This is a genomic window from Sphingosinicella ginsenosidimutans, assembly GCF_007995055.1.
Classification (GTDB): Bacteria; Pseudomonadota; Alphaproteobacteria; order Sphingomonadales; family Sphingomonadaceae; genus Allosphingosinicella; species Allosphingosinicella ginsenosidimutans.
This window is the reverse complement of sequence record NZ_VOQQ01000001.1, coordinates 1,438,691-1,549,138: the sequence shown is the minus strand read 5'-3', so window position 1 is coordinate 1,549,138 and position 110,448 is coordinate 1,438,691. Positions and strand designations below refer to the sequence as shown.

Below are 110,448 nucleotides of genomic sequence, written 5' to 3'. Positions count from 1 at the left end.
GCGCGCCGTGAATGTAGATCGGCGCCTCATGTCCCCGGCCTCTGAGCTCGGTGATCAGCCGCTGCGCCTTGCCGAGCGCATAGGCGCCGACCAGGACGCAGCGATCGGGATTGTCGTGGAGCCGCTGGAGCAGGCGATCGATCTCGCCGGCCACGGGCGGGTGGTGGAAGACCGGCAGGCCGAAGGTCGCCTCGGTCACGAAGACGTCGCACGGCACCGGCTCGAACGGCGCGCAGGTGGGATCGGCGCGGCGCTTGTAGTCGCCCGAGACGACGATCCGCTCCCCCCTGTGCTCCAGCACGATCTGCGCGGAGCCGAGAACATGGCCCGCCGGCACGAAGGTCACGTCCACCTCGCCAAGCCGCATCGGCTCGCCATAAGCCACGGCGTTGCCCGGCTGCGGCCCATAGCGGCAGTCCATGATCGCCAGGGTTTCCGGCGTCGCCCACACCGATCCATGGCCGCCGCGGGCATGATCGGCATGGCCGTGGGTGACGAGCGCGCGGGGCTTGGGCTGCGAGGGATCGATCCAGGCGTCGGCCGGTTTCACGTAGATGCCTTCCGGGCGGGGATCGATCCATGAGCCGAGACGGGGCATGACGCCTATATGGAGGCGATGAACCGCGAAACCGAGTCCCCCGAATCCTCCCCTCCCTTTCGAGCGAGGGGCTGGGGGTGGGTGAGCGGAGCGGCGGCTCGATGCCGCCGGTTCGCTTCAGAGGCGCCGGAGTCTTATGGGCGCGCGGACGCGCGCGCCCGCCCCAACCCCTCCCTCGAAAGGGAGGGGCCATGACGAAAGAGCTCCCCTCGATTCTCTCCTCCTGGTTTGCGGCGAAGGGCTGGAGCCCACGCCGGCATCAGCTGGAAATGCTCGCCGCCGCGCGGGCGGGGCGCAGCGCGCTGCTCATCGCGCCCACCGGCGCCGGCAAGACGATGGCGGGGTTCCTGCCGAGCCTGATCGAGCTGATCGAGAAGCCCGTCGACGGCCTCCACACGCTCTACGTCTCGCCGCTGAAGGCGCTGGCGGTCGACGTCCAGCGCAACCTCATCGATCCGATCGGCGAGATGGGCCTGCCGATCCGGGTCGAGACGCGCACCGGCGACACGCCGGCCGAGCGCAAGGCGCGCCAGCGCGCGCGGCCGCCGCAGATGCTGCTGACCACGCCCGAATCGCTCAGCCTGCTCCTGAGCCACGAGGACGCGCCGCGGCTGTTCGAAGGGCTGAGCACCGTCGTCATCGACGAAATCCACGCCTTCGCCTCGACGAAGCGCGGCGACCTGCTGTCCCTCGCCTTGTCCAGGCTCCAGCGGATCGCGCCGAAGCTGCGCCGGGTCGGCCTTTCCGCGACGGTCGCCGATCCCGAAGCCTATCAAGGCTGGCTTGCGGCGCATGGCGACGCCGAGAGCGTCGAGATCGTCGAGGGCGACCCCGGCGCCGAGCCGGACATCCGCATCATGCTTCCCGAGGACGCCCGCGTCCCCTGGTCCGGCCATAGCGGCAAATGGGCCGCCGCCCAGGTGATGAAGCAGATCGAGGCGCACCGCACGACGCTCGTCTTCTGCAACACGCGCGGACTCGCCGAGCTCATCTTCCAGGAATTGTGGTCGGCGAACGAACAGGCGCTCCCGATCGGCATCCACCATGGCAGCCTCGCGGTCGAGGCGCGACGCAAGGTCGAATCGGCGATGGCGGCGGGCCGGCTGCGCGCGCTCGTCTGCACCGCCAGCCTCGATCTCGGCGTCGATTGGGGCGATGTCGATCTCGTCATCCAGATGGGCGCGCCCAAGGGCGCCTCGCGGCTCATCCAGCGCATCGGCCGCGCCAATCACCGGATGGACGAGCCTTCGGAGGCGATCCTCGTTCCCGGCAACCGCTTCGAATATCTGGAGGCGCGCGCGGCGCTCGACGCGATCGGGGAAGGCGAGCTCGACGCCGAATCCTTCCGCCCCGGTGCGCTCGACGTCCTTGCCCAGCATGTCATGGCCTGCGCCTGCGCCGGCCCGTTTCGCGAGGAGGCGCTGCTCGAAGAGGTGCGCGGCGCCGCGCCTTATGCGGGCCTCACCGCCGAGACCTTCGCGCGCGTCCTCGCCTATATCGAAAGCGGCGGCTACGCGCTTCGCGCCTATGATCGGTTCAAGCGGCTGGCCCGCGGCCCGGACGGCCTGTGGCGCGTCAGCCATCCCCGCTTCATCCGCCAGCACCGCCAGAATGCCGGGATCATCGTCGATGCGCCGGTGCTCGACGTGCGCTTCCGCAACGGCCGCAGGCTCGGCACGGTCGAGGATTATTTCGCCTCGACGCTCAGCGTCGGCGACACCTTCTTCTTCGCCGGCCTCAGCCTCGAGGTCGAGCGGATGCAGGGAACCGAGATCACGGTGCGCGCCACCACCCGGCCCGCGCGAATCCCCACTTATGTCGGCACCCGCCTCGCCATGACCACGCGCCTCGCCGACCGCGTCCGCAAATTCCTCGCAAATCCACGCGAATGGACGCGCTTCCCCGACGATGTGCGCGAATGGCTGGAGATGCAGGCGCAGCGCTCGATCCTGCCCGAGCCGGGTCAGCTGCTGGTCGAGACCTTCCCGCACGAGCAGCGCCACTACATGGTCGCCTACAGCTTCGAAGGCTGGAACGCGCACCAGTCGCTTGGCATGCTGATCACCCGGCGGATGGAGGCGCAGGGGCTGAAGCCATTGGGCTTCGTCGCCAACGATTATGCGCTCGCCTGCTATGGGCTGGAGCCGATCGCCGATCCCGCCAGCCTGTTCAGCCCGGACCTGCTGGAGGACGAGTTCGTCCAGTGGGTGCAGGGCTCGAACCTGCTGAAGCGCGCCTTCCACGATGTCGCGGTGATCGGCGGCCTCGTCGAGCGCGCCCACCTGGGCCAGCGCAAGTCGGCGCGGCAGGTCACTTTCTCGACCGATCTCATCTACGATGTCCTGCGCCGTTACGAGCCCGATCACCTGCTCCTCCGCGCCGCCTGGGAGGACGCCAAGACCCGGCTCACCGATGTCGCCCGCCTTGCCTCCCTGCTCGATCGCGCGCAGGGCACGATGCGGCATGTCGATCTGGACCGGATCACGCCGATGGCGGTTCCCGTCCTGATCATGATCGGGCGCGAGATGATCGCCGCGGGCGCGGCCGAGGACGAATTGCTCGTGGAGGCGGAGGCGCTTGCCGCCGAAGCGATGCGGGTGGAATAGGAGCCGCAATGGACATCAGCCTCGAAATCCATTGCGACCTGTGCGGCAGCGCCAATTACAGCCTTGGCGACGGCGCCGACGCGCGGCTCACCTGCAACGATTGCGGCACCGATCTCGGCAGCATCGGCGATCTTCGGGCCGAGGCGGAAAATCTCGCGCGCAGCCAATCGGCCGAAGCGCTTCGCCGCGGGCTGGAGGCCTTCGTGGGGCGCGACGACGCGGGTTGACCCCCGGCTGGCGCGCCGCTTTGGTGGCGCGCTCAACAGGGAGCTTCCGCCATGCGCCTTCTCGGCTTCGCCCTCCTGCCGCTCCTCCTCGCGCTGCCGGCCTCGGCGCAGCAGCCACGCGACGACGTGTCCCCGGCCGACCGCGCCTTCCATGAAAGCCTCACCGTCCTCGACACCCATCTCGACATTCCCGAGCGCTGGGATGACGGAAGCTGGGATTTCGGCGCGCGCCACCGCTGGGAATGGGATCGCAGCCAGATCGATCTGCCCCGCATGGAGGAGGGCGGCATGGATGGCGGCTTCTTCGCCATCTACACGCCGCAGGGCGCGCTCACGCCGGAAGGCTATCGCGAGGCGCGCGATGCCGCGCTTGTCCGCGCGACGGCGATCCGCCGCGTCCTGGCCGAGAATCGCGACCGGATCGGGCTTGCGCTGACGCCGGACGATGCCCGGCGGCTGGTGCGCGAGGGCAAGCGCTTCGGCTTCATGAGCATGGAGAATGGCTGGCCGCTGGGCGAGGATCTTTCGCTGCTCGCGACCTTCCATCGGCTCGGCCTGCGGCTGGCATCGCCGGTCCATTTCAGGAACAACCAGCTGGCCGACAGCGCCACCGATTCGCCGCGCTGGCACGGCCTGTCGCCGCTCGGCCGGCAATGGGTGGCCGAGATGAACCGGCTCGGCATCCTGATCGATCTCAGCCACTCGTCGGACGACGTGTTCGATCAGGTGCTCCAGCTTTCACGCGCGCCGATCATCCTGTCGCATTCCAGCCCGCGCGCGATCTTCGATCATCCCCGCAATCTCGACGATGCGCGGATGCGCCGGCTCGCCGCGGCGGGCGGAGTGATGTTCATCAACAGCGTCTATCTGGCGCCGATGGATCATTCGCCCGAGCGTGCCGCGATCGAGGACCGGCATCGCCGCTGGGCGACGCTCAGCGAGGACGAGCGCCAGCGCCTGCTCTCCGATGAAGCCGCGCTCGACGCGCGCGCGCCGCAGCACGAGGCCGATTTCGACACCTACATGCGCGCGATGCTCCACGCGATCGAGGTGATGGGTGCGGACCATGTCGGCATGGGCTGCGACTGGGACGGCGGCGGCGGCGTGATCGGAATGCGCGATGTCACGGCGCTGCCCCGCGTCACCGCCGCGCTGCGCCGCGCCGGCATCCCCGATGCCGACATCGCCAAGATCATGGGCGGCAACCTGCTGCGGGTGCTGGGCCAGGCCCAGGCGGCGGCAACGGGCGGCTGATCTTTCCACAAGGCGCGCGCGGGGCTAGTTTGGCCCGGTCAGGAGTTGCGTTTCCAACATGGATCGTATCGCGTCCCGGCCCGATCGCGCGGGCCCAGCCATTTTCCCGGGCGCGCCTGCCGCAGCCGCCGCCCGGAGCCATGACTGGGCATCGACCCCGCTAGGGCCGCCCGAATCCTGGCCGCAATCGTTGAAAACCGCCGCATCGATGGTGCTCGGCTCGACGCTTCCGATGTTCCTCGCCTGGGGCCCCGATCTGCTGATGGTGTTCAACGACGCCTATGGCGACCTGCTCGGCGATCGCAATCCGGCGCTCGGCCGTCCAGCGCGCGAGGTCTGGGCGGATGCGTGGGACCGGATCAAACCGAATGCCGAGCGCGCGATGGCCGGCGAGACACTCTATTTCGAAGCCGAGCCGCGCCACCTGACCCGCCACGGCGAAGGCGAGACGATCTGGCTCACTTATTCCTACAATCCGGTCCTCGGTGAGGACGGCCGGATCGTCGGCCTGTTCGGTACGGTCGTATCGATCAGCCGCAACGCGGACGCCGAGGGGCGGCTGCGCGAGAGTGAGGAGCGGTTCCGCCTGATCGCCGATTCGGCGCCGGTGCCGATCTGGGTGACGAAGCTCGATCGCAAGCGCGGCTTCGTCAACCGCGCCTATGTCGAGTTCCTCGGCATCACCTATGAGGAAGCGGTCGATTTCGACTGGCGCCACATCATCCATCCGGACGATGCGGAACGGATCCGCGCCGAATCGCTGGCCGGCGAAAGTTCGCTCCAGCCGTTCACGCTGGAGGCGCGGTTCCGGCGTGGCGATGGCGAATGGCGCTGGCTGCGCTCGATCTCGCAGCCGCGCTGGGGCGCACATGGCGAGCATATCGGCTTCATCGGCGTCGCCCACGATATCACCGAATGGAAGCTCGGCAACGAGGCGCTGCGCGAGGTCAACGAAATGCTCGAGCGGCGCGTGGAAGGGCGCACCGCCGATCTTTCCGCCGCGCTCGAACGACTGCGCGCCGAAGTCGCCGAGCGCGAGCGGGCCGAAGAGGCGCTGCGGCAGGCCCAGAAGATGGAAGCGGTCGGCCGTCTCACCGGCGGGATCGCGCATGATTTCAACAATCTGCTGACGCCGGTGATCGGCGGCCTCGAGCTCATCGCCGGCGCGGTCAGCGAGCCTCGGCTCAAGCGGCTCGCCGATGCCGCGCTCGAATCGAGCCGCCGCGGCGCCAAGCTCGCCACGCAGCTCCTCGCCTTTTCCAGGATCCAGCGGCTTCGCATGGCGCCGGTTCCGGTCGAGCAGGTGATCGCCAATCTTTCGGACATTCTGAGCCACACGATCGGGAGCGGCATCCGGATCATGACCGAGATGGGGGCGCCGGGCGTCTATGCGCTTTGCGACGAAAACCAGCTCGAAAACGCGATCCTGAACCTTGCGATCAACGCGCGCGATGCCATGCCGGACGGCGGCACCCTCACGATCTCCACCGCCCGCGAGCCCCATGCCGGGGCCCCCGATCTCGCCGAGGGCGATTATGTGCGAATCACCGTCGCCGACACCGGCATGGGCATGGCGCCGGACATCCTGGCGCGAGCGACCGAGCCGTTCTTTTCGACCAAGCCGTTCGGCAAGGGCACCGGGCTGGGTCTCGCCCAGGTCTATGGCATCGCCCGCCAGTCCGGCGGGACGGTGCGGATCGAAAGCGCGGAGGGTGAGGGCACGCGCGTGCATATCCTGCTCCCCGATGCGGCGCCTCCGGCCGAGGGCGCGGCCGAGGACGTGGCCGGCGGGCGTGGGCCGGCGCGCCCCGCGCCGCCGAGGGCGCGGATCCTGGTGGTCGACGACGATGCCGACGTGCGGACCTTTGTCGCCGAGACGCTGAAGGGCTTCGGGCATGAGGTCGCCGCCTGCGCCGATGGCGCGGAGGCTCTCGCGCGGCTCGACAAGGCCGATCCCGAGCTTGCCCTGATCGACTTCACCATGCCGGGCATGAATGGTGCCGAGCTCGCCCGCGAGCTTCGCCAGCGCCGGCGCGGCCTGCCGATGGCGTTCGTCACGGGCTATGCGGAGACGGGGCAGCTCGAAGCTGCGCTCGGCCCCGATGTCCCCGTGCTTCGCAAGCCGTTCGGCGTCGCCGATCTCGCGGCCCTCGTCGGCACGCTGATCGGCGCCGCGCGCGGCTGACCGCCGGGTCTTGAAGCCCCGCAGGCTTTTCCTAGATCAGTTGCGCTGAAGGACCTTTCGTCTTCGGCCTGTGCGCCGCGAGGCCATGGCGGCCCCGCAAGATGTTGCTCAATGGAGGACATGATGAGAGGCTTTGATCTATCCCCCTATCGTCGCGCGACCGTCGGCTTCGACCGGCTGTTCGACTTCCTCGAAAATGCGAACCGCGCCGAGCAGGACAACTTCCCGCCCTTCGATATCGAGAAGCTTGGCGACGACAGCTACCGGATCACGCTCGCGGTCGCCGGCTTCAAGCCCGACGAACTCGAGATCACCGCGCAGCAGAACATGCTGGTCATCGCCGGCCGCAAGGCGGAGAGCCGCAACCGTGACGGCAATTTCCTGCACGTCGGCATCGCCACCCGCGCGTTCGAGCGGCGCTTCGAGCTCGCCGATTTCGTGCGCGTGACCGGCGCCGACCTTGCCGACGGGCTGCTCGCCATCGATCTCGTGCGCGAGGTGCCCGAGGCGATGAAGCCTCGCAAGATCGCGATTGGCGGCCAGACTCAGGAGCTGGCCTCCGTGCCGGTGGAAAAGACGCGCGAGGAGGCGAAGGCCGCCTGACCGCGATTGAAGAACCCGGCGCCGCCCGTCGCGGCGCCGGACGCCTTGCCCGGCGATGAATGCGCGATTCAGGCGCGATCCATCGCCGGCGGGGCATCACGCCCGAACCGGCGCCACGGGCCTCGTTCCCGGCGGCGCCGGTCTCGACAAGGAAGACAAGACAAGAGACCTGCCATGAAGCTGTGGAAGAAAATGCAGAACCCGTTCGCGCTTGTCGGCCAGGGCTTTGTCTTCGGCGGTCTCCTGTTCCTGGTGACCCACCAGGCCGAGGCCGCGCCGGCTGCGGCTCCGTCGCCCGTCGCTTCGTCGCACGCCGCGCGTTGAGCGATTGAACCCGTCGCCGCCCGCGCTATAGCGGGCTTATGGTTCCCTTTTCGTTCTGTGGACATCAATTGACGGCCCTGCCGCAGGGCGCGCTTCACTGGCCGGCGCGCCGGGCGCTGCTCGTCGCCGATCTCCATCTCGAAAAGGCGAGCTGGTTCGCCGCCGGCGGCCAGATGCTGCCGCCTTATGATTCGCTGGCGACGCTGCACGATCTTTCCGCGCTCGCGGCGGTCACCGACGCGCGCGAAATCTGGTGCCTTGGCGACAGCTTCCACGACCGGGACGGCTGCGAGCGCCTTTCCGATGAGGCCCGCGCCCTGCTGCTCGGGCTCACGTCGCGCACCGCCTGGACCTGGATCACCGGCAACCACGACCCGGTCGTCGCCGATCCGTGCGGCGGGCGGCTGATGGAAGAGGCGGTGGTCGACGGCCTGGTCCTGCGCCACGAGGCCGACCCGCGCGAGACCAGGCCCGAACTTTCCGGCCATTTCCACCCGAAGCTGCGCGTCGCGCGGCGCGGCCGGCTCGTATCGCGGCGCTGCTTCGTCGCCACCGGCCGCAAGCTGATCCTGCCTGCCTTCGGCGCGTTGACCGGCGGGCTCGACGCACGGCATCCCGAGATCGGCCGCGCCCTCGGCGGGCCGGGAGAAGCGCTGGTGCCGATCGCCGGCCGGCTGCTCCGCTTCCCTCTCGCAGCCTAGACGAGCCGGGCGCGGATCAGGCCGCGCACCGAATTTCCGATCCAAAATCCGCCGGCGAGATCCTCGGCCCGCAGATCCGCCTCCGCCGCCTCGCCTTCGTCGATCAGGCGGGCGCGCAGCAGGCCCGGCAGGAGACCGCGCGACAACGGCGGCGTCGCGAGCTTGTCCCCTTTCGCCACGAAGAGGTTGGTGAAGCTGCCTTCCGTCAGGAAGCCCTCGGCGTCGGTGAACAGCAACTCGAACGCGCCCGATGCGGCTCGCGCATCGTCGTAGAAGGAACGGTCGCTGGTCTTGTGGGCGAGGCGGAAGTCGTCGGCCCTCAGCGACCGCGCGGCCAGCCGGACCGCGACCGGCCCATCAGGCGGCGGGCCGAGCGGGCGAACCTCGACCGCCATCGCGCCGCTTCGCGACAGGCGCAGGCGCACCTTGCTCGGCCCGGCGCGAAAGGTCGCCGCCTGAAGCTCGTTGCGCGCCTCGTGCCGGTCGAAAGCGAAATCGAGCGCCTCCGCGCTCGCCTTCATCCGGGCCAGGTGGCGATCGATCTCGGCGAGGCCCTCATGCGGATCGAACCGCATCGTCTCGATCAGATCGAATGGCCTGCGGTCTTCCAAGAAATCCCCTTTGCCCAAACATTCCCGCCATTCATCGGCCGGACGGCTGTCGATGACGATGCCGGCGCCAAGACCGATGCGCGCCCGGTTCGCGCCCGGCGTCATCGTCAGCGTCCGGATCGCGACGTTGAACGCCGCTTCGCCCGTTGGCGCAACCCTCCCGATCGCGCCGCAATACACGCCGCGCGGCCCGGTTTCGAGATCGTGGATGATTTCCATCGCGCGGATTTTTGGTGCGCCCGTGATCGATCCGCACGGAAAGATCGCCTGGAGCAGATCGATCGCGTCCCTGCCCTCGTCGAGATCGGCGGTGACCGTCGAGGTGAGCTGCAGCACCGTCGGATATGGCTCCACCTCGAACAGGCGGGGCACCGCGACGCTACCCGTGCGCGCGACCCGCGAGAGATCGTTGCGGAGCAGATCGACGATCATCAGATTCTCGGCGCGCTGCTTGGGATCGTCGCGAAGCGCCTCCGGATCGGTCCCGGGCGGCGCCGTGCCCTTCATCGGCCGGGTCGTGACCCGGCTGCCCTCGACGGCGAAGAACAGCTCCGGCGAAAGCGACAATATCCAGTGCGCGCCGGTGAAGACCACGGCGCCATGGCCGGCCGACTGGCGCCGCCTGAGCGCCGCATAGACGGCGAGCGGATGGCCGGCCGTGCGGACCTCGGCCTGGAAGGTCAGGTTCGCCTGGTAGATGTCGCCGTCGCGGATATGATCGAGCGCGCGCGCCACCCAGGCTTCGTAATCGATGCGATCGACCAGTGGCCGCGCCCGCCCGCACCAGCCGCCCTCCGGATTGGGCAGCCAGCCGCGCGCGTCGATTTCCTCGACCCGATCGAACAGGCCGAACCACAGCAGCGGCGGATCGCCCGCTGCCGGCGCGGCGCGCAGCGGCGCGAGCCTGTCCTCCAGCGCATGGCCCGCCTCGTAGGAGAGAAAGCCGGCCGCTTCCCGGCCGCGAAGCCGCGCGAGGCAGGCGCGCACGTCCGCGAAATCGCGCGTTTCGACAACCTCCCGCGGCTGTTTGAACAAGAGCGCGCGGCCGCCGCGCCGGGCATCGTCGAGCAGCACGAACGGCACGCTTGTCATCGGCCGCGCGCCGGTCCATGCCGCCGCACCGGGAGAGGTGTCTTGGTTTGCAGCGTCTTCGATCTGTTCAAGATCGGCGTCGGTCCGTCCAGTTCGCACACGATGGGTCCGATGACGGCCGCGTGCCGCTTTGTCGAGGGCCTTGCCGAACGCAATCTGCTGGCCGCGACCGAGCGGGTCCAGGTCGATCTCTACGGCTCGCTCGCGCTGACCGGGAAGGGCCATGCCACCGATCGCGCGATCCTGCTCGGCCTTGCCGGTGAGCGGCCGGAGTCGATCGATCCCGACGCCGCCGATGCCAAGGTCGAGCGGATCCGCGCGTCGGCCAGGCTCAGGCTCGGCGGGACGCATGAGATCGGCTTCGTCGAGAGCCGCGATCTCCTGTTTCATCAGCGCGAGAAGCTGCCCCATCATTCCAACGGCATGCGATTCACCGCGGAGCTGGCGGACGGATCGCGCGAGGCGGGCATCTATTATTCGGTCGGCGGCGGCGCGGTGGTCGACGAGGCGACGGTCGCACGCAACGCACCGCCCGACGGTGCGTGGGACGTGCCCTACCGCTTCAGCTCGGGGGCCGAGCTGCTCGCCATCTCCGCGCGCGAGGGGCTCGATTTCGCGGACATCGCCCGAATCAACGAGCGCGCGACCCTCTCGGACGCCGAGATCGACGCGAAGCTGGACGCGATCGCGGCCGCCATGTCCGCCTGCATCGATCGCGGCATGAGCCAGGGCGGCGTCCTGCCGGGCGGGCTCGCGGTAAAGCGCCGCGCCCCGGCGCTCCACCGCACGCTGCTCGATCGGGCCGAGCGCGCGCTCCAGGACCCGCTCACCGTGATAGACTGGGTCAATTTGTGGGCGCTTGCGGTCAATGAGGAGAATGCGGCCGGCGGCAAGGTCGTGACGGCGCCGACCAACGGCGCGGCCGGCATCGTTCCCGCGGTGCTTCGTTATTACCAGCGGTTCACGCCGCGCGCTTGCGCCGAGGGCGTGCGGACCTTCCTGCTCACCGCCGCGGCGATCGGCTCCTTGTTCAAGGAAAATGCCTCCATCTCCGGCGCCGAGGTCGGCTGCCAGGGCGAGGTCGGCGTCGCCTGCTCGATGGCGGCGGCAGGGCTGACGGCGGCGCTCGGCGGTTCACCGGGCCAGGTCGAGAATGCGGCCGAGATCGGCATGGAGCACAATCTCGGCCTCACCTGCGATCCGGTCGGCGGGCTTGTCCAGGTGCCGTGCATCGAACGCAACGCCGTCGGCGCGGTCAAGGCGATCGAAGCCTCGCGACTCGCCCTGATCGGCGACGGCTCCCACCGCGTCAGCCTCGACCAGGTGATCGAGACGATGCGCAAGACCGGGCTCGACATGAACGAGCGCTACAAGGAGACGAGCCTCGGCGGCCTCGCGGTCAACGTGGTGGAATGTTGAGTTCGTCGCCGCCGGCTTGACTCTCCGGCTTTTGCGATGAGCAATGCCGTCGTTCCAACGGGGGAGGACGGCATGGGCGTCTCAACGATCGACGGCACGCTCGAGGAGGCGGTGCTCCGGCGCGCCGTCGGCAAGATCCGCATCTACGACCGGCTGAAATTCCGCCTCGCCGACGGCAGCGAGAAATCGATTGCCAAGTCGATCGTCGACGGCGACGTCGGCGCGGCGCTGGTCCCCGGCACGAGCGGGCGATTCTACCTCTTCACCGCCTTCGATCATCGCGGCCTGCACGGCATTCGCGACAGCCAGGGCAATTGCGTCTTCGGCTATCCGCGCAACAACGAGAAGGCGCTGCTGATCCTCGCGATCCTGGGCTTCGCCCTCGTCGCGGTCGCGATCCTCGTCTATGGGGGAATCTCCCTTCTCGGGCTCGGCGTGATGATCCTCGGGATCGTCGGCTACATCCTGACGCGCAAGACCCGCGCAGAGGCGACGGCCCAGTTCGAGGCGGACAACGCCTACCGGCCGGGTGGAACCACGATCGCGGCGCAAGCGTGAGTCCGGGGAACGGGCCCCCGTCCGGCCGCGCCGCGCGGATCATGTTGTGCATCTGGGCGGCGTTCGCGGCCGCCTCGGTCGCGCTGGGACTGGAGCGGGAGTCCTCTCTCGACGACTCGTCGGTGATCCTCGCTGCTGTGGCCCGGCTGGTGATCTTCCTTGCCTGCGCGGCATCGGTGCTGACCTGGATCAACCGCGCGCAGAGGAACGTGCGCGCGCTTGGCGCGACCGAGATGATGGTGAGCCCGGGCCTGGCGGTCGGCTGGTTTTTCATTCCCCTCGGCAATCTCGTCATGCCCTTTCTCGCGATGCGCGAGCTGTGGAAGGCGAGCACCAATCCGAGAGATTGGCAGCTTGTCCCGCAGCCGATCATGCTCCCGGTCTGGTGGACCTTGTGGATCGCGTCGAACGTCGCGGAGATCGTGGCATTCCGCCTGACCTCCGAGCCCGATGCCGAGGCCGTTCGCGTCGGCGAGACGGTCGCTGCGGGAGCGGACCTGCTGTCGATGGGCGCCGCCCTCGCGCTCGCGTGGATCATCGCCGGCGTCGCGAAGCGCCAGGCGGCCGTCCGGATCGAAGGCGTCTTCGATTAACCGACGCGGCGCGCGCGCCAGGCCCGACCCGACTCGGGAACGATCGAATCGTCGGAGACGATGCCGCGATAGGTTCGCGGCCCGGACGCGGTATCGACGGTGAAGCTGAAGTCCGAGCCACGAAGCCGCGCCTCGCGAATCGAGGCGACGCCGCCCGCGCCGGCCAGCGTTCCGCCGACCGTCTGGAAATGCTGTTCAAGGACGAGCGTCGCCGGCGGTCCGTTGCCCTCGGTCAGTTCCCAGCGCCCCTCGACCACGGCGGGCACGATCCACAGGTAGATGTTGCGCTCGCCGATCACGCGGCGCTGGTCGGGCGCCCAATCGCCCATCGTGAAGGCGTGGGTCACCACCCGCGTCCCCGGCCTGAGCTCGGTCAGCAGGCGGGGGCGAAGGCGCAGGTTGATATCCGGCAGAAGGTACATCGCGACCACGCTCGCATCGGCGATCGACGTTTCGAACATGTCCTGCCGGCGGAAGGACACGCGGCCTTCGACTCCGGCCAATTGGGCGGCAAGATTCGCCTGGGCGATCCGCTCGGGATCGATATCGACACCGAGCGCGCGGGCCCCGCGGCGGCCCGCGGCGATGGGAATCCGCCCGTCGCCGGAGCCGAGATCGATGAGATAATCGTCCGGGCCAACGCCGGCGAGATCGAGCATCGCTTCGACCACGGGCTCGGGCGTCGGCACATAGGGGGCGTCGAGCCGGTCCTCGGCAACGCTCGGCGGGGGCGCGAAGCGGGCCGGCAGCAGGCCACCGCCCTCGAACGCCATCGCGCAGCCCCCGAGCAGGCACAAGGCGACGAGGATCGGCGAGGGCTTCATCGCGCCTGCGTAGCATGATCGCCGGGCGCTTGTATCCCGGGCGCCGGCGCGCCATGTCGCGGTGCATGACGACCCCGCCCCTCCAGGCCGCCATCATCCCGGTGACTCCGTTGCAGCAGAATTGCTGCCTGATCTGGTGCACCGCCACGATGCGTGGCGCCTTCACGGATCCCGGAGGCGACCTGCCGCGGCTGAAGGCGGCGGCGGCGCAGCATGGCGTCACGATCGAGAAGATCCTCGTCACCCATGGCCATATCGACCATTGCGGATCGGCGAAGATCCTGGCCGACGAGCTTGGCGTTCCGATCGAGGGGCCGCACGAGGCGGACCGGTTCTGGATCGCGCGGCTGGAGGATGACGGACGCAGTTACGGAATCACCGGCAAGCCGTTCGAGCCCGATCGCTGGCTGGTGAACGGCGACCAGGTGACGGTCGGCGCGCTCGTCTTCGACGTCTATCACTGCCCGGGCCACACGCCGGGCCACGTCGTCTTCCACCATCCGGACTCGAAGCTCGCCATCGTCGGCGACGTGCTGTTCCAGGGATCGATCGGCCGCACCGATTTCCCGATGGGCAATCACCAGGACCTGATCGACGCGATCACCGGTCGGCTCTGGCCGCTTGGCGACGACACCGCCTTCGTCCCCGGCCACGGCCCGATGAGCAGCTTTGGCCGCGAGCGCCAGTCCAATCCGTTCGTCGCCGATCGGGTCCTGGCGCGGGCCTAGCGGCCGATCGAAATCTCCTGCCCGCGGGGGTGGGTGGACGCGTGCAGCGCCGGGCTCTGATAGGCGATCAGGATCGCCCAGATGCCGAGCGCAAGCTGGGTCAGGAGCGTCAAAAGGATGCCGATGCCGCGCAGGGCATTGGCGCCTTGGCGATCCATGCCGAAGGCGTGGAGAATCCGGGCGAAAATGAACACGATCCCCGCCCCCCACAACCACAGGCCGCCGCCTGTCGCGAGTTCGACGAAACCGACCAGGATGAGCATGATCGGCATGTTCTCCGCGAAATTCGCGTGCGCCCGCATCCGCCGGGCGACGCGCTCGTCGCCGCCGTCGCCGATGCTGATCTTGAGCCGGTGTCTCAGCAGGCCGACGCGGAGCGAGAGCCAGAGGTTGAGGATCGCCGCGGCGCCGGCGATGGTGAGCGTGATCGGCAGGATCATCTTCAGGGTCCCTTCCTGTTCGCGCTTGGCACGCGCGGGCTTCGCTTGCAACGGCGCGTGAAATCGCTATAGGCGGCGCCTTCATGCGAGAGCAGCAAGGCCGCGAGGCCAGCGGCCCCACGGGCCGTTGATCCAGCGGCCCGCGATCGCCACATCTATTTTCAAGACGAACTGGAACAGGTGCGCAATGGCCGTCCCCAAGAGAAAGACCTCGCCCTCGCGGCGTAACATGCGGCGCAGCCACGACGCGCTGACCGCCACCCAGTATCAGGAATGCCCGAATTGCGGCGAGCTCAAGCTTCCGCACAATGTCTGCGCCAGCTGCGGCCATTATAACGGGCGCGAAGTCGTGCAGAAGACCGAGGCGTAAGACGCCTCGGGGCAATCAGCGGGAGACCAGGCGGGTGAGCGAAACGCCCCGGATCGCGATCGACGCGATGGGCGGCGATTCCGGCCCGGCGGTGATGATCGCCGGCGCCGCGCTTGCGCGCAAGGAGCGCGAGGACCTCGCCTTCATCCTGTTCGGCGACGAGGAGGCGATCCGCGCGGAACTCATCCGGCACCCCGCGCTCGCCAGCGCGGTCGAGATCGTCCACTGCACCGATGTGATCGCCGGCACCGACAAGCCGAGCCAGGCGATCCGTCGCGCCAAGACCAGCTCGATGGGCCGCGCGATCGCCGCCGTGAAGGACGGCACCGCCCATGCGATGGTCTCCGGCGGCAATACCGGGGCGATGATGGCGATGGCCAAGCTCGCCCTGCGCACCCTTCCGGGCATCGACCGGCCGGCGCTCGCGGCACTGCTGCCGACGCTTGGCGACAACGACGTTGTCATGCTCGATCTGGGCGCCAACACCGAATGCGATACGCGCAACCTCATCGAGTTTGCGGTGATGGGCGCGGCCTATGCCCGGGTCGTGCTCGAGCTCGATCGGCCGCGCGTCCAGCTGCTCAACATCGGCACCGAGGAGCTCAAGGGCACCGACGAGCTCAAGGCGGCCGCCGCCGTGCTTCGCGATGCCGACTATCTCCACATGCGGTTCGACGGCTTCATCGAGGGCGACAAATTGTCGCGCGGCGGGGCGGACGTGGTCGTGACCGACGGCTTTTCGGGCAATATCGCATTGAAGACGGTGGAAGGAACGGCCCGGTTCGTGACCGATCTCATCAAGCGCGCCTTCGCCAGCTCGCTGCGCTCCAAGTTCGGCTTCCTGGTCTCGCGGCCGGCGACCCGGCTGCTGCGCCACCATCTCGATCCCAACAACCATAATGGCGCCGTCTTCCTCGGCCTCGGCGGGCTGGTGGTGAAGAGCCACGGCAGCGCGAACGACATCGGCGTCGCCAATGCGATCGGCGTCGCGGCCCGGATGGTGAGCGCCGACATCACGCGCAGGATCGGCGAGGATCTCGCCAACATCTCCGCCCACAACGTGCCGGCGGCCGCGCAATGAGCCGGCGCAGCATGATCGTCGGAACCGGATCCGCGCTGCCGGCGCGCCGGGTGACGAACGCCGAGCTTGCCGAACGGGTCGACACATCGGACGAATGGATCGTCGAGCGCACCGGCATCCACGCGCGCCACATCGCCGCCGAGGGCGAGACCACCGCGACGCTCGCCGCGGCGGCGGCCCGAAAGGCGCTCGAAGCGGCCGGCGTTCTTCCCGAGGAGATCGGCCTCATCGTGCTCGCGACCTCGACGCCCGACCAGACCTTTCCGGCGAGCGCGACGAAGGTCCAGGCGCTGCTCGGCATCGACGACTGCATCGCCTTCGACGTGCAGGCGGTCTGCACCGGCTTCCTCTACGCCCTCTCCGTCGCCGACAATATGGTGAAGGGCGGAATGGCCGATCACGCGCTCGTCATCGGCGCCGAGACGTTCAGCCGAATCCTCGACTGGGAGGACCGCGCGACCTGCGTCCTGTTCGGCGACGGCGCCGGCGCGATCGTGCTGAAGGCCGGGGACGGTGACCGCGGCGTGCTCGCGACCCGCCTTCATGCCGACGGCCGGCAGAACGAACTGCTCTACGTGGATGGCGGCCCCTCCACCACCGGCACGGTCGGCAAGCTCAGGATGAAGGGCAAGGAGGTGTTCCGGCACGCCGTCGTCAATCTCGCCAATGTGATGACGGAGGTTCTGGACGCCACCGGCCACAAGCCGGCGGATGTCGATTGGGTCGTTCCGCACCAAGCCAACAAGCGGATTCTCGACGCGACGGCGCGCAAGCTGGGGCTCCCCGAAGGCAAGGTGGTCGTCACCGTCGGCGATCATGCCAACACGTCGGCGGCCTCGGTCCCGCTGGCGCTCGACGCCGCGGTGCGCGACGGCCGAATCAGCGAAGGCGACCTCATCGTCCTCGAAGCGATGGGCGGCGGCTTCACCTGGGGCGCTGCGGTGGTGCGTTTTTAACCGTCGGCCAGTGCCCTCGGCCAGATTGCGCTCCACCCGCAGGTCGACTAGTGTTCCGGGCTGGAGACGCCAACAGGGGGGAAATGATGGCGGACGCAGGAACGGTCAGGAAGCCGTCGGGCGGCACTTTGACTCGCGCGGACCTTGCCGACACCGTTCATCGCGAGATCGGGCTTTCGCGCGCCGATTCCGCCGGGTTGGTGGAAGGCATCCTGGATCATATGAGCCATGCCCTGGCAAATGGTCAGAATGTGAAGATTTCCGGTTTCGGCAGCTTCATCCTGCGCGACAAGGGCCAGCGGCTCGGCCGCAATCCCAAGACCGGGATCGAAGTGCCGATCGCGCCGCGCCGGGTGCTCACCTTCCGCGCCTCCCAGATCATGCGCGAGCGGATCGCCAGCGGCGACTGACACCCGATGGCCGTTTCCCAAGCCAAGAGCGAGCACGCCTTCCGGACCATCGGTGAGCTTGCGGGCGAACTTGGCGTTCCACAGCATATCCTGCGTTACTGGGAGACGCGCTTCCCGCAGCTGAAGCCGCTCCAGCGGGCGGGCAACCGCCGTTATTACCGCGCCGAGGATGCGGCCCTCGCCCGGCGAATCCATCATCTGCTCAACGTCGAGGGCTATACGATCCGCGGCGTCCAGCAATTGCTGGCGCGCGGGGGCGGCGGCGAGGACGAGATCATCCCGGCGACCGCGGCGGCACCCGCCCCGGCCGAGCCCGCCTCCGCACCGGCATCCGGGGCGTCGATCGAGCGGCTTCGCGCCTTGCGCCAATCGCTCGCCGCCGCGCTCGACGAAGACGCGTTCTAATCCTCCTCGCCGTCGGCCGCGCCGTCGAGATCACGGGGACGGATGAACCGCGCGAGCGCGCCGGCCTGGGGCTCGATCTCCCGCCAATGCGCGACCTCGAAGCCGATTTCGGCGAGCGCGCCCGTCGGATATTGCTCGGCAAGCCGTGTGCGAAGCACCTCGTCGCCCGATCCGGCGAGCAAGCTCGCAAGCAGCGCGCAGCCGGGATTGTGGCCGACGAGCAGCAGGCGCCGGACCGAATCGTCCGTCTCCCGCACCAGATCAAGCAGCAGAGCGAGCGGCGCGAGATAGATGCGCCGGTCATAGGTCGGGTGCAGCGCCCGGCTGGCCCCTTCGGCCACGCCCTCGACCGTTTCGACGACGCGCACCGCCGGCGAGGCGATCACCGCGTCGAAGCCGAGGCCGAGGGCGCGAATCTCCCGCCCCATGGCGCGCGCCGCCTGGGCGCCCCGGCGGTTCAGCGGGCGATCGAAATCGCGCACGCCGCGATCGGCCAGGCCGGATTTGGCATGACGCATCAGCGTCAGGATCCTCATTGCGCTCCCCCGGACGGAACCCACGCCGCCGTCGCATCGCCGGCCGCCGCACCTGATGACAGACGCGCCGCCACCCGCGCAATCGCCATGTCGAGGGTGAGCCGGGTCACCGCGACGCCGGGAGGAAAGGCGGCGAGCAGCCGCGACGGGGTCGCCGACGAGAGCAGGACGAACATGCCGCGATCCCCCTGCCGGCGGATCAGCCGCCCGAACGCCTGGGCCAGGCGGGCGCGGACGACGCGATCGTCATAGGACGATCCGCCGCCGGCCGCGCGGCGCGCACCGTGGAGCACAGTCGGGCGCGGCCAGGGCACGCCCTCCATCACCACCAGCCGCAGCGAATCGCCGGGGACGTCGACGCCGTCGCGAAGCGCATCGGTGCCGAGCAGGCTCGCGCGCGGATCATCGCGGAAAATGTCGACGAGCGTGCCGGTGTCGATCGGATCCACATGCTGGGCATAGAGCGGCAGCCCCGATCGGGCGAGACGATCGGCGATCCGCGCATGGACGGCGCGCAGGCGCTGGATCGCGGTGAACAGGCCGAGCGCCCCGCCGCCAGCCGCCTCGATCAGCCGCGCATAGGCGCCGGCGAGCGCCGCCGTGTCGCCCTTGCGGATATCGGTCACGATCAGGACCTCGGACATCGCGGCATAATCGAACGGGCTCGCCGCCTCGAATCGTCCGATCGGCGCGTCGAGATGCGCGGCGCCGGTGCGCGCCTCCGCCGTGTCCCAGTCGCCGCCCGCGCGCAAGGTCGCGGAGGTGACGAGCACCCCCTGGGCCGGCTTCAGCACCGCTTCGGCAAGCGGGCGCGTGGGATCGAGCCAGTGGCGATGGAGGCCGATATCGAATTCGCGCCCCTCGACCCGATCGACCGCGAGCCAATCGACGAAGTCCGGATCGCCCGGCCCGCCGATCCGCGCCGCGAGCGCGATCCATCCGGCAAGCGTCTGGGTACGCCAGGAAAGACCCGCGATCGCTCCCTCGATCCGGGCGCGCGCCTGCGCATCGAGCCAGTCGGGCGCATCCTCGATCACAGCTTCGAGCCGCTTGCCGAGCGCCACCAGCGGACGGTGCAGCAACTCCAGCGCCTCCACCGCCGGGGCCGCCGCCTCGACCAGGGCTGCGTCGGGCTCGGCAAGTTCGGTTTCGAGCCCGTAGCCGGCATCCTGGGCGGAGGCGCGGGCGTAGACGGTCCCGCGAACCGCCGCCAGCAGGGCCTCGATCGGGCCGAAAGGGGCGCCCTCGGCCAGGCGCTGAAGCCATCCGTCGCCGGGAAGCGCTCCTGCCATCTGCACCGCCGCGCCGAGAGCCGCCGCGCCCGCCTCGTCATAGGATGCGACATCGAGCAGCCGCGCCGAAAGGCCGCGCCGCCGCCCGCGCGAGCGCCCTTCCGGGCCCAATATCCAGCGGCGAAGCTCAATCGCCTCCTGCCCGGTCAGCGCCGCGGCGAAGGTGGAATCGGCGGCGTCGAACAGGTGATGGCCTTCGTCGAAGACGATCCGGGTCGGCGGGTTGCCGGTCTCGCGGCCGCGCGCCGCATTGACCATCACCAGCGCGTGATTGGCGATGACCAGATCGGCGTCCTGGCTGGCCCGCGACGCCCGTTCGATGAAGCAGCGACGATAATGCGGGCAGCCGGCATAGACGCACTCGCCACGCCGATCGGTGAGGGCCGTGGCGCCGGCGCGCCGGAACAGGCTGGTCAGCCATCCCGGAAGATCGCCGCCGATCATGTCGCCGTCCTTCGTATAGGCGGCCCAGCGCGCGACGAGCTGCGCGAGGATCGCGGCGCGCCCCGCAAAGCCGCCCTGGAGCGCGTCCTCGAGATTGAGCAGGCAGAGATAATTCTCGCGGCCCTTGCGGACGACGATCCTGCGGCGGCGGACGGAAGGATCGGCGAAAAGCCGCGCGCCCTCGCGGTCCAGCTGTCGCTGGAGCGCCTTGGTATAGGTCGAGACCCACACCGCGCCGCCCGCCTGCTCGGCCCACAGCGACGCCGGAGCGAGATAGCCGAGCGTCTTGCCGATCCCGGTCCCCGCCTCGGCCAGCAGCATGTTCGGGCGGCCCTCGGCCGGCCGAGGATCGAAGACGGCGCGCGCGGCGGCGGCATAGTCACGCTGACCCTGGCGCGGCTCGGCATCGCTGCCGACGAGGTGCGCGAGCCGATCGGCCGTCGCCCCCGCGTCGAGCCGGATCGGGCGCGGCGGCGGGCGCCCGCCCGTCTCCTCCCATTCGGGCAGGACCGAGAAGAGCCAGGGCTCGTCCCGCCCGGGCCGGCTCAGCCGGGCCGCGACGACGCCGGCCCAGGGCCACCGCAGCCGGTGGAGTGCCTGTGCCGAAGCCCAGGCCCCGGCGCGCTCGGGCCAGTCTCCGGAAAGCGTGGCGAGCAAAGTCGCCGCCGCCTGCCCGAGGAAGCGGGCCGCTGCCTCGTCGCCCTCCGGCTCGGGCAGGCCGAGGGCGTCGGCGAGGCCCTTGGGCGTCGGCACCGCGAATCGGGCCGGATGGACGAAGGCAAAAAGCTCGAGCAGGTCGAGCCCGGACAGCTCCGGATAGCCGAGCCTGCTCGCGACCAAAGGCGCATTGAGGAAGATGGTCGGCGTTTCGGCCGCCCGTGCGATCGCCGCCCCGCGCGTCACCGCCTCCACCCTGCCGTCGGGATGGGCGATCCAGATTCCGGCGTGGGTCGCGTGGAGCGCGGGGTGAGGCAGCATCATCGCGCGATTGTCGCCGCTGCGGAACAGATTGGCAACAGGCACGAGCCGGTTCCGCGCCGCTCCAGACGCCCGTAACCTTTCCCGCAACTGCGGCGAAGGAGCTATAGGAACGACAGTGCGGATCGGCGACGACCAGCTTCGAGCCTTGATGCTTGCGGGCCTCGACGGGGACGGCGCGTCGCACGCGGCGCTGCTCGAGCTTGCGGCCTCGCTGCTGCGCGCCTTCTACCGGCGCCGGATCGCCGATGCCGACGACATCGAGGATCTTGTGCAGGAAACGCTGATCGCCGTGCACGAACGCCGGGCAAGCTACGATCGCAGGCGGCCGTTCAGCCCGTGGCTGTTCGCAATCGCCCGCTACAAGATGATCGATCATATCCGGCGGCGCAGCCGGCTGCAGCCGATCGACGATGTCGAAGATTTGCTGGCCGCCGATTTCGAGGCGCCGAGCCTCGCGCGGACCGATCTCGCCCGCCTGCTCGACAGCCTGCCCGCGAAGCAGGCGGCGGCGATCCGGAACACCAGGATCGAGGGATTGAGCGTGGCCGAGGCGGCGGCGCGCGCGGGCATCGGCGAATCCGACGTCAAGGTGTCGGTCCATCGCGGCCTGAAAGCCCTGGCGGCGCGGGTGAAGGGACAGAAGCGATGAGGACCGACGATCTGATCGCAACGCTCTCCCGCGATGTCCCGGCGGTCCCGCGCCATGCCTTCGGCCGGCGGATCGCGCTCGGCATGGGGCTTGGCGGCGTGGCGACGCTCCTGCTGATCGTTGCGACGATCGGCGTGCGTCCCGATCTCGGCGCCGCGATGCGCGGCTTTCCGTTCTGGATGAAATGGGCCTACACTGCCTCGCTCGGGCTCGTCGCGGTGGCGGCGACGATGCGACTGGCGCGGCCCGAAGGCGCGCGCGCTCCCCTGCTCTGGGCAATGGCGGTGCCGGTGCTGCTGCTCGCCGGGGTCGGGATCGCCGAGCTGGCGCACACGCCGCCGGCCGACTGGGTTCGCATGTGGCTCGGCGCGAGCTGGCAATATTGCCCCTGGCTGGTGCTGCTGCTGGCGCTGCCGATCTTTGCCGGGCTCTTGTGGTCGTTCCGCCGCTTCGCGCCGACGCGGCTGCGGCTGGCCGGCGCCGCGGCCGGGCTCGCCGCCGGCGCCTGGTCGGCGACGCTCTACTGCCTCCACTGCCCCGAAGTCTCCGCTCTGTTCGTGCTGACCTGGTATTCGCTCGGGATCGGGCTTGCCGCGGGCCTCGGCGCGCTTGCCGGGCCACGCCTGCTTCGCTGGTGATCCTGTAACCGCAGGCGGCTCCACGACGAACTTCGAAAGAGGTTCAGGGAGGAGCAGCCCATATGTTCGATACAACCCGGCTTGGCGCGATGGCCGCGCGTTGGGCGCCGGTGCCGCTGCGGCTGATCGTCGGCGCCGGCTTCTTCATCCATGGCCTCGCCAAGCTTGAAAAGGGCCCGGACCGGTTCGTCGCGATCGTCGATGCGATCGGCGTGCCGATGCCGCACCTGATGGCGTGGCTCACGATCTGGGTTGAGCTGATCGGCGGGATCGCGATCCTGATCGGCGCCTTCGTGACGCTGGCGAGCATCCCGATGGCGGCGGTCCTGGCGGTGGCGGCGCTCACCGTCCACCTCCGTTTCGGCTTCACCTCGATCAAGCTGATGGCGGTGACGCGCCAAGGCCCGCAATTCGGGCCGCCCGGCTATGAAACCGACCTTCTCTACCTCGCCTGCCTCGCCACGCTGGTGATGGCGGGGCCAGGGCCGCTGGCCGTGGATTCCTGGCTCGCACGACGATTCGGGACGAAGCGCCGCCGCCAACGCGCCTCCTGAGTCATTTCAGGTTTGCGATTCGGCGACGCTCGCGCCAGAGCCGCAGCCATGATCGATCCTGCCGAACTCCGCGAAGCAGCGCGCGTCTCCAAGGCCTGGCCCTATGAGGAAGCGCGCAAGCTGCTGAAACGCTATCCGGACGGCCCGCCGGCGGGGGAGATCGTGTTCGAGACCGGCTACGGCCCGTCGGGCCTCCCCCATCTCGGCACCTTCCAGGAGGTCGCGCGCACGTTGATGGTCCGCCACGCGCTCGCCGAAATGGTGGATTGGCCGAGCCGCCTCATCGCCTTTTCGGACGACATGGACGGGATGCGCAAGGTGCCGCCCGGCGTGCCGCACCAGGACATGATGCACGAACATCTGGATCAGCCGCTGAGCCGCGTGCCCGATCCCTATGGCTGCGGGCACAAAAGCTATGCCGATCACAACAACCACCTGCTGAAGCAATTCCTCGATCGCTTCGGCTTCGATTACGAGTTCCTGGCCTCTTCGGACGCTTACGGCTCGGGCCGGTTCGATGCGACGCTGAGGGCGGTGCTGCGCCGCCATGGCGAGATCATGGACGTGATGCTGCCGACGCTGCGCGAGGAACGGCGCAGGACCTATTCTCCGGTCCTGCCGATCAGCCCGAAAAGCGGCAGGGTGCTCCAGGTGCCGGTCGAGGTCGTCGATGCCGAGGCGGGCCTGGTCGCGTTCGAAGACGAGGGCGAGCGGATCGTCCAGTCGATCCTTTCCGGCGGCGCGAAGCTCCAATGGAAGGTCGATTGGGCGATGCGCTGGGTCGCGCTGGGCGTCGATTACGAGATGGCGGGCAAGGACCTCATCGATTCGGTCGTCCAGAGCTCGAAGATCGCCCGCGTGCTCGGCGCGCGGCCGCCGGAGGGATTCAATTACGAGCTCTTCCTCGACGAGAATGGCGAGAAAATCTCGAAGACCCGCGGCAACGGCGTCACCATCGACGAATGGCTGACCTATGCGCCGGAAGAGAGCCTCGCTTTCTATATCTACCGCGAGCCGCGGAAGGCCAAGCAGCTGTCCTTCGGGATCATCCCCAAGGCGGTGGACGAATATGACCAGTTCCTTGCGGCCTATCCGACGCAGGAGACCGCCAAGAAGCTCGGCAATCCAGTCCACCACATCCATGCGGGACGCGTGCCCGAGGCGCGCATGCCGATCGGTTTCCCGCTGCTGCTCAACCTCGTCGCCGTCGCCTCGACCGACGACAAGGCGCTGCTCTGGGGCTTCGTGAAGCGCCATGTGCCGGAGGCGTCGCCGGAGACTCATCCCGAGCTTGACCGGCGGATCGATTATGCGCTCGCCTATTTCCGCGACTTCATCGCCGGCGCGCTCGATCACCGGGCGCCGACCGAGATGGAGGCGGCGGCGCTGCGCGATCTCGACAACCGGCTGGCGGCGCTCCCCGAGACGGCCGATGCGGAGACGATCCAGGCCGAGGTCTATGAAGTCGGCAAGACCCACCCGTTCGAATCGCTGCGCGACTGGTTCAGGGCGCTTTACGAAACGCTGCTCGGCACGTCGCAGGGGCCCCGCATGGGCAGCTTCATCGCCCTCTACGGAATCGCCAACAGCCGCAAGCTCATCGCCGAGGCGCTGGCGCGGTAGCGGCCGTCAGGCGGCCGCGCGCTGCGCCGCGATCCAGGCGCGGATCTTGGCCTCCAGCACCGGCATCGGCAGCGCGCCGGTGTCGAGCACCTCGGCGTGGAAGGCCTTGAGATCGAAGCGGGAGCCCAGAGCCTGTTCGGCCTCGTGGCGGAGGCGCAGGATGGTGAGGGCGCCGATCTTGTAGGCGAGCGCCTGGCCGGGGATGGCAATATAGCGCTCGACCTCGGCGGTCACCTCGGTCCGGCTCATGCCGCTATTGTCGAGCATGTACTGGATCGCCTGATCGCGGGTCCAGCCCTTGGCATGGATCCCGGTGTCGACCACGAGGCGCATCGCGCGCAGCATCTCGTCATTGAGCCCGCCGAAGCGCTGATAGGGATCGGTCTCCATGCCGAGCTCGTCCCACAGCGTCTCCGCATAAAGCGCCCAGCCTTCGACGAAGGCGGTGTTGCCGCCGAAGCGCATGAAATTGGGCAGCCGCTCGTTCTCAGAGGCGAGCATGATCTGGAAATGGTGCCCCGGAATGCCTTCGTGCAGGTACAGCGTCTCCATGCCGTAGGTCCGGGCCGATGGCAGATCGTAGCAGTTGAAATAGAAGACGCCGGGCCGCGAGCCGTCCGGCGTGCCGTCATTGTAGGAGCCGGCCGCCTCGGTCCGCTCGCGGAACGGTTCGACCCGGCGAATGTCGAGATGCGAGCGCGGGATCGTCGAGAAAAACTCGCGCACCCGCGCATCGACGCGCCGGCCGATGGCGTAGAAACCGTCGCGCAGCGCGTCGCAGCTCGCCGGTGCGAACTGGGGATCGGTGCGCAGATGCTCGAAGAACTGGGCGAGCGTGCCGGTAAAGCCGACCCGCGTCTTGATCTGCTCCATCTCGCCGCGGATCCGCGCGACCTCGGAGAGGCCGAGATTGTGGACGTCGTCCGCGGTGAGCGGCAGCGTCGTGTTCTCTTCGATGAGGCGCGCATACATGCGATCGCCGCCGCGCATCGAATGGAGGCCGACCTCGGCGCGGGCATGCGGCAGATAGTCGTTCTGCAGGAAATCACGCAGCCGGCGATAGGCGGGGAAGATGTCGTCGCGGACCTCGGCGAGATAGGCCTGCTGGAGACGCGGCCGATCCGCCGCCGGCACCGCATCGGGGAAGTTCAGCACCGGCGCGTAATAAGGCGAGGCCTCAGGGGCCTCGGCGAGCTGGGTGTCGAGTTGCTGGATGACGTTGCGGATCGTGAGCTGGGTTTCGACGACGCCCGAGGCGAGGCCCTGGCGGAAGCGCTCGATCACCCGATCCATGATCCTCACGAACTGGCGATGGCGGGCGAGGTTGTCCTCATAATCCTTGACGTTGCGGAACGGCGCCGCGCCGTGGCCGGAGGCGAAGACCGGATAGAAGGTCTGGAAGCCGCTGAAATGGTTCATCGGCCTCACCACGGTAAGCGCCAGCATGTCCGGCTGGACGTCCGCGAGATCCTCGGTGCGCTGATATTTGAAGACATCGTAGGCGATCTGGTCCGTCGGATCGAGCTGGTCGCGGGGGATCGCCTGCAACGCCGCCAGATCCTGCTCCGCCGCCGCGCGCTCGGCGGCGTAGTAGGCATCGCTCAGATAGTCGCCCAGCTGGTCGGCATGGCTGTAGTCGCCGCGGAAGATCGCCATGATCGGGTTGCGGCGGAGATTCGCCTCATCGCTGTCGTGAAACAGCTGGCGAAGACGCGCGTCGGCGCTTGCCGGCGCGGCCGCCGAAGTCGGGGCCTGCGCCAGGAGCGGCTGGATCGGTGCGGCGGCGAGAAGGGCGGCGAGAAGGAGCGAACGGCGGCTCATGGAGATTCCCCTGCGAACTGTGTTGTGACGCTAATACGGGGAGCCGGCGGCCGCAAGCGCGCTCGCGCCCCGGCTCAATAATAAGTGGCGCTCGAGACGATCCAGGGGCGCTCGCGATGCCATTTGGTGATGACATATTTCGTCCCGGCCATCACCGGCATCCCCTGATGGAGCGTCGCCGGATTGGGCAGGCCATGCGCATCGAGATTGTTCCAGATGAGCAGGTTGCCGGTTCGCGGCGCGACCTTGATGCCGACGCGAGGGAAATGGGTCTGGCCGCCTTCCTCGGGCATGTTGAGGAAGGCCATGGCGGTCCAGGTGCGCTGGCCGCCGCACCGGTCCATTTCCTCCCAATAGGCTTCGGACTGGTGGAAATAATCGTGATGCGGCTTGAACTGCTGGCCGACCGCATAGCGCTGGCCCTGGATCGTCTCGCCATGGCTCGGCTCGATCCCGGTCAGCGCCGTGAGCTTCGCCTCGACCTGGATGACCAGCGGGTCCTTCGAATCGAGGTTGCAGCTCTCGCTGGTCCGGAACTCCGGATCGGATGAGGGCGCCAGCAGCTTCGAGGGGATGCGCTCGCGATCGATCTTGCGGACGAGGCCCTCGCACTCCTTCGCGGTCAGGAAATCGCGGATGACGAAGATGTCGATGTCGTTCGACGGAATCTTGAAACCGCTCGGGTGACGCGCCAGGCGCTGGGCCACCGACGCGCCGATCGCCGCCTTGTAGTCGACATGCGCAGCACTCATCGCCTCACTCCACCACGTGGCCGCGCACCATCACGAAGCCGACATGTTCGAGAAGACGGACATTGGCGAGCGGATCGCCGTCCACCGCGATGAGATCGGCCGAATAGCCGGGCGCGATCTTCCCGACCTCGTCGTCGAGGCCGAGCAGGTGCGCGGCGCCCGTGGTCGCGGCGGCGATCGCCTGTTGGGGCGTCATGCCGGCTTCGGTGACGAGCAGGTTGAACTCGCCGGCGTCGAGGCCATGCTCATAGACCCCCTCGTCGGTGCCGAAAACGACGGGGACCCCGGCCTGGATCGCCCCGCGTGCCGCCCGGCCGACCACCTGAAGCGTCATCCGCACCTTGTCTTCGACCCGCGGCGTGTAGACGCCGGTCCCCAGCCGCTCCCTTATGCCTTCGAACGCCATCAGGGTCGGCACGAGCGTGGTGCCGTGCTGCCGCATCAGCTGGAGCGTCGCCGGGCTTGCAAAGGTGCCGTGCTCGATCGAATCCACGCCCGCCCGGACCGCCGCCGCGATCCCCTCGTCGCTATGCGCGTGCGCCGCCGCCTTGAGGCCGAGCGAATGCGCGGTCGAGACGATCGCGCGCATCTCCTCGTCGGTAAAGGCCTGGCCGAGCCCGCGATCGCCCTGGGAAAGGACGCCGCCGGTTGCCATGAACTTGATCACGTCGGCGCCATTGCGGGCCTGTTCGCGAACGCGGGCGGCGCACTGATCGGCGCCGGTGCATGTGTTGTGGCCCTGGAGGACCTCGTTCACTTCCGGCCGGAAGCCGGCGGTGTCGCCATGGCCGCCGATGGTGGACAATGGCTCGCCGGCGACGAGCATGCGCGGGCCTTCGATCAGGCCTTCGTCGATCGCCCGCCGGAGCGCGAAGCCGGTGACGCCGGGCGAGCCCAGATCGCGCACGGTGGTAAAACCGGCGCGCAGCGTGACCAGCGCATTATGCGCGCCGAGCAGCGTCAGATAATCGTCCGTGTCGACCGCGCCGCGCCAGAACGGCGCCCGCGAATCGCCGACCAGGTGGACATGGGCGTCGATCAGCCCGGGCATCACCGTCCGGTTCGTGAGATCGATCAGCCGGGCACCCGCGGGCGGCGGGACGATGCCGGCGGTGACGCTCTGGATTCGGCCGTCGACGATCATGATGGTCGAAGGGCCGGCGATCGGCCGGGCGGGGTCGGTCATCAGATGGCCGGCCTGGACGACGATCGTCTGGTGCGGTGCAGACGATTGGCTGCTGCCCTGCGCCGCGACGGATGACGCGGCGGCGGAGACAAGCAGCATGACCATGAAGCGCGCGATCATCGACATCCCCCTGTTTTGGCCCTTGTTTTGGCCACTGTTTCGGCGTGGCGCATTCATGACTCAGACGCGCTTGGCCTGACAAGGAAAAAGCCCGGGGCTTGTGGCCCCGGGCTTCCTGCTTCCCCGCGGAGAAGTCGATCGGACTTACCAGAAGAAGTCGTAGATCGCGTCAACCACTTCGCCGGTGTAGACGTCCACCAGCAGCACGTCGTTATAGTAGCGCACCCATTCCGTGCCCGGAGGGGCCGGCGGCAGGCGATAATAATAAGGATCGCCGATCCAGTAGCTCTGTCCATAGAATAGCGGATCGAGGAACAGCCCGATCGAGAAGCGGCGATAGTGCCAATTGCGGTAAGGCGCATAATAAGGAGACAGGTGGAACAGGTGGCGGTTGCCGACCCGGTAACGCTGCCAATCGTAACGCCGGTCGCCACGCCAGCCGCGATTCCAGTCCCGGCCCCAGTTGCGATTGCCGCGCGCGCCCGCCCGCGGACCGTTGGAGCCGCGGATCGCCGCGCGCTGCTGCGGGGTGCCGTAGCGATACTGGTTGCGCCGCTCGAGCTCCTGATAGTGACGCAGCCTGGGATCGTTGGGATTGCCCTGCCACGCCTGCGGGTAGATGCTGCCCGGACGCGCCTGGGGCCCGCGATTGCCGCGATAACCCTGCGGCGCAGCCTGGGGGCCGCGCGCGCCCTGCGGCCGCACGCCCTGCGGCGATCCCTGAGGTCCGCGATTGCCCTGGAAGTTGCCGCGACCCTGCCAGTTGCCGCCCTGACGCTGGGCTGCGGGCGGCGGGGCCTGGCGCTGGACGGCCGCCGGCGGCGCCTGGCGGGCCGGCGGAGCCTGGCGCTGCGATTGCCCGCGCGATTCCCCGCCGTGCCAGCTGCCACGGTCATGGCCGCGATCGCCATTGTCGCGATGATGCTGCGCGATCGCCGCGGCGGGCGCCAAAGCGCTTGCGGCGAGTAAAAAACCGAACAATGCCCTCGGCATCTGCCCTACTCCTTCAAACATGCACAGGGCGGCAACAGGCCGCCTTTGATGATGCGTTTTGCACAACGGCTGCTGACGCAATGCTGAACCAGCCGGCAAGGTTTCGGAAAGGTGACGATCGCCCCGTCTCAGCGCGGGACGCCGCGTGGCGGACGCAAGGCGGGCACCGCGCGGGCGGCATCCACCGGCGCGATCCGCGGCGGCGGGCTTGCGGCAACGCGTTCCTCCCCGCTCCTGATCCGCGCCGCGCGGCGGATCGAATCGCGCAGTCGCGGATAGATGCCGCAGCGGCAGATATTGGGGATCGCCGCGTCGATCCGATCGTCCGACAGGCTGTCCTCATGGTCGATCAGCGCCGCGGCGGCCATGATCATGCCGGGAATGCAGAAGCCGCATTGCGGCACATTGTCCGCGGCGAAGGCCTGCTGAACCGGGTGCGACCGATCGTTCGAAAGCCCCTCGATCGTGGTCACATAGGTGCCCTCGATCTCCCGGATCGGAACCCGGCAGCTTCGCACCGCGCGGCCATCGACATGGACGGTGCAGGCGCCGCAATGGCCGGTGCCGCAGCCGAGCTTCGCCCCGGTAAGATTCGATGCCTCGCGCAGCGCGAAGAGCAGCGGCGTATCGGGATGGAGCCGGTAGTGGACGGGCTGGCCGTTCACGGTAAAGCTGGTCATGCGCCCTGATAGGCGGAAGGGGAAGGCGATGGAAAGCGCGCGGATCGGGATCGGGATCGAACGGGGCGTCGCGGCGGTGACGATGACCCGGCCGGACAGGCTCAACGCGATGGACGGGGAGATGTTCGCGGCGATCGGCGACACGTTTCGCCGGCTCGGCCGCGATCCCGCCGTGCGCGCGATCCTGCTGGCCGGCGCGGGCCGGCATTTCACCGCCGGGCTCGACCTCGATTATGCCGCGACCCAGTTTGCGCCTGGCAGCGATGCGGGCCGCGCGGCCGAATCGCGGCTGCGCCATATCGAATGGCTCCAGGACATGTTCAGCGCGGTCGAGGCGGCCCGCGCGCCCGTGATCGCGGCGATCCATGGCGGCTGCATCGGCGCCGGGGTCGATCTCGCATGCGCTGCGGACATCCGCATCGCCAGCGCCGATAGCTTCTTCCAGATCGCCGAGGTGGATGTCGCGATCACCGCCGATCTCGGCACGCTGCAGCGCATGGGTCATCTCGTTCCCCAGGGCCTGCTGCGCGAGCTCGTTTATACCGGCCGCCGAATGGACGCCGGGGAGGCGTCGCGAATCGGGTTCGTCAACGCCGTCGCCCCGGATCGGGAGGGCGCCATCGCAGCCGCGCGTGCGATCGCCGAGATGATCGCCGCCAAATCGCCGCTCGCCGTTGCCGGGGCCAAGCGGAGCCTGAACCACAGCCGCGGCCGCCCGATCGAGGAGGGGCTGCGCGACGTTGCCCTCTGGAACGCGGCGACGCTCGCCAGCGTGGACATCGGCGAGGCGATGCAGGCGCGCCTCGCGAAGGCGGAACCGATGTTCAAACCGCTGGACGACTGAGCTGCGAATCGCACGGGCGATAGGAAACGTCTCTCGCCGCGCCTACATTCGGACGAAGAACGGAGAGGATGATGAGCGTCGCATTCCGCCGCGAGAGCGACGAGGAGCACAAGGAGCCGCGGTTCGAGCTGCCGATCCCGCCAGGGCCGAACCTGGTCACGGAGCGGGGGCTTGCCCTGATCGCGGCGGAGGTCGCGCGGCTTGAGACGGCGGTCGCGGCCGAGGCGGACGAGGCGTCCCGCGAGGCGCTGCGCCGCGACCTTCGCTACTGGACGACCCGCCAGACCACCGCCGAGATCGCGCCGCCACCGACGCCCGGCGAGGCCGGGATCGGCTCCAGCGTCCGCATCCGGCTCGGCGGCGCCGAGCGGACGATTGCGATCGTCGGCGGCGACGAGGCCGATCCCGCGGCCGACCGAATCGCCTTTTCCGCGCCGCTGGCCCGCGCGCTGATCGGCGCGGAGGCGGGCGAGCGGGTCGACTTCAACGGCACCGCCGAGGCGATCGAGGTGCTGGAGGTGATGCCGTGAGCCAAGGCCCGGCGCGCGGCGCGGATCGGGCCCCGGCCGACTGACCGCAGGCTAAAGCGCCGCCGGGCTCCGCCGTTAGTCCTGACATGGGCAGGGCATCGGGGACGGCATGTTGAGATCATTTCTGCGCATTCTGGGCGGCGCGGCGCTGATCCTGGCGCCGCAGGCGGCGGCGGCCGGAATCAGCCTGTCGCCCCGCGCCGTCATCTATTTCGACAATGGCGAGCAGCGTCAGCAGGGCATCGACGCCTTCCCGATTCCGACCGACGCCCTGGCCGGGCTCAATGACCAGATCCGCGCGCTCGCCGGACCGGACGCGGCGCTGAGCGGCGCGGTGGGCGAAGGCGGCGGCAGCGCGCGCCAGATCGTCTTTCCGATGTTCGGCGGATCGATCACCGTCGGCGGCCAGCAAACGCAGGTCACCTTCACGGGGCTTTACGGCACCGCCGAGACCAGTTCGCGCATCGTCGTGCCGCTCAACCTTGCCCTCACGGCGGGCGGCTTCACCGCGACCGATCTGCTCAGCACCGTCGCCGAAGGTCGCGCGACCTACCGCCGGATCGACCTCGAGCTCACCGTCCAGCATCGGCTCGACGAGCGGTTCGCGCTGATCGGCGGCGTCCGTTACGAACGGGTTCGCAGCCGCGCGACGCTCGATGCGATCACGACGTCGTCGACCAACATCGCCAATCTCGTCGCCCTGCTTTCGGGATCCGGGCCGGTCGATCTCGGCCTTTCGCAAGGCGAGCAGCGGCTCGATCTCGGCGCCGTCAGCGAAAGCTGGAGCCTCCGGGGTGGCGCCGCGGCCTTCGTTCCCTTCGCACGGCGCCAGCTCGTCTATGTCAACGGCATGGTCCATGTCAGCCGCGCCCCAGCGCTGACCGCACAGGCGCTGCTCACCGATCTCGACGGCGGCGGAACGCTGGACCTGTCGACGCGCCGGCCTTCGGAGACCTCGGTCGGCCCGGACATTTCGGTCGGCATCCTCTCCCGGTTCAGCGACCGCGTGGCGCTCGACATACGGTATCGCGGCATCTTCTATTTCCCGCTGAGCGGGGTCCGCAGCTTCGATGATCCGCGCGTCAATCACGGGCTCAACCTCGGCCTCACCTTCGCATTGGGGCGGTAGCCGGCATGATCAGCCGGCTCGCCCGCATCCTGCTCGTCTTCCTGCTTGCGCTTCCGGTCGCCGCGCGCGCCGAGACTCGCGCGCTGGTCGTGGCGGCGAGCTATGCCGGAAGCGGCAATCCCGCACTCGCGCTCGCCAATACCGCGGTGGACGGCCGCAACGTCGCCGCCGCCCTCACCCGGGCTGGCCTGCGCGACGTGAGGCTGATCGAGGATCCCGATCTCGCGCGCTGGGAAACCGAGCTGGAGGCCTTCGCGGCGCGGCTCGCGCCCGGCGACGTCGCCCTCCTCTATTATGCGGGCCACGCCATCCAGGTGTCCGGGCGAAACTATTTCCTCGCCGGCGACGGCACGAGCCTGATCGACATGGAGCGGATGATCCCGCGCCTCAGCGATCGGGCGCGCGGGGTCTTCCTCGTCATCGACGCCTGCCGCAACAATCCCTTCCAGCGCGGCGACAGCCCCGATGTGGTCGCGGCAGCCCGCGCATTGCCGACGGTGTCCGTCGCCGAATTGACCGCCGCCCATCGCGGCCTCAGCCAGCTCGGCGATCTGCGCGGCCTCTCGGTGCTCGCCCTCTTCTCCACCGATCCGGGCAATGTCGCGCTCGACGGCGAGCCGGGATCGGGGAGCCCCTTCGCCAACGCCTTCGCGGCCGAGCTCGGGCGCCGTCAATCGCTCGACGCACTCGTCCGCCGGGTCGCGCTGCGCGTCAATCGCGAGACCGGCGGCGAACAGACGCCATGGCGGCAGGGCGACCTTCCCTTCGACGTCTATCTCGCCGGAATGCAGAGCTTCCCCGTCCCCTGACCGCCCCGGCATTTGACTTTTTGCATCGCAGCATCCATATGCCCGCCCAGCGAGGCGTCATGCAGCGTGATCTGGCCTGAAGGCCCGGCTCCGTCTCGTATTTCCAAGAGCTTCCCTTTTCACGCGGGTCGTTCAGACACCCGCCGCGTTTGCGCGCGCGCCGTTTCGGCGTGCCGGGCAGGCAACGCATGAAGTGAGTTTAAACTTAAAATGTCATTCCAGAACCTCGGGCTGTCGCAGCCCGTTCTCCAGGCGCTCGCCTTCAAGGGCTACAAGGACGCCACGCCGATCCAGATGCAGGCGATCCCGACCGTGCTCAAGGGCCGCGACCTGCTCGGCATCGCGCAGACCGGCACCGGCAAGACGGCGGCGTTCATGCTGCCCTCGATCGATCGGCTCGTCGCCTCGCGGCGGGGCGGGACCCGGCCGCAATCGTGCCGGATGCTCGTCCTCGCGCCGACCCGCGAGCTCGCCGGGCAGATCGCCGAATCGGCGCGCGCTTACGGCCAGTTCGCCGGGCTTCGCGTCGCCACCATCTTCGGCGGCACCTCGATCGGCCGCAACCGCGCCGACGTGGCGCGCGGCGTCGATGTGCTCGTCGCGACGCCGGGCCGGCTGATCGACGTCGTCGAGCAGGGCTATCTGACGCTTCGCGAGGTCGAGATCCTCGTCCTCGACGAGGCCGATCAGATGCTCGATCTCGGCTTCATCCACGCGCTGAAGCAGATCGTGAAGATGCTCCCGGCCAGGCGCCAGACCCTGTTCTTTTCGGCGACCATGCCGAAGGCGATCAAGGAGCTCGCCGATCGCTTCCTCACCGATCCGGCGACGGTGTCGGTGGCGCCGCAGTCGACGACTGCCGAGCGGGTCGATCAATATGTGACCTTCGTCCAGCAGGGCGAGAAGCAGGCCTTGCTCACCATGATGCTGCGCTGGGGCTTTTCCGAACGCGGCAATATGGACCGCGTCCTCGTCTTCACCCGCACCAAGCATGGCGCCGACCGGGTCGTGAAGCTGCTTGCCGGCAACAACATCCCGGCGAACGCGATCCACGGCAACAAGAGCCAGCCGCAGCGCGAACGCGCGCTCGCCGAGTTCAAGAGCGGCCGGGTCCGCATCCTGGTCGCGACCGACATCGCCGCGCGCGGCATCGACGTGTCGGGCGTCAGCCACGTCATCAATTTCGAGCTGCCCAACGTGCCCGAACAATATGTCCACCGGATCGGGCGGACGGCGCGCGCCGGCAATGATGGCGTCGCCATCGCCTACTGCGCGGATGACGAGAAGGCCTATCTGCGCGACATCGAGAAGCTGACGCGACAGAAAATCGCGGTCGAGCCGCTGCCGCAGGGCTTCCTCGCCGAAGCGGCGCGGATCAAGGCGAGCCGGACGACGCCGGCCTTCGAGGAGCGGCTCGCGCCGCGCCACGAGGAGCGCGCGCCACGCCAGCGGGCGCATCCGCAGCGCGGGCGCTATGCCTCGTCGGTCAAGCCGACGGGCAATGCGCGGCGGCGGGCGCGGGGCTGACTTGCAAGGGCGGGCGCCCTCTGCTAGGGGCTCCCGCTCACGCCGCCCGGGCCTCCCGTGCGGCGACTCCTATTTTCGGGTATAAGCATTTGTTCATGGCGGCGCGATCGGCGCCGCGCACGGGATCGAACGGCTAAAAAGGAAGAGTGGCGAGCTTTTATGCAGATCATCGTTCGCGATAACAATGTCGACCAGGCGCTGCGGGCGCTCAAGAAGAAGCTGCAGCGCGAGGGCGTCTATCGCGAGATGAAGCTGCGTCGCCATTACGAGAAGCCGAGCGAAAAGCGCGCGCGCGAGCGTGCCGCTGCGATCCGCCGCGCCCGCAAGCTCGAGCGCAAGCGCGCCGAGCGCGACGGCCAGCGCTGATCTCTCGGCGCCGTCCGGGGTGACGGCGAGGAAACTTGGCATTACGACCGGGCGGCGATAATCCATCGCCGCCCGTTCTCGTTTGGGGGAAATCGATGTCCAACGTCACCGCCGTCCCGATTCGCCCGCTTGCGAAGGGATCCATCGTCAAGCTGTGGATCGCGCTGATCGTGCTCGTGCTCGCCGCCGGCGCGATCGCCTGGTGGGGGACGGCGCCGCTGCAGGTGACGACGACGCAGTCGGGGCTTCGCTTCCGCGTGATCCACGAAGGCACCGGCGAGCCGGCGACCGATCAGGACGTCGTGCTGCTGCGCTACCAGCTGCACGTCACCGGCCCCTCCAACCCGGTCATCCAGGACAGCGACGAAAGCGGCCAGCCCGTACCGCTCAGCGCCGGCTCGGTCGTCCCCGGCATGGCCGAGGCGATCCGCATGATGCGCGCCGGCGGAACCTATGAGTTCTGGATGCCGCCGCATCTCGGCTATGCCGGACGGCTGCCGCCGGGCGCGCCCTTCGGCCCGATGGACACGCTCTATTTCAAGGTCCGCGTCGTCCAGATCGGGCGCGGCATGGCCGCGCTCCAGCAGATGATGGGACGCCCCCAGGGCGGGCCTCCGGGCGGCGAAGCACAGGAGAATATGCGCGAGCTCGAATCCGGGCACGGCAATCCGCACGCCGGCGCGCCGGAAACGGCCGCGCCGCCCACCGGGACGGGCAACAGCCAGAACTGACGAAGGCACTCGGGATCCGCCGCGCACGCGCGCGGCGGGGCTCGCTCAGGGTTCGGGAATTTCGGGCGCGTCGTCTTCGGACTTCTGGTCGAGCGCCGCCTTGGTCAGCGCGACGATCGGATCGGCCAGGGCAAGGCCGAGAATGCCGAACAGCGCGCCGAAGATGAGCTGCGCGCCAAGCACGAGCGCCGGCGCGAGATCGACGGTGCGCCGCGCGACATAGGGCACGATGAGATAGCCGTCGACGATCTGCACCACCGCATAGACGGCGACTGCCCACAGGCCGGTGTCGACTCCGGCCGAAAAGCCGATGAGGACGATCAGCAGGCCCGAGACGATCGCGCCGATATTGGGCAGGAAGGCGAGGATGCCGGTGAGCAGGCCGAGCAGCGCCGCCATGGGCACCCCGCCGACCATCAGCAGCAGCCAGGTGCCGACGCCCTCCACGGCCATGCCGAGCAGCCGCCCGGCCATCAGCCGGCGCAGCGTATATCCCATGCGATCGGAGGTCCGGTAGAAGCCCTCGCGGTTGGCGCTTGGCAGCATCCAGGCGACGCCCCGTTCGTAGATTCGCGGCTCGACGGCGACGAACAGCCCGATCACCAGGATCATGACGAGATTGGTCACGACCCCGACCGCGGTGCCGACCGCGGAGGTCAGCCGGCCGATCGACCCCATCGCCTGCGCGACGATCTGGTCCGGATCGAGGCTGGGCACGTCGAGCCCGAACGAGGCGGCCAGCGCCAGCAGGCGGGTCAGCTCGGTCTCGATCGTCGCCTTGAAGGCAGCCGCCTGCGCGGTCAGCTGTACGCCGGCGAGCCAGATCGTGCCGGCAAGGAAGGCGAAGCCGGCAAGGACCACGATCAGCAGCCGCCAGCCACGGCCGATCGGCAGCACCCGGCCGAGCAGGCGCGTGCCGCCGTCGAAGATCGCGGCGACGACGATCCCGCCGAAGATCAGCAGCAGCGGCTGCGCGAGGAAGATGACGGCAAGAACCGCGAGGCCGAGCGCGAACCAGACGCTTGCCTTCTTGAGCTCCTGGCGGATCAGCGGATCGCGCAGTTCGGACGGGCCCGGCCTGTCGGCGGGCCGATCGGTGGGCGGGGGCGGGGCTGCCGCCTCGCTCATCGGCCCCCGCTGGCCGGCACAGGCGCCTGGCCCGGTCGGAGCGAGGTGCCGGCGCGGCCGGACCTCAGGGCGGTGAACCAGCTGATCGGGTTCCAGTAGCTCGACGATCCGTCAAGGCTGAAGGTGATGAACTCGGCGCGGCCGCCGATATTCTCCCACGGCACCGGCCCGCCGAGACCGAGCTCGCTCACCGGGAAGCGGCTGTCCGCGCTGTTGTCGCGATTGTCGCCCATCAGGAAGACGCGGTTCGCCGGCACCGTGACGCGCGGGAAATCATCGCCCGTCGATCGGCCGAGGTCGAGCGTGTCGTAATAACGCCCGCTCGGCAGATATTCGCGCACGACCGGAAGGCGGCAATAGAGCTTGCCGTCCGCGCCGCGAACCCGGAAGTCGCCATATTCGTCGTAACCGCGGCCGGCGCAGGGCGTGTTGATGTCGACAGGGATCATCGTCGGCGGCCGCTGCTCGGTACGAAGCTCACGGCCGTTGAGGAAGACGCGTCCGCCGATCACCTCGATCGTGTCGCCGGGAAGCCCGATGACCCGCTTGATATAGTCGCTGCTCTCACCCGGCGGCGTGACGATGACGACATCGCCGCGCTCCGGCATGCGACCCCAGATCCGCCCGCTCCAGCGCGGGAAGATGTGGAAGCTCGGCGAAACCCAGGACCAGCCATAGGGATATTTGCTCACCACCAGCCGATCGCCGACGAGCAGCCCCGGCATCATCGATTCGCTCGGGATGTAGAACGGCTTGGCGATGAACGAGTGGAACGCGAGGACGGCGAGAATCAGCCAGAAGATCGCCTTGATCTCCGACCACCAGTCGGTGCCCGGCTTGGCCGGCTTCGCAGCGTCGAGCGCGGCGGGCGGGGCGACGATGTCGCTGTGGGTGTCAGCCGCGTCGCTGCGGTCGGTGTCGGTCAACAAGCCTGCTCCTCGGGGATCGCCTCGATGACGACCACAGCCAGAGCAAATGGGTGGTCGTCGGTCATTGTCAAATGGATGCGGGCGGCGTGGCCCGGCGGGACGAGCGCGTCAAGCCTCTCCTTGGCGCCGCCGGCCAGCGCCAGCGTCGGTGCGCCGGAGGGCAGATTCACGACGCCGATGTCCTTCATATAGACCCCGCGCTTGAAGCCGGTGCCGACCGCCTTGGAATAGGCCTCCTTGGCGGCGAAGCGCTTGGCATAGGTGCCCGCGCGCGTGAACGGACGCCGCTCGGCCCGCGCGCGTTCGGTGTCGGTGAAGACCCGGTTGAGAAACCGTTCGCCGAACCGGTCGAGCGAATTCTGGATGCGCTCGATATTGCACAGGTCGGAGCCGATGCCGACGATCATCGCATCGGCCGCGCGGCGGGCAGCGGCCTAGGCACCCCGCGCCTCGTTCATCAGGGCGCGCATCCGGCGCACGCTCTCCTCCAGCCCGACGAAGATCGCCTCGCCGATCAGGAAATGGCCGATGTTGAGCTCGCGGACCTGCGGGATGGCGGCGACGGGCACGACATTGTCATAGGTGAGGCCGTGACCGGCATGGACCTCGATCCCGTTCTTGGCGGCAAGCGCGGCGGCATCGGCGAGTCGGCGCAGCTCCGCGCCCTGGGCCTCGCCCGCCAGCTCGGCATAAAGACCGGTGTGCAGTTCGACGACCGGCGCGCCGAGCGCCATCGCCGCCTCGATCTGGCGCGGATCGGGCTCGATGAAGAGCGAGACGCGGACATTCGCCGCCGCGAGCGCGCGCACCATCGGCGCGAGATGATCGCGCTGCCCCGCGGCGTCGAGCCCGCCTTCGGTCGTCCGCTCCTCGCGCTTTTCGGGGACGATGCAGGCGGCGTGGGGGCGGTGCCGCAGGGCGATCGCGAGCATCTCATCGGTCGCCGCCATTTCGAGATTGAGCGGGATGGTGAGCTCGGTCGACAGCCGGGCGATGTCGTCGTCGGTGATGTGGCGGCGATCCTCGCGCAGGTGCGCGGTGATGCCATCGGCCCCGGCGCCGGCGGCGAGCAAAGCGGCGCGGACAGGATCGGGCGTACCGGCGCCGCGCGCGTTCCTGACCGTCGCGACATGATCGATATTGACGCCGAGGCGGAGCGGGCCGGTCACGCGGCCTTCCGGCTCCCCGGCTTTTCCGCCGGCAGGGCCGCGAGCTCGGGCGGGAGCGAATCGGCCGGGTAGGTCGGCACCGCGAGCTGGACGAGCGGGAAGAAGGGCACGCCGAGATCGGCCTCGCCGCCCGACCGATCGACGAGCGCGGCGGCGGCGATCACCTCGCCGCCCGCCTCCGCCACCGCCTTCATCGCCTCGCGCGAGGAAAGGCCGGTGGTCACGACATCCTCGACCAGGAGCACCTTCTGGCCAGGCGCGATGCGGAAGCCGCGCCGAAGCTCGAACACGCCTTGCGGCCGTTCGACGAAGATCGCCTCACGTCCGAGCGCGCGCGCCATTTCGTGGCCGATGATGACGCCGCCCATCGCCGGCGAGACGACAAGGTCGATCGCGGCGCGAAGATCGCGCGGCATCGTCGCGGCAAGGGCGGAGGCGAGGCGCGAGGCACGCGCCGGATCCATCAGCACCCGCGCACATTGCAGGTAGCGCGGGCTGTGGAGCCCGGAGGAGAGGATGAAATGGCCTTCGAGCAACGCGCCGGCGGCGCGGAATTCGGCCAGCACCTCTTCTTCGTTCATCGCGCAATCCGTCCTTGTTCGGGGGGTTCCTGATTGATAGGGCCGCCCCGACGACGCATCAAGCATCCAAAGGGCTTGGCAACGGCCTTGAGACGCGCCTATGCGCTGCCTATAAGGCGCCGCGTCGCGCCTTGCGGGCGGGAAACCAGCCACCCCAAGGGCTGCTCACAGGGGTATAGATGAAGACTCTTTTCAAGCTTGCCGCCATCGCCGCTGCGTTCGGCCTGGCTCCCGCCGCCGCGAGTGGCCAGGCACCGGCACCGGCTGCCGATCAGGCCGCGCCAGCCGCTGCGGCCGCACCGGCCGCCGACGCCGCTTCGACCGCCGGCAATTCCGCCACACCCGCCGCGCCGGCGCTGCTGACGCCCGAAGCGGGGATCGGCCAGCCCGACGGCCGCGCCGCGCTGCAGACCCAGTTCACGCCGATCGGCGAGGAAGCGGCCTGGTTTCACAACAAGATCCTGATGACGCTGATCATCGCCATCTCGATCTTCGTCCTGATCCTGCTGCTGATCGTGATCGTCCGGTTCCGCCGCGGCGCCAATCCGACGCCGACGCGCACCGCGCACAACACCGTGCTCGAGGTGATCTGGACGCTGGTCCCGGTCATCATCCTGGTGCTGATCGCGATTCCGTCGATCCGGCTGCTCGCCCACCAATATTCTCCGCCGCGCGCCGACCTCACCGTCAAGGTGACGGGCAACCAGTGGTTCTGGGAATATGAATATCCGGACAACGGCATCCACATCGTCTCCAACATGCTGACCGACGAACAGGCCCGCGCGCGCCATGAGCCGCGCCAGCTCGGCGTCGACAACCGCCTCGTCGTCCCCGCCGGCGCGGTCGTGAAGGTGATCGTCACGTCCAACGACGTGATCCACAGCTGGGGCGTTCCCGGCTTCTGGGTGAAGATCGACGCCGTGCCGGGCCGCCTCAACGAGACCTGGTTCAAGGTCGATCGTCCCGGCGTCTATTACGGCGTCTGCTACGAGCTTTGCGGCGCCCGCCACGGCTTCATGCCGATCGCGGTCGAGGTCCTGCCGCGCGACCAGTTCGCGCAATGGGTGGCGAGCCAGGGCGGCCACATGGCCGGCGCTGCCACCACGCCGGAGGCCGCCGCGGCGGCAGCGCCGGCGGAGACCGCGAACACCGTCGCAACCGCGGCCGAGCCCGCGACCACGAACCAGGCCGAAACCAGATAAGGCGGCAGAAGAGACATGACCGATACCACCGCAAACGCCGCTCATTTCGAGGCCGATCACGGCCACGACGCGCATGACCATGCCGATCACAAGCCGGGCTTCTTCGTCCGCTGGTTCATGTCGACGAACCACAAGGACATCGGCACGCTCTACCTGATCTTCGCGATCATCGCGGGGATCATCGGCGGGTCGATCTCTGGCCTGATGCGCTGGGAGCTGGCCGAGCCCGGCCTTCAGCATGTCCAGGGCTGGGCGACGATGCTCAATCACGTCGTCGGCCTTCCCGATGCAGACATCGATCAGGGCCGGCACATGTGGAACGTGCTGGTGACCGCCCACGGCCTCATCATGGTGTTCTTCATGGTGATGCCGGCGATGATCGGCGGGTTCGGCAACTGGTTCGTGCCGCTGATGATCGGCGCGCCGGACATGGCCTTCCCGCGGATGAACAACATCTCGTTCTGGCTGCTGCCCTGCTCCTTCACGCTGCTGCTCGGATCGCTGTTCGTGTCGGGCGGCACCGGGCTCGGCTCGGGCACCGGCTGGACGGTCTATGCGCCGCTTTCGACGTCCGGGTCGACCGGGCCGTCGGTCGACATGGTGATCTTCTCGCTGCACCTTGCGGGCGCGAGCTCGATCCTCGGCGCGATCAACTTCATCACCACCATCTTCAACATGCGCGCACCGGGCATGACGCTGCACAAGATGCCCCTCTTCGTCTGGTCGATCCTGGTGACGGCCTTCCTGCTGCTGCTTTCGCTGCCGGTGCTCGCCGGCGCGATCACGATGCTGCTCACCGATCGTAATTTCGGCACGCACTTCTTCGAGGCCCGCGGCGGCGGCGATCCGCTGCTGTACCAGCACCTGTTCTGGTTCTTCGGCCACCCCGAGGTCTACATCATGATCCTGCCGGGCTTCGGCATGATCAGCCAGGTGATCGCGACATTCAGCCGCAAGCCGGTCTTCGGCTATCTCGGCATGGCCTATGCCATGGTCGCGATCGGCGTCATCGGCTTCGTCGTGTGGGCGCACCACATGTTCACCGTCGGCCTCGACGTCAACACGAAGATGTACTTCACCGCCGCGACGATGGTGATCGCGGTCCCCACCGGCATCAAGATCTTCTCGTGGATCGCGACGATGTGGGGCGGATCGATCACCTTCGAGACGCCGATGCTCTGGGCTCTCGGCTTCATTTTCATGTTCACCGTGGGCGGCGTCACCGGCGTCGTTCTCGCCAACGGCGGCGTCGACACGATCTTCCAGGACACTTATTACGTGGTGGCGCACTTCCACTACGTGCTGAGCCTGGGGGCGGTCTTCTCGCTCTTCGCCGGCTTCTATTACTGGTTCGGCAAGATGAGCGGCCGGATGTACAACGAGCTGCTCGGCAAGCTGCACTTCTGGCTGTTCTTCATCGGCGTCAACATCCTGTTCTTCCCGATGCACTTCCTCGGGATGGACGGCATGCAGCGCCGCGTGCCGGACTATGCCGACGCCTTCGCCCATTGGAACCATCTTGCCAGCGCCTATGGCTATACGATCATGGGCGTCGGGATGATCGTCTTCTTCGTGAACGTGCTCTATTCGCTGTTCGCTGGACCGAAGGCGGCGGACAATTACTGGGGCGAAGGGGCGACGACGCTGGAGTGGACCCTTTCCAGCCCGCCGCCGTTCCACCAGTTCGAAACCCTGCCAGTGGTGGATTGAGCACCCAGCCGCTCCGGCCTTCCGGAGAGGCGGATTGGAAAGATGACCACGACGACTGCCGCTGCTGCCGCACTGCCTGCCGACTGGCGCGATTTCCTCGCGCTGACCAAGCCCCGGGTGATGACGCTCGTCGTCTTCACCGGGCTGTGCGGCTTGCTGGCGGCGCCAGTGCGGCTGCCGCCGGCGCTGGGCTTCACCGCGATCCTGTGCGTCGCGCTCGGCGCCGGCGCGGCCGCCGCGCTCAACCAATGGTATGAAGCGGACATCGACGCGCTGATGAAGCGCACCGCCGGCCGCCCGCTGCCGGCGGGCCGGATGGAGCGCGACTCGGCGTTGCATTTCGGCGTCGGCCTCGGCTGCTTCTCGGTGGTCCTGATGGGCGTCGCGACCAACTGGCTGGCCGCCGCCATCCTTGCCGTCTCGATCCTCTTCTACGTCGTCGTCTACACGATCTGGCTGAAGCGCCGGACGCCGCAGAACATCGTCATCGGCGGCGCCGCGGGCGCCTTCCCGCCGCTGATCGGCTGGGCGGCGGCGACGGGGAGCATCGATCTCCTGCCGCTGCTCCTCTTCACGCTGGTCTTCATGTGGACGCCGCCGCATTTCTGGGCGCTCTCGCTGTTCGTCCGCTCCGATTATGCGCGCGCCGGCGTGCCGATGCTCCCGGTCGTGGCCGGCGCGACGTCCACGCGCTGGCAGATCCTGCTCTACACGCTGCCCATGGCAGCGGCGGCGATCGCGCCCTGGCCGCTCGGCCTTGCCGGGCCGATCTACGGCGTCATCGCCGTCGCGCTGAATGCGGTCTTCCTCGTCCTTTCCATCGCCGTCGCCCGCAGCCGGACAACCGAGCCCAAGGAGATGGCGGCGGAAAAGCGGCTGTTCGGCTTTTCCGTCCTCTACCTCTTCATCATGTTCGGCGCGCTCGTCGTCGACAGGCTCCTGATCGGATGAGCATGATCGATCCGCACCAGGAGGAGGTTCGCCGCCGCCAGCGCGCCCGGGCGAGGCTGATGGGCCTCGCGCTGGCCGCCTTCGTCGTGCTGACCTTCTTCATCACCATCGCCAAGATGAAGCTCTACGGCGCATGACGGCTCGGGCACGCAGCAATGGACGCGTCGCCGGCCTTGCCGTGCTCGCGGTTCTGGTGATGGCCGGTCTGACGGCGGCGAGCGTGCCGCTCTACCGGATCTTCTGCCAGGCGACCGGCTTCAACGGGACGACCCAGCGCGCGACCGACGGACAGAGCGCGCCGGGCGCGACCGGGCACCTCATCTCGGTCCGCTTCGACGCCAACACCGCGCCGGGCATGGGCTGGGACTTCCGGCCGGTCGATACCACCCGCCGGGTCGCGATCGGCGCCCGCAACCTCGCCAATTTCTATGCCCACAACCGCTCCGATCACGAGATCGTCGGCCGCGCCGTGTTCAACGTGACGCCGGCCCAGGCGGGCGCCTATTTCACCAAGATTCAGTGCTTCTGCTTCACCGAGCAGCACCTGTCGCCGGGCCAGGAGGTGACCATGCCGGTCGTCTTCTTCGTCGATCCCAAGATCCTCGACGATCCCGACACGCGCGACATCAGCGAAATCACCCTTTCCTACACATTTTACCCGGTGGACCAGCCGCGGACCCGCGGTTAGAGACACTCGCAAGAAAGTCACAGGGGCAGAGCATGGCCGGCGCAAAGAACCATCAATATCACATCGTCAATCCCAGCGTCTGGCCGCTGGTCGGATCGCTTTCGGCGATGGTCATGCTCGGCGGCGTCGTCATGTGGATGCACGAGCATCAGGCGGGCACCTATGTCGGCATCGCCGGGCTGATCGGCGTCCTGTTCACGATGTTCTCCTGGTGGGTCGACGTGATCAAGGAGGCGCATGCCGGCGATCACACCCCGATCGTGCAACTCCACCTGCGCTACGGCATGATCCTGTTCATCGCCTCCGAGGTGATGTTCTTCGTCGCCTGGTTCTGGGCCTATTTCGACGCCGCGCTCTTCCCCTCCACCGCGGAGGCGATCGGCGGCACCTGGCCGCCGCACGGCATGCACGTGCTCAACCCCTTCGGATGGCCGCTGTTCAACACGATGGTGCTGCTCTGCTCGGGCACCACCGTCACCTGGGCGCACCATTCGCTGATCAACGGCGATCGCAAGGGCCTCATCAACGGCCTGTGGTGCACGATCCTGCTCGGCCTGCTGTTCACCACCGTCCAGGCGTATGAATATACCCACGCCCCGTTCGGGTTCCGGGAAAATATCTACACCTCGACCTTCTTCATGGCGACCGGCTTCCACGGCTTCCACGTCATCGTCGGCACCATCTTCCTGATCGTCTGCCTGATCCGCTCCTACAAGGGCGACTTCACGCCGCGGCAGCATTTCGGTTTCGAGGCGGCGGCCTGGTACTGGCATTTCGTCGACGTGGTCTGGCTGTTCCTGTTCCTGTGCATCTATGTCTGGGGCGGCTGGGGCGCCGAATATCATTGATCCACCTCCCCTCCCGTGCGCGGGAGGGGATCAAGGGGTGGGCATGATGAGCGACAAGATGAAGACAGACCCACCCCAAGCCCCTTCCGCCGGCGGGAGGGGAGACTTTATCGCCGCCCTCAAGGGCCTGTGCCCGCGCTGTGGCAGCCGGACGCTCTTCGCCGGCCTGGCGACCTTCGCCCCGAAATGCCGCGCATGCGGGCTCGATTTCGCCGGCTTCAACGTCGGCGACGGCCCCGCGGCCTTCCTCATCTTCATCGTCGGCGGGCTCGTCGTCGGCCTCGCCATCTGGGTCGAGCTCGCCTTCTCGCCGCCCTTCTGGGTCCATCCATTGCTGTGGATCCCGCTCGCCGCGGTCGGAACGATCGGCCTGCTGCGAATCGGCAAGGGGCTGCTTCTGATCCTCGAATATCGGCGCGAGGCGCGCGAGGGCCGGCTCAAGGACAAGCCGTGAGGCGCCTCCCCCTCGTCCCGACCCTGATCGTCGCCGGCGCCGCCGCGATCATGACCTGGCTCGGCATCTGGCAGCTCCACCGGGCGGCGTGGAAGGAACGGCTGCTCGCCGAATATGCGGCCAATGCGGCGCTCCCGGCGCTCGATCTCGATCCGGTAATCGCCCGCGGCGCCGATGTGCCGCTCGCCTTCCGCCGTGTTCTGATCACCTGCCACGCACGCGATCTCGCGCCGCAGGCCCGCGGGGCCCGCAGCCTGCACGGCGAGGGCGGCTATGCCTATCTCGTCCCCTGCCGCCCGGGCGCCGGGGGCCTGGCCGGGCGGATCATGGTCAATGTCGGCTGGACGGCACTCCCGCTCCACGACCGGCGCTTCACCGTCGACGGACTGGTCGCCGGGCGCCTCGGAGCCGAGCAGGCGGGCAAGCCGATCATGCTCACCAGCGCGACCGCGCTCGCCCCGCTCCAGCCGGCCGCGCCGCCCTCGATCGACGAGGTTCCGAACAACCACATGTCCTACGCGATGCAGTGGTTCATCTTCGCGGGCCTCGCCGTCGGCATCTACCTCATCGCGCTGGCCCGGCGGGGGCGCAGGTTGCCGCCGGAGCCCTGAGCGCCTAAATCCGGCCGCTCATGCCCATGCAACTCACCACCCTTCCCAACGGCCTTCGTGTCGCCAGCCGCACGATGCCGGGGATCGAGACGGTCGCGGTCGGCCTGTATGCCGAGGCCGGCGCGCGGCACGAGCCGGCGCGGCTGAACGGCATCGCCCACCTCTACGAACATATGGTGTTCAAGGGCGCCGGCCCGCGATCCGCGCGCGAGATCAGCGAGGCGATCGAGGATGTCGGCGGCGATCTCAACGCCGCCACCGATCGCGAGGGCACGAGCTTTTCCGCGACCCTGCTCGCCGAACATCTGCCGCTCGGGATCGAGGTCATCGCCGACATGATCCTCGCGCCGCATTTCAAGGCCGACGATCTCGCCCGCGAAAAGGAGGTCGTCCTCCAGGAACTTGGCGAGGCGCGCGACACGCCATCCGACATCATCTTCGACGATCTGTGGATGGCTGCCTTTCCGGACCAGCCCATCGGCCGCTCGGTGCTCGGCGACGAGGCCAGCATCGCCGCGATCGGCGTCGATGATCTCCATGCCTGGCGAAAGGAACGCTATCGTGCCGGCAGCCTCACCCTCGTCGCCGCCGGCAAGGTCGATCATGGCGCGCTGGTCGCGGTCGCGGAGGAGCGGTTCGCCAGCCTTCCGGAAGGCCGGATCGCGGCGGCAGACACGGCGCGCTTTGCCGGAACCAGCCGCGCAAGCAGGCCCCGCGCCGATCAGGCTCATCTCGCCGTCGCCTGGCCGGCACCCGCCGCGGGGGAAGCGGACGCACACGGCGCGCGACTCTTCTCCGACATCGTCGGCGCCGGCGCCTCCTCGCGACTGTTCCAGGCGGTGCGCGAGGATCGGGGCCTTGCTTATTCGGTCTGGTCCTCGGTCCAGACCTATCGCGACGCCGGCCTTCTCTATCTCTACGCCGCGACCGCCCGGCGCGAGGCCACCGCCGCCTCCGCGCTGATCGAAGACGTGGTTCGCGACGCCGCCCGCACGGCGACCCCGCGCGAGCTCGAGCGCGCCAAGGCCCAGGCCAAGGCGGGGCTGCTGATGAGCCTCGAAACCAGCTGGGGCCAGGCGAATTACGTCGCCCGCGTGCTCGCCATCCATGGCCGGCTCGTCCCGCCGGCCGAGCTCGTGGCGCAGATCGACGCAGTGACGCTGGACGAGGTCCGCGCAGCCGGGGCGGCGATGCTTGCCGGCACCCAGGCGCGCGCGACGATCGGCGTGCCGGCGGTCAGGGCGGCGTGACGCTGGATACGCTGATCGCGGAGCCGTGGGCGGATTACGGGCTCGTCGATTCGGGCCACGGCCGCAAGCTGGAGCGCTACGGCCCCTGCCGCTTCATCCGGCCCGAGCCGCAGGCACTGTGGGCGCCCGCATCGGCCGATTGGGACGCCAATGGCGAGTTCGTCCCCGGCTCCGACGAGGAGGGCGGCGGGCGCTGGCATTTCACCCGGCCGCCACCGCGCGAGGGCTGGCCGCTCGGCTGGGAGGAGGTGCGCTTCCAGGCGCAGGCGACGCCCTTCCGCCATCTCGCCTTCTTCCCGGACATGGCGCCGCAATGGGCGTGGATGCGCGCGCGATTGGCGGAGGGGGCGGAGGCGCTCAACCTGTTCGGCTATACCGGCGTCGGCACGCTGGCGATGGCGGCGAAGGGGGCCAGGCTCACCCATGTCGATGCCTCGAAGAAATCGGTCGAGGCCGCCAAGGCCAATGCCGCCCTGTCCGGCATGCGCGAGCGGCCGATCCGCTGGCTGGTCGACGATGCCGCCAAGTTCACCGCGCGCGAGGTGCGGCGCGGCCGGCGCTATGACGGCATCATCCTCGATCCACCCAAATTCGGCCGGGGACCGGAGGGTGAGGTCTGGCGGCTTGAGGAAGGCCTGCCCGGGCTGATCGCCGATTGCCGCAAGCTGCTCGACGCCGACAGCCGCTTCCTCGTGCTCACCGTCTATGCCGTCCGCATGTCGGCGCTCGCGATCGGCGAGCTGCTGCGCCAGGCGCTCGGCGACCTCGGCGGCACCGTCGAATGCGGCGACATGGCGGTGCGGGAGGAAGCGCGCGGCCTGCTCCTCCCGACCGCGATCTTCGCGCGCTGGTCGAACGATTAATCCCGTCCGGCGCGGATGGCCGCGCCGGCGACGAACGGCGCGCCGGCGACCAGCAGCAGCGAGACGGCAGCGAGGAATCGAAGCGCGCCGTCCTCATTGCCACGCTCCACCAGGCCCGCGCCGAAGATCAGCAGAGGAACGGCGAGCGGGAGCATGAGCAGACCGGCAAGCGCGCCGGATCGGCGCAGGCTCGCGGTCAGCGCGGCCACGCCGAGGCTGAGGGCGGCAAGGCCGGGCGTCCCGATCAGGAGCCCGAGTTCGAGCCGGGCGAGCACGTCGGCGGGGAGCTTGAGCAAAGCCGAGGCCGGGAGCGCGGCGAGCATGAGCGGGGGGCCGAAGCTCAGCCAGTGGCCGGCGAGCTTGGCCACCGCGATCGTCTCCTCGCCGATCCCGCGCAAGGCGAGCTGATCGAGCACGCCAGCGTCGCGGTCCGGCGCGACGAGTCGGTCGACCGGGAGCAGGGCGGCGAGCAGGGCGGCCATCCAGAGCGCGCCGCCGCCTGTTCGCGCGAGGAGCGGCCCGTCCGGTCCGACCGCGAAGGGAAAGAGCGTCGCCACCAGAAGGAAGAAAACGAGCGGGAGCACGGCCGCGCCGCCGGTCGCGGCAAGGCGAAGCTCGCGAAGGATCAGCGCGATCATCCGAGCGCCACCTGGCGCGCATCGTCGAGCCCGAGCGGCTGGTGGGTGGCGGCGAGGACCGCGCCGCCCGCCGCCCGGTGCGCGGCCATCGCCGCGGCGAGCCGCTCCTGCCCCTCTCCATCGAGCCCGTTCGCCGGCTCGTCGAGCAGCCAGAGCGGCGCGCCGCTGGCGATCACCCGGGCGAGCGCGGCGCGCTTGCGCTGGCCGGTCGAGAGCATCCGCACCGGCACCTCGGCCAGATGATCGAGCCCCATCGCCGCCATTCCCGCAGCGACCTGTTCGCGCCCGCCGCGTCGCACCCAGAAGGCGAGCGCATCACCGAGCCGCCGGCGCTCGTCGAGCGCGAGATGTTCATCGGCCAGTGCCGCCTCGGCCCGCGCGACCTGCCCCGCGTCGGCGCGCAGCAGCCCGGCGGCAAGGCGGATCAGGCTCGATTTGCCGATGCCGTTCGGGCCGGTCAGCACCGCCGCCTCGCCCGCCTGAAGCACCAGGTCCAGCCCTTCGAACAGCGTCCGTCCGCCGCGCCGCGCCGTCACCCCCGCCAAGCGCAGCAGCGCGCTCACGCCTCCTCCTCGAGCGCGTGCATATCGGCATCGGACAGCCCGAAATGATGGCCGACCTCGTGGACGATGACGTGGGTGACGAGATTCTCGAGCGACACGCCGGTCTCGACCCATTCGTCGAGCAGCGCGCGGCGATAGAGGTGGATCATCGGCGGCAACTCGCCCGAGGCCCAATTGTCGGCCTTGTCGAGCGAGCGGCCGGAATAGAGCCCCGAAAGCTCGAACGGATCCTCGATGCCGAGGCTTTCGAGCACCTCCTCGTCGGCGAATTCCTCGATCCGCAGCACGACATCGCCGATCATCGCGCGGAAGCGCGCGGGGAGCGCGGCGATCGCCGCCTCCGCCAATCGCTCGATCGCCGCAGCGTCGGGCGCAAAGGTTTGACCCCCGGCCATGACACGGCACATAGAGGGCGCCGCGACAGGGAGGAAGAGGCGTGAGCGTGTTGACCGAATCCGAGCGGGCGGCGGCGCTGGAGGGACTGGACGGCTGGACGTTCGATGCAGCGCGCAACGGCCTCGCGAGACGCCTCACCTTCGGCGATTTCGGCGAGGCCTTCGCCTTCATGACCCGCGTCGCGCTGGCGGCCGAGAAGGCCGATCACCATCCCGACTGGTCAAACGTGTGGAACCGGGTCGACATCCTGCTCACCACCCACGATGCCGGCGGCGTCACCGCCAGGGACGTCGCGCTCGCCCGCGCGATCGACGCCATCGCCCCCAGCTTGCCCTAGCCCGCCGGCGTCTCTAAGGGGACGCGTTCTAAGGCATGCGGAGCGGTGGCCGAGTGGTCGAAGGCGCTCGCCTGGAAAGTGAGTATACGGCAAAACCGTATCGAGGGTTCGAATCCCTCCCGCTCCGCCACCGACCCTTCCATAAGGGTTCGTAGAAGTCCAGTGGGATCGACGTTTCTCTCCTGAAATCCAACACTTAGCCGATCAGCTCGGCCACGGCCGTCCGTACCCGTCCGAACCAATCCGGCGATTCGGTGGTACGCAAACGTGGTACGCGCGGTCGAAAAACGTGGTATTTTCAGGAGACCGCCAATGCTCACCGATACCAAGGTCCGCACGGCCAAGCCGCGCCCCAAATCCTACAAGCTCGCCGATTCCAACCGACTCTACCTTCTGGTGACCCCCAGCGGTGGCAAGCTCTGGCGCTGGAACTATACTTACGACGGCAAGCAGAAGAGCATGGCCTTCGGCGCCTATCCCGTCGTCTTACTCGCCGATGCGCGCGGGAAGCGCGACGAGGCCGTAGCCATCCTCAGCGAGGGGCGCGACCCCGCCATCGCCAGGAAGCTCCAGATCGAGGCGAATATCGAGGCTGGACGGATGACGTTCGAGCGCGTTGCGCGCGAGTGGTACGAGAATTCCAAGGCGCAATGGGCCAAGATCCACGCGTCTGACGTCATCCGCAGCCTCGAGCGCGACGTCTTCCCGACCATCGGCGCTCTGCCGATTGCGCAGTTGACGCCGCCGCTCGTGCTGGGCGTGCTGCGCGAGATCGAGGCCCGCGGGGCGATCGAAACCGCCAAGCGGGTCAGGCAGCGAATCTCCGCGGTGTTCGTCTACGGCATTGCCCAAGGCATCGTGGAGAATGACCCGGCCGAGAAGCTCGGCAAGGTCCTCAAGCCCCTGCGCAAGGGACGCCAACCGGCGATCACCGACATCGAGCGGCTACGCCAGATGATCAAGGATGCCGAAGAGGACAACGCTCGGCCGATAACCCGCTTGGCCCTGCGCTTCCTTGCCCTCACCGCGGTCAGGCCAAGCGAGCTGCGCGGCGCCCGATGGGCCGAATTCGAGGATCTCGATGGCCGCAAGCCCCTGTGGCGCATCCCTGCTGCCCGGATGAAGGGCGATCTCGACCGCAAGGAGGAGCCCGACGGCGATCATCTGGTGCCGCTGGCTCGCCAGAGCATCGCGGTGCTGCGGGCGCTCTGGCCGCTCACCGGAAGCTGCGACCTGCTCTTCCCCAGCAATCGGCACACCCATCGCCCGATGAGCGAGAACGCGATCGGCTACCTGCTCAACCGCGCCGGCTACCACGGGCACCATGTGCCGCACGGCTTCCGGGCGGCGTTCTCGACCATCATGAACGAATGGGCGGAGCGGCAGGGCAAAGAGCATGACCGTCAGGTGATCGACCTGATGCTCGCGCATGTCCCGAAGGAGAAGGTCGAGGGCGCCTACAACCGCGCCGCCTATATGCCGCGTCGGCGCGAACTGGCGCAGGCTTGGGCCGACATGCTCCTGAAGGGAATGCCGGCACCGGCTGTCCTCGTCGAGCGGCCGGCGAAGACGACCAGCGAGTGGTCGCGCCGAATCGTGCCCAAGCCGGTCCCGAGGGACTTCCGGTTCCGTCGACGCTCGGAGGCGGCCTAGCAGCCGTCAGTCAAAAGCCCACCATCCACGTCGCGAAGAAACACCGTCAGGTCGTTGGCAGGTGCAGTCGTGTACGGCGGCACCTCAATCGAAGAGCCGCCGGGCCTGCGCAGCGGCAGCTTTGGACCGATGCATCTCGCTTACGTGCGCGATCCTGACGGAAACAAGCTCTGCGCGATTTACCGGGTTAAATGATGTTGGCGCCAAGTTGTTGTGCATCGCCTGCGACGCTGCAAACTTTCAGGCGGAGGGGGCTGCCACCAAGCCTAAGCACTTCCTCTCCCATGGTGGGGACGGCATCGAAATCGCTGATTGGCGGGCAAGTTTAGGTTTGGGGGAGCTGGTTGCGCCGACCGAGACCTTGGCGTCCCATTTGGACTAGCCGCTTGAAAACAGCTCCTATTTACCGGATTGCCGGCGCATGGCCGATACCAATGACATTTCCGATCTGGAACATCAGGGCGCGATAGACTGGGCGCATTCGATTCAAGCGCGACAGGCCGAAAGCCTGATGGGAAAGATCGCCCGCGAGTGGACCGGAGCGGATGCCGATCCGGCCCATACCAACCGGCTCATCCGAGCCGCCTTGGAGGGGGGCTGCCGCAGCATCTGGTCGATAAGATGTTCAATCGCGGCGACCTCGAGAAGATCAGCGAGTTTGACGAACCGGATGTGCGACGCAGCACGTCCGCGCTGGTCGACATTCTGACCAAGACCATGACTGACGCCGAGATGAAGACCGGCGGTCGCAGGCTGATGGTTTCGTCGCTCGCATCGGGCCAGGTGAACGCGCTGTGCGCAACCAACAGCTGGGACGAAAAGCATTACCATATCTTCGTCGATGCCGATCTGACTGTCTTCTGCCATTCGATCGCGAAGCTCTTCGCCGAATGCCTCGTGCGCAATAACCCGTTCCCTGGCGAGGCCAGCCTCGATCCCGTCTTAGTGGCCGATAACATTCGCGATCCGGAGTTGCAGAAGCGGGCAGCCGACCTGTTCTGTTCGGCGGTCATGCGCGGCACGCCGCGGGCCAGCGAGCCCTGGCCGCCCAGTCCGGCGGCGATGATGCTCGTCGGGCTGCTCAGTCCGGCGCTCAACATGTTCCCGATCGCGCACGAGCTCGGGCATCTCCATCTCGGTCACCTCGAAGCGGAGCAGACACGGCAGATCGGCGTGGAGGGACTCGAGGACCTGGTCGCGTCCGTGTATTCGCACGAGGATGAATTTCAGGCGGACGTCGTTGGCTCGATCGTCACCATGCAGACGACGATCCGGCTTCGCATTCCCCACATCTATACCGCGCTCGCGCCATACATTTTTCTCAAAAGCGTCGAGACTTTGGACGCTTGCTTCGAAGTGTTCGGTGGCCAGGCCGGCGCCATGAGCTTTACCCATCCGAGCGCGACGGAGCGGGCGCGAAAGATTCGCGACGCGATCGCGATGCAGCTTCGCTACCATAACACCGGCAAAAGTTTCTCGGCGGCAGTACGGGTTGTGGATATCATCTCGGATGGGATGCGCGTTGCCGCTGTGATGAACCTCCGGCGGCTGAGGTCCCAGGGCAGGGTTCCGCGCGAGCGAATTCGTCTGCGCGTTGCCGAAAACGGCACCGATGTCCGCATCCTCGGACTGTTTCCCCGGCTAGATGACCAGTGATTCGGTGTCGATGGAACAGTTATACTCACTCTGCTAGCTATCGCTTGCACCGGTTGCTAATGTTTCCGAGAGTTTATGCCTTCACTATTTGAGAACGCGATCGCGTCGATCCGGATGGGGGTCGAAGATTTTCGGCAACAGGACCATGATCGCGATATTTCAGCGGTCCGCAATTTCTACGCCGGCGTGTTGCTGCTTGCGAAGGAAGCGCTCATTCGGGCGGCACCGAATGCCGATCCCCAGCATGTCATCGGTGCGAAGCTCAAACCTGTGCCCGACGGCCAGGGCGGCATCGAGATGGCGCAGGTCGGCCATTCGACGATCGATTTTCAGCAGATCGGCGAGCGCGCCAAGGATTTCGGGATCACCTTGGATGGCAGGGCGCTCAAGGCGCTGAACACGATCCGCAACGACATAGAGCATCATTACACGTCGGAATCGGCGACGGCGATCCGCGCCGCAATCAGTAAGGGGTTCCCGGTCGCCGCATCGTTGTTCCGACAATTGGAGGAAGATCCGGTTGCCCTGCTGGGAGAGGCATGGACAACCATGCTGGCGACCAAAGAGCTATACGACCAGGAGCTCGGGGAAGCGCGCGCGACCCTTGAAAAGATCGGGTGGCATTCCCCGTCGATCACGGCGGAACTGATCAAATGCGGAAGTTGTCAGTCCGAGCTGGTCGAGCAGGTCGAGCCCGATAACGAAAGCCAGGACTGTGCGGAGCTCCGCTGTAAGACCTGCGGACAAGACGTCGAGATGGGTGATGCGATCGAACGGGCGATCGAAAAGGTGCACGGGACAGAAGGCTATATCCGCTTCAAGGAGACATTCGAGGACGGCCCCATCTACAATTGCCCCGCCTGCGGCCGGGCGACTCTGGTTGAGGGCGAGGACGGGTGCGCGATTTGCAGCGAACCTCTGGACTATACCACTGAGTGCGTTCGCTGCGGGGAAGGCATCGGCATCCAGGATTATCTCGACGGACTCGACGAGGGGCTTTGCTCCTACTGCGCGCATATGCAGGAAAAAATGATGCGGGAGGATTGAGGGGCTGCTCGGCCCTTCCTCTGCGCTGATCCAAACGCTTTGAAATATAGAAATTCCGCGCGAGCCGGCTCTTGGCCCGGCTAGCACGGCGCCTTGACAATAGGTGACGGGCGCCTCCGTGGTTCTCTCGCCCTATAAAGAAAGGCCGGACCGCATGTGCGGTCCCGGCCGTGCTGCTATTCCGCAGCGACCGCGAAGCGGCACCTTCGGAAGCGGGTTGCGTATCAAACGTGCCACGATAGTCTGGCTAGGCGCTACGAGGGTGGCGCCGGGGCGTGAGAACCCCGCTTGAGAGAACGAGATCCGTCCCCTTCGGCCGGGTGGCCGACGCGCATGTCCAAGCCGCTTGCGGCCAAAGGCATCGGCGCATGTCTCAAGCATGTTCTCAACACCCGGCTTTCGCCCGCGTGCGCTCACAACTGTGGGTCAGGCGGGCATGGTCGAGAACCTTAGCGCCAATGCATCGAGTTCAAGGAACGCGCCCGCGTGCAGCCGGCGGCCCAAGTGCTTGCGGCCGATGGCATGTTGAGGGCAGCCGCACTCCCGCGCCTTGGCGAGGACGATCCGCTCCCGCCAGAGGACCGCGTCCCACGACCGGCGTTCGCGCTTGACGACCTCTATCGCATCCATGGCCCACGGCTGCTCCGCTTCTTCTCGCGGCGCACGGACCGGCAGGACGCCGACGACCTCCTGCACGAGAGCTTCGTCCGGTTTGCCAATTCGCCAGCCTGTCGAGACCGCGCAATCGAATGCCCGGAGGCCTACCTCAACCAGATTGCGACAAACCTCCTGCGGGATCGCGCGAAGTCTGCCCTGCAAAGGTCGCTTGCCAGCCACGTTCCCGCCGACGAGGTTCCGCTGGCGGGCACGGACCTGGTCGCCGCGCTGGAGGCACGCGACAAGCTCAACCGGCTCCAGAACGCGCTGATGCGGCTGAAGCCGAAGACCCGCGAGATATTCCTCGCCCACCGCCTAGACGGATTGAGCTACAAGCAGATCGCGGAGCGATCCGGCTTGAGCGTAAAAGGCGTCGAGTGGCACATGACGAAGGCAATTGATCATCTCGATCGAGTCCTGAGACGCTGATGGAGCAGCGAAGGATGGGCCCCGGCGCGCCCGAGGCGGTGCGCGAGGAGGCGATTGCCTGGCTCGCCCGCCTGCGAGCAGGGCCGGCCGACCGGGACATCGCGGACTTCGAGACCTGGTACGCCGCCGATCCGCAGCACGCCGATACCTATGACGCGTTGCTCGACAGCTGGGACGACACCGCGCTCGTATCGCGAACGCCCTTCGCACGGCAGCCGCGACTCGCCGCCGGCCCGTCATGGTGGAAGGCCGCCGCCGCTGTGGCCGCGGTATTGCTACTGTTCGTTGCCGGTGGCCTCGTTCTCACCGGCACCGGCCGGCACAACGTGGCATCCCAAACCATGCTGGCGAGCAGGGTCGGCGAGATCCGCACCTTCACCCTCGAGGACGGTTCGCGCGTCACGCTCGATACGAACAGCGTGGTGCAGGTGCGCTTCGACGGCGAGCAGCGTCGCCTTCAGCTCGAGCGGGGTCGTGCGCGTTTCGAGGTCGCGCATGATACGCGGCGGCCTTTCGTCGTCGCTGCCGGATCGGGCGAAGTGGTGGCCCACGGAACCGTTTTCGATGTCGACCTGCGGGAATCGAGGACCCTGGTGGTGTTGCTGCAGGGCTCGGTCGAGGTTCGCCGGCCCGCCGCCGTCGGCATGCCCGCAACTTCGACAATGCTGAGACCGGGCCAGCAACTCGCTCTGATCGGAAGCCAGGCCCCGGCCGCGCCGGTCGCGATCAAGGTCCCGGAAACGCGCTGGCCCTCAGGCATGCTGTCCTTCGAGGACGCGCCGCTCGCCGATGTGGTGGCCTCGGCGAACCGCTACAGCCAAACCCAGATCGTCCTTCGCGATCCTATGGGCGGTGAGCGTCGCTTCACCGGCACGTTCAAGGCAGGCGAACCGGCGCAGCTCGCCGAAATGATCGGGTCGATGTTCGATCTGAGCATCGAGCGCGACGAAGCCGACAACCTGGTTCTCGAGCCCGGCAAATAATTTCCCAGGGTAGCGGGGCGCAGTCGCGTCGAAGTCCCCCAAGCAACGCCACGCAGGCGTGCGCAAAGGGGGAAGACACGAATGTCGATTGTTCCGAAGGTCGCGCTTGCTCTGTCCATTTCCGTCGCGGGCCTGTCCGCGCCCCTGGCTCCCGCAGCCGCCGCCCAGGAGCAACGGCAGAGCTACGATTTACCCGCCCAACCGCTTGCCCGGTCGCTCCGCGAAGTTTCGATGCGGTCGGGGCGCAATATCGCCGCTCCCGCGGAACTGCTTCGGGGCAGGACGGCACCGGCAATCCGAGGGGACTATACGCTCGGCGAAGTCGTCGAAGCGCTGCTCGCAGGTTCGGGGCTGACCGGGTGCCGGGTAGGCGACGGACTGCTGATCGAGCGCGTCCGGTCCAGCGACAGCGATCCAGGGGATCAAGGGGCACCCTCGGGCGAGATCGTCGTCACCGGAACCCGCATCCGCGGGTCCGGCCCGGTGGGCTCGACCGTGAATGTCGTCGATCGGCAGGCGATTGAGCGCAGCGGCTATGCCACGACGCAGGACATCGCCCAGACCATCCCGCAGAATTTCGGGGGTTCTCCCAACGAGGGCAACGGCGCCGGGTCGTTCAATTCGGACTCAGGGTTCAACACCGCGGCCGGTTCGAGCATCAACCTACGCGGGCTCGGCACTGGATCGACGCTGGTCCTGCTGAACGGCGATCGGCCGCCGCTCGGCGGCTTCTCCGGCGTGTTCAGCGATGTCTCTATGATTCCGGCGTCCGCGATCGAACGGATCGAGATCGTCGCCGATGGGGCTTCCGCGATCTACGGATCGGACGCGGTTGCAGGCGTCGTCAACATCATCCCGCGGCTCAACTTCACCGGGGCCGAAACCAAGTTCCGGATCGGCACCGCCGACGGCGATTCCCAAGACATCGTCGCGAGCCAGCTCATCGGCACCCACTGGTCGGGCGGGCAGGCGATGATCGCCTACGAATATTACCATCGGACGCGCCTGGCCGCGGCGGACCGGGCCTATGCCACCGACGATCTGCGAAACTATGGCGGCACCGACAATCGCACCCGCTACGCGAACCCAGGAACCATCATCGCCGCGAACGGCCGTACCTTCGCGATCCCGCGGGGACAGGATGGTCGCAGTCTGAAGCCGGGCGATCTGGTGGCGAACACGTTCAACCTCGGCAACGACTGGACCGATGCCGACCTGCTCCCGGACCAGCGCCGGCACTCGGTCTTCGCCGCCGCCACCCAGGAGTTCGCGCCGAACGTCCGGCTCTATGCCCGTGGCCTCTATTCGTCGCGCAGCTTCACCCAGCGCGAGCGGCCGATCAGCAATGCCGCCCGCACCGTGCCGGTGACCAATCCCTTCTATGTCGACCCCATCGGCACCCGGCAGCCGGTGCGTGTCCAGTACAGCTTCGTGCGCGATCTCGGTCCGGAGACGACCAGCGGCCGGGTCGAAGCCTATGGCGGCAGCCTCGGACTCGATGCCGACCTCGGCCGCTGGAACATCGACCTGCACGGCACCTGGGGGCGCCAGACCGAGCGCACCACAATCTCCAACCGGGTGAACACCGCCCGGCTCAATGCCGCACTGGCCGACACCGATCCCGCGACCGCCTACAACCTGTTCGGCGACGGCCCCTCCACCAATCCCGCGACGATCGCCGAGGTCCGCGGTTCCACCCGCTCGGGCAACAGCGGCACGGTGTGGTCGGCGGCGCTGCGGGCGGATGGGCCGCTCGCCACGCTTCCGGGCGGAGACATCCGGCTGGCGGTCGGTGGCGAATATCGCGAGGAACGATACAACGATAGCACGACGATCAGCGACGTCAGCACGCTGACGCCCGTGACGCTCGCGCCGATCGCCTTGCCCGGGCCGCGCCGGGTCCGCGCGCTCTACGGCGAAGTGCACGTACCGGTGTTTGGCGAGGATTTCACGCTGCCGGGGTTTCGGCGGCTCGACCTCTCGGCGGCGGTGCGGACCGAGCGCTACAGCGACTTCGGGACCACCACCAATCCGAAAATCGGCATCGCCTGGGAACCCTTCCCGGGCCTGACCGTGCGCGGCACCTGGGGCAAGTCGTTCCGCGCCCCCAACTTCAACAACCTGAGGCAGGACCCGGCCAATTCGCTGTTTTTCACCTATACCTTGCCCGATCCGGCTTCTCCGACCGGCCAGACCAACGTGCTGGTGCTGCGCGGCAACGATCCGGACCTGCGTCCCGAGCGGGCAACGAGCTGGACCCTCGGCGCGGACGTGCGGCCGCCGTCGATCCCCAACCTCCAGCTCAGCCTGACCTACTACAACATCCACTATCGCGACCGCATCGCCTCGCCGGCGGCGAACCTGCTCAACTTCCTGGTCAACCGCGCGACCTATGCCGGCATCATCGATGCCAATCCCTCGCTCGCGACGATCCAGAGCTACTTCGCCTCTCCGGTCTTCCAGAACCCCTTCAACCTGACGCCCAGCCAGATTTCGCTGCTGATCGACGCCCGGCTGCAGAATCTCTCGACCGTGAAGCAAAGCGGGCTGGATCTCGATCTCGGCTACGGTTTCGACCTGCTCGGCGGGAAGGCCGATGTCGGCCTGACCGGCGCCTACATCTTCCATATCGACCAGGCGCTCACCGCCACCGCGCCTTCGACCGATGTGGTCGACCGGCTCGGCAACCCCGTCGACCTGCGCCTGCGCGGCCGCGCCGGCTGGTCCGACGACCGCCTCAACATTTTCGTGTTCGGCAACTATCTCGACGGCTACACCAACCTCACCAACGCCACGCCGCAGAAGGTCCATTCGTGGACGACGTTCGATCTGCAGATCGGCTATCGCTTCGGCAAAGCCGGAACCGACCATGATCTCAGCATTGCACTGAGCGCCACCAACCTGTTCGACCGCGATCCGCCCAAGGCGGCCTATTTCCTCGGCCCCTTCTCGGTCGGGTTCGATCCGGACAACGCCAGCCCGCTTGGCCGGGTCGTCTCGCTCACCGTCACCAAGAAATGGTGAGGGTCGCACTGCGCTTCGGCCTTGCGGCGGCATGGCTGATGGTTCCATCGGCCGCCATGGCCGAGGACTGCCGCGCGCGGCTGGTGTCGGCGGAGCCTGCGGTGGCGCGCGATGTCACCCCGCGCGATCTTGTCGAACTGCGCGATTTCGGGCGATCCGATACCGCACTCTCGGGGCCGTCGCCGTTCAGCCTGTCCCCCGACGGCACCGAGCTCGCGATCGCTCTGCGCCGGGCCGATCCCGATACCGATCGCTATTGCATCGGGATCGTCGTCGTGCCGCTCGACCGCGCCAGGGCGCCGCGGCTGATCGACGTCGGCGGCGAATTCATCCTCGCGCGCGGCGACAGCCACGGCGTTCCCGACCTGCCGGTGGGCACCGAGCAGCCGGTGACGCCGCTATGGTCGCCCGACGGTCGCTGGCTCGTCTATCTCAGGCGCGACCGGGGCGTGACCCAAGCCTGGCGCGCGCGGCGCGACGGAAGCTACGCGGGACCGGTGACGCATGACGCCGAGGACGTGCGCGCCGTCCGCTGGTCCGAGGATGGCAAGGCGCTGGTCGTCACCACCCGGCCGATGGCTGCCGCGAACGCCGCGATCGAGCGCGAAGGGCGCCGCGGCTTCCTCTACGACCGGCGGTTCTGGACGCTGTCGGAGGCTCGCCCGCGTCCGCGGCTGCCGCTGCCGACCGTTGAGCGGCTCGTCGACCCGGACACCGGCCGCACGATCGAAGGGGGCGATGCGGCCGACCGGCGGGACAACGGAAAGCCCGCCGGTGCCCGGCTCTACGCCCGGTCGGCCGACGGTGCGCGCGCATGGACGTCGCCGACCGACCCGGGCCTGGTACAGGGGCCGACCAAGCTCCAAGTCGAAGCCAGCGGCCGGACCCGCACCTGCACGATGGAGGCCTGCGCGGACGCGGTCGGGGCGCTGTGGTGGCGCGATCCCGGCGAGCTGCTCTTCATGCAGGGCGGCACGCCCGAAAATGGCGGCACGACCACGCTCTATCGCTGGCGCATCGATGCCGAGCCTGCGCCGGTGGCGCTCCTCGCTACGACCGATGCGCTGATCGGCTGCCAGCTCCTCGGGCGCAGGCTGGTCTGCGCGCGCGAGACGCCGACCCGCCCGCGGGTGATCGTCAGCCTCGACCCGGACACGGGCCGCTCGACCACGATCTATGACCCGAATCCCGAGTTCGCGCGACTGCGCACCGGCACCGTCCAGCGGCTTCGCTGGACCGACCCCGACGGAGTTGCCGGCTACGGCGACCTGGTACTTCCCCCCTCCCACCGGCCGGGCGACAGGCATCCGCTGGTGATCGTCCAATACCAGAGCCGCGGCTTCCTGCGCGGCGGGACCGGCGACGAATATCCGATCCATGCCCTGGCCAGCCGCGGCTTCGCGGTGCTGAGCTTCAACCGCGTTCGGCCCTATGCCAGCGATTCCGGCGCGCGCGACCTCGCCAGCTTCATCCGGATCGGCATGACCGGCTTCGCCGAGCGCCGGCGCATGCTGTCGGCGATCGAGACCGGCATCGACCGGAGCATCGCGCTCGGCGTGGTCGATCCCGCCCGGATCGGCATCTCGGGCCTCAGCGACGGTGCGGCCAGCGTCCAGTTCGCACTCATCAATTCGACCCGGTTCCGCGCAGCGGCGATGAGCTCGTGCTGTGACGATCCGAGCAGCGTGCACTTCGCCGCCGGCCTCGGCTATCTCAACGACACCGCCGCCTGGGGCTATCCCGGCCCCGGCGCCGACGATCAGGGCTTCTGGCGGCGCTATTCGCTGGCCGCCAACGCCGACAGGATCGACGTTCCGATCCTGCTCCAGCTTCCCGACGACGAATACCGCTTCGCCATCGAGACCTATGTCACGCTCGACCGGAATCGGGTACCCATCGAGATGCACGTCTTTCCCGACGAGTATCATGTGAAATGGCACCCGGCGCACCGCCTCGCGATCTACGATCGGGCGATCGACTGGTTCGACTTCTGGCTCAACGGACGCGAGGATCCAGCGCCGGCGAAGCGCGAGCAATATAGCCGCTGGCGTGCCCTCGCAGCCCGGTCGCGGGCTACTCCGACCAGCTCCGCAGCCACGCCTCCGCATCGACCAGCGCCAGCAGGCGCATCACCAACTCGCCCGGCGGCGCCGGGTTCCTGATTGCCGCCTCGACCGCCGCCCGATCAACGATGCCTTCCGCCGCGAGCATGCCTTCGAGCAGCATCTCGCCGACGCACGCGCGGTTGCGCTCGAACAGGCGTGCGCAGAAGCCATCGAACGCGCCTTTCGAGCGGCGTTCGATCACGGCATCTGGGAGCCGGCCGGCAAAGGCGCGCCGCGCGAGCGAGCGGTTCCGGCCACCTTCGCACCAGCGCCAGCTCGGCACGGCAAGGCAGAACTCGACGATGGGCTGCGACAGGAGTGGGAACAGAACCGGCGCGAACGCAGCCCGGCCGTGGCCCTCAAGGTGGTTGGGCAGCGTGGCAATGGCGCGCACGTGCGCGGCCTTTCCGGGCAGCCGGCCGCGGCGACTGCCCACCCTAGGCGGGATTGCCGCCCTGTCGATCGCGCCGGCGGCGAGCAGCCGCGTGTCGGCTTTAGGGGCTGGCGACGGCTGTCGCACGGCAAGCCGGCGCACGAACCGGCCCGCGGCCTCCCAGAAGGTGGCGTGGCTGATGCGCGCGATTTCGTCGAGCGTCCGGACGACTCCCCGCCCGGGCCCTTCCGAGACCAGGCGATCGATGGCCGGCATGACGGACTGCCGGTAGCCGAACAGGTCGTCACCGCCGCCGCCGCTGGTGAATACGTCCGCGCCGACCGCCTCCGCGTGTCCGCGGCTGAGCGCGTCGGCCGCCTGCGTGAAAGCACGGGCATTCGGGCGTGGAAGGTCGCGAGCGTGGGACCGGGTGAAGTCCACCTCCTCGATCTCGGGGCGAGTGACCTCCAGCGTGAGTCCGAGATGGTCGGCGATTGCCTGGGCATAGCCGAGCTCGGCCGGATCGCCCGGCCCTGCCGCGAAGGTGACCAAGCGCGGATCCTCCGCCTCGCGCACGAACGCCGCAGCGACGACGGCGGAGTCGAGCCCTCCCGAGATCTCGATCAGCGGGCGCCGGTAGACCCGGCTCCATGCCCCGGCGCAGCGGTCGATCGTGTCGGCAAGCGCCTCCGGAGAAAGGTCCTGGCCTCGCGCCGGGCCCACAAAATCCCACGGGTCCCATGCTGGGGGACGGGCCACGGCATCGGGCCCGAGCTGCGCCGTGGTGCCGGGCAGCACTTCCTCGATCCCGGCGAGCGCGGTTCGCTCGCTCCGCCAATCACGGCTGACCAGCGAAGCGATCACGACCGGCCAGTCGACCGCGAAGCCGAGGACGCCCTGTCCCAGCAGGAGCCGCGGTGCATCCGTGACCAGCCACGCCGGTCCCGCCTTCGCGACGTAGCACGGCGCCATGGCCGAGGGGTCGCGCAGGACCTCCATGCCGTCGCCGCACGGCCGGATCGCGACATAGGCACCCCAATGGCGGCGGACGAACGCCGCGCCGTCCTCGTCCGGTGGCCAGCTCAGGGCCTCGCCGATCGCGCCCGAGCTTTTGAAGGCATGGCCGACGAGGATGCCGCGTCCACCCTCAAGTGGCCTGCATGGGACTGGCCCCGACGTGAGCACGACCAGGCCGCCGGCTTCGGAGCCGCGGCGCAGCCGGCCGCTTCGCGTCAGCTTGGCGGCGAGCGCATCGACCACAGGCCGGTCGCCGCCCGGCGCGGCAAGGACGCACCAGCCGGTCATCCGCTGAAATGCAGGATCGGGGCATAGCGCCCGATCGTGTCGGGCTCGTCGCCGAGCAGCTCCTGGCGCGTCTGGACCCAGCAGTGCGCGCCGAACGGATAGGCGGTGACGCCGAACACCAGCTGCACGCCCTCCAGCTCGTCTCCCAGCCAGTCGACCAGCGCCAGGGAATCGAGCAGGCAAACGCGCGGCACCGGGGCAAGATGCCGCACGGCCTGGTAAATGGCGGCCCTGGACAAGATCGCCTGCCGGTCGCGCACCGGGTGGCATGGGCGTCGGTACTGGAGCGCGCGGCCGCGATGCTCGAGGTTCGACCGGAGCGGCTGCTTGCCGAGGAGGCGCTTGGCGCGGATCACGGTGCGCGCGACGGCGACCGCATCGCGCCAGTCCGTGCTCACCTGCGGCAGCCGCGTGCCGGGCACCTCGCACGGGATCGCGAGGGAGACGCGGCGCGGCGCCAGGCGCCTGCCGCGGTCGAGGTCCAGACGGCCCTCCAGGGCCGAGCAGCATTCGGGCGGCATTGGCGCATGCGGATCGTCGAGCCAGTCGATGAACATTGCGTTCTGCGCCCGCGGGAGCATCGCATAGCGGTCGCGCGCCACGTCGAGGAAGACCGCCCTTCCTGCCGAGATCGCGACGGTCAGATCGTCGCCGAGGCGCCAGTATATGGCCATGGTGGAACGAGGTGCCGGCGCCCCTCTGGACGCCGGCACCGCGCGCGTCAGTCGTCGGACAGGCCGGTCTGCGGGATCTCGCGGACGAAATCGGGCAGCTGGCCGTCGGCGCCGAGCGTCGTCTCGCTGGCGACGCCGAGGTCGATCACATCATCTTCGCGGGTCATGATCACTTTCCTTGTGCTGCGGAGGTGCGGCACGACGCCGGCGCTGTCGGGCGCCGGCGCCTGTCATGATCACTCGTCGGACAGACCCGTCTCCGGAATCTCGCGGACGAGATCCGGCATCTTGCCTTCGCCACCGAGGGTTTCCTCGCTGGCGACGCCGAGATCGATCAGTTCGTCTTCGCGGTTCATGGTGCCACTCTCCTGTTCGCTGCGGACCTGCAGCACAGCGCAGGATAGGAGGGGGCCCGGGCGATCCGAATTGAATACCGATTTGATTCCTCGATTATTCGGCCGGCCGCGCATCTTCCATTCGGTAGAGCTGGCGCAGGATCGCCGCCGCCGATCGGATGCGACGCCGGTGATAGGCCGCGAGCATCGGCCGCAGCCGCGCGAGGTCGCGGCGCCCGGCCGCCTCGGCTATCGAGTCGAGTTCCGCTTCGATGTCCGCAAGGACGCCGGCCTCGGCGACGCGAACGGCATGGAGCCGGTCGTTCAGCAGCGCGATCGCGCGCGCGTGCTCGAAGTTGGGCGACCAGCGGGCGATGGCGAGGAACAGCGAGCCGGCGCGCGCGGCCTGGTTGCCGGCATCGATGGCGAGCTCCGCCTCGGCAGGCCTCCGGCCGGCGCTGCGGAGCACGACCCCCAGCAGCTCGGCATTCCAGCCGTAGCGGTCCTTCAGCGCCGGCTCGTCGACGAGCGGCAGGTGGAAGCCTTCACCCGTCCCGGTCTCCACCAATCCCTCGCCGACCAGGATGTTGAGGCCTGCCCTCACCGGCGTCACGCTGCTGTTGAGGCTTTCGGCCAGGGCGGTGGGGTCAAGCCGAGCGCCCGGCCGGAACGTACCGCGCAATATATGGGCCTTGAGTGCCTCGTAGATGCGCTCGGCGGTGGGCCCGGCGGCGTTCATGTCGCCTGGCTCGCAAGGTAGGCATCGACCATCGCCGCCTGGTCAGGCCGCAGCGCGTCGATCGCTGCCAGGGGCTGGTCCACGCGCTCTCCGAGCAGTACCGACGGGCACTGTCCCTCATAGTTGCCGAGGTTGGGGCGATGCTGGCGGTAGCCGACCAGCGCTGCGAGTTCCGGCGGAAAGCTGCGCGCGACCTCGGGCGGATAGGCGAGCCATTGGTTCTCGTAGGGCTTGAGCCAGCCCAGCGAATAGCCGACGACGATGCCCCGGCGCACCTCCTCCGTGCGGTTCGCGCCCGCGCCGTGCAGGGTCGAGCCGAGAAACATGAGGGCGTCTCCGGGCGCCATCTCGGCCGCGACCGGCGCGGTCCGAGGCTCCGGGATGAGCGCGTTCGCGCCATGGCTGTCCGGCCACACCATCGTCGCCCCGTTGGCGGCGGTGAAGCGGGTGAGCGGCCAGATCACGTTGACCAGATACTCGGCCTCGCCGGCGGGTGCCCGCCACATGTCCTGGTCGCGGTGCGGCATCTGCGCGGGGGCGCCGGGATGGACGGCGATCGCCTGGGCGACGTTGAGCTGGATCCTGTCGCACCAGCGCGAGAGCAGCGTCTCGACGGTGGCGAGGATTGCCGCGTGCCGGACCAACGCGGCGGCGTGCTGCGAGCGGATCAGGAGCCGTCCGAACCGCTTGGTCGTTGTGCCGTAGAAGGCGCCCTCGCAGAACGGCGTTCGCGCGAAATCCTCGGCCAGGTCCTGGTCCAAGGCGGCGATCGTCGCGGGCGGCAGTGCGCCGCGGATGATGCAATAGCCGCGTTCCTCGAGCCCGGCCGCGTGGTCCTCGACGAGAGGCGTCATCGTCTCGATCATCGCGCCTCTCCTTTCAGGCGGCCACGCGCGCGGCGGCGGCGTGGATGTCGATCGACGGCACGATGCCGGCCGCGGCGAGCTTTGCCGGCGTATCGGTGTCGATCTCGATGCTGAGTGCGACGAGCATCGTCGCGTCGATCACCTGCGGCAGGCCGAGCGGCCGGCAGCGCCAGCCGAAGGCGAGGATCTGCTGGAACCATGGCATCTCCGCGATCGCGGTATAGGCGGTGATTCCATGGGCGAGCGCGTGCTCGGCGAGCGCCGTCACCAGCGTGTCTCGCGCGGCCCGACGCTCGCGCGCCGAAAGGCCGCGATCGAGACAGAAGCGGGTGATCTCGAAGACGTCGGGCGCCTGCGGCGGCGCCTCCTCGCACAGCTCGCCATAGAAGCTGTCGAGGATGTGCGGGCGCGTGGTCGGCAGCAGCCGCGCCGAGGCGAGATGGCCTTCTTCCCGATCGGCAAGCACCAGATAGGTCGCATGGGTGTCGTCGAACTGGTCGACTTCATAGGTGCCGTCGATCACCGGCACGTCCCATTTGAGCAGGTCGACGAACACGGACTTGCGCGCGGCGAACATCGCGCGGAGCACGCCGTCCGAGATCGGGCGCGCGGCCGTTTGCATGACGTGAAGCATGTCTGGGCTCCCTTGGCTTTCGGTCGGCCAAGGGTCTGCCGGGACGACGACGCCCGCTATTCCCGGAAAGGGTAATATCAGCGGCGGAAGATATCGGTGAAAGTGAGCGTTCCGTCGAACAGCGCCCGGATCGCCAGCAATGTTCGCTTGCTTACCCCGTATCGTGCGCAGGCCATCTTGATATGGCGCGCGACCGTCTCTTCGGTCACGCTCAGGATGCGGCTGATCTCCCAGTCGGTCTTGCCGCGCGCGGCCCACAGCAGGCAGTCGCGCTGCCGGTCGGTGAGCACCGGCGGCGGCGGCTTGGAAAGGTGCCCGCGATCGGACCAGAGCCGGCGCGCGCCCTCGAACGCGAAGGCGCCGGCAAGCTGCGCCATCGGCAGCAGGTCGACGACGATCGGCCGGCCCGCCTCGCTCGCGAACGAGCAGGACCCGCGCGCCTCGCCGGGGACATGGGCCGGAACGGTGAAGCCGTCGCCGATCCCTTCCTCGCGGCCCATCGCCAGCACGCGCCGGTCCTCGGCGGTGAGCGGTATCATTTCAGACATGCGCGACCAGCAGAAGCCGACACTCGTCACGTGGCTCGCGCGGTGCACTGGATCGGATACGCCGAGCGCATTGCGGTCGTAATAGTCGGCCCATCTGTCGGGATAGTTGTGGAGCCGGATCGCCGCGCCCTCGGCGGCGAGCACGTCGACATGATGGGTCAGCGCAAAATACTGGAAGCCGAGTTCGTCGGTCACCGACTGCATCGCAGCGGTCAGGTCGTCGACCGTCCTCACTTCCTCGACGATGCGGATGAACTGCATCGCCACCATATGCATGCCCATCGGGCAGCAACACGGTCCCGGGCGGCGTCTCAAGCCACCGCATATCCCGAGACCGCCCTTTCCCTTGTACTCGGGCTGGAAGACGGGGCCTCACGCCGTCCTCCGGCGACTCTTGCGATTGCAAGCCATTATCATGAAGAGTTCACACGAAGAAGATGTCTTGAACAAGCAAAATGGCGGAGGCGGCGGCAAGTCCCGCGCCGTTGCCGACCGCTGCCCGCAAGTCGCCGGAACGGCACGGCAGAGTTGCCCGCACGAGCATGACGGGGAATACGCAAGACGACGGCCCCGGATGGTGGCGCGACGGCCGGCGCTATTCTGGCCTTCGCGGCATAGATCGGGCCGGGCTCATGTGGGAATGGCTGCGCCGCGACCCCGGCTACATCGCGTGGTATGCGCGGGCGAGCGAGGCGACGCGCGGCCACGCTGCGACGGAGATCGAGCCGGTCCAGTGGGGGCTTCACTTTCGCCGAGCATCCGGACCGCGCAGCACCCGAGGCCCGGATCATCTGGCATGCCGATCTCGACCCCGGCACGCTGCGCGTCATCGCGGTGCCGTCCGATCCGGCGGACCCGGACAGCATACGCACCGACCGTCTCGCGCCCTGGCTGGCGCTCGCGACCGATAGCGACGGCCGCGAGCATGCCGTGCTCTCGGACGGATGGCACCGGATCCGCATCGATGTCGAGGAAGGCAGCATCGCGCGCGAGGAAGCCGTGCTGCTCCACTACCGGCTGCTCGGCGTCGCCTCGGCCGAGCCCAAGATCCTGCCGCTGAGGCGCTTCCTCGAGCTCTGCCGCCGCGGCCGCTTCGCGCGATCGCTGTTCCCGCACGACCCGCGGATCGATCGCTGGCTGACGGTGCTGCGCGTCCACGACGCACTCGCCGCGGGCGCCAGCCAGCGCGAGATCGGCGCCGCGCTGTTCGGCGAGGACCGCATCGTGCTCGACTGGCACGACGACCGCGATTCGCTGCGCTCGCGCGTCCGCCGCCTGGTGCGCGACGCGAGGGCCATGGCCCAGGGCGGCTATCGCCACCTGCTCCACCGGCAGACCTGATCACGCACGCGGCACGAGCTTGACTCTATGATATTACGGATATACTCGTAATGTCATCAACAGAGCAGGAGACCCTCGATGAAGCGCATGCATCTCCACGTCAGCGTGCCCGACCTCGCGCAGTCGATCCACTTCTACGAGGCGCTGTTCGGCGCCGCTCCGGTGGTCGTGAAGGACGACTATGCCAAGTGGATGCTCGACGATCCCAAGGTCAACTTCGCGATCTCCGAGCGGGCGCGGGCGAGCGGCGTCGATCACATCGGCATCCAGGTCGACAGCGCCGATGAGCTCGGCGAACTCGCCGGACGTCTGAAGGCCGCCGGCGCGGAGACCTTCGACCAGGAAGCGACCACCTGCTGCTATGCCAGATCGGACAAGAGCTGGGTCCGCGATCCCGCCGGCGTGCGCTGGGAGACCTTCTTCACCTTCGGCGAGGCGACCAGCTACGGCGAGGACGAAGTCCTGCCCGAACCGACCGCGTCCGCCTGCTGCGGCCCCGCATCGGCGCCCGCCCCCAAACAGGCGTGCTGCTGATGGATGCTGCCGCCGCGGTCTCCGCGCTCTCCGCGCTCGCGCATGCCGGCAGGCTCGAGGTGTTCCGCCTGCTGGTCCGCGCCGGCAAGGACGGCATGGCTGCGGGCGATATCGCCCGCGCCACCGGCCACGTCCCGCAGACGCTCTCGGGCAACCTCAACATCCTCGGGCATGCCGGCCTCGTGTCGCCGCGGCGCGAAGGCCGTTCGATCATCTACACCGCGGACTATGAGCGAATGACCAGCCTGCTCGGATTCCTGATGGAGGATTGCTGCGGCGGCGTGCCGGAAATCTGCGCGCCGATCGCCGAAGTCGCCGCCAAGGCCGCCTGCTGCCAGCCCGGAGCCGTCCAATGAGCCTGATCGACGTCATCATCTATCACAATCCCGACTGCGGCACCTCGCGCAACACGCTGGCGATGATCCGCAACGCCGGCATCGAGCCGCACGTCATCGAGTATCTGAAGACGCCGCCGAGCCGCGCGATGCTGGTTTCGCTGATCGCCCGCATGGGCATCGGCGCCCGCGCGCTGCTGCGCGAGAAGGGCACGCCCTATGCCGAGCTCGGTCTCGCCGATCCTTCGCTCGGCGACGAGCAACTCCTCGACGCGATGCTGGCGCACCCGATCCTGATCAACCGGCCGATCGTCGTCTCGCCGCTCGGCGTCAAGCTCTGCCGCCCGTCGGAAGCCGTGCTCGACCTGCTCCCGGCATCGCAGCTGGGCGCCTTCACCAAGGAGGACGGCGAGCAGGTCATCGACGACGCCGGCAACAGGATCGGCGCATGACCGATATCGCGCTCGGCCAGCCCCGCCCGGCGATCGGCTTTTTCGAACGCTATCTCAGCCTCTGGGTTGCCGCCTGCATCGTCGCCGGCATCGCGCTGGGCTATGCGATTCCCGGCCTGTTCGCGGCGATCGCGGCGGCCGAGGTCGCCCGCGTCAACCTCGTGGTCGCGGCGCTGATCTGGCTGATGATCATTCCGATGCTGCTCAAGATCGACGTTGGCGCGCTGGGCTCGGTGCGCTGGCACTGGAAGGGTGTCGGCGTCACGCTGTTCATCAACTGGGCGGTCAAGCCCTTCTCGATGGCGCTGCTCGGCACGCTGTTCCTCGGATGGCTGTTCCGGCCATTGCTGCCGGCGGACGAGGTCAGCTCCTACATAGCCGGGCTGATCCTGCTCGCCGCCGCGCCGTGCACCGCAATGGTGTTCGTATGGTCCAACCTCTGCGAAGGCGAGCCCAACTATACGCTGAGCCAGGTCGCGCTCAATGACATCATCATGGTGTTCGCCTTCGCGCCGCTCGTCGCCCTGCTGCTCGGCGTCGCCTCGGTGACGGTGCCGTGGGACACGCTGCTCCTGTCGGTCGTGCTCTACATCGTCATTCCGGTGATCGCGGCGCAGCTCATCCGGCGCGCACTTCTGGCCTCGGGCGGACAGGCCGCGCTCGACCGTCTGCTCGCCGCGCTCGGTCCGGTGTCGCTCGTCGCGCTGCTGACCACGCTCGTGCTGCTGTTCGGCTTCCAGGGCGAAGCGATCATCGCCAACCCGCTGGTGATCGCGCTGATCGCGGTGCCGATCCTGATCCAGGTCTATTTCAATGCCGGGCTCGCCTATTGGCTGAGCCGCCGCTTCGGCGTCGCCTGGTGTGTCGCGGCGCCCGCCGCGCTGATCGGCGCGTCCAACTTCTTCGAGCTCGCGGTCGCCGCCGCGATCAGCCTGTTCGGCCTCGGGTCCGGCGCCGCCCTCGCCACCGTGGTCGGCGTCCTGGTCGAGGTGCCGGTGATGCTGTCGGTCGTCGGGCTCGTGAAGCGCACCCGGCCCTGGTACGAACGCCGGGTTCCCGCATGAGGGCGACGCCCGTCTCTCCCGAAGCGGGTGGCGCCCTTGCCCGCGAGCTCGCGGCGGCCGGACTCCCCGTCAACGATCTCGGCCAGCCGGGCCGGCGGTTCTTCCGGTTCGACGACGAGGCGGGACTCGTCGGCTATGGCGGCATCGAAGGCGTCGGCGCCGACAGGCTGCTGCGATCGGTCGTCGTCGTGCCGGCGCGGCGCAATGCCGGGCTCGGCGGCGCGCTCGTGGCCGCGCTCGAACGCGCCGCGGCCAATGACGGCGCGCGCACGCTGTATCTGCTGACCACGACAGCGGAGCCGTTCTTCCGGCGGCTCGGCTACGCGCCGGTCGAGCGCAGCGGCGCCCCGGCCGCCATCGCCGGCTCGGCCGAGTTCCGCACGCTCTGTCCGGCCAGCGCGGCGTTCCTGGTCAAGCCGATCGCCGCCTGATCCTTCGGCGGCCGCCCCGTCGACATTGGCGATACAAGGGCCGAATTGTCGTTCGTTCCGATCGCCTCGAGAAGGGGCGGCGCCTCGCGCGCGTGCCGCGCGCGACCGCGCTCTACGGCTCGGGCCCAGGCCCTTCGCCGCCGAGCCCCGCCCCGGGCGGGTCTCGGCCTGGCGGTGACGATCGCTGGCGCTTGAAGCGGTCGCCGCGCTGCCGCGCGGCGGCGCTGTCGGTGGCCTCTCCCGGATGCGCGGGAGTGGGCGGCGCTCCCTCCTAGGCGCGGACGCGGCGGCGGCAAGCCGGCCGTGCGGCCGGCTCCTTCATTGCCATTGCGGCCCTTCGGGTGCCGCCGCCGCTCGGGCCCGCGCCTTGCCGGTCGCCTCTCGCCGCCCACCCCCGCTTTCCGGGGAGGCCATGCGGTTTTGGGGCGGGAAAGGAGGCGAGGACAATGCCAGCAACCCCCACCCGTCGCGCCCGGCGCAAGCCGCAGCCCGACGCCGAACGACAGGCCAAGCAGCAGACCAATCCGCAGGCCGAACCCCGCGCCAGCCTCTACGACGAAGTCACCTGCCGGATCATCGCCGAGCTTGAGGCAGGGCGTTTCCCTTGGGTCCAGCCTTGGGGCCGCTCCGAGGCGGCGGGCCTCGCGCCCGGCCTGCCGCGCAACGCGCTCACCGGCCGCAACTATTCGGGGATCAACGTGCTGATCCTGTGGGGCGCGGTCATCGCGCGCGGCTTTCCGAGCCAAGGCTGGCTCACCTTCAAACAGGCGCTGGAGGCAGGCGGCAATGTCCGCAAGGGCGAGCGCGGAACCTGCGTGGTCTATGCCGACCGCTTCACCCCGGAAAGCGAAAAGGAGCGCGCACGCGAGACCGGCGAGGACGCCAAGGCCATTCCCTTCCTCAAGCGCTTTACCGTGTTCAACGTCGCCCAATGCGAGGGATTGCGCCCCGGACTCGCGCCCGAGCCGATGCCGCTTCCCGAACGCGAGATCGTCCCCGTCGCCGAAGAAGTGATCGCGGCGAGCGGCGTCGATTTGCGCATCGGCGGAAGCCGCGCCTTCTACGTGCCGGGCGAGGACTATGTGCAGGTCCCGCCGCAGCCCGCCTTCTTCGAACAGATCAACTATTACCGCACCTGCCTGCACGAGCTGACCCACGCAACCGGCCATCGCTCGCGGCTCGCGCGCAACCAGTCCGGCAGCTTCGGCAGCCGCGACTACGCGCGCGAGGAACTGGTCGCCGAGATGGGCGCGGCCTTCCTCTGCGCGAGCCTCGGCATCGTGCCGACCGTCCGCCACGCCGACTATCTGGCAGGCTGGCTCGACGTACTGCGCGAGGACAATCGCGCGATCTTCCGCGCCGCCGGCCAAGCGAGCAGGGCCGCCGACTGGCTACTCGCCCGGCATCGCGAGGCGCAGGAAGGGAGGCTGGCGGCATGATCCTGCTCACCCCCGATCTGCGCTTGGCGCTGCGCGCCAACGCCATCAGCCGCCGCGCCGCCGCGCAGGGCGGCAGGCCCGAGCCCAACCCGGTTCCGGTGGTCAAGCTGTTCAATCCGCTGGGCGCGGCGACATGGCTCGCGACCGAGCTTGGAGAGGACGACGACACGCTGTTCGGCTTGGCCGACCTCGGCTTCGGATGCCCGGAACTCGGCTGTTTCAGCCTGTCCGAGATCGCCTCGCTGCGCCTGCCCTTCGGGCTCGGCATCGAGCGCGACATCGGCTTTTCGACGACCGCGAGCCTGTCGGTCTGGGCCGACACCGCGCGCCGCGTCGGTTCGATCCTCCAGGCCCAAGCCGTCATCTGGCGCATCGAGTCCGCGCCGGTCTCCGAGATTCCGACCGACCCCGAACGCGGGAAAGGCGGATGACGCGCGGCGCGTTTCGCCGCTTATCCAAAGCCGGTCCGCCGTCCCCGCAAAGAGCGACGGACCGGCACTCACAAGGAGTGCTGACCATGAAACTCGATTTTATCCCGCTCGACAAGCTGGCCGTCAGCAAGGCCAATATGCGCTTCGCCAAGCGCCCGCCCGACGTGTCGGACATCCTCCCCACGATCCGCGCGCGCGGCATCCTCGTGCCGCTGATCGTCCGCCCGCAACCCGGCCTCGAGGACGCCGAGGGGCACGCGCCCGACGCTTTCGAGATCGTCGCCGGAAGCCGCCGCTTCCACGCCGCGCGGATCGTCGCCGACGAGGCGGCGCAGGCCGAGCCGGTGCCCTGCGCGATCCTCGACGCGGGCGACGATGCCGCCGCCATCGAAGCCTCGCTGATCGAGAATCTGGCGCGGCTCGATCCCGACGAGGTCACCCAATGGGAGACCTTCACCCGGCTGGTGAAGGAAGGCCGGACACCGGAGGACATCGCCGCGACCTTCGGGCTTCCCGAGCTGACGGTGAAGCGCGTCCTCGCGCTCGGCAACCTGCTCCCGCGCATCCGTCAGATGTATGCGCGCGAGGAGATCGACCGGACGACCGTCCGGCACCTGACGCTCGCCAGCAAGAGCCAGCAGCGCGCATGGCTGGCGCTCGCCGACGATGCGCAAGCCTATCTGCCGACCGGCCACCAGTTGAAGGCGTGGCTGTTCGGCGGGCAGTCGATCGCGACGCGACATGCGCTGTTCGACGTTGCAGCGAGCGGGCTTGCCGTCATCGCCGACCTGTTCGGCGAGGACAGCTATTTCGCCGATACGGACGCTTTCTGGACGGCGCAGAATGCGGCGGTCGAGACGCGCCGCGCCGAATATCTGGACGCCGGATGGGCCGACGCGGTGATCGTGCCGCCGGATCAGCATTTCCACAGCTGGGAATATGAGAAGGCGGCCAAGCGCAAGGGCGGGCGCGTCTATATCGACGTGCGCGCCAGCGGCGAGGTCGTGTTCCACGAAGGCTATGTCTCGCGCAAGGAAGCCCGTCGCGCGGCGGCTGCGGACGGCGATGCGGCGGCTGAAGCCAAGCCGTCGCGGCCCGAGGTCAGCGGCCCGATGCAGGTCTATATCGACCTTCATCGCCACGCCGCCGCGCGCGCGGCGCTGCTCGCCCATCCCGGCGTCGCGCTCCGGCTGATGGTGGCGCACGCCATCGCGGGCTCTCACCTGTGGAGCGTGCGTGCCGAGCCGCAATCGGCGCGCAGCGACGGGACCCGCGAAAGCGTCGAGACCGTGCATGGCGAGACGGTGTTCGACGAGAGCCGCCGCGCGGTGCTCGGCCTGCTCGGCTTCTCGCCCGACGAGCCGACCGTGGTCGAGGGCAGCGTGGAAGGCGCGGACGGCGACCCGCTCGCGGCGCTGTTCTGGCGGCTGCTCGACTTGCCCGACGCGGCGGTGATGGACGTGATCGCCGTGGTGATGGGCGAAAGCCTCGCGGCGGGAAGCGCGGCGGTCGAGGCGGTGGGCTGCCATATCGGCCTCGACATGGCCGATTGGTGGCAGGCCGATGCCGCCTTCTTCGAACTGGTCCGCGACCGCGAGGTGCTGGCTGCGCTCGTCGCCGATGTCGCGGGCGAAGCCGTCGCCGCCGCCAATGCGCGCGAGAAGGGCAAGACGCTCAAGCGCATCGTCGCCGATCATCTCGACGGCGCCAACGGCCGCGAAAAGCGCGAGCGCTGGGTCCCCAAGTGGATGGCGTTCCCGCCCGCCGCCTATACGGCGCGCGGCGGCGTCGGCACGGTGCGCGCGCATGCACTCGCCGAGGCGGCGCGCGTGTCCGCCACGCCGCCCGAGCCATCCGCAGCGCCTGCTGCAGTCGCCCGGCCGGACCACGATCCGGCACCCGCGCCGGAGGTGGCCGAGCCGGTCCCGCTCGCGGCCTGAGCCCCGAAAGGCGGGGCGGTTCGCCGCCCCGCCTTTTCCCTGCCGACAGCCCCGAAATCCGGCCGCGCGCCTCCGCCGTCCCGGCGTCGGCGCGCGGTGTTTTCCTAGAAGTTGCCCTTGCGCATCTTGCCGAGTTCCTCGTTCACCAGCACCATCGGCAGATCAAAAAAGTCGAACAGCGCATAGAGCGGCGCCAGCAACGGATGGATGATTTCCGGCAGGTTGGGCGCAACGGATGCCGCTTCGACCATCGTCCGCATCGTAATGGCGTCCTGCCGCGCGACATGTCCGTCGAACAGGAGTCGGTCGCCGGTGACGCTGGTCAGCGAGCGGCCTGCCAGCCCGCGATAATGGACGGCAAACGACACCGTCGCCGGCCCGTCGATGAGGTTCGCCGCGAGCTTTTCGGCGTGCAGCAGCACTTCGCCCGCCCGCCAGACCGGCAGGGTGACGTCGAACAGCGTCGCGGGCGGCCGCTGTTCCAATCCATCCTCCTGATACCCGCGCAGCAGGAACGCATAGCCTTCCGGCGAAATCCGCCAGAAGTCCGAATGCGCGGCGTCACGCTGGCCGAACGTGCCCGGCTCGGTGTCCCCGCCGAGCCAGCATTCGACCACCCCGTCGATCGGATAGGGCTCGATGCCGCGACGCGTCGGAAACCAGAAAGGCGGCCAGCCGGTATGACGGGCGACGCTGCGCTGCAGCAGTTCGGGCAACTGGCCGGGTGGAATGGCGCGAACGTCACCGCTCAACTCATAGGCGAAATAGTGGAATCCGTGCGGGCAACGCTCGGGGGCATCGGCGGGCAGATTCGCGACCAGTGCATCCCAGCGCGCGAGACACTGCTCGATCCATTGGTCGAGTTTGGCTGGCGCGGCCGGTAACGCCGCGGCCGGAACCGCGCCGCTGATCAGGTCGCGAATCTGGTCGAGCATCTCGTCGCGGCGGTTGGCGAGACACCGCGCCAACAGTGCATCCCAGTCCTGTCCGCTCGTCGGCACCTCGCTGCGCGGGCCGGGCTTGCGGACATAGATCGCATTGTCCTGGACGATATTCCCGTGCGGACCGGCGCGCTTCGCCCGCACCGGCGAACGATGATCGCCCGGCACCACGACGACCGGAAAGAGCCGGTCATCCCCACGCGCGACGATATGGACTGCGCAATGAAAGGCCGGGTCGGAATAGTTCTGGACGATCCCGTTGATCACATCCTGCGTGTAGCCGTCCAGCGACGCGGGCCGCCCCTCCGCCTCGACGCACCCGCTCTCGGTCTCCGTGAGCCCGAGAAGAATGAAGCCGCCGCCGTGGTTCGCAAGGGCGAGCGCCGCCTTTGCGAAAATAGCCTTGGCATCGTTGTCGTTCCTGAGATCGAGCCAGTTCTTGATCTCGAGATCAAGGCTCTCCCGTGGGTCGATGAGAAGGTCTGCGAGGCGCTCCGGTGATAGCTGTATCGGCATCGAAATCATTCATATCGGCTGGCTAGCCGTGGCACCAGTCGGGCTTGCGCTGGCCTCGCGGCCACCAGCGCGACGCGCCCAGCCGGACAAGCTCGCCGGCGACATCGCGGCCGTCCAAAGTTACGCGCGCGACGGTGCGATTGTAGTTCCGCCCGAGCCGTGCGAGCCGCACGGTGCGGCCCTGCAGCAGCCCGCGCGCGGTCGCCGTCGCCGCCCGTCCGGCGGCGATCTCGCGCCTGCATTTCGCCTGACCGGGCCGCGTCTCGGGGGCATCGATCCCGGCGATGCGGATGCGCTCGCCGCTCGCCAGCCGGAAGGTGTCTCCGTCGATCACATAGGCGACCGACGCCTGCCGGGGAGGCGCGGCCGCGCCGAGCAGGAGCCTCGCCGAAAGTGCGAGCGTCAGGGCTGCGATCGGCCTCGCGCCGGCCGCCGCACCATTCCCTAGCGCCCGCCCGCGCGCATGCCGATCCACATCCATGACCGGGCCGCTATCGCCCATCGGGCGACGGGACAAGAACGCTTCGTGGCGGCCCCGGGGCCCCTGTCCGGGGACCTCGTTGCCCTTCATCGCGCGTGCCAATGCCCATGCGAACAGGATCGTCCGGGCTGCCCCGCGCCACCGTCTCCGGCTCCGTGGGCGCATGACCTGGAACGGGCGCCGGCCGCGCCAAACCATCGCGCGGCGCGCTTATTTCCCCGCCGGCTTCGCCGGCTCCTCGCGGCCGCTCCGCTCCAAATAAGCGCTGGCGCTCCGGTCCTCCGCTGACGCTGCGGCCCTCGCGGGTTCGCGCCTCCGGCTCGGGCCCGTTCCTCCGGTCCGCCCATCGCCCGGAAACGGTTCGGGCGAGCAACCAAGGAGACGATCAATGCCCGCAATCGGTTATGTCACCCGCGACGGAGAGGGCTTCAAGGGCCAGCTCAAGACGCTCTCGATCCGCACCGAGATCGAGATCCTGCCCAACCGCTCGAAGAGCAGCGACACGCAGCCCGACTATCGCGTTTCGGCCGGCGGCGTCGAGGTCGGGGCGGGCTGGGTCCGGCGCGGCGAGATGTCCGGCAAGGACTATGTCTCGCTGAGCCTCGCCGCCCCCGAGTTCGGGCCGCGCCGGCTCTACGCCAATCTCGGCCGCGCCGCCGGCCAGGACGATGACGACGCCTTCGCCATCATCTGGAACCCGGCCGACTGAGTCGGCAGCGCTCCCGTGCCCACGGCGCGGGAGCGCAAGTCCCCAGAAATGGGGGGGGGGGTCGAAAATGCATGCATCGATTTTCGACCCTGCCGGCGGCGGCGCGCTTGGGCCAGCTTGGGGCCACCGCGGCGATTGGCCGCACGACCCCAGCACCGGACCCGAAATCATGGACGATGACGCCGCCGCGCGGGCCAAGGCCGCGCGCGAATCCTGCCCGTTCCTCACCGCCAAGCAGACCGCCTTCCATCTCGGCATCGCCCGTTCGACGCTGAAGGCGATGCGGCTCGGCGGCAAAGGTCCGCGCTGCCGCCGCCACGGGCGGACCTGGCGCTACCATATCGACGATATCGAGGCCTGGTCGGCCGCGAACGCGCGCGGAGGCGTCCATGGCTGATGCCCGTGACCTGCCGCTGTTCGCCTTCGGTGAGACGCTGCGGCGCGACCGGCGCCGCCGCCGGATGCTTCGCCGCCGCGGCCTCTGGCTTGCGCTCGGTGCCGCCGCGCTCGGCCTCACCATCGCCTTTCCGCCGCGACCGCGCCTGCTCTGGAACGCGAGCGCGAGTGCGCCCGTCGGCCTCTATCGGGTCGGCGCCGAGGCGGCTCCCATGCCCGGCAATCTGGTCGTCGTCTGGCTGCCCGAACCCGCCCGCAGGCTCGCCGCCGAGCGGCGCTACCTCCCGCGCAACGTCCCGGCGATCAAGCACGTCGCCGCGGTCGCGGGCATGCGCGTCTGCGGGATCGGCGCAGCGCTGACGATCGACGGCCATCCCGTCGCCGAACGGCTGGCCGCCGACCGGCTCGGCCGCCCGCTGCCGCGCTGGGAGGGGTGCCGGACGCTGCACGCGGGCGAGCTGCTGCTCCTCAATCCGGCAAGCCCGGCCTCGTTCGACGGGCGCTATTTCGGCGTAAGCCGGACCTCGGACGTGGTCGGGACAGCGCATCCACTCTGGACCTGGCACACCGCGGAGACCGGCGCATGATCCGGCCCCCCGCAGCGCTCTGGGCAGGCGCCGTCCTGCTGCTCGGCATCCCCTCGGCCGCCGCGCCGCAGGCCGACGACACTGCCGAGCGCGGGATTCCGGGCGACGCAGTGGCCCGCTGGCGGCCCTATTCGCGCGAAGCCTCGCAGCGCTTCGGCGTGCCGCTCGACTGGATCGAGCGGGTGATGCGCGCCGAAAGCGGCGGCCGCACGCACTTGGCCGGACGCCCGATCACCAGCCGCGCGGGCGCCATGGGACTCATGCAGATCATGCCCGGAACCTGGGCCGAGCTGCGCGCCCGGCTGGGGCTCGGCGCCGACCCCCACGACCCGCGCGACAACATCCTCGCCGGCACGTTCTATCTGCGGCTCATGTACGAGCGCTTCGGCTATCCGGGCCTGTTCGGCGCCTACAATGCCGGTCCCGGCCGCTATGCCGCCTATCTCGCCTTGGGACGCCCACTACCGAGCGAGACGCGCGCCTATCTCGCCACGGTGACAGGAACAGTGACGGGCACGCCTTCCGGGCCGCTGCCGTCACTTCCACAGCGGCCGCCGCCGGCCTTGTTCGTGGCGCTTCGGACCGGCGGTGCGCCCGCGGAGCCATCGCCGTCGCGCGCGGGTACCCAAGCTTCCGGCAGCCTGTTCGTGTCGCTGTCGTCCGATCGGCCCGATCGATAGACGATCGGGCGGCTCAGTGCGGCCGCGTTCCCAGGAATGCCTTCGTGCGGCTTCGGCCTTCCGCGGCAATGATCGCCTCTTCGGCATGCGCGCATTCGTCGCCGCGCACCGTGCCCTCGCGGCAACCTGCGACGGTTTCGCGCGCCTGATCGAGATTGGCGGCGAAATATTGGGTGGCGCGTGGAGCCGCGACGTCCCCCGCAGCCGGTCCGATGACGGGGCGCACCATGAAGCCAGCCGCAAAGCCGATGGCGAGCGCGACGACTATGATGACGACGGACCTGCCCTGTTTCATGACCGTGAAACTCTGGCTGATGACGATCTGCATTCTACTTAAATTCCATGATATTTCAAAAGCGAAGTCACCGTCAGATCGGACGGATGGAAGCGGCGGCGCACGCATTCACCGGCGGCTCGACTGCGGTGAGGTGGGAGGGCTCGTCTCGGCAAGGCCCAGCATGACGGGCGGCGGAGCGGCTGTGCAAGGCCGGCGGCCCCTCCAATTTTGCTGCGAATTGGAGCGTGCTTCGCACGCGCTTTTGTTCGTCTCGGCGCAACAAAATCGGTTCCTCCGCCGCCGCTGGCGCGGCGCTCCGGCTGCGCCTCCGCGGCCCTGACAGCCGCTCCGCCGCCCGTCGCGCGAGGTCTGTCCTCGATGAGGAGGACTTCAAGCGAAGGAGGCGAACATGACCATGTTTCAACCCATCGGCGTGGCATCGGCGAAGGACACGGATCGCGTGTTGGCGACGCTCGTGGCGGGGCTCGAGATCGAGTTCGGACACGGTGCGGGCGCAGCGCTCGCGCAGCGGTTTCTCGAGGCCGAGGAGAGCGATTTCCTGTGGGATGCGCGTGTGTCGGAGCGCTGGCTTGGGACCTATGAAGGCGCCGATGAGGAAGATTTCGAGCTCGATCGGGTGGCGATCATGGGCCGGTTGGATGGCCGCTGGTTCGTCGCGGTGAGCATCGTCGATGGCGACGGACACGCGCACGGATTGATGGGGCGACGCCATTTCCGGAGCGAACGCGCGGCACGCGAAGCCTTCGCTGTGACGCATTGATCGGCCGCATCGAAGTGCCGGGACAAGGGTGCCGGACAGGCATCCGCGTCCCGGCTTCTTTTTGCCTCGGCTCGGGCGACATCGGCGGGGCGTCGGGATGGCCAAAACGGGCGGAAGAAGGGGTTCAGGCGGGGGTATGCGTCCGGTCGTTGCACGTCAGGCGGCGGCGTGATCATTGAGCGCCCAGTTCCACGGCAGCAGTTCATCGAGTCGGCTGGCCGGATGGCCCTCGACCATGCGGGTGAGCACGTCGCTGAGCCAAGCGTAGGGCTCGACGCTGTTGAGCTTCGCCGTCTCGATCAACGAGCAGATCACGGCCCAGCGATGGCCGCCGCCGTCACTGCCAGCGAACAGATGGTTCTTCCTGCCGAGAGCCACCGGACGGATGGCGCGCTCGACCGGATTGGTGTCGAGTTCGATGCGGCCGTCGTCGAGGAACCGGGTCAAGCCAGTCCAGCGGCCGAGCGCATAGCGGATCGCGTCGGCAAGCGTGCTGCGCGCGGGAACGAGCGCCAGTTGCGCTTCCAGCCAGCCCTTCATCGTCTGGAGATGCGGCCGGGAGAGCGAACGCCGCCACGCCATGCGCTGCGCCGGGGATTGTCCACGCGCCTTCTTCTCGACCTCGTAGAGTGTGGCGATGCGGCGCAGTGCCTCGGCCGCGATCGGCGAGCCGGTCTGCTGCTCGACGTCGTAGAACTTGCGCCGCGTATGCGCCCAGCAGGCGGCGAGCGTCACGTCATCGCGCGCGGCGACGCGCTCGAACCCGGCATAGCCATCGACGTGCAGCACGCCCTCGAAGTGCTGGAGATGCGCGATCGGGCGCTCCGCTTTCCGGTCCGGCGCGAACAGATAGACGGCGGCCGGAGGCGCGGGTCCGTTCCACCCGCGCTGCTCGCGGGCATAGACCCACAGGCGGCCGGTTTTCGTCTTTCCACGCCCCGGATCGAGCACCGGAACCGGCGTGTCGTCGGCGAACAGATGGTCCGATGCGAACACATCGGCGCACAGTTTTTCGTGCAGGGCTTCGAGCCACCAGCACGCGCCGCCGACCCATCCGGCCAGCGTCGAACGGGCCAGATCGACGCCGTGGCGGGCGAAGATCTGCGACTGCCGGTAGAGTGGCGTGTGATCGCAATATTTGCTGACAAGCACCTGGGCGAGCAACGCGGGCGTCGCCAGCCCGCCTGCGATCGGGCGCTCCGGCGCGGCGGCCTGCGCCACCGTTCCGCACGTCCGGCAGGCATATTTGGGCCGGGTGATCCGCACCACGCGAAGCTGCGCGGGCACCCAGTCGAGCATCTCGCTGACGCTCTCGCCGATGCCGTGCAGCGCGCCGCCGCAGTCCGGACAGGCATCGTGATCGGTGTCGATCATCACGTCCTCGCGCGGCAGATGATCGGGCAGCGGCTTGCGATGCGGGCGCGGTTCAACGGTCGCGCCGACGATCACCGGGCGGCTCTCCTCGATACGGCCGATGTCGGCGTCGAGGTCCTCCAGCCCCAGCGCGAGCTGATCGGGATCGAGGCGTTCGGACCTGCGCCCGAACTGCATCCGCTGGAGCTTTTTGATGATCGCCTGGAGCCGCTCGATCTCGCCTTCGCGGTGCTCGACGACGGCCGCCATGTCGCGCACCAACTGGCGCAGAAGCGCCGTATCGGACGGCAGATTGTCGAGATCGAGCCGCATGCCCGATACTACCAGATAGCGCCGCTAAACCCAAGTATTTCCGGCGGATTCAGCGCATTTTCAGCCCGCTTTTTGCGGCTTCCAGACGCGCTCGGGATGACGCCAGTCGATGCCCTCGAGCAGCATCGCGAGCTGCGCCGGCGACAGCGGGATCGTTCCTCCCTCCACGCTCATCCGCGGCCAGACGAAGTAGCCGCGATCGATCCGCTTGCTGAACAGGCACAGCCCCGTGCCGTCCCAGAACAGCAGTTTCACCATGTTCGTCCGCCTGCCCCGGAAGGCGAAGATATGGCCGCAGAACGGGTCCTTCCTGAGCGTTTCCTGGACCAGCGTCGCCAACCCATCGAGGCCCTTCCTCATATCGGTGACGCCCAGCGCCATATGCACTTTCACGTTCGACGGCACGATCATCATGACCGCATCTCCCGCTCTGCAACTTCCCGCCGGACAGCATCGGGATCGGCGTCGATCGGTGCGAACACCCGCCGTCCATCGGCCAGTTCGACCTCCTTCATGCCGTCCGGGCAAGGCAGCAGGCCGGCCAGCAACGACGGCTCTCCGCTGTCGCGCTTCGCACGCCCTTCGATCACCTGCACCGGCGCCAGCGTCATCGGCTTTTCTTGCCCGAGGCCGAACTGGTCGCGCCAGCGGAACAGCACGCTGGTCGAGATTCCATGCCGCCTCCCGACAGAGGAGATGGTCTCGCCATGACGCTCCGCCTCCAGCAGCAGCGCGATCTTTTCCTCGGTGGACCAGCGCCGTCGCCGCGCCCGTTTGGGCGGTCCCGCTTCAGCTTCGATCGCCTCTGTCAAGGCCCGAACGCGCTCCGTTTCCTTAGCACTAGTGCTTGTTTTTGTGCTTATCGGTGGCCGCGCCGACGGATGCAAAAGCGCCCGCCAGTCGATCACGACCTCCTCCGCCTCGATCAGATTGCGCCACCGCTTGAGGCTGTAGGGCGACAGCTGCAGCGCCGAAGAATACTCGCGCAGATGCAGCCCCGACCACTGGCAGGCTTCCACATGCATCGCCCAGAACGCCTGCGTCGCCCGCCGCCGCTTGTCCGGCGAGATCGGGTGGTAGCGCTTTCTACGCTTCAGGTTTCGCTTGGTTTTTTCCTCTTCCCAGTCGGTCAGCTCGCGCCGCCACTTCCTGAATGTATCCACCGTCAGGCGGTGGTGCCGGCAATAGCGCGCTATCGTCAGGCCGCTCTTCCGGTGCGCGTCGACATGCACCTGCCACCATGCCCGCTTCGCCGGATTGTCGAAAACTCGCCGCCGCATCCACTCACCTCGCGTCCAGAAAGGACACGACATGACCTCACCATCAGGAGCGAACAATGTGCGAACATCGGACGGTTACAGGCGGGGAGCCGCGTAAGGCAAGATAAAGCGCCGGCACTGGCCGGCGCACAAGCCATTGCCTGCACATCCTTTTTGCGTCGTTCGAGCGGCACCGTCGCGCGGGCGACGGTGCCGGTGGCGCCGAAGAGCGAGGATTTCCGCGGCCCTCGGCGGCACCGGTTTTCTCGGGAGCCAGGCTGCGGCACACTGCCGGCGGGGCGCGCCGGCAAGGGCCGCCATGTGAGCAGCGACGACGATTTCGAACCCCGTCTCGGGCGGTTGCGCAGCCGCCCTCCGAGGCGCGCGCGCCGCTACCTCCAGCGCGTGCTCGCCGCCACCAACCTGGCGCGCGGCGGGGCGGCTCTTGCCGGGCGGCCGGGCAAGCAGTCCGCCGGCAGCCGCATCGGCCGCGCCGCCGGCGTCGGGCGGCTGCTCGCCAGCCGCGGCCGGCTGAGCGCGCTCGAGCGCCGCCGCGTGGTCATCAAGACTCGCATCGTGCGGCTCGCCGGCAAGGGCGCCGACGCGGCGGCCGCGCACCTGCGCTACCTGCAGCGCGACGGCACCACGCGCGAGGGCGAACGGGGCGCGCTCTACGGCCCGCAAAGCGACGCCGTCGACGCCAAGGATTTCCTCGCCCGCGGTGCCGGCGACCGCCACCAGTTCCGCTTGATCGTCTCGCCCGAGGACGGCGCCCAGTACGACGACCTGAAGCCGCTGGTCCGCCGGCTGATGGCGCGCGCCGAAGCCGACCTCGGGACCCGGCTCGACTGGGTCGCGGTCGATCATTTCAACACCGGCCATCCGCACAGCCACGTCATCGTCCTTGGGCACGACCAGAAGGGCAAGGACCTGGTGATCGCCCCCGACTACCTGACCCGGGGCCTGCGCGAGCGCGCCGCCGAGCTCGTCGAGCTCGACCTCGGTCCGCGCACGACGCGTGAGATCGCGCGTTCCCAGCTCGCCGAGATCAAGGCCGAGCGCCTGACCGCGATCGACCGGCGGCTGGTCCGCCTCGCCGGCGAGGGGCGCATCGTTGCGGCGCGCGCCGACGGCGCGTTCGAGCAGACGCTGCGCGCCGGGCGGCTCGCCAAGCTCGCCCGGCTCGGGCTCGCCGAGGATCTGGGGCAGGGCCGCTGGCAGCTCGCGCCGGACCTGCCCGCGACGCTCGCCCGGATGGGCGAACGCGGCGACATCATCCGCACGATGCAGCGCGCCTTCTCCGCGGCTCGGGTCGAGCGGGCCGCGGCCGACCAGGCGATCTACGGCCCGGCCGTGCCGGACGCGGCGCCGCTCGTCGGACGCGTGCTGGCGCGCGGGCTCGCCGACGAGCATCGCGACCGCCATTATCTGATCGTCGACGGTATCGACGGGCGCAGCCATTATGTCGCGCTCGGGCGCGAGCCGGCGGAGGACGTCGGCGAGGGCTCGGTGGTGCGGGTCGCCCCCAGTCGCGCCGGCGTGCGCGAGGTCGACCGGACAATTGCCGCGGTCGCTGCCGCCAATAGCGGCCGCTACGACATCGACGCGCACCTGGCCCACGACCGCCAGGCCAGCGAGGCATTCGCCCGGAGCCATGTCCGCCGGCTCGAAGCGCTGCGCCGCGGCGGCGTGGCTGTCGAACGCCTACCCGACGGAAGCTGGCGGGTCGCCGCCGACCATCTCGAACGCGTCGAGCGGTTCGAGACGGCGCAGGTGCGCGCGCGTCCGGTCGTGGTCGAGCTGCTCGCGGCCGAACCACTCGAGCGGCTGGCCACGGCGGACGGCGCGACCTGGCTCGACCGTCGGCTACTGAGCCCCGCCGACGCCCCGGCGCGCGAGGCGGGATTCGGAAGCGCCGTGCGCGATGCCGAAGCGCGGCGCCGGCAGTGGCTGGTGGAGGAGGGCCTCGGCAGCGAGCGGGGCGGCGTGTTCGAGCCGCGCCCGGGCTTGATCGAGACGCTGCGCCGGCGCGAGCTGCTGCGCGTCGCCGCGGCGCTGGCGCGCGAGCTCGACCTGCCATTCGTCGAGAGCCATGCCGGCAGCCATGTCGAAGGCACCTACCGGCGCCGCCTCGAACTCACGAGCGGCCGGTTCGCGCTGGTCGAGCGCGCTCATGATTTCACGCTGGTGCCGTGGCGGCCGGTGCTCGAGCCGCACGTCGGGAAGGCCGTGTCGGGAATCCTCCGCACCGAGGGCATCAGCTGGACGATCGGTCGCGGGCGCGGGGGTCCGACGATTTCGTGATCACCCGCGCTTGCGATCAGGCTCGGGCCGAGCCCAATGCACTGGGCTAGAACAGGCTGGGCTGCGCCTCGCGGTCGTGTAGCAGGTGCGGCTTCGCATTCTGTGCCGCTTCGACCGCTCGGCGATAATGGATTGTCCCGTATCGCTCGGCCTCGTCGAAGCCGACCGGTGCGAGCTCTTCGGTCGGGAAACAGGCATCGTAGATCGCGCGCGCGGCTGCGCGCAGGCAAACATCGTGCTGCATGGCATGGCTCCAGATAGATCGAATCGCCGCGAGGGCGCTGAAACAAAAGAATAGAACATTAGCCGAACATGGGGCAAGCGTCTCATGCCGGGCTGGTAAGCTGAACCGCAATGCTCAGCCGCACGCCACCAAGCCTCTCGCGACATCGCGAGAGCGTTGCGGGTGCTCGGTATCCATCTGCTGCTGATACCAACAGCGCGAGGACAATTTCCAACAGAAGAAGTCTTGGAGCCGCTAGCCCTTCGACTCCGGGGATCTTTGCCCCGCGGAGGCCTCCGGTGAGAAACAATTCAATCGATTGCCATACTATGGAGGCGCACATATCGTGCGTAGAGGGGCAATGCGAAGGTTAAAGGGGTGCTTGAAGAGCAGCTTGTAGCGGAGTTCGCAGCAGGGCTCAGGGATGACGCCAACGACCGCCTAAACGAGTTGCCGGCAGATCTGCCGCTGGCAGCCGAGACGGCGTTGACCGAAGTAATTCTCGGGTATCTGGAAGAGGCCGGCTCGATTGCCGGTCATGATCTATGCCCACACGAGGATGTCGGACTTCACCGGCCTTGCCGAGTGATCGCCTATTCCCTCCCGGAAGATTCCGTCAGATTGGAACTGTTCACTACCCTGGGACTTAGCAGCGAGCCCGTCCTGGCGCGACGGGACATTGGCCGTCTGTCAGGATGGGCGGCGCGGTTTTTCGAGTATGCGGCCAAGGGCGATCATGCCCGTTTCGAGAACAGTCCCGCAGCCCTTGAGGCGGCGACGCTCATACAAAGCGAGTTGTCGCGCATCGAGGAAGTTCGCATCAACGTGCTTACCGATGCCCGCGTGCGGGACCGGGCAGTGGAGGACATTACTGTCCAGGGCCGGCCGGTCGAAACCGAGGTATGGGATATCGAACGCCTCTACCGCGCGACCGGCGAGGACGTGACGCGCGATCGGATCGAAATCGACTTCGCAAAGCTGCTCGGCCGGCCCCTCGCATGCCTGGAAATGAAGCCCCGCCCCACAGAGTACGAGACCTATCTCGTCATCCTGCCCGGAAAACTGATCTACGATCTGTTCGACCAGTATGGGCCGCGTCTCTTCGAGTTCAACGTGCGCTCGTTCCTGCAGGCCAAGGGTGCCGTGAACCGTGGAATCCAGCGCACCATCAAGGAAGAGCCGGGACGGTTCCTTGCCTACAATAACGGACTGACAGCCACTGCTGACGAGATTGAGGTGTCGTCCTGGCACGGGGAAACAGTCATTAGCCGGCTACGAGGACTCCAGATCGTCAACGGCGCGCAGACGACAGCCTCCATCCATCGTGCTCTCAAGGTCGACAAGTTGTCGCTGGACGAGGTGGCAGTCTCCATGAAGCTAACCCTCGTGCCGCCGGAGAGGCTTGAAGAGTTCGTGCCGCTCATCGCCCGCTTCGCCAACACGCAGAACCCGATCCAGGTGGCGGACCTTTCCGCCAGCGACCGCTTTCACCAGCAGTTCGAGGCCCTGTCAGAATCGGTCTGGCCGCCCGGCGAGGAAAGCCGCTGGTTCTACGAGAGGGCGCGAGGCTCCTATCAGATGGCGCGCAACAGGCACGGATCGACACCTGCCCGTCGTCGCGAGTTCGATAGGACGTGCCCACGCAGCCAGCACTTCGGAAAGACGGACCTTGCGAAGTACCTGATGGCTTGGTGGGGCAGCCCCCAGATTGTCAGTCGCGGCGCGCAAAAGAACTATGCGACGTTTATGTTCGGCCTTCGCGAGCGGCTTGGAGAGGACTGGATCCCCGACAAGGATTTCTTCCGCCTGACCATCGCGAAAGCGCTCCTCTTCAAGGCTGCACAGGGAGTGGTCCGCCGGGCTCGCCTCCAGTCATACGGAGCCAATGTGGTCGCGTACATGATCGCGCTCCTTGCCGCGCATCATGGCGACAAGATCGATCTGGAGCGCTTGTGGGAGGCGCAGCGGGTTTCCGGCGACATGGAAGCGCTGTTCGCCATGTGGGCCCCGCTGATCCATGCGGAAATCGTGGCGAGCGCCGGTAGTCGCAACGTCACCGAATGGTGCAAGAAGGACGATTGCTGGACAGAGATCGGCGCCCTCAACCTCCCTCTGCCGCCAGATCTGCCACCCGAATTTCGCGACTCCACACCGGCAGCGAAGCAGCTCAATGGCGGCGGGGACGACAGTGCTTCGGAAGACGAGCTGATTGCGGAATGCACGGACCTGGATGGTGCCACATGGGCCAGGATCATGGCGTGGGCAGCGTCCTCGCCCGACGTTGACGACTATGATCGCAAGGTAGTCCACACCCTGAGCGGCTATGCGATGAATGGATGGATGAAGCCCCCATCATTCAAGCAGGCGGTGCGCGGCAGTCGCGTCCTGAACGCTGCGCGCAGTGCTGGCGTGGCGGTATGAAGCCGGACGCTTAATAATCCGGCCGTATCCCGCCACGACGTCCCGGCTTCGGCTTCGCCGTGCGTCTTCCCGGTTTGAGCGTTTCGGTATCGCCGCCGTCTGGTTGCTTGTTCGGCTTGCGGAGATTCGTCCGTATTGCGTCGCTGTTCGCCTGCCTACGGGCATCTGGCTTCCAGGTCTGCGCCTCCTGGATGAAATCCTCATCCCCGATGGCTTCGCTGACGAGGTCTGCGTCAAATTTCACCTGAACCAGGAGGGGGAAACGCACTGCCTGTCCGGACACGATTCCCTGCCCGCGGCCGAATGCCTGCAGGATGTTGGCATCTGCTTCCGATAGGTTTTCCATCACGGATCGCACGAAGCTCTTGTCGCGCGGATTGACCAGACGAAGCACGAGGAAGCTGTTGCACTGCGCAAGCGTTGTCTCGTCCAGCCGCGACGGCCGTTGGGAGATCAGGATCAAGCCAGTGCCGAACTTACGGCCCTCGGTAATCACTTTCCTGATCGTGGGTAGTGATGGCGTCTCGTCGGTGCCCTCTTGACGGCTCGGAATGAAATTGTGCGCCTCCTCGACTACCGCCTGAAACGGTGGGATGACTCCGGAAAGGGTGGATCGGTGGCCAAAGAGCGCCTCCAGGACCATGCTGACGATGGCCGACTGATTGAGATGATCGTAGCCGGCGAGGTAGAAAATCGAGACAGTTCCTGGCGCGACGATCTCGTCAGGAGCATCGGAAGGATCGGGCATCTCCTCGAAATCATAGCTGGCGAAGCGAGGCTGACTGCGCAGTCTATGATTGTTCGACTCCATCTGCTCTAGGTTGGCCAGGACGAATTCGAGTGATCTCTTGACCACGTTCATTGTGCCGGTGCGCGTGTCCGCCAGATCTTCGGAGAGGTCCTGGCCGTCCTTACGCCTTTTTTTCGCCGCCACCGCCTCGGCGTGGTCGATCATCTTCCGAAGGAAGCTGGCTGCCGTCTCGCCGTCCGTGAGCTTCGCATTGTTGAGCAGATAGAGATAGAACTGCTGCTGGGGATCGGTGAGTTTCTTCCCCATCTTGTCGATCAGATCGGAGATGATGCCGAGATTGTCCTGGCGAACGCGGATAACTGGATAGAGCACCCGGACCCGAGCGTTCGGGAAGCGGACACGCTTCTCGTAGAAGCCGAGATAGTCGCCGTGCGGATCGAAGATCACGAGCGGATATCTCAGCTCGATCAGCTCGCGGATGATACGCCGCGCGGCCACAGTCTTGCCACCGCCCGTCATTGCCAGGATGGCCAGATGCCTGGACACGATGTCGCGTGCCGACAGGCTGACCTCGACGTCGCCACGGGCAATGAGACTGCCGACCAGCAGCTTGGCGGGAGGGGGATCGGTTCGATCGTCGTCGCCCGTCAGCAGACGGCGCACTGCGTCGGCTGGCGGATAAAGCACCTCCGCGGAAGGCTTGACCGGGTAGGTCAAGGGAGAAAGCTGGGCGGCGCCGGGATCGTTGCCGAACGTCGTGCCGAGGATCAGAACCTCGGCTTCGAGGTGGTCCCGGCTGCCGGAAAGCACCGTATCGAGAAAGCGGATGTTCTCGTTCGCCAGCTCCTGCGCCGCCTCGGCCGGGAAGAAGGGATTGAAGCGATCGATGGATGTGATCCGGCCCCACACCGTCGCAATCTCGCGACGGCTGGCTGACGCGACAGGCACCTCGACACGGGTCGCGACTATGTCGCCAAGCTTGCCTTCCAGGTTCCGGAGAATGAAGGTATAGCGCCCTGTGGACGCCTCGCCCACCACGGTTCCAATGCGCGGCCATTCTTCCCGCCGCAGCTCAGATTTCGCCCCTGCCATCTGCCCCCCTTCGGTCCTCTCACACGCTCGGCCGGAACAGCCAGTCCCGCCCCTTGGCGGCCAGCACCCTCTTTGCGAAGGCGACCGTCCTCGGGTCGCCGCTCTCAATCGCCCGCCTCAGAAGCACGATCTGGTGCTGGCCCTTCACACCGCGGCTCAGCCAAGCCGGCACCTTGGCGAAACGATCAACGATGTCGAGACCAACCGGGAAGCCATAGGACGGCAGCAGACGGCTGGTATGGAAGATCAGAGCCAGCAGATCGTCGAACCCGCGGATGTCCTCGAACGCCTCGACGCGGAACGGCATCACCATTGCCGATGGCTTGATGTAGGTGGTGAATGCGTCGGGATAATCGCGGATCTTCCTCTTCCAGTCCTCCGGCCACTTGTTCTCCGGTCCCTGCCGCATGACAGGGATCGGCGCGACATACTCTCCGTCGCCAAGCACCACGTCGAGCAGCGAGGCATCGTTGAGGCCGTATGACAGAATCTGCCGCTCCAGCTCGCGCGCGTCCTTTTCCTTCAGCACCTTGGCGTCCTGAAGCCGATCCAAAAGGCGCCGAAGGAAGACGGGATCGCGACCGATGGATCGCTCCACTGCGCCGACCACTGGCGTGCCAGTCTGGCGGAGGCGCTCCAGAACCGTAAGATAGAGGGCGACGAACTGGCGATCACGCTCATCGCCGTCCCATTCCTCGTCGTCCAACAGCGTCCGGCAGGCACCGCGTCCGAAGGAGGGGAAATCCTCCAGTCCATAGGGCGCGACTGGGTTGACTAGGGGCCCATGCAGAATGACGGCGTCCACCCTGTCCTCGCCAGTGGTCTTCGCGAGACGGTAGCCGGCAGCCACCTCGCTCACCATGCGCGCGGCGTCACGCAGCTTCGCCACGTCGAGAAAATCGCTTTCGAACAGGAATCCGGAATCGCTGAACAGGTCGTCGACGAGCGCCAGCTCGATATTGAACTGCTCCCGCCTGTCCGACTCGTCCCCTGGCCGCACGATGTAGGAGCCGACGCGGATGCCGATCGGTGCTGCCGAAGGCAGCTCGATGTTGGCGACCCCGCCATCCACAAATGCAAATGTCTTGCCGCGGAGGCCCGACCAATAGGCGTTGGGTGCATAGTCAATGCGGCGCAGCAGATCGTTGTTTTCCAGAAGCGCACGGACGCTTCCAGCGATTCCCGAGAGATTCTCGACAAAATCGGTGTGTGCCTGATCGGACTGCTGCCGGGTAACGTGCAGCATATTCGCCAGGAACTCGCCCTGGCTGATACGCGCCTCTATCCGGTCCCTGATACCCGCTTCAGCCAATACATCCCCCTGGAAACAGTCTAGTATGCTTCCATGAGAGCGCAACATATCTCCACCGAACCGGACGGTGAATCGTTTCCGTCCCAACGGGCGGCCCCCGCAGAGACGAAGGGCCGGGAAGCGACGTCACCCACGCGTCAGCATCGGGGCGACTTCATGAGTCCAGCGACCCGCAGTGCCGTCATGAGCCGCATACGCGGTCGTGACACCGGTCCGGAGCGAACGGTCCAGGCTATGCTTGAGGCGCTGGGCCTGGAATTCGAAACACATGTCCGGTCTCTCCCCGGCAGGCCGGACTTCGTGTTGCGACAGCATTCGCTCTGCATCTTTGTCGATGGCGATTTCTGGCACGGGTGGCGCTTCGAGACATGGCGGATGAAGCTTTCGGAGAAATGGGAAGCGAAGATCGCGGCGACCCGGCGCCGCGACGACCGCAACCGACGCCTCTTGCGTCAGGCGGGGTGGCAGGTGCTTCGGATATGGGAGCACCGGGTCCGCGAGCGCCCGGGTAGCTGTCGCCGCAGCATCCTCCTGCGGGTCAAGAGAGGGTTGCCGTTTGGTGCCGAGCCTGGCAACGTCGCAGCCGAAGAGACTTGACACAGGGAAATTCAGGGGGATGTGTGAGCAATATCAAGGGATTGGACCTATTTTGCGGAGCCGGCGGTAGCAGCCTCGGCGCCCGCGCCGCTGGCGTGGAAATGGTCGGAGCCGTCGATGCCTGGGACATCGCTGCGGAAACCTACAAGGATAATTTCCCCCATGCCGAGGTGATCACCACCCGTCTTGATGACAACAGCGGTGCCGGGCTGTTCTCGAAAGTTGACTCGGTCGATCTGCTCATAGCCTCTCCCGAATGCACGCATCATTCCATTGCCCGTGGCGCCAAGCCCCGGTGCGAAAGCAGTCGCCGATCGGGTTGGTATGTCATGCCTTTCGTTCGGGCATATGAGCCGCGCTGGATCGTTCTGGAGAACGTCTCCGGCATGCGGCGCTGGGACGGGTACAAGGAACTGATCAACGAACTTGGAGAGCACTATCATCTGCGCGCCCAGATGCTGGATGCGGCGAATTTCGGTGTGCCTCAGACCCGCAAGCGTCTCTTCATTCTCGGCGACCGCCTCCGCAAGCCGGCCAAAATTCTAGGGGGGCAGCCCTGTCCAGATGCTATGACCATTCTTGATGATCCTTCAGCATGGAAGGCTCGGCCCGTTTCCGATGGCCATCTATCCGAGAATACGATTGCACGCATTAAACGCGGGATGGCCGAGCTGGGAGAGCGCGAGGATTTTCTGGTGGTCTACTACGGCTCAGACCGCGCGGGCGGATGGCAACCGCTGGATCGACCCATACGGACCCTGACCACGCTCGATCGCTTCGGGCTCGTTCGCTGGGTGGATGGTGTCGCGACATTCCGGATGCTGCAGGTATCGGAACTCCGGCGGGCAATGGGTTATCCGGAAGGGGCGAAGCTGGAACGTGGATCCCGGCGTGATCGCGTGAAGCTGCTCGGGAATGGAGTCTGCCCGCCGGTCATGCAGACGGTGGTGGAGTCGTTGACGCATCAGGCAGCCGAGAAACTAGGCTCGTCATCGAAGGCCCGTGTTGGCGGCCGCCAGATAGCGATTGCAGCATAGTTCGGCCCCGCTGATGCGCGTCTTTGGTCCGGATGAGGCTGCGGCGGCCGATCTCCTGGTCGACGCAATCTACCAGGGTGGCCGCCGCGGCGGCGCGGGGGACGATCCCTTGCCGAGGCTTGTCGGGGTCAGCACCGGAGGGGGCTTCCGCTACAGGGGCAGGATCGACCGCCTGGAGCTTGTCGTTCTGACATCGAACAAACGCGATCCCGACTGGCCCGATGCTCTAGATCGGGAAACCGGCGTCTACACCTACTATGGCGATAATAAGGTTCCGGGCCGGGCGCTTCACGCGACACCACGCTTCGGCAATGCGCTGCTCCAGCGCATATTCGAGGATGCAAATGCCGGTGAGGAAGGACGCCAAAAGGTCCCCCCGGTGCTGGTGTTCACTTCGGCCGGCGAATGGCGTGACGTGATCTTTCTCGGTCTGGCCGTGCCAGGGGTCGCCGGGCAACGTCCGGCAGAAGACCTCGTCGCAGTCTGGCGCACCAGGGACGAAAGCCGTTTCCAGAACTACAGGGCGCGCTTCACCATTCTTCGGACGGAGAGCGTGGCGCGGTCCTGGATTCAAAGCATCATAGCCGGTCAATCGGATGCATCCCTGGCTCCGCCAGTATGGACGACCTGGGTCGAAACCGGCCGGGTGATTCCTCTTCTGGCTCCGCGCACGATTCAGCATCGCCGACGCGCTGAGCAGCTTCCTTCCGATCCTGTCGGGAAGGAAGTGATCGCGGTCATTCACGCTTTCTTCGCCGAGGATCCGCACGGTTTCGAGCAATGCGCTGCCGAGCTGGCGCGGATGATGCTGCCCGACATCGCCAGCCTCGATCTCACCAGGAGATCGCGGGACGGCGGCCGCGACGGCATCGGGCAGATGCGGATCGGTACAGGGGCAAGCGCCATCCTTGTCGATTTCGCGCTGGAGGCAAAGTGCTACGCGACATCGCATGCCGTGGGCGTTCGGGAGATGTCGCGGCTGATTTCACGGCTCCGTCACCGGCAGTTCGGCATTCTCGTCACGACGAGTTGCGTTGACGAGCAGGCATACAAGGAAATCAAGGAGGACGAACATCCCATCCTGGTGATCGCCGCGGGCGATATCGTTCGCCTGCTTAAGGACACCGGCTACGGGACACCGACCGCGGTCAGATCATGGCTCGAACGATCCTTCCCGTCTTCTCTATAGTCGAATGCCCAATGTGCTAGGATCCCTGCGCGAACGGGCTCGAATATCTTCCGCCAACTTCAGACATTTTGACCTTGTTTCTGCTGAGCAGCAGAGACGAGAGAACTATGATTGTCGGCTCAGCACCAACGAGCGTCAGCGGAAATTCTAGGTGTCCGACGGCCCCGGAAGTTGAGAACCGCGCTTGAGAACGCGCGCCGATAACGGCCATCCGGCGCCGCCGAACGGCCAATGATAGCCGGCGGGCGGCTGATCCGACAACCTGTGCTTGCCAAGAGACTCTCGGTCGCCGAAGATTCCGGGCGATGAGAAGGGATGTCAATCACCTGCCGGCGGTTCAACAGGGCGAGCTGGAACGCGTCCAGCGCGTGCTGATGGAGGAGTTCGCCGAGGCGATCTCGAAGGCGACGACGCCGAGCCGGAAGAACGGCAAGATCCTCAAGATCATCCTGTTCGGCTCATACGCGCGGACCGACTGGGTCGATGAGCCCGAGAATGGATACCAGTCCGATTTCGACCTGCTCGTGGTAGTCAACCACGAGGACCTCACTGACATCGCCCACTACTGGTATGTCGCCGAGGACCGCATCCTGCGCGACGCCGAGATCGGGCGGCCGGTCAACATCATCGTCCATTCGCTCGACGAGGTGAACCAATCGCTGAAGCGCGGTGAGTATTTCTGGGTCGACATCGCCCGGGATGGGATAATCCTCTACGAGCTGCCCTGCCATCCGCTGGCGACGCCGATGCCGCTCACCTCGGCCGACGCCTATCAGATGGCCAATGCCTATTTCGAGGAGTGGCTGGATAAGGTCGACAGCGCGTTGATGGGCGCTGAGTTCTACATCGAAAAAGGAAAGCTGAAGGACGCGGCGTTCACGTTGCACCAAGCCACCGAGCGCGCCTACATCTGCTTCCTGCTGGTGCGGACGCTCTATTTCCCACGGTCGCACAACATCAAATTCCTGCGCTCGCTTGCCGAGGACAGCGAGCCGCGGCTGATCGAAGCCTGGCCGCGCGAGCGTCGGATCGACCGCCGGCGCTTCCAGTTGCTCAAGCGTGCATATGTCGAGGCGCGCTATTCCACTGCCTATGAGATCAGCGTCGAGGAACTGAACGCCATTCTCGAAAGTGTGCGCACCCTCCGGGACCTCGTCGAAGAGGTCTCGCGCGAAAGGCTCGACGAACTGCGGTCTGGCGCCGGGCTATAGCAACTGCGCTTCGCCAAAGACGCGAGTTGGTGCGTTCAGACTGGCAGCCTTCGAACTGGGATGCGCGATTGCGGCCATTCACTACCGTATCGGCCGCCCAGCGAACTCTACCGCTGCTCTAGGCAGACCAGAATAGTCACACCGATTCCAACAGCCAGCGCCCTGCTCCAGCGAGTGATGTCGGTCGGCGCACCGGCCACTCGGGGAGAACTATTGCGGAACAAAAGTACTGGCGAACTTCGTTCGATCGGTTACGCATTGGCCGATGGGGGCTGTAACGAATCTAGCCGGACTTTCGAGCGATGACTTCGCGCGACGCTTCGCGCTGCGGCCGGGTCAATTGATGTGGCTGCTCGGCGCGGGCGCGTCGGTGTCGGCGGGCATTCCGAGCGCCTGGGACATGATCTGGCAGTTCAAGCAGACTTTGTTCGTCGCCCAGCGCAAGGCCTCACCGCAGAGCGTCGCCGACCTGGGTAATCCAGCCATCCGCGCGCTGCTGGACTCGCACGTGGCGAGTTCCGAGCAGCTGCCGCCGCCGGGGTCTCCGGACGAATACGCCGCGCTGTTTGAAGCGACCTATCCGGTGGAGCGCGACCGCGCGACCTTCATCCAGGGGATGGTTAGCGGCGCGAAGCTGACCTATGGCCATCTTGCCCTCGCGGCGCTCCTCAAGGCGGGCCACGCCCGGCTCGTGTGGACGACCAATTTCGACCACCTGATCGAAGACGCCTGCGCGAAAACCTACGGCACGACCGGCACGCTGAGCGTTGTCGCACTCGACGCGCCGGAATTGGCGGGGCAACTGATCGGTGCACAAAAATGGCCAATCGCGGTGAAGCTGCACGGCGACTTCCGCTCGCGCCGGCTCAAGAACACGACAGATGAGCTGCGCCAGCAGGACGCCGCGCTTCGTCAGCAGCTTGTGGACGCTTGCCGACGCGCCGGCCTCGTCGTCGCTGGCTATAGCGGGCGCGACGATTCGGTGATGGATGCGCTCGAGGCGGCGCTCGACCAGCCGGGCGCCTATCCGGGCGGGCTGTTCTGGCTGCATCGCGGTGACGGTCCGCCGCTCGAACGTGTCAGCCGGCTGTTGCAGCGCGCGAGCGCCGCGGGTGCTGAATGCGGACTGGTGCGGATCGAGAGCTTCGACGAGATGCTGCGCGATCTTGTGCGGCTGCTCCCCGCGCTCGACACGTCCGCGCTCGACGCCCTGGCAACCGGGCGATCACGCGTGTCGGGCGCCCCCGAGCCGTCGGGCAGTCGGGGCTGGCCCCTCATTCGCCTCAACGCGCTCGCCGTCACAATCCCAGCCAATTGCCGCAAGCTCGTTTGCACGATCGACGGCATCGCGGCGGTGCGCGCGGCGGTCGCCGAGGCCGGCGCGCGCCTGATCGTGACGCGGACCCAGGCGGGCGTGCTCGGTTTCGGCAGCGATGCGGAGTTTCGGCGGGTATTCGACCCATTCGGGATCACCGCTTTCGATCTTGCCACGTTCGAGCACCGGCGCCTGCGCTATGAGTCGGGCGAGCGGGGCCTTCTGCGTGACGCGTTGGTGGAAGCGCTGTGCGCCGCGAAAAATGTCCGTTCGATCCGCCGCCGCAACGCCGATCTGCTCGTGCCTGTCGATCCCGCGGATACCGCATGGGACGGGCTCCGTGCGATCACACGGCAAGTGACCGGCACCGTGCCCAAGCACCCGGACCTGCACTGGCACGAAGGCGTCGCGGTCCGCCTCGACTGGGCGGACGGTCGGCTCTGGCTGCTGCTCGATCCCAAGATAGTGTTCGAGGGCGTGACCGAGGAAACCAAGGCGATCACAGCCGACTTTGCGCGCGAGCGGACGGTGAAACGCTACAATCGCGACCTCGACCGGCTAATCGATTTCTGGGCGAAGCACCTCGCGAGCGACGCGCTGCCGGCGCTTTCGATCGGCGACGGAATCGATGCGCGCTTTGCGGTTGGCCAGAACACGGCCTTTTCCAAGTTGATGCAGCCATGACGAGCGAGATCGCGCCGACCATCTGGTATCCCGAAGCCGAGCTGGTATTCCATCCCGAACGGACCAGCGAGCGCGACATCCATCCGTTGCGCGGACTCAAGCGCTTCGGTCCGCATTCGCGCGGCTTGGTGCAATCGCCGATCCGGGTTGCGACCCTGGCGCCGGCCGGCGAGTCCGAACGCTTGTTCACGTTCATGCGCGAGCTGAGCCAGAGCGTGCGCCCGGTCGAGCGCACCGACTATCTGCCCGACTGGCCGGGCTTCAACACCGTGTTCGACATGCGCATGACGGCTGCCGCCAAGAAGTGCCGCGTTGAGCTGGATGGATCCTTCGAAAGCGAGATGGCTCAATCGGCGATGCCGCATGTGCTGCTCGCCGAGCAGCTCGTGCGTGCGATCCAGCCGCTCGAGGCGTTCCGCACCGAGTTCGACGTCCTGTTCATCTATCTGCCCCAACGCTGGGAGCGCGGCTTCTATGGCTCCGGCGACGATTTCGACCTTCACGACCATCTCAAAGCCTATACGGCTGCGCGGGGGATGCCGATCCAGATCGTGCGCGAGGACAAGGCGCTCGCCTATCGCTGCCGCGCGAGCGTGATGTGGCGGGTCGGGCTCGCGCTTTACGCTAAGGCCGGCGGCGTCCCGTGGAAGCTTGCCGATGTCGATCCGGACACCGCCTATATCGGCATTTCGTATGCGGTGCGCTCGAACGGCGCCGACAAACCGCGCTTTGTGACCTGCTGCAGCCAAGTGTTCGACGCGGAGGGCGCCGGCCTCGAGTTCATCGCCTACGACACCGCCGACGTACAGGTGCAGCGCGACAATCCCTTCCTGTCGCAGGCCGAGATGTTCCGAGTTATCACGCGGTCGATGGCGCTTTATCGCCACCGGCATGGCGGGCGCTCGCCGCGCCGGGTGATGGTCCATAAGTCGACCGAGTTCAAGGACGCCGAAGTGCTCGGCTGTTTCGAGGCGCTGCCGCTGTGCGAGGCGGTCGATCTGATTCAGGTAGTCGAGGATGTGGGCTGGCGCGGTGCGCGGTGGGAGCGCGATCAGGCCAATCCAAGAGGCAAGGCGGCAGCGTTTCCGGTCAGGCGCGGCTCACTGATCGGGCTTGGCGAGCGCGAGGCGTTGTTGTGGATGCACGGCGCGGTCGAGAGCCTGGGGCCGAAGACCTACTTCCAGGGGCAGCGCGGCACGCCGCGTCCGATCCGGCTCGTCCGTCATGCAGGGCACGGCACCTGGGACGACAGCGCCCGCGCGGCGCTCGCGCTGTCCAAGATGAACTGGAACAATGACGGGCTCTATGACCCACTGCCGGTGACGATGAGCTATGCCAAGGTGCTCGCGCGCGTGCTGAAGCGCATGACGAACCTCGGTAGCACACCCTATCAGTTCCGATTCTTCATGTAGCGAGACTTCTCTCGCTTCCTCTCGCCGCCCCGTCAGCTTCTGGGATCCTGCGCTGCTCGATGAACGGCAGAACTGGCCACAAAATCGCCGCTCGCACAGAACGAACTGGGCTTGATCTAGGCCATACCTGACCCATCAAGGCCCATCAGCGCCATTCTCTTTTCAAGCACTTAGGCGGACTTTGAGGCCCTCCGGATCGACCGTCGTCGACCGGCGGGAGCCTGGACGTGACGCCTACAAAGCTGCTCATCGGACAGATAATCGTCGTCTTCGCGATCGTGCTCGCGGGGCTGTGGGCCGCGACGCAGTGGGCGGCCGCCATGCTCGCCTACCAGCCCGAACTCGGCCCGGCCTGGTTCCATGTCGGACGCCTGCCAGTCTACCGGCCGTGGGCGCTGTTCCCCTGGTGGTATCACTTTGACGCCTATGCGCCGCATGTGTTCGACCGCGCCGGCACGCTGGCGGCGGCGAGCGGGTTCATCGGCTGCGGCGCGGCGATCTTCGGATCGCTCTGGCGCGCGCGGCAGGCACACTTCGTCACGACGTATGGCTCCGCGCGCTGGGCGACGCAGAAGGAAATCCAGCGCGCCGGATTGCTGCGCGACGCCGGCGTCATGCTCGGCCGTCTCGGGGGGCGCTATCTTCGCCATGACGGCCCCGAGCACGTCATGGCGTTCGCGCCCACCCGCTCGGGCAAGGGCGTCGGTCTCGTCGTGCCTACTCTGCTCAGCTGGACCGGCTCGGCCGTCATCCACGACATCAAGGGCGAGAACTGGCAGCTGACCGCCGGCTGGCGCGCGCGCTTCTCGCACGCTCTCCTCTTCAATCCCACCGACGCGCGCTCGGCCAGCTACAATCCGTTGCTCGAGGTCCGCCGCGGTCCGAACGAGGTCCGCGACGTCCAGAACATCGCCGACATCCTGGTCGATCCGGAAGGCGCGCTCGAACGCCGCAACCATTGGGAGAAGACCAGCCATTCGCTGCTGGTCGGTGCGATCCTCCACATCCTCTACGCCGAGGAGGAGAAGACGCTCGCTCGCGTCGCGACTTTCCTCTCCGATCCCCAGCGGCCGTTCGTCGCCACGCTGCGGCGGATGATGACCACCAACCACCTTGGCACCGACGAGCATCCTTGCGTGCATCCCGTCGTCGCCTCCGCTGCCCGCGAGCTCCTCAACAAGAGCGAGAACGAGCGCTCCGGCGTCCTGTCCACCGCGATGAGCTTCCTCGGTCTCTACCGCGATCCCACGGTCGCAGAGGTCACGTCGCGCTGCGACTGGCGCATCGCCGACCTCATCGAGGGGGAGCGGCCGCTCTCGCTATACCTGGTCATCCCGCCGTCGGACATCAGCCGCACCAAGCCGCTCGTGCGCCTGGTCCTCAACCAGATCGGCCGCCGCCTGACCGAGCGCCTGGATCAATTCGGCTCCGAGCGGCGGCACAGGCTGCTGATGATGCTCGACGAATTTCCCGCGCTCGGGCGGCTCGACTTCTTCGAGACGAGCCTCGCCTTCATGGCCGGCTACGGCATCCGCGCCTTCCTGATCGCGCAGTCGCTGAACCAGATCGAGAAGGCCTATGGCGAGCACAACTCGATCCTCGACAACTGCCATGTCCGCGTCGCGTTCGCGACCAACGACGAGCGCACCGCCAAGCGCATTTCCGACGCGCTTGGCACCGCAACCGAGCAGCGCGCGATGCGCAACTATGCCGGCCACCGGCTCGCGCCCTGGCTCGCCCATGTCATGGTGAGCCGCCAGGAGACGGCGCGCGCGCTGCTGACGCCCGGCGAAATCATGCAGCTCCCGCCACAGGACGAGCTGGTGCTCGTCTCGGGAATGGCGCCGATCCGCGCGCGCAAGCTGCGCCATTTTGCCGATTGCAACTTCACCAGCCGCGTCGCGCCGCCACCGGCGCTGCCTGACGGCCGCTATGCCGACCGGCCCGACGCCCGCGCCGACGACTGGAGCGGGATCGTCCGCGGCCAAGATGCACGTCTCGGCAGATCGGACGCGGTGGAGGAGCCGGCCGAAGACGGGGGCCTCGAGCAGCAGCGCCACCCCGGCCTGCCGGAACAGTCGGCGCCGCAGCCGGAAACTGCACCCGATCCGGTCCTGGCGCTCGCCGACGAGGACGATGTCACAGCCGACCAGCGCGCGATGGACCAGACGCGCGGGCTCACCGCCGTCGCCCGCGGATACGCCCTCAACGAGGGCAGCGACCGCGATCTCGTGCCGGGGATCTGAGCCATGAAGGTCCGCCAGAACCTCTATATCGACCGCGAGCTCAGCGACGCACTCGAGGCGCTCGCCGCCGGCACGGTGGGCAACAAGTCGCGGCTCGTGAACGACGCGCTCGCCGACTGGCTGTCCCGGCGCGGCGCCAAGGAAATCGACGACCTCCTCAAGCTCCGCCTCGACCGCATCACGCGCGAGATCGAGCATGCGCGGCGCGACATCGAGGTCCTGCTTGAGAGCCTGTCGCTCTTCGTCCGCTACCAGCTGATGGTGACCGCGCCGCTGCCGGACGCCGATGCGGCTGCCGTGGCCGTCGGCCGCGACCGCTTCGAGAAGTTCGTGGCGCAGGTCGGCCGCCAGCTTGCCGCCGGCAAGCGCACGATCGGCCACGATCCGGACACGGGAGGTGCGGCATGAGCGGCGGACCCGATACCGTGTCCGAAGGCCGGCGCCGCGCCATGCTGCGCACGGCGATGGGGCCGACGATCGCGGCGGCGCTCGCCGACCCGCTGGTGCTCGAGGTGATGGTGAACCCCGACGGGGCGCTCCGGCTCGACCGCCTCGGCGAGGGACGCACCGACACGCTGGTCCGCTTCGACCCCGCGCAGGTCGAGCGGATCATCCGGCTGGTCGCCTCGCACGCGCGCACGGAGGTTCATGCCGACCGGCCGATCGTGTCGGCCGAGCTTCCGCCGCACGGCGAGGGGGCCGGCGAGCGCTTCGAGGGGCTGCTGCCGCCGGTCTCGCTCGGCCCCTGCTTCTCGATCCGCAAGCCCGCGACCCGGCTCTACACGCTGATGGACTATGTGACGGACGGCATCATGTCGGCCGACGCGGCGCGCTTGCTGTCGCTCGCCGTCGTCGAGCGCCGCAACATCCTGATCGCCGGCGGCACCAGCTCGGGCAAGACCACGCTCGCCAACGCGCTGCTGGCCGAGATGGCGCATCTCGACGAGCGCGTGCTGCTGATCGAGGACACCCGCGAACTCCAGTCGCCCGCGGCCGATACCGTCGCGCTGCGCACCCGCCCCGGCAGCGTCTCGATGGCCGACCTCGTCCGCTCGACGCTGCGCCTGCGGCCGGACCGGATCATCGTCGGCGAGGTGCGCGGTCCCGAGGCGCTCGACATGCTCAAGGCCTGGAACACCGGCCACCCGGGCGGGATCGCCACGGTCCATGCCAACAGTGCCGCCGCCGCGCTCTACCGCGTGGAGCAGCTGGTCCAGGAGGCGGTGGTCACCGTGCCGCGGCGGCTGATCGCCGAAGCCATCGATATCGTCGTGTTCATCGCCGGACGCGGCACCGGCCGGCGGATCGAGACGATCGCGCGGCTCGCGGGCCTCGATCCGGACGGCAACTACGGCCTCGCCGACCTCACGCCCCCTCCCGAACCCCCGATCCATGGAGACTGACCATGCTCGCATTCCGCATATTCATCCGCCCGTTCATCTCCTTCCCGCTGCTCGCGCTCGGCTGCGCCGCGCTCTCGACCAGCGCCTGGGCCAGCGGCTCCGGCATGCCTTGGGAACAGCCCCTGCAACAGGTGCTGGAGTCGGTGCAGGGACCGGTGGCGAAGATCGTCGCCGTGATCATCATCATCGTAACCGGCCTGACCCTCGCCTTCGGCGAGACCGCGGGCGGGTTCCGGCGGCTGATCCAGATCGTGTTCGGCCTGTCGATCGCGTTCGCCGCCTCGTCCTTCTTCCTGTCCTTCTTCAGCTTCGGCGGCGGGGCGCTGGTCGGATGAGTGCCGGCGGGCACATCGAAGGCTTCGAGGCGCCGATCCACGCCAGCCTCGGCCAGGCGATCCTGCTCGCCGGGGCGCCGCGCGGTCTCGCGATCGTCAACGGGACCATCGCGGCCGCTATCGGCCTCGGCCTCCAGCAATGGTTGGTTGGCATCGCGATCTGGGCGGTCGGCCACAGCCTCGCCGTCTTCGCCGCCCGCCGCGATCCCGACTTCGCCCCGGTGCTGGTCCGGCACCTGCGCCAGAAGGGGCATCTCGCATGCTAGCGTTGCACGAATATCGTCGTCGCGCCGACCGGCTCGCGGACCATCTTCCGTGGGCGGCGCTGGTCGCCCCGGGCGTGGTCCTCAACAAGGACGGCAGCTTCCAGCGAACGCTCGCGTTTCGCGGGCCCGACCTCGAGAGCGCGACTGAGGCGGAACTGGTCGCGGCTTCGGCGCGCGCGAACAACGTGCTCAAGCGCTTCGGCTCGGGCTGGGCATTGTTTTTCGAAGCCGAGCGCCGGGAGAGCCAAGGCTATCCCGAGAGCCGCTTCCCCGACCCGGTATCCTGGCTCGTCGACGAGGAGCGCCGCGCCGGTTTCGAGGCCGAGGGCGAGCATTTCGAGAGCCGCTACTACATGACGCTGCTGTGGCTGCCGCCCGCCGACAGCAGCGATGCCGCCGGCCGCGCGCTGGTCGACCGCCCCGAACAGGATGCGACACGCGACTGGCGCGGCGAGCTCGCGCGCTTCGTTGCCGAGACCGACCGCGTGCTCGACCTTCTCGCAGGGTTCATGCCCGAGGTGCGCGCGCTCGATGATGCGGAGACGCTGGCCCATCTCCACGGCACCGTCTCGGATCGCCGGCACCCTGTCGCCGTGCCCGAGACGCCGATGTACCTCGACGCGGTCCTCGCCGACACCCCGCTGGCGGGCGGCCTCGAGCCCCGGCTCGGCGAGGCGCACCTGCGCACGGTCACCATCCTCGGTTTCCCCGCCCTGAGCCGTCCAGGCATCCTCGATGCGCTCAATTCCGCCGATTTCGCGTACCGCTGGACGACCCGCTTCATCGCGCTCGACAAGACCGACGCGACCAGGGTGCTGACGCGCATCCGGCGCCAGTGGTTCAACAAGCGCAAGTCGATCACCGCGCTGCTGCGCGAGGTGCTCTACAACCAGCCCGCCCAGCTCCTCGACAGCGACGCCGACAACAAGGTCGTCGATGCCGATCTCGCGCTGCAGGAGCTCGGCGGCGATCATGTCGCCTTCGGCTACCTGACGGCGACGATCACCGTCACCGATCCCGATCGCGCGCGGGTCGAGGAGAAGGTCCGCGCCGTCGAACGGATCGTCAACGGACTCGGCTTCACCTGCGTCCGCGAGACCGTGAACGCCGTGGAGGCATGGCTCTCGTCGCTGCCAGGACATGCCTACGCCAATGTCCGCCAGCCTCTCGTCCATACGCTGAACCTCGCCCAACCACGCCCGCCTCGGCGAGCTGATCGGCGCCGTTTTCGTCGACGAGTATCAGGACTCCAGTCCAATTCAGATCGCCATCTTCTCGGCGCTCGCCAGCATCGCACCGGTGAACGCCTGGGTCGGCGATCCCAAGGCGAGTTCCACCTCGGGCTGGTCGAGTAGCCCGCTCCGCTCGACCGCCACCCTTATGCCGCGCCGCGACAGTGCCGACGCGAGCTGGAGCACCTGGTCGTTCGAGCGGCAGAGAACCGCAACGTCCCCGCCTCTCGCAGGTCGCGCCGGTCCCGTCTTCGGCTGGACCTGCCAGCCGGGGCCGTCAGCGAGGAGTCCGGCGATTTGGCTTGCCAGGTCATCCGTGCGAAGGTCCTTGTTCGATCCGGCAAGCGTCCACACGGATAGCTGCGGGACGTCACCGTCCGCATCCGGGCGGTCGTAATCTGCGAAGGTGATCTCCTCCGGACGCATGCCGGTGCGGCGAAAGTTCGGCTCGAATGAGGCGTTCACCAATGCGCCCAGGGCCGGCCGCGTCCTGTAGGACTTGCGCAGGAATTCGAAGGTCCCGCCGGTGTCGGTCGTGATCGCCTCGGCCGCGGCCTGGGTGAGCGCGGGGTCCGCGTCGCGGAACCCGTAGATGGACTGCTTGGCGGCGCTGCGCTGGGTCGCGGATCCCACCGACAGCCTCGCGCTCGCGGAACTCGCCCGACTTTGCTGTGACGACGACGGCTGGCTGGGCGCCGCCTTCGAGCAGAACAACGTGGAGGCGCTCGAAGCCTGCGTCCCGTTCACGCAGCAGTTGAAGGACCTTCGATCGCTTGCGCCGCAGCTCACCCCGGGGGAGATGTTCGACGGCGTCCTCCACGTTGAAGGAATGCTGGCCATCGTCGCCCGCTGGGGACTTGCGGAGCAGCGTCTCGCCAATATTGAAGCCGTGCGTTCGCTCCTGGACGGCTATCAGGAGGAGCAGCGGTCGGAGCGCCAGGCCGCCACCCTCGCCGGTGCGTGCGAGTGGCTGGCGGCCCGCGACGCGCCGGCGCAGCCCCAGAGCCGTCATCCCGAGGCGGTCAATCTCCTCACCTACCATGGCTCGAAGGGGCTCGAGTGGCCGATCGTGGTGCTGACCGGACTCGAGCACGAGGCGAAGGGCAACCCTTTCGGCGTCTACGCCGAGGAACTCGACAAGCCGGACTGGCGCGACCCACTGGCCGGACGGGTGCTCCGCTACTGGCCCTGGCCGTACGGCGCTCAAGCCAAGGACGTCGGCTTGGATCAGGCCGCCGCACTCAGCCCTGAGGGCGAGCGGACCCTTGAAGAGGAAAAGCTGGAGAGAACCCGCCTGCTCTACGTCGGCATGACGCGCGCCCGCGACCATCTCGCGCTTACGACCACCGGTAAGACCGACTGGTTGAACGAGTTGGCAACGGACGACGGACAGCCCCTCATCAGATTGCCCAGCGATCCACTGGCCATCAACGGCCAGACCTTCGCGCTGCGGCCGCCTCCGCCGAGGCTGGACGCGGAGGCAAGGGAACCCGCGCCGGAGTTCGCACGGCCGACCGCGGTCAGGCAGCTGCATCCCCCGCTCCGGCTGCGGCCGAGCGCCCACGCGTTCTCCGGCACGGTCCGCGTGGCCGAGACGGTGCAGCTTGGGCCGCGCATCACCCTGGTCGGCGATCCTGACCTGCAGGCGGTCGGCGAGGCCTTCCACCGCTTCTTCGCCTTCGACGATCCAGTGCGCCCGGCACCGGCACGGCTGGCAGTCGCCGGCGACATGCTGCGCAGGTGGGGGGCGCCACAGCTCGCGCCGGGCGACCTAGTTGAGGCCGCAGACCGATTGCACGCGTTCCTGGATCAGCGCTACGGCGGCTCCGCCCGAATGCGGGAGTGGCCGGTTTACGCGGCGGAGAACCTTCAGGTCATCTCCGGCAGGATCGATCTGCTGATCGACGATGGCGGGGTCTTCACCGTCGTCGATCACAAGAGCTTCCCAGGGGCGATGGCCTTGGACGACGAGCGGCTGAACGCGTTTGGTGGCCAGGTGGATCTCTACACTCGCGCGCTTCGCCAAGGCGCCGCGCGAGATTACTACGACTACTGGATACACCAGCCAATCGCGGGGCTGATGATCAAGGTCGAACTCGTAGCCGCCGAAGCAGTCTAGATCCTCCTGTGGCTGTATGTTCTTTGCTTCGCCTTCCCAAGTTGGGAATGACACTCTTCCAATTTCGCCGCCCGACAGAGGAAACCTGTCCTAGACTCTACCGCGTCGAAGAAATGTCCGCTCCCCAGATTGACGATCGAAACCTGCCAGTTCGCTAGCGGCTCAGGTTCTGTCCTACTTGAACGCCGGCGGGCTAACGTTGAACGTCGGCTTCTGACAATAACTGCCGTTCAACCTGTCGCGCGCGAAGGTCGGAAATGTCCCCAAAGGCGGCCGTTCGCCCCTCGCCAAGAGCTTGCACTGTACTGAGGGTTCGAATACGAGGCAGGCAGTCGAACTGAGCCGACAAGTGGCGGTTTTCAGGCGAAGAAGTCGACGTGGTACATTCCGGGGTATCGCGAGGAGCGGACCGAAACAGGATCGCGGAATATCAACCGCTTAGCGCCTGAGTTCGAATCCCTCCCGCTCCGCCACTTCGGTTCCTGTCCGGGCACGCCGCCTACGCCACCGTTCGCCACGAGCGTCCGGAGCAGCCGGGACTTCGATCCCATGATACGAACCTCGCCCTCGGCGACCTCGACGCGCTGGGCTAGCGCGCGCAGATGGTCGCGGCGATAGCCGCCGCCTGCGAGCCGGATGCGCTCCCGCGCCGTGCGGGCGAACGTCTTGAGCATCTGGGACGTCACCGCCTGCTGCCCCGAGCTTTCAAGCATGGCCTGGGCGCGTTCGGCGTCGGTTTTGGCCTGGTCGTGAATGGCCCTGAGGCCGTCGATGCGGTCCTTGAGCGCCGGGTCGCCCAGGTCGGCCACGCCTGACTCGATGGCGTCGTAGAGGCGCTTCAAGCGCAGCGCCGATTCGGCGGCGCGCCTGTTCAACTCGGCGATATGGTCGCGGCGGCGCTCGGCCCGTTCCTCGCGGCGGTCGAGAACCGTGGACAGGATTGTTTCCAGCCGCTCGGGCTGGAGCAGGCGTTCCTCCAGATGGGTGACGATCAGCTCATCCAGCTTGTCCATCCGCACCGCCATGCCCTCACATGCGGTCGGCCCCTGCCGCGCCTTGGTCGAGCAGGCATAGTAGCGGTAGCGCCCGCCTTTGCCAGTGCGGATGGTCATGGCGCCGCTGCACTTGGCGCAATGGATCAGGCCGGTAAGCATGGTCGGGCCGCTGAGGACGCGCGACGGCATGACCGTCGGATGGCGCGCTTTTAGCAGCGCTTGCACGGCATCGAACGTCTCGCGGTCGATGATCGGCGGAACCGGCACGACCACGACCTCGCTTTCCGGCTTCAACGCCTTGGACTTGGATCGCCGGTTGAACTCATGCTCGCCAATGTAGGTTCGGCGGGTGAGGATGCGGTGAACCTGGCCAATGCCCCAGCGCCCGCCGTCGCGGGTGAAGATGCGATTCCCGTTCAGATAGCTGACGATCCTCTTGACGCCCATCTGGCCGGATGTGCCGTCGCCGTGCAGTGCAAGCCGGTAGATCAGCCGCACCGTGTCGGCATGCAGCGGGTCGATCTCCAGCTTCTTCTTGACCTTCGCGCCGCGCGTCTCAGCCGCGACCGTGCGATAGCCGATCGGCGGCAGCGAGCCGTTCCAGAAGCCTTGCCGGGCATTCTCCTTCAAGGCGCGGATGACGTGCTTGGCGTTCTCCTTGGACTGATATTCATCGAACAACGCCATGATCTGGCGCATCATCACGTGCATCGGATCGTCGCCCATCTCCTGGGTGATGGAGATGAGTTTCACCCCGTTCTTGGCGAGCTTCCTGACGTAGAACTCCAGCTCGAAATGGTCGCGGAAGAAACGTGAGAAGCTGTGGACCACCACGACGTCGAACGGCGCGGGCTTCGATGTTCCCGCCTCGATCATGCGCTGGAACTCGGGCCGGCGATCGTTGGTGGCGGAAGCGCCCGGCTCCACGAAGGTCTCGACGAGCTGGAAGCCGCGCGACTGGCAATAGGCTTCGCCCTGCCGCTTCTGATCGGGGATGGAGACATCATGCTCGGCCTGCCGCGCCGTCGAGACGCGCAGGTAAAGGGCGGCGCGCAGCGGCATGGTCATCGGCAGGGCCTCCTTGTCAGCTCATGGGTCTGGCCCGAACAGCTCATCGAACAGGTCGCTGAACCAGCGCTCGAACACGTCCACCTCGGCTTCGGTGACGGGAATATGCTCCGGCCAGTCGTCGGTGACGGTCCAGGTCGAGAGGTCATACTTGGGCAGCCGGCCAGGAAACGGCCACGGAAAACCCAGCAACTCCTCAAGCTGCTGCGAGGCCGTAGGCGGGCGCGGATGGGTCGAGCGGGGCATTGCGCCAGACTCGCCCGGCCTGCTGTTTGAAGGAACGGGATTTCGCACTTTCGAGGGCCGTTTCGTACTGCCGCGCACAGATACTTGCGCGCGGCGGCGCACGGCATAGCCGAGGTAGCATCGATGGCGGCTCGATGCGTCACGCGGCCGCCTTCAAGGGCCTGGCTCGCTCGATCCGCGCCAGCTCCTTCGGGCTGTGCATCGCTTTCCACAGGTCGCTGCGGCGCTGCACGTTCAGCCAGAAGTCCGGGCTGTTGCCGAACACGCGGGCGAGGATCAGCGCGGTGGCGGCGGTGACAGCGCGGCGGTCGTTGCACAGCTCGTTGACGTGCTTGCGCGGCACGCCCATCGCCTCGGCCAGCGCGCCCTGAGTCAGCCCGAGCGGCTCCATGAACTCCTCGGTCAATATCTCGCCGATCGTGGCCGGCTTGCGCTTGGTCATCAACATGCGTCTTTCCTTCATCGGTAGCTGTGATCGTCCAGATAGACGTTCTCCGCTTCGCCCCGGCTGCCCTCCCACTGGAAGATCAGCCGCCACTGCTTATTGACGCGGATCGAATGCCAGTCTTCCAGGTTGCCGCGCAGCTTCTCGAAATGGTTGCTCGGCGGCACGCGAAGGTCCGCATCGATCATCGCATCGTCGATCATCTGGAGCTTGCGGAAGAGGCGGCTTTCGATGTCCGCAGGTATCTTTCGGGAAGCCTTGTCCTCGACGAAGAAAGCCCGCAACCACTCGTCCCGAAAGCTCACGATCATCCGGCAACTCCTGTGGGTTTATGTACCGCTCTATGGGTCAAATGTCAATCATCGAAACCGGCCATTTCGGGCATCGGATCACCGCGAAATGGCCGGTAGTGCCGTGATTTGCATTGATATTGCTGGCCTTTTCCTTCCGAGCGCCCGCGCTCGCCGACCGACGCCCCGCGCCAAGCTAAGGAAAAGCCGAGCTTTTCTGGGGTGCGTGGGGCGTGACTTATATCTTGCCGTCGCTCCCCACTTCCCGATTTCGGTCCTTCAGGCATCAACTGATCTCGAACGATAACGCATAGCGGTTGCGCACGAACGCAAGGAAACGGCGCAGCACCGGGTTCTCGTTCTCCTTCCGCCAGTATCCCGAATAGCCGATCCATTTCTGGCCGTGCAGGTCGTGGACCTCGCGCAGCACCACGTCGGG

The 110,448-nt window shown here is 67.8% G+C and carries 117 protein-coding genes, 1 tRNA gene and 1 pseudogene (2 of these 119 only partly in view); 77 read left to right on the top strand and 42 right to left on the bottom strand.

What is annotated here, in order from left to right; translation table 11 throughout:
* Positions 1-598, bottom strand: the 5' portion of a protein-coding gene (locus FRZ32_RS07710; RefSeq protein WP_147042962.1) for a ligase-associated DNA damage response exonuclease. It extends 401 nt beyond the left edge of the window; 598 of the gene's 999 nt are visible here — the first part of the coding sequence; its start codon is at positions 596-598; the stop codon falls past the left edge of the window.
* A 191-nt stretch (positions 599-789) separates the two neighbouring features.
* Here FRZ32_RS07710 and FRZ32_RS07705 point away from each other — a divergent pair, with 191 nt between their 5' ends.
* From FRZ32_RS07705 to pdeM, 7 genes are all read left to right on the top strand, one after another.
* Positions 790-3,204, top strand: coding sequence for a ligase-associated DNA damage response DEXH box helicase (locus FRZ32_RS07705; RefSeq protein ID WP_147042961.1), 2,415 nt, complete (start codon positions 790-792; stop codon positions 3,202-3,204).
* Positions 3,205-3,212: 8 nt separating this feature from the next.
* Complete coding sequence (locus FRZ32_RS07700; RefSeq protein WP_147042960.1) at positions 3,213-3,431, top strand: hypothetical protein; 219 nt, start codon at positions 3,213-3,215, stop codon at positions 3,429-3,431.
* A gap of 51 nt (positions 3,432-3,482) precedes the next feature.
* A complete protein-coding gene (locus FRZ32_RS07695; RefSeq protein ID WP_147042959.1) occupies positions 3,483-4,685 on the top strand; it encodes a dipeptidase in 1,203 nt (400 codons plus the stop codon).
* A gap of 190 nt (positions 4,686-4,875) precedes the next feature.
* A complete protein-coding gene (locus FRZ32_RS07690) occupies positions 4,876-6,870 on the top strand; it encodes a hybrid sensor histidine kinase/response regulator (protein WP_158635867.1) in 1,995 nt (664 codons plus the stop codon).
* Between the two features lie 123 nt (positions 6,871-6,993).
* Complete coding sequence (locus FRZ32_RS07685; protein ID WP_147042957.1) at positions 6,994-7,473, top strand: Hsp20 family protein; 480 nt, start codon at positions 6,994-6,996, stop codon at positions 7,471-7,473.
* 174 nt (positions 7,474-7,647) lie between these two features.
* Positions 7,648-7,797 carry a hypothetical protein gene (locus FRZ32_RS15240; RefSeq protein ID WP_158635866.1) on the top strand — a complete coding sequence of 50 codons (150 nt, stop codon included), beginning with the start codon at positions 7,648-7,650 and terminating at the stop codon, positions 7,795-7,797.
* A gap of 38 nt (positions 7,798-7,835) precedes the next feature.
* Positions 7,836-8,498, top strand: a complete 663-nt coding sequence (gene pdeM / locus FRZ32_RS07680; protein ID WP_147042956.1) for a ligase-associated DNA damage response endonuclease PdeM — start codon at positions 7,836-7,838, stop codon at positions 8,496-8,498.
* Here pdeM and pabB read toward each other — a convergent pair.
* Positions 8,495-10,201: an aminodeoxychorismate synthase component I gene (gene pabB / locus FRZ32_RS07675; protein WP_192901882.1), complete on the bottom strand. Its 1,707-nt coding sequence runs from the start codon at positions 10,199-10,201 to the stop codon at positions 8,495-8,497. The genes pdeM and pabB overlap by 4 nt on opposite strands.
* A gap of 42 nt (positions 10,202-10,243) precedes the next feature.
* Between pabB and FRZ32_RS07670 the strand changes: the two genes are divergently transcribed.
* The 3 genes from FRZ32_RS07670 (at position 10,244) to FRZ32_RS07660 (ending at position 12,771) form a co-directional block, all read left to right on the top strand.
* Positions 10,244-11,620, top strand: a complete 1,377-nt coding sequence (locus FRZ32_RS07670) for an L-serine ammonia-lyase (protein ID WP_147042955.1) — start codon at positions 10,244-10,246, stop codon at positions 11,618-11,620.
* 72 nt (positions 11,621-11,692) lie between these two features.
* The gene (locus tag FRZ32_RS07665; RefSeq protein ID WP_147042954.1) at positions 11,693-12,178 is read left to right on the top strand and encodes a hypothetical protein; all 486 of its coding nucleotides are present in this window, start codon (positions 11,693-11,695) and stop codon (positions 12,176-12,178) included.
* Entirely contained in the window at positions 12,175-12,771 is a 597-nt protein-coding gene (locus tag FRZ32_RS07660) for a DUF4328 domain-containing protein (RefSeq protein WP_147042953.1), read from the top strand. Before FRZ32_RS07665 ends, FRZ32_RS07660 begins: the two co-directional genes overlap by 4 nt.
* Here the strand turns inward: FRZ32_RS07660 and FRZ32_RS07655 are convergent.
* On the bottom strand, positions 12,768-13,595 hold the full coding sequence (locus FRZ32_RS07655) for a class I SAM-dependent methyltransferase (RefSeq protein ID WP_205008249.1): 828 nt from the start codon (positions 13,593-13,595) through the stop codon (positions 12,768-12,770). The two genes, FRZ32_RS07660 and FRZ32_RS07655, sit on opposite strands and share 4 nt — an antisense overlap.
* A gap of 65 nt (positions 13,596-13,660) precedes the next feature.
* Here FRZ32_RS07655 and FRZ32_RS07650 point away from each other — a divergent pair, with 65 nt between their 5' ends.
* Positions 13,661-14,323, top strand: a complete 663-nt coding sequence (locus FRZ32_RS07650; protein ID WP_147042952.1) for an MBL fold metallo-hydrolase — start codon at positions 13,661-13,663, stop codon at positions 14,321-14,323.
* Here FRZ32_RS07650 and FRZ32_RS07645 read toward each other — a convergent pair.
* The gene (locus FRZ32_RS07645; protein WP_147042951.1) at positions 14,320-14,763 is read right to left on the bottom strand and encodes an MAPEG family protein; all 444 of its coding nucleotides are present in this window, start codon (positions 14,761-14,763) and stop codon (positions 14,320-14,322) included. The genes FRZ32_RS07650 and FRZ32_RS07645 overlap by 4 nt on opposite strands.
* Before the next feature lie 187 nt (positions 14,764-14,950).
* Here FRZ32_RS07645 and rpmF point away from each other — a divergent pair, with 187 nt between their 5' ends.
* The 5 genes from rpmF (at position 14,951) to FRZ32_RS07620 (ending at position 17,985) form a co-directional block, all read left to right on the top strand.
* A complete protein-coding gene (rpmF, locus tag FRZ32_RS07640; RefSeq protein WP_147042950.1) occupies positions 14,951-15,133 on the top strand; it encodes a 50S ribosomal protein L32 in 183 nt (60 codons plus the stop codon).
* 34 nt (positions 15,134-15,167) lie between these two features.
* Positions 15,168-16,214: a phosphate acyltransferase PlsX gene (plsX, locus tag FRZ32_RS07635; protein WP_147042949.1), complete on the top strand. Its 1,047-nt coding sequence runs from the start codon at positions 15,168-15,170 to the stop codon at positions 16,212-16,214.
* Positions 16,211-17,170: a beta-ketoacyl-ACP synthase III gene (locus FRZ32_RS07630; RefSeq protein ID WP_147042948.1), complete on the top strand. Its 960-nt coding sequence runs from the start codon at positions 16,211-16,213 to the stop codon at positions 17,168-17,170. Before plsX ends, FRZ32_RS07630 begins: the two co-directional genes overlap by 4 nt.
* 86 nt (positions 17,171-17,256) lie before the next feature.
* Positions 17,257-17,580: an integration host factor subunit alpha gene (locus tag FRZ32_RS07625; protein WP_147042947.1), complete on the top strand. Its 324-nt coding sequence runs from the start codon at positions 17,257-17,259 to the stop codon at positions 17,578-17,580.
* 6 nt (positions 17,581-17,586) lie between these two features.
* Positions 17,587-17,985, top strand: coding sequence for a MerR family transcriptional regulator (locus FRZ32_RS07620; RefSeq protein WP_147042946.1), 399 nt, complete (start codon positions 17,587-17,589; stop codon positions 17,983-17,985).
* On the opposite strand, the gene FRZ32_RS07615 is transcribed toward FRZ32_RS07620, so the two are convergent.
* Both FRZ32_RS07615 and FRZ32_RS07610 read right to left on the bottom strand, forming a co-directional pair.
* Positions 17,982-18,521 (bottom strand): SixA phosphatase family protein, encoded by a 540-nt coding sequence (locus tag FRZ32_RS07615; RefSeq protein WP_147042945.1) that lies wholly within the window; start codon positions 18,519-18,521, stop codon positions 17,982-17,984. The genes FRZ32_RS07620 and FRZ32_RS07615 overlap by 4 nt on opposite strands.
* The gene (locus FRZ32_RS07610; protein WP_424141301.1) at positions 18,518-21,235 is read right to left on the bottom strand and encodes an ATP-dependent DNA helicase; all 2,718 of its coding nucleotides are present in this window, start codon (positions 21,233-21,235) and stop codon (positions 18,518-18,520) included. Before FRZ32_RS07610 ends, FRZ32_RS07615 begins: the two co-directional genes overlap by 4 nt.
* Before the next feature lie 118 nt (positions 21,236-21,353).
* Between FRZ32_RS07610 and FRZ32_RS07605 the strand changes: the two genes are divergently transcribed.
* From FRZ32_RS07605 to FRZ32_RS07590, 4 genes are all read left to right on the top strand, one after another.
* Positions 21,354-21,887, top strand: a complete 534-nt coding sequence (locus FRZ32_RS07605; protein WP_147042944.1) for a sigma-70 family RNA polymerase sigma factor — start codon at positions 21,354-21,356, stop codon at positions 21,885-21,887.
* A complete protein-coding gene (locus FRZ32_RS07600; protein ID WP_147042943.1) occupies positions 21,884-22,525 on the top strand; it encodes a DUF1109 domain-containing protein in 642 nt (213 codons plus the stop codon). The genes FRZ32_RS07605 and FRZ32_RS07600 overlap by 4 nt, the downstream gene beginning before the upstream one ends.
* A gap of 62 nt (positions 22,526-22,587) precedes the next feature.
* A complete protein-coding gene (locus FRZ32_RS07595) occupies positions 22,588-23,079 on the top strand; it encodes a DoxX family protein (RefSeq protein WP_147042942.1) in 492 nt (163 codons plus the stop codon).
* Between the two features lie 48 nt (positions 23,080-23,127).
* Positions 23,128-24,702, top strand: coding sequence for a lysine--tRNA ligase (locus tag FRZ32_RS07590; RefSeq protein ID WP_147042941.1), 1,575 nt, complete (start codon positions 23,128-23,130; stop codon positions 24,700-24,702).
* A gap of 6 nt (positions 24,703-24,708) precedes the next feature.
* Here FRZ32_RS07590 and FRZ32_RS07585 read toward each other — a convergent pair whose 3' ends face one another.
* From FRZ32_RS07585 to FRZ32_RS07565, 5 genes are all read right to left on the bottom strand, one after another.
* Entirely contained in the window at positions 24,709-26,523 is a 1,815-nt protein-coding gene (locus tag FRZ32_RS07585) for a DUF885 domain-containing protein (protein ID WP_147042940.1), read from the bottom strand.
* Between the two features lie 74 nt (positions 26,524-26,597).
* Positions 26,598-27,275 (bottom strand): 2OG-Fe(II) oxygenase, encoded by a 678-nt coding sequence (locus FRZ32_RS07580; protein WP_147042939.1) that lies wholly within the window; start codon positions 27,273-27,275, stop codon positions 26,598-26,600.
* A 4-nt stretch (positions 27,276-27,279) separates the two neighbouring features.
* Entirely contained in the window at positions 27,280-28,587 is a 1,308-nt protein-coding gene (locus tag FRZ32_RS07575) for a metal-dependent hydrolase family protein (RefSeq protein ID WP_243445226.1), read from the bottom strand.
* Between the two features lie 138 nt (positions 28,588-28,725).
* A complete protein-coding gene (locus tag FRZ32_RS07570; protein WP_147042938.1) occupies positions 28,726-29,574 on the bottom strand; it encodes an RcnB family protein in 849 nt (282 codons plus the stop codon).
* A 128-nt stretch (positions 29,575-29,702) separates the two neighbouring features.
* Positions 29,703-30,254 carry a (2Fe-2S)-binding protein gene (locus FRZ32_RS07565; RefSeq protein WP_147042937.1) on the bottom strand — a complete coding sequence of 184 codons (552 nt, stop codon included), beginning with the start codon at positions 30,252-30,254 and terminating at the stop codon, positions 29,703-29,705.
* 28 nt (positions 30,255-30,282) lie between these two features.
* On the opposite strand from FRZ32_RS07565, the gene FRZ32_RS07560 reads away from it, so the two are divergent.
* The 7 genes from FRZ32_RS07560 to FRZ32_RS07530 all read left to right on the top strand — a co-directional run bounded on the left by FRZ32_RS07560 (position 30,283) and on the right by FRZ32_RS07530 (position 36,190).
* Positions 30,283-31,098 (top strand): enoyl-CoA hydratase-related protein, encoded by an 816-nt coding sequence (locus tag FRZ32_RS07560; protein WP_147042936.1) that lies wholly within the window; start codon positions 30,283-30,285, stop codon positions 31,096-31,098.
* A 71-nt stretch (positions 31,099-31,169) separates the two neighbouring features.
* Positions 31,170-31,628 (top strand): GreA/GreB family elongation factor, encoded by a 459-nt coding sequence (locus tag FRZ32_RS07555; protein ID WP_147042935.1) that lies wholly within the window; start codon positions 31,170-31,172, stop codon positions 31,626-31,628.
* Between the two features lie 109 nt (positions 31,629-31,737).
* Entirely contained in the window at positions 31,738-32,757 is a 1,020-nt protein-coding gene (locus FRZ32_RS07550; protein WP_147042934.1) for a hypothetical protein, read from the top strand.
* Between the two features lie 5 nt (positions 32,758-32,762).
* Positions 32,763-33,566: a caspase family protein gene (locus tag FRZ32_RS07545; protein ID WP_147042933.1), complete on the top strand. Its 804-nt coding sequence runs from the start codon at positions 32,763-32,765 to the stop codon at positions 33,564-33,566.
* Positions 33,567-33,776: 210 nt separating this feature from the next.
* Positions 33,777-35,093 carry a DEAD/DEAH box helicase gene (locus FRZ32_RS07540; protein WP_147042932.1) on the top strand — a complete coding sequence of 439 codons (1,317 nt, stop codon included), beginning with the start codon at positions 33,777-33,779 and terminating at the stop codon, positions 35,091-35,093.
* A gap of 159 nt (positions 35,094-35,252) precedes the next feature.
* Positions 35,253-35,459, top strand: coding sequence for a 30S ribosomal protein S21 (rpsU, locus tag FRZ32_RS07535; protein ID WP_093315719.1), 207 nt, complete (start codon positions 35,253-35,255; stop codon positions 35,457-35,459).
* 95 nt (positions 35,460-35,554) lie between these two features.
* The gene (locus FRZ32_RS07530) at positions 35,555-36,190 is read left to right on the top strand and encodes an FKBP-type peptidyl-prolyl cis-trans isomerase (protein ID WP_147042931.1); all 636 of its coding nucleotides are present in this window, start codon (positions 35,555-35,557) and stop codon (positions 36,188-36,190) included.
* 45 nt (positions 36,191-36,235) lie between these two features.
* On the opposite strand, the gene FRZ32_RS07525 is transcribed toward FRZ32_RS07530, so the two are convergent.
* Genes FRZ32_RS07525 through pyrE form a run of 5 tightly spaced genes read right to left on the bottom strand, consistent with a single transcriptional unit; the run spans position 36,236 to position 39,997 of the window.
* A complete protein-coding gene (locus tag FRZ32_RS07525) occupies positions 36,236-37,318 on the bottom strand; it encodes an AI-2E family transporter (protein WP_147042930.1) in 1,083 nt (360 codons plus the stop codon).
* The gene (gene lepB, locus FRZ32_RS07520; RefSeq protein ID WP_424141288.1) at positions 37,315-38,244 is read right to left on the bottom strand and encodes a signal peptidase I; all 930 of its coding nucleotides are present in this window, start codon (positions 38,242-38,244) and stop codon (positions 37,315-37,317) included. The genes FRZ32_RS07525 and lepB overlap by 4 nt, the downstream gene beginning before the upstream one ends.
* Positions 38,241-38,654 carry a holo-ACP synthase gene (gene acpS, locus FRZ32_RS07515; protein ID WP_147042928.1) on the bottom strand — a complete coding sequence of 138 codons (414 nt, stop codon included), beginning with the start codon at positions 38,652-38,654 and terminating at the stop codon, positions 38,241-38,243. Before acpS ends, lepB begins: the two co-directional genes overlap by 4 nt.
* A 27-nt stretch (positions 38,655-38,681) precedes the next feature.
* Positions 38,682-39,416 carry a pyridoxine 5'-phosphate synthase gene (locus FRZ32_RS07510; RefSeq protein WP_147042927.1) on the bottom strand — a complete coding sequence of 245 codons (735 nt, stop codon included), beginning with the start codon at positions 39,414-39,416 and terminating at the stop codon, positions 38,682-38,684.
* Complete coding sequence (gene pyrE / locus FRZ32_RS07505; protein WP_147042926.1) at positions 39,413-39,997, bottom strand: orotate phosphoribosyltransferase; 585 nt, start codon at positions 39,995-39,997, stop codon at positions 39,413-39,415. Before pyrE ends, FRZ32_RS07510 begins: the two co-directional genes overlap by 4 nt.
* Before the next feature lie 179 nt (positions 39,998-40,176).
* On the opposite strand from pyrE, the gene coxB reads away from it, so the two are divergent.
* The 10 genes from coxB to FRZ32_RS07460 are packed head-to-tail and all read left to right on the top strand — an operon-like array spanning position 40,177 to position 48,574.
* Complete coding sequence (gene coxB / locus FRZ32_RS07500) at positions 40,177-41,199, top strand: cytochrome c oxidase subunit II (protein ID WP_147042925.1); 1,023 nt, start codon at positions 40,177-40,179, stop codon at positions 41,197-41,199.
* Positions 41,200-41,214: 15 nt separating this feature from the next.
* Positions 41,215-42,909, top strand: a complete 1,695-nt coding sequence (gene ctaD / locus FRZ32_RS07495) for a cytochrome c oxidase subunit I (RefSeq protein ID WP_147042924.1) — start codon at positions 41,215-41,217, stop codon at positions 42,907-42,909.
* Between the two features lie 42 nt (positions 42,910-42,951).
* Positions 42,952-43,860, top strand: coding sequence for a heme o synthase (locus tag FRZ32_RS07490; RefSeq protein ID WP_147042923.1), 909 nt, complete (start codon positions 42,952-42,954; stop codon positions 43,858-43,860).
* Positions 43,861-43,862: 2 nt separating this feature from the next.
* The gene (locus FRZ32_RS15645) at positions 43,863-43,997 is read left to right on the top strand and encodes a hypothetical protein (protein WP_279379217.1); all 135 of its coding nucleotides are present in this window, start codon (positions 43,863-43,865) and stop codon (positions 43,995-43,997) included.
* Complete coding sequence (locus FRZ32_RS07485; protein WP_147042922.1) at positions 43,994-44,548, top strand: cytochrome c oxidase assembly protein; 555 nt, start codon at positions 43,994-43,996, stop codon at positions 44,546-44,548. The genes FRZ32_RS15645 and FRZ32_RS07485 overlap by 4 nt, the downstream gene beginning before the upstream one ends.
* A gap of 32 nt (positions 44,549-44,580) precedes the next feature.
* Positions 44,581-45,396 carry a cytochrome c oxidase subunit 3 gene (locus tag FRZ32_RS07480; RefSeq protein WP_147042921.1) on the top strand — a complete coding sequence of 272 codons (816 nt, stop codon included), beginning with the start codon at positions 44,581-44,583 and terminating at the stop codon, positions 45,394-45,396.
* A 58-nt stretch (positions 45,397-45,454) separates the two neighbouring features.
* The gene (locus FRZ32_RS07475) at positions 45,455-45,850 is read left to right on the top strand and encodes a DUF983 domain-containing protein (protein ID WP_147044380.1); all 396 of its coding nucleotides are present in this window, start codon (positions 45,455-45,457) and stop codon (positions 45,848-45,850) included.
* Entirely contained in the window at positions 45,847-46,461 is a 615-nt protein-coding gene (locus FRZ32_RS07470) for an SURF1 family protein (RefSeq protein ID WP_147042920.1), read from the top strand. The genes FRZ32_RS07475 and FRZ32_RS07470 overlap by 4 nt, the downstream gene beginning before the upstream one ends.
* Before the next feature lie 20 nt (positions 46,462-46,481).
* Positions 46,482-47,711: a M16 family metallopeptidase gene (locus FRZ32_RS07465; RefSeq protein ID WP_147042919.1), complete on the top strand. Its 1,230-nt coding sequence runs from the start codon at positions 46,482-46,484 to the stop codon at positions 47,709-47,711.
* Positions 47,708-48,574 carry a class I SAM-dependent methyltransferase gene (locus tag FRZ32_RS07460; RefSeq protein ID WP_147042918.1) on the top strand — a complete coding sequence of 289 codons (867 nt, stop codon included), beginning with the start codon at positions 47,708-47,710 and terminating at the stop codon, positions 48,572-48,574. Before FRZ32_RS07465 ends, FRZ32_RS07460 begins: the two co-directional genes overlap by 4 nt.
* Here FRZ32_RS07460 and FRZ32_RS07455 read toward each other — a convergent pair.
* Genes FRZ32_RS07455 through FRZ32_RS07445 form a run of 3 tightly spaced genes read right to left on the bottom strand, consistent with a single transcriptional unit; the run spans position 48,571 to position 50,170 of the window.
* Positions 48,571-49,212: a heme exporter protein CcmB gene (locus FRZ32_RS07455; protein WP_147042917.1), complete on the bottom strand. Its 642-nt coding sequence runs from the start codon at positions 49,210-49,212 to the stop codon at positions 48,571-48,573. The two genes, FRZ32_RS07460 and FRZ32_RS07455, sit on opposite strands and share 4 nt — an antisense overlap.
* On the bottom strand, positions 49,209-49,775 hold the full coding sequence (ccmA, locus tag FRZ32_RS07450) for a heme ABC exporter ATP-binding protein CcmA (protein ID WP_243445225.1): 567 nt from the start codon (positions 49,773-49,775) through the stop codon (positions 49,209-49,211). Before ccmA ends, FRZ32_RS07455 begins: the two co-directional genes overlap by 4 nt.
* The gene (locus tag FRZ32_RS07445) at positions 49,772-50,170 is read right to left on the bottom strand and encodes a metallopeptidase family protein (RefSeq protein ID WP_147042915.1); all 399 of its coding nucleotides are present in this window, start codon (positions 50,168-50,170) and stop codon (positions 49,772-49,774) included. Before FRZ32_RS07445 ends, ccmA begins: the two co-directional genes overlap by 4 nt.
* Positions 50,171-50,211: 41 nt before the next feature.
* Here FRZ32_RS07445 and FRZ32_RS07440 point away from each other — a divergent pair, with 41 nt between their 5' ends.
* From FRZ32_RS07440 to FRZ32_RS07430, 3 genes are all read left to right on the top strand, one after another.
* The gene (locus FRZ32_RS07440; RefSeq protein ID WP_147042914.1) at positions 50,212-50,508 is read left to right on the top strand and encodes a 4a-hydroxytetrahydrobiopterin dehydratase; all 297 of its coding nucleotides are present in this window, start codon (positions 50,212-50,214) and stop codon (positions 50,506-50,508) included.
* A gap of 39 nt (positions 50,509-50,547) precedes the next feature.
* A tRNA-Ser gene (locus tag FRZ32_RS07435) sits at positions 50,548-50,638 on the top strand.
* A gap of 182 nt (positions 50,639-50,820) precedes the next feature.
* Entirely contained in the window at positions 50,821-52,161 is a 1,341-nt protein-coding gene (locus FRZ32_RS07430) for a tyrosine-type recombinase/integrase (protein WP_147042913.1), read from the top strand.
* Between the two features lie 403 nt (positions 52,162-52,564).
* Here the strand turns inward: FRZ32_RS07430 and FRZ32_RS15235 are convergent, their stop codons facing one another.
* Positions 52,565-52,723: a hypothetical protein gene (locus FRZ32_RS15235; RefSeq protein ID WP_158635865.1), complete on the bottom strand. Its 159-nt coding sequence runs from the start codon at positions 52,721-52,723 to the stop codon at positions 52,565-52,567.
* Positions 52,724-52,782: 59 nt separating this feature from the next.
* Between FRZ32_RS15235 and FRZ32_RS07420 the strand changes: the two genes are divergently transcribed.
* The 6 genes from FRZ32_RS07420 (at position 52,783) to FRZ32_RS07395 (ending at position 62,119) form a co-directional block, all read left to right on the top strand.
* Positions 52,783-53,817, top strand: a complete 1,035-nt coding sequence (locus FRZ32_RS07420; RefSeq protein WP_147042912.1) for a M48 family metalloprotease — start codon at positions 52,783-52,785, stop codon at positions 53,815-53,817.
* A 114-nt stretch (positions 53,818-53,931) separates the two neighbouring features.
* Complete coding sequence (locus FRZ32_RS07415; RefSeq protein ID WP_243445224.1) at positions 53,932-54,864, top strand: hypothetical protein; 933 nt, start codon at positions 53,932-53,934, stop codon at positions 54,862-54,864.
* 486 nt (positions 54,865-55,350) lie between these two features.
* Positions 55,351-55,950 (top strand): RNA polymerase sigma factor, encoded by a 600-nt coding sequence (locus FRZ32_RS07410; RefSeq protein ID WP_243445223.1) that lies wholly within the window; start codon positions 55,351-55,353, stop codon positions 55,948-55,950.
* 14 nt (positions 55,951-55,964) lie between these two features.
* Positions 55,965-56,933: a FecR family protein gene (locus FRZ32_RS07405; RefSeq protein ID WP_158635864.1), complete on the top strand. Its 969-nt coding sequence runs from the start codon at positions 55,965-55,967 to the stop codon at positions 56,931-56,933.
* Between the two features lie 81 nt (positions 56,934-57,014).
* A complete protein-coding gene (locus FRZ32_RS07400; RefSeq protein WP_147042908.1) occupies positions 57,015-59,957 on the top strand; it encodes a TonB-dependent receptor in 2,943 nt (980 codons plus the stop codon).
* Positions 59,951-62,119 carry an Atxe2 family lasso peptide isopeptidase gene (locus FRZ32_RS07395; protein ID WP_147042907.1) on the top strand — a complete coding sequence of 723 codons (2,169 nt, stop codon included), beginning with the start codon at positions 59,951-59,953 and terminating at the stop codon, positions 62,117-62,119. Before FRZ32_RS07400 ends, FRZ32_RS07395 begins: the two co-directional genes overlap by 7 nt.
* Here the strand turns inward: FRZ32_RS07395 and FRZ32_RS07390 are convergent.
* The 8 genes from FRZ32_RS07390 to FRZ32_RS07355 all read right to left on the bottom strand — a co-directional run bounded on the left by FRZ32_RS07390 (position 62,031) and on the right by FRZ32_RS07355 (position 67,818).
* A complete protein-coding gene (locus tag FRZ32_RS07390) occupies positions 62,031-63,695 on the bottom strand; it encodes an asparagine synthase-related protein (RefSeq protein WP_158635863.1) in 1,665 nt (554 codons plus the stop codon). The genes FRZ32_RS07395 and FRZ32_RS07390 overlap by 89 nt on opposite strands.
* A gap of 41 nt (positions 63,696-63,736) precedes the next feature.
* A complete protein-coding gene (locus FRZ32_RS07385; RefSeq protein WP_147042905.1) occupies positions 63,737-64,414 on the bottom strand; it encodes a lasso peptide biosynthesis B2 protein in 678 nt (225 codons plus the stop codon).
* A 47-nt stretch (positions 64,415-64,461) separates the two neighbouring features.
* A complete protein-coding gene (locus FRZ32_RS07380) occupies positions 64,462-64,581 on the bottom strand; it encodes a benenodin family lasso peptide (RefSeq protein ID WP_147042904.1) in 120 nt (39 codons plus the stop codon).
* Positions 64,582-64,650: 69 nt separating this feature from the next.
* Entirely contained in the window at positions 64,651-64,770 is a 120-nt protein-coding gene (locus tag FRZ32_RS07375; protein ID WP_147042903.1) for a benenodin family lasso peptide, read from the bottom strand.
* A 94-nt stretch (positions 64,771-64,864) separates the two neighbouring features.
* Positions 64,865-65,488 carry a GntR family transcriptional regulator gene (locus tag FRZ32_RS07370; RefSeq protein WP_147042902.1) on the bottom strand — a complete coding sequence of 208 codons (624 nt, stop codon included), beginning with the start codon at positions 65,486-65,488 and terminating at the stop codon, positions 64,865-64,867.
* Positions 65,485-66,354, bottom strand: coding sequence for a phytanoyl-CoA dioxygenase family protein (locus FRZ32_RS07365; RefSeq protein WP_147042901.1), 870 nt, complete (start codon positions 66,352-66,354; stop codon positions 65,485-65,487). The genes FRZ32_RS07370 and FRZ32_RS07365 overlap by 4 nt, the downstream gene beginning before the upstream one ends.
* 13 nt (positions 66,355-66,367) lie before the next feature.
* Positions 66,368-66,988, bottom strand: a complete 621-nt coding sequence (locus FRZ32_RS07360) for an acyl-homoserine-lactone synthase (RefSeq protein WP_147042900.1) — start codon at positions 66,986-66,988, stop codon at positions 66,368-66,370.
* A 77-nt stretch (positions 66,989-67,065) separates the two neighbouring features.
* Positions 67,066-67,818 carry a LuxR family transcriptional regulator gene (locus FRZ32_RS07355; RefSeq protein ID WP_243445222.1) on the bottom strand — a complete coding sequence of 251 codons (753 nt, stop codon included), beginning with the start codon at positions 67,816-67,818 and terminating at the stop codon, positions 67,066-67,068.
* 173 nt (positions 67,819-67,991) lie between these two features.
* Between FRZ32_RS07355 and FRZ32_RS15750 the strand changes: the two genes are divergently transcribed.
* From FRZ32_RS15750 to FRZ32_RS07310, 10 genes are all read left to right on the top strand, one after another.
* On the top strand, positions 67,992-68,447 hold the full coding sequence (locus tag FRZ32_RS15750) for a transcriptional regulator domain-containing protein (protein WP_424141287.1): 456 nt from the start codon (positions 67,992-67,994) through the stop codon (positions 68,445-68,447).
* Positions 68,371-68,877 carry a DNA -binding domain-containing protein gene (locus FRZ32_RS07350; RefSeq protein WP_424141286.1) on the top strand — a complete coding sequence of 169 codons (507 nt, stop codon included), beginning with the start codon at positions 68,371-68,373 and terminating at the stop codon, positions 68,875-68,877. The genes FRZ32_RS15750 and FRZ32_RS07350 overlap by 77 nt, the downstream gene beginning before the upstream one ends.
* Before the next feature lie 78 nt (positions 68,878-68,955).
* On the top strand, positions 68,956-69,411 hold the full coding sequence (locus tag FRZ32_RS07345) for an ArsI/CadI family heavy metal resistance metalloenzyme (protein WP_147042898.1): 456 nt from the start codon (positions 68,956-68,958) through the stop codon (positions 69,409-69,411).
* Positions 69,411-69,767, top strand: a complete 357-nt coding sequence (locus tag FRZ32_RS07340) for an ArsR/SmtB family transcription factor (RefSeq protein ID WP_147042897.1) — start codon at positions 69,411-69,413, stop codon at positions 69,765-69,767. Before FRZ32_RS07345 ends, FRZ32_RS07340 begins: the two co-directional genes overlap by 1 nt.
* Positions 69,764-70,198, top strand: a complete 435-nt coding sequence (gene arsC, locus FRZ32_RS07335; RefSeq protein ID WP_147042896.1) for an arsenate reductase (glutaredoxin) — start codon at positions 69,764-69,766, stop codon at positions 70,196-70,198. Before FRZ32_RS07340 ends, arsC begins: the two co-directional genes overlap by 4 nt.
* The gene (gene arsB / locus FRZ32_RS07330) at positions 70,195-71,262 is read left to right on the top strand and encodes an ACR3 family arsenite efflux transporter (protein WP_147042895.1); all 1,068 of its coding nucleotides are present in this window, start codon (positions 70,195-70,197) and stop codon (positions 71,260-71,262) included. Before arsC ends, arsB begins: the two co-directional genes overlap by 4 nt.
* Positions 71,259-71,693, top strand: a complete 435-nt coding sequence (gene arsN2, locus FRZ32_RS07325; protein ID WP_147042894.1) for an arsenic resistance N-acetyltransferase ArsN2 — start codon at positions 71,259-71,261, stop codon at positions 71,691-71,693. Before arsB ends, arsN2 begins: the two co-directional genes overlap by 4 nt.
* Positions 71,694-72,139: 446 nt before the next feature.
* Positions 72,140-73,132, top strand: coding sequence for an ArdC family protein (locus FRZ32_RS07320; RefSeq protein ID WP_147042893.1), 993 nt, complete (start codon positions 72,140-72,142; stop codon positions 73,130-73,132).
* A complete protein-coding gene (locus tag FRZ32_RS07315; protein ID WP_147042892.1) occupies positions 73,129-73,563 on the top strand; it encodes a DUF2958 domain-containing protein in 435 nt (144 codons plus the stop codon). The genes FRZ32_RS07320 and FRZ32_RS07315 overlap by 4 nt, the downstream gene beginning before the upstream one ends.
* Before the next feature lie 86 nt (positions 73,564-73,649).
* Complete coding sequence (locus FRZ32_RS07310) at positions 73,650-75,503, top strand: ParB/RepB/Spo0J family partition protein (protein WP_147042891.1); 1,854 nt, start codon at positions 73,650-73,652, stop codon at positions 75,501-75,503.
* Positions 75,504-75,607: 104 nt separating this feature from the next.
* Here FRZ32_RS07310 and FRZ32_RS07305 read toward each other — a convergent pair whose 3' ends face one another.
* On the bottom strand, positions 75,608-76,960 hold the full coding sequence (locus FRZ32_RS07305; RefSeq protein WP_147042890.1) for an AlbA family DNA-binding domain-containing protein: 1,353 nt from the start codon (positions 76,958-76,960) through the stop codon (positions 75,608-75,610).
* Positions 76,961-76,982: 22 nt separating this feature from the next.
* A complete protein-coding gene (locus FRZ32_RS07300) occupies positions 76,983-77,441 on the bottom strand; it encodes a thermonuclease family protein (protein ID WP_192901881.1) in 459 nt (152 codons plus the stop codon).
* 388 nt (positions 77,442-77,829) lie between these two features.
* On the opposite strand from FRZ32_RS07300, the gene FRZ32_RS07295 reads away from it, so the two are divergent.
* The 4 genes from FRZ32_RS07295 (at position 77,830) to FRZ32_RS07280 (ending at position 79,813) form a co-directional block, all read left to right on the top strand.
* Positions 77,830-78,150 carry a DUF736 domain-containing protein gene (locus tag FRZ32_RS07295; RefSeq protein WP_066491190.1) on the top strand — a complete coding sequence of 107 codons (321 nt, stop codon included), beginning with the start codon at positions 77,830-77,832 and terminating at the stop codon, positions 78,148-78,150.
* A 169-nt stretch (positions 78,151-78,319) separates the two neighbouring features.
* Positions 78,320-78,547 carry a helix-turn-helix transcriptional regulator gene (locus tag FRZ32_RS07290; protein ID WP_147042888.1) on the top strand — a complete coding sequence of 76 codons (228 nt, stop codon included), beginning with the start codon at positions 78,320-78,322 and terminating at the stop codon, positions 78,545-78,547.
* Positions 78,540-79,133, top strand: a complete 594-nt coding sequence (locus FRZ32_RS07285) for a S26 family signal peptidase (RefSeq protein ID WP_147042887.1) — start codon at positions 78,540-78,542, stop codon at positions 79,131-79,133. Before FRZ32_RS07290 ends, FRZ32_RS07285 begins: the two co-directional genes overlap by 8 nt.
* Entirely contained in the window at positions 79,130-79,813 is a 684-nt protein-coding gene (locus tag FRZ32_RS07280) for a lytic transglycosylase domain-containing protein (RefSeq protein WP_147042886.1), read from the top strand. Before FRZ32_RS07285 ends, FRZ32_RS07280 begins: the two co-directional genes overlap by 4 nt.
* A 13-nt stretch (positions 79,814-79,826) precedes the next feature.
* Here the strand turns inward: FRZ32_RS07280 and FRZ32_RS07275 are convergent, their stop codons facing one another.
* On the bottom strand, positions 79,827-80,141 hold the full coding sequence (locus tag FRZ32_RS07275; protein WP_341536578.1) for a hypothetical protein: 315 nt from the start codon (positions 80,139-80,141) through the stop codon (positions 79,827-79,829).
* Between the two features lie 382 nt (positions 80,142-80,523).
* On the opposite strand from FRZ32_RS07275, the gene FRZ32_RS07270 reads away from it, so the two are divergent.
* Positions 80,524-80,871: a hypothetical protein gene (locus FRZ32_RS07270; protein WP_243445221.1), complete on the top strand. Its 348-nt coding sequence runs from the start codon at positions 80,524-80,526 to the stop codon at positions 80,869-80,871.
* A gap of 156 nt (positions 80,872-81,027) precedes the next feature.
* Here the strand turns inward: FRZ32_RS07270 and tnpC are convergent, their stop codons facing one another.
* The 3 genes from tnpC to tnpA are packed head-to-tail and all read right to left on the bottom strand — an operon-like array spanning position 81,028 to position 83,837.
* Positions 81,028-82,557 carry an IS66 family transposase gene (gene tnpC / locus FRZ32_RS07265; RefSeq protein ID WP_129609374.1) on the bottom strand — a complete coding sequence of 510 codons (1,530 nt, stop codon included), beginning with the start codon at positions 82,555-82,557 and terminating at the stop codon, positions 81,028-81,030.
* Positions 82,558-82,617: 60 nt separating this feature from the next.
* Positions 82,618-82,968, bottom strand: coding sequence for an IS66 family insertion sequence element accessory protein TnpB (gene tnpB / locus FRZ32_RS07260; RefSeq protein ID WP_345172649.1), 351 nt, complete (start codon positions 82,966-82,968; stop codon positions 82,618-82,620).
* Positions 82,968-83,837 (bottom strand): IS66 family insertion sequence element accessory protein TnpA, encoded by an 870-nt coding sequence (gene tnpA, locus FRZ32_RS07255; protein ID WP_129609376.1) that lies wholly within the window; start codon positions 83,835-83,837, stop codon positions 82,968-82,970. Before tnpA ends, tnpB begins: the two co-directional genes overlap by 1 nt.
* A 300-nt stretch (positions 83,838-84,137) precedes the next feature.
* Here tnpA and rlxS point away from each other — a divergent pair, with 300 nt between their 5' ends.
* The gene (rlxS, locus tag FRZ32_RS07250; RefSeq protein ID WP_243445220.1) at positions 84,138-86,120 is read left to right on the top strand and encodes a relaxase/mobilization nuclease RlxS; all 1,983 of its coding nucleotides are present in this window, start codon (positions 84,138-84,140) and stop codon (positions 86,118-86,120) included.
* A gap of 46 nt (positions 86,121-86,166) precedes the next feature.
* Here rlxS and FRZ32_RS07245 read toward each other — a convergent pair whose 3' ends face one another.
* Positions 86,167-86,364, bottom strand: coding sequence for a hypothetical protein (locus FRZ32_RS07245; RefSeq protein ID WP_147042883.1), 198 nt, complete (start codon positions 86,362-86,364; stop codon positions 86,167-86,169).
* A gap of 357 nt (positions 86,365-86,721) precedes the next feature.
* Here FRZ32_RS07245 and FRZ32_RS07240 point away from each other — a divergent pair, with 357 nt between their 5' ends.
* A complete protein-coding gene (locus tag FRZ32_RS07240) occupies positions 86,722-88,764 on the top strand; it encodes an AIPR family protein (protein WP_147042882.1) in 2,043 nt (680 codons plus the stop codon).
* A gap of 10 nt (positions 88,765-88,774) precedes the next feature.
* Here the strand turns inward: FRZ32_RS07240 and FRZ32_RS07235 are convergent, their stop codons facing one another.
* Positions 88,775-90,607: an ATP-binding protein gene (locus FRZ32_RS07235; RefSeq protein WP_147042881.1), complete on the bottom strand. Its 1,833-nt coding sequence runs from the start codon at positions 90,605-90,607 to the stop codon at positions 88,775-88,777.
* Between the two features lie 19 nt (positions 90,608-90,626).
* Positions 90,627-91,919: a DNA double-strand break repair nuclease NurA gene (locus FRZ32_RS07230; protein WP_158635862.1), complete on the bottom strand. Its 1,293-nt coding sequence runs from the start codon at positions 91,917-91,919 to the stop codon at positions 90,627-90,629.
* Between the two features lie 33 nt (positions 91,920-91,952).
* Here FRZ32_RS07230 and FRZ32_RS07225 point away from each other — a divergent pair, with 33 nt between their 5' ends.
* The 14 genes and pseudogenes from FRZ32_RS07225 (at position 91,953) to FRZ32_RS07160 (ending at position 106,965) form a co-directional block, all read left to right on the top strand.
* Positions 91,953-92,516, top strand: coding sequence for a very short patch repair endonuclease (locus tag FRZ32_RS07225; protein WP_147042879.1), 564 nt, complete (start codon positions 91,953-91,955; stop codon positions 92,514-92,516).
* Between the two features lie 23 nt (positions 92,517-92,539).
* Positions 92,540-93,553 carry a DNA cytosine methyltransferase gene (locus tag FRZ32_RS07220; protein WP_158635861.1) on the top strand — a complete coding sequence of 338 codons (1,014 nt, stop codon included), beginning with the start codon at positions 92,540-92,542 and terminating at the stop codon, positions 93,551-93,553.
* 13 nt (positions 93,554-93,566) lie between these two features.
* Positions 93,567-94,742, top strand: coding sequence for a restriction endonuclease (locus tag FRZ32_RS07215; protein WP_147042877.1), 1,176 nt, complete (start codon positions 93,567-93,569; stop codon positions 94,740-94,742).
* Positions 94,743-95,116: 374 nt separating this feature from the next.
* Entirely contained in the window at positions 95,117-95,953 is an 837-nt protein-coding gene (locus tag FRZ32_RS07210) for a HEPN domain-containing protein (RefSeq protein WP_243445219.1), read from the top strand.
* 343 nt (positions 95,954-96,296) lie between these two features.
* Positions 96,297-97,952, top strand: a complete 1,656-nt coding sequence (locus tag FRZ32_RS07205) for an SIR2 family protein (protein ID WP_205008247.1) — start codon at positions 96,297-96,299, stop codon at positions 97,950-97,952.
* Positions 97,949-99,364 (top strand): argonaute/piwi family protein, encoded by a 1,416-nt coding sequence (locus FRZ32_RS07200; protein WP_147042874.1) that lies wholly within the window; start codon positions 97,949-97,951, stop codon positions 99,362-99,364. Before FRZ32_RS07205 ends, FRZ32_RS07200 begins: the two co-directional genes overlap by 4 nt.
* Before the next feature lie 227 nt (positions 99,365-99,591).
* Positions 99,592-101,610, top strand: a complete 2,019-nt coding sequence (locus FRZ32_RS07195) for a conjugal transfer protein TraG (protein ID WP_147042873.1) — start codon at positions 99,592-99,594, stop codon at positions 101,608-101,610.
* A gap of 3 nt (positions 101,611-101,613) precedes the next feature.
* Positions 101,614-102,018, top strand: a complete 405-nt coding sequence (locus FRZ32_RS07190) for a CopG family transcriptional regulator (RefSeq protein ID WP_147042872.1) — start codon at positions 101,614-101,616, stop codon at positions 102,016-102,018.
* Positions 102,015-103,013 carry a P-type conjugative transfer ATPase TrbB gene (trbB, locus tag FRZ32_RS07185; protein WP_147042871.1) on the top strand — a complete coding sequence of 333 codons (999 nt, stop codon included), beginning with the start codon at positions 102,015-102,017 and terminating at the stop codon, positions 103,011-103,013. The genes FRZ32_RS07190 and trbB overlap by 4 nt, the downstream gene beginning before the upstream one ends.
* Before the next feature lie 2 nt (positions 103,014-103,015).
* Positions 103,016-103,348, top strand: coding sequence for a TrbC/VirB2 family type IV secretion system protein (locus FRZ32_RS07180; RefSeq protein ID WP_147042870.1), 333 nt, complete (start codon positions 103,016-103,018; stop codon positions 103,346-103,348).
* Positions 103,345-103,614, top strand: coding sequence for a VirB3 family type IV secretion system protein (locus FRZ32_RS07175; RefSeq protein ID WP_147042869.1), 270 nt, complete (start codon positions 103,345-103,347; stop codon positions 103,612-103,614). The genes FRZ32_RS07180 and FRZ32_RS07175 overlap by 4 nt, the downstream gene beginning before the upstream one ends.
* Positions 103,608-104,816: pseudogene (locus tag FRZ32_RS07170) on the top strand (VirB4 family type IV secretion/conjugal transfer ATPase); the annotation flags it as partial. The gene FRZ32_RS07175 and the pseudogene FRZ32_RS07170, both read left to right, overlap by 7 nt.
* Positions 104,817-104,826: 10 nt before the next feature.
* The gene (locus FRZ32_RS15745; protein WP_147044377.1) at positions 104,827-105,243 is read left to right on the top strand and encodes a UvrD-helicase domain-containing protein; all 417 of its coding nucleotides are present in this window, start codon (positions 104,827-104,829) and stop codon (positions 105,241-105,243) included.
* A gap of 204 nt (positions 105,244-105,447) precedes the next feature.
* Positions 105,448-106,965, top strand: coding sequence for a 3'-5' exonuclease (locus tag FRZ32_RS07160; protein ID WP_158635860.1), 1,518 nt, complete (start codon positions 105,448-105,450; stop codon positions 106,963-106,965).
* Between the two features lie 359 nt (positions 106,966-107,324).
* Here the strand turns inward: FRZ32_RS07160 and FRZ32_RS07155 are convergent, their stop codons facing one another.
* The 5 genes from FRZ32_RS07155 to FRZ32_RS07135 form a co-directional block, all read right to left on the bottom strand.
* A complete protein-coding gene (locus tag FRZ32_RS07155; protein WP_147042867.1) occupies positions 107,325-109,028 on the bottom strand; it encodes a recombinase family protein in 1,704 nt (567 codons plus the stop codon).
* A 21-nt stretch (positions 109,029-109,049) separates the two neighbouring features.
* On the bottom strand, positions 109,050-109,220 hold the full coding sequence (locus FRZ32_RS07150) for a hypothetical protein (protein ID WP_192901923.1): 171 nt from the start codon (positions 109,218-109,220) through the stop codon (positions 109,050-109,052).
* 193 nt (positions 109,221-109,413) lie between these two features.
* Positions 109,414-109,722 carry a HigA family addiction module antitoxin gene (locus FRZ32_RS07145; RefSeq protein WP_147042865.1) on the bottom strand — a complete coding sequence of 103 codons (309 nt, stop codon included), beginning with the start codon at positions 109,720-109,722 and terminating at the stop codon, positions 109,414-109,416.
* Positions 109,723-109,733: 11 nt separating this feature from the next.
* The gene (locus FRZ32_RS07140) at positions 109,734-110,030 is read right to left on the bottom strand and encodes a type II toxin-antitoxin system RelE/ParE family toxin (protein ID WP_147042864.1); all 297 of its coding nucleotides are present in this window, start codon (positions 110,028-110,030) and stop codon (positions 109,734-109,736) included.
* A gap of 265 nt (positions 110,031-110,295) precedes the next feature.
* Positions 110,296-110,448, bottom strand: partial view of a LysR family transcriptional regulator gene (locus tag FRZ32_RS07135; protein ID WP_147042863.1) — the end only. Its footprint extends 759 nt past the window's final position; the window shows 153 of its 912 coding nt (coding positions 760-912); its start codon lies beyond the right edge, outside the window; the stop codon is at positions 110,296-110,298.

Excerpts from the sequence above, each read along its gene's own strand:
- FRZ32_RS07705 (WP_147042961.1), top strand. The coding sequence starts at position 790 with ATGACGAAAGAGCTCCCCTCGATTCTCTCCTCCTGGTTTGCGGCGAAG.
- FRZ32_RS07700 (WP_147042960.1), top strand. The coding sequence starts at position 3,213 with ATGGACATCAGCCTCGAAATCCATTGCGACCTGTGCGGCAGCGCCAAT.
- FRZ32_RS07695 (WP_147042959.1), top strand. The coding sequence starts at position 3,483 with ATGCGCCTTCTCGGCTTCGCCCTCCTGCCGCTCCTCCTCGCGCTGCCG.
- FRZ32_RS07685 (WP_147042957.1), top strand. The coding sequence starts at position 6,994 with ATGAGAGGCTTTGATCTATCCCCCTATCGTCGCGCGACCGTCGGCTTC.
- FRZ32_RS15240 (WP_158635866.1), top strand. The coding sequence starts at position 7,648 with ATGAAGCTGTGGAAGAAAATGCAGAACCCGTTCGCGCTTGTCGGCCAG.
- pdeM (WP_147042956.1), top strand. The coding sequence starts at position 7,836 with ATGGTTCCCTTTTCGTTCTGTGGACATCAATTGACGGCCCTGCCGCAG.
- pabB (WP_192901882.1), bottom strand. The coding sequence starts at position 10,201 with ATGACAAGCGTGCCGTTCGTGCTGCTCGACGATGCCCGGCGCGGCGGC.
- FRZ32_RS07665 (WP_147042954.1), top strand. The coding sequence starts at position 11,693 with ATGGGCGTCTCAACGATCGACGGCACGCTCGAGGAGGCGGTGCTCCGG.
- FRZ32_RS07655 (WP_205008249.1), bottom strand. The coding sequence starts at position 13,595 with ATGAAGCCCTCGCCGATCCTCGTCGCCTTGTGCCTGCTCGGGGGCTGC.
- FRZ32_RS07650 (WP_147042952.1), top strand. The coding sequence starts at position 13,661 with ATGACGACCCCGCCCCTCCAGGCCGCCATCATCCCGGTGACTCCGTTG.
- FRZ32_RS07645 (WP_147042951.1), bottom strand. The coding sequence starts at position 14,763 with ATGATCCTGCCGATCACGCTCACCATCGCCGGCGCCGCGGCGATCCTC.
- rpmF (WP_147042950.1), top strand. The coding sequence starts at position 14,951 with ATGGCCGTCCCCAAGAGAAAGACCTCGCCCTCGCGGCGTAACATGCGG.
- FRZ32_RS07630 (WP_147042948.1), top strand. The coding sequence starts at position 16,211 with ATGAGCCGGCGCAGCATGATCGTCGGAACCGGATCCGCGCTGCCGGCG.
- FRZ32_RS07625 (WP_147042947.1), top strand. The coding sequence starts at position 17,257 with ATGGCGGACGCAGGAACGGTCAGGAAGCCGTCGGGCGGCACTTTGACT.
- FRZ32_RS07620 (WP_147042946.1), top strand. The coding sequence starts at position 17,587 with ATGGCCGTTTCCCAAGCCAAGAGCGAGCACGCCTTCCGGACCATCGGT.
- FRZ32_RS07615 (WP_147042945.1), bottom strand. The coding sequence starts at position 18,521 with ATGAGGATCCTGACGCTGATGCGTCATGCCAAATCCGGCCTGGCCGAT.
- FRZ32_RS07610 (WP_424141301.1), bottom strand. The coding sequence starts at position 21,235 with ATGCTGCCTCACCCCGCGCTCCACGCGACCCACGCCGGAATCTGGATC.
- FRZ32_RS07600 (WP_147042943.1), top strand. The coding sequence starts at position 21,884 with ATGAGGACCGACGATCTGATCGCAACGCTCTCCCGCGATGTCCCGGCG.
- FRZ32_RS07595 (WP_147042942.1), top strand. The coding sequence starts at position 22,588 with ATGTTCGATACAACCCGGCTTGGCGCGATGGCCGCGCGTTGGGCGCCG.
- FRZ32_RS07590 (WP_147042941.1), top strand. The coding sequence starts at position 23,128 with ATGATCGATCCTGCCGAACTCCGCGAAGCAGCGCGCGTCTCCAAGGCC.
- FRZ32_RS07585 (WP_147042940.1), bottom strand. The coding sequence starts at position 26,523 with ATGAGCCGCCGTTCGCTCCTTCTCGCCGCCCTTCTCGCCGCCGCACCG.
- FRZ32_RS07580 (WP_147042939.1), bottom strand. The coding sequence starts at position 27,275 with ATGAGTGCTGCGCATGTCGACTACAAGGCGGCGATCGGCGCGTCGGTG.
- FRZ32_RS07575 (WP_243445226.1), bottom strand. The coding sequence starts at position 28,587 with ATGTCGATGATCGCGCGCTTCATGGTCATGCTGCTTGTCTCCGCCGCC.
- FRZ32_RS07570 (WP_147042938.1), bottom strand. The coding sequence starts at position 29,574 with ATGCCGAGGGCATTGTTCGGTTTTTTACTCGCCGCAAGCGCTTTGGCG.
- FRZ32_RS07565 (WP_147042937.1), bottom strand. The coding sequence starts at position 30,254 with ATGACCAGCTTTACCGTGAACGGCCAGCCCGTCCACTACCGGCTCCAT.
- FRZ32_RS07560 (WP_147042936.1), top strand. The coding sequence starts at position 30,283 with ATGGAAAGCGCGCGGATCGGGATCGGGATCGAACGGGGCGTCGCGGCG.
- FRZ32_RS07555 (WP_147042935.1), top strand. The coding sequence starts at position 31,170 with ATGAGCGTCGCATTCCGCCGCGAGAGCGACGAGGAGCACAAGGAGCCG.
- FRZ32_RS07550 (WP_147042934.1), top strand. The coding sequence starts at position 31,738 with ATGTTGAGATCATTTCTGCGCATTCTGGGCGGCGCGGCGCTGATCCTG.
- FRZ32_RS07545 (WP_147042933.1), top strand. The coding sequence starts at position 32,763 with ATGATCAGCCGGCTCGCCCGCATCCTGCTCGTCTTCCTGCTTGCGCTT.
- FRZ32_RS07540 (WP_147042932.1), top strand. The coding sequence starts at position 33,777 with ATGTCATTCCAGAACCTCGGGCTGTCGCAGCCCGTTCTCCAGGCGCTC.
- rpsU (WP_093315719.1), top strand. The coding sequence starts at position 35,253 with ATGCAGATCATCGTTCGCGATAACAATGTCGACCAGGCGCTGCGGGCG.
- FRZ32_RS07530 (WP_147042931.1), top strand. The coding sequence starts at position 35,555 with ATGTCCAACGTCACCGCCGTCCCGATTCGCCCGCTTGCGAAGGGATCC.
- FRZ32_RS07525 (WP_147042930.1), bottom strand. The coding sequence starts at position 37,318 with ATGAGCGAGGCGGCAGCCCCGCCCCCGCCCACCGATCGGCCCGCCGAC.
- acpS (WP_147042928.1), bottom strand. The coding sequence starts at position 38,654 with ATGATCGTCGGCATCGGCTCCGACCTGTGCAATATCGAGCGCATCCAG.
- pyrE (WP_147042926.1), bottom strand. The coding sequence starts at position 39,997 with ATGAACGAAGAAGAGGTGCTGGCCGAATTCCGCGCCGCCGGCGCGTTG.
- coxB (WP_147042925.1), top strand. The coding sequence starts at position 40,177 with ATGAAGACTCTTTTCAAGCTTGCCGCCATCGCCGCTGCGTTCGGCCTG.
- ctaD (WP_147042924.1), top strand. The coding sequence starts at position 41,215 with ATGACCGATACCACCGCAAACGCCGCTCATTTCGAGGCCGATCACGGC.
- FRZ32_RS07490 (WP_147042923.1), top strand. The coding sequence starts at position 42,952 with ATGACCACGACGACTGCCGCTGCTGCCGCACTGCCTGCCGACTGGCGC.
- FRZ32_RS15645 (WP_279379217.1), top strand. The coding sequence starts at position 43,863 with ATGATCGATCCGCACCAGGAGGAGGTTCGCCGCCGCCAGCGCGCCCGG.
- FRZ32_RS07485 (WP_147042922.1), top strand. The coding sequence starts at position 43,994 with ATGACGGCTCGGGCACGCAGCAATGGACGCGTCGCCGGCCTTGCCGTG.
- FRZ32_RS07480 (WP_147042921.1), top strand. The coding sequence starts at position 44,581 with ATGGCCGGCGCAAAGAACCATCAATATCACATCGTCAATCCCAGCGTC.
- FRZ32_RS07475 (WP_147044380.1), top strand. The coding sequence starts at position 45,455 with ATGAAGACAGACCCACCCCAAGCCCCTTCCGCCGGCGGGAGGGGAGAC.
- FRZ32_RS07465 (WP_147042919.1), top strand. The coding sequence starts at position 46,482 with ATGCCCATGCAACTCACCACCCTTCCCAACGGCCTTCGTGTCGCCAGC.
- FRZ32_RS07455 (WP_147042917.1), bottom strand. The coding sequence starts at position 49,212 with ATGATCGCGCTGATCCTTCGCGAGCTTCGCCTTGCCGCGACCGGCGGC.
- FRZ32_RS07445 (WP_147042915.1), bottom strand. The coding sequence starts at position 50,170 with ATGGCCGGGGGTCAAACCTTTGCGCCCGACGCTGCGGCGATCGAGCGA.
- FRZ32_RS07430 (WP_147042913.1), top strand. The coding sequence starts at position 50,821 with ATGCTCACCGATACCAAGGTCCGCACGGCCAAGCCGCGCCCCAAATCC.
- FRZ32_RS15235 (WP_158635865.1), bottom strand. The coding sequence starts at position 52,723 with ATGGGCCGGATCGGCATCCGCTCCGGTCCACTCGCGGGCGATCTTTCC.
- FRZ32_RS07420 (WP_147042912.1), top strand. The coding sequence starts at position 52,783 with ATGTTCAATCGCGGCGACCTCGAGAAGATCAGCGAGTTTGACGAACCG.
- FRZ32_RS07415 (WP_243445224.1), top strand. The coding sequence starts at position 53,932 with ATGGGGGTCGAAGATTTTCGGCAACAGGACCATGATCGCGATATTTCA.
- FRZ32_RS07405 (WP_158635864.1), top strand. The coding sequence starts at position 55,965 with ATGGGCCCCGGCGCGCCCGAGGCGGTGCGCGAGGAGGCGATTGCCTGG.
- FRZ32_RS07400 (WP_147042908.1), top strand. The coding sequence starts at position 57,015 with ATGTCGATTGTTCCGAAGGTCGCGCTTGCTCTGTCCATTTCCGTCGCG.
- FRZ32_RS07395 (WP_147042907.1), top strand. The coding sequence starts at position 59,951 with ATGGTGAGGGTCGCACTGCGCTTCGGCCTTGCGGCGGCATGGCTGATG.
- FRZ32_RS07385 (WP_147042905.1), bottom strand. The coding sequence starts at position 64,414 with ATGGCCATATACTGGCGCCTCGGCGACGATCTGACCGTCGCGATCTCG.
- FRZ32_RS07380 (WP_147042904.1), bottom strand. The coding sequence starts at position 64,581 with ATGACCCGCGAAGATGATGTGATCGACCTCGGCGTCGCCAGCGAGACG.
- FRZ32_RS07375 (WP_147042903.1), bottom strand. The coding sequence starts at position 64,770 with ATGAACCGCGAAGACGAACTGATCGATCTCGGCGTCGCCAGCGAGGAA.
- FRZ32_RS07370 (WP_147042902.1), bottom strand. The coding sequence starts at position 65,488 with ATGAACGCCGCCGGGCCCACCGCCGAGCGCATCTACGAGGCACTCAAG.
- FRZ32_RS07365 (WP_147042901.1), bottom strand. The coding sequence starts at position 66,354 with ATGATCGAGACGATGACGCCTCTCGTCGAGGACCACGCGGCCGGGCTC.
- FRZ32_RS07360 (WP_147042900.1), bottom strand. The coding sequence starts at position 66,988 with ATGCTTCACGTCATGCAAACGGCCGCGCGCCCGATCTCGGACGGCGTG.
- FRZ32_RS07355 (WP_243445222.1), bottom strand. The coding sequence starts at position 67,818 with ATGGGCATGCATATGGTGGCGATGCAGTTCATCCGCATCGTCGAGGAA.
- FRZ32_RS15750 (WP_424141287.1), top strand. The coding sequence starts at position 67,992 with ATGGCGGAGGCGGCGGCAAGTCCCGCGCCGTTGCCGACCGCTGCCCGC.
- FRZ32_RS07345 (WP_147042898.1), top strand. The coding sequence starts at position 68,956 with ATGAAGCGCATGCATCTCCACGTCAGCGTGCCCGACCTCGCGCAGTCG.
- FRZ32_RS07340 (WP_147042897.1), top strand. The coding sequence starts at position 69,411 with ATGGATGCTGCCGCCGCGGTCTCCGCGCTCTCCGCGCTCGCGCATGCC.
- arsC (WP_147042896.1), top strand. The coding sequence starts at position 69,764 with ATGAGCCTGATCGACGTCATCATCTATCACAATCCCGACTGCGGCACC.
- arsB (WP_147042895.1), top strand. The coding sequence starts at position 70,195 with ATGACCGATATCGCGCTCGGCCAGCCCCGCCCGGCGATCGGCTTTTTC.
- arsN2 (WP_147042894.1), top strand. The coding sequence starts at position 71,259 with ATGAGGGCGACGCCCGTCTCTCCCGAAGCGGGTGGCGCCCTTGCCCGC.
- FRZ32_RS07320 (WP_147042893.1), top strand. The coding sequence starts at position 72,140 with ATGCCAGCAACCCCCACCCGTCGCGCCCGGCGCAAGCCGCAGCCCGAC.
- FRZ32_RS07315 (WP_147042892.1), top strand. The coding sequence starts at position 73,129 with ATGATCCTGCTCACCCCCGATCTGCGCTTGGCGCTGCGCGCCAACGCC.
- FRZ32_RS07310 (WP_147042891.1), top strand. The coding sequence starts at position 73,650 with ATGAAACTCGATTTTATCCCGCTCGACAAGCTGGCCGTCAGCAAGGCC.
- FRZ32_RS07305 (WP_147042890.1), bottom strand. The coding sequence starts at position 76,960 with ATGCCGATACAGCTATCACCGGAGCGCCTCGCAGACCTTCTCATCGAC.
- FRZ32_RS07300 (WP_192901881.1), bottom strand. The coding sequence starts at position 77,441 with ATGGATGTGGATCGGCATGCGCGCGGGCGGGCGCTAGGGAATGGTGCG.
- FRZ32_RS07295 (WP_066491190.1), top strand. The coding sequence starts at position 77,830 with ATGCCCGCAATCGGTTATGTCACCCGCGACGGAGAGGGCTTCAAGGGC.
- FRZ32_RS07290 (WP_147042888.1), top strand. The coding sequence starts at position 78,320 with ATGGACGATGACGCCGCCGCGCGGGCCAAGGCCGCGCGCGAATCCTGC.
- FRZ32_RS07285 (WP_147042887.1), top strand. The coding sequence starts at position 78,540 with ATGGCTGATGCCCGTGACCTGCCGCTGTTCGCCTTCGGTGAGACGCTG.
- FRZ32_RS07280 (WP_147042886.1), top strand. The coding sequence starts at position 79,130 with ATGATCCGGCCCCCCGCAGCGCTCTGGGCAGGCGCCGTCCTGCTGCTC.
- FRZ32_RS07275 (WP_341536578.1), bottom strand. The coding sequence starts at position 80,141 with ATGCAGATCGTCATCAGCCAGAGTTTCACGGTCATGAAACAGGGCAGG.
- tnpC (WP_129609374.1), bottom strand. The coding sequence starts at position 82,557 with ATGCGGCTCGATCTCGACAATCTGCCGTCCGATACGGCGCTTCTGCGC.
- tnpB (WP_345172649.1), bottom strand. The coding sequence starts at position 82,968 with ATGATCGTGCCGTCGAACGTGAAAGTGCATATGGCGCTGGGCGTCACC.
- tnpA (WP_129609376.1), bottom strand. The coding sequence starts at position 83,837 with ATGCGGCGGCGAGTTTTCGACAATCCGGCGAAGCGGGCATGGTGGCAG.
- FRZ32_RS07245 (WP_147042883.1), bottom strand. The coding sequence starts at position 86,364 with ATGCAGCACGATGTTTGCCTGCGCGCAGCCGCGCGCGCGATCTACGAT.
- FRZ32_RS07235 (WP_147042881.1), bottom strand. The coding sequence starts at position 90,607 with ATGGCAGGGGCGAAATCTGAGCTGCGGCGGGAAGAATGGCCGCGCATT.
- FRZ32_RS07225 (WP_147042879.1), top strand. The coding sequence starts at position 91,953 with ATGAGAGCGCAACATATCTCCACCGAACCGGACGGTGAATCGTTTCCG.
- FRZ32_RS07215 (WP_147042877.1), top strand. The coding sequence starts at position 93,567 with ATGCGCGTCTTTGGTCCGGATGAGGCTGCGGCGGCCGATCTCCTGGTC.
- FRZ32_RS07210 (WP_243445219.1), top strand. The coding sequence starts at position 95,117 with ATGGAGGAGTTCGCCGAGGCGATCTCGAAGGCGACGACGCCGAGCCGG.
- FRZ32_RS07205 (WP_205008247.1), top strand. The coding sequence starts at position 96,297 with ATGTGGCTGCTCGGCGCGGGCGCGTCGGTGTCGGCGGGCATTCCGAGC.
- FRZ32_RS07200 (WP_147042874.1), top strand. The coding sequence starts at position 97,949 with ATGACGAGCGAGATCGCGCCGACCATCTGGTATCCCGAAGCCGAGCTG.
- FRZ32_RS07190 (WP_147042872.1), top strand. The coding sequence starts at position 101,614 with ATGAAGGTCCGCCAGAACCTCTATATCGACCGCGAGCTCAGCGACGCA.
- trbB (WP_147042871.1), top strand. The coding sequence starts at position 102,015 with ATGAGCGGCGGACCCGATACCGTGTCCGAAGGCCGGCGCCGCGCCATG.
- FRZ32_RS07180 (WP_147042870.1), top strand. The coding sequence starts at position 103,016 with ATGCTCGCATTCCGCATATTCATCCGCCCGTTCATCTCCTTCCCGCTG.
- FRZ32_RS07175 (WP_147042869.1), top strand. The coding sequence starts at position 103,345 with ATGAGTGCCGGCGGGCACATCGAAGGCTTCGAGGCGCCGATCCACGCC.
- FRZ32_RS07155 (WP_147042867.1), bottom strand. The coding sequence starts at position 109,028 with ATGACCATGCCGCTGCGCGCCGCCCTTTACCTGCGCGTCTCGACGGCG.
- FRZ32_RS07145 (WP_147042865.1), bottom strand. The coding sequence starts at position 109,722 with ATGTTGATGACCAAGCGCAAGCCGGCCACGATCGGCGAGATATTGACC.
- FRZ32_RS07140 (WP_147042864.1), bottom strand. The coding sequence starts at position 110,030 with ATGATCGTGAGCTTTCGGGACGAGTGGTTGCGGGCTTTCTTCGTCGAG.